This window comes from Buttiauxella cochleicola (assembly GCF_021283185.1).
Taxonomy (GTDB): domain Bacteria; phylum Pseudomonadota; class Gammaproteobacteria; order Enterobacterales; family Enterobacteriaceae; genus Buttiauxella; species Buttiauxella massiliensis.
Genome location: NZ_JAJSOS010000003.1, coordinates 115344 through 230686 on the forward strand (window position 1 = coordinate 115344; position 115343 = coordinate 230686).

The window sequence follows — 115343 nt, forward strand, 5'->3', positions numbered from 1 at the left end:
AGCCGGTCAGGGGAAAGCCGAGGTCGGCAGTTTTATTACGGCGCTTAATCTCGCCATCAAGATGATTGCTAATACTCAATGAATACTCGTGTCCACCAGGGCCATTTAGCCCGTAAACGTTTTGGACAAAACTTCCTTAATGACCAGTTCGTTATCGACAGTATTGTCTCTGCTATTAATCCACTGAAAGGCCAGGCAATGGTTGAAATCGGCCCCGGCCTTGGCGCATTAACCGAGCCCGTGGGTGAACGCCTGGATGAAATGACCGTCATCGAACTGGACCGCGATCTTGCAGCTCGCCTGCAAACGCATCCATTCCTGGCACCGAAGCTGACGATTTATCAGCAAGATGCCATGACAATGGATTTTGGAGAGCTGTCGCAAAAAATCGGTCAGCCGTTGCGCGTTTTTGGCAACCTGCCGTATAACATCTCCACGCCATTGATGTTCCATCTCTTTAGCTATACTGATGCCATTGCTGACATGCACTTTATGCTGCAAAAAGAGGTGGTAAACCGTTTAGTTGCTGGCCCTAACTGTAAAGCGTATGGTCGTTTATCAGTCATGGCGCAGTATTATTGCAATGTGATCCCAGTACTTGAAGTGCCACCAACGGCCTTCACACCGGCACCGAAAGTTGACTCTGCCGTTGTGCGCCTGGTACCACATGCAGTAATACCGAACCCAGTTAAAGAGCTGCGTGTGTTAAGCCGCATCACCACTGAAGCCTTTAACAAGCGTCGCAAAACGATTCGTAACAGCCTTGGCCATCTGTTTAGCCCAGAGGTGATGGCGGAGCTGGGAATCGACGCAACCCTACGCGCTGAGAACATCTCAGTCGCACAGTATTGCCAACTGGCAAACTATTTGGCTGAGCACCCACAGCAGCAGCCAAAGGAGAGTTAACGATGTTGAATTCGCCCCGCGTATGCATTCAGGTACAAAGCGTTTATATCGAAGCGCAGTCCTCTCCGGAGAACGAACGTTTCGTCTTTGCTTACACTGTAACCATCCGCAACCTGGGGCGAACACCGGTTCAATTGCTTGGTCGTTACTGGCTTATCACCAATGGAAACGGCCATGAAACTGAAGTTCAGGGTGAGGGCGTGATTGGCGTCCAGCCGCATATTGAACCGGGCAACGAATATAGCTACACAAGCGGTGCAGTACTTGAAACACCGCTTGGCACCATGCAAGGCCATTACGAAATGGTCGACTCTCAGGGCGATGCTTTCCGTGTCGCTATTCCCGTATTCCGTCTGGCTATCCCAGCCTTTATTCACTGATACGATGTCTACATACCTGATTGGCGATGTTCATGGTTGTTACGATGAACTGGTAGCCCTGCTGCAACAGGTTGAGTTTACGCCTGGCAAAGATATTTTATGGCTTACGGGCGATCTCGTCGCGCGTGGACCCGGCTCGCTTGAAGTGCTGCGTTTTGTGCGCGGGCTTGGTGAAAGTGCTCGCATCGTTCTCGGTAATCACGATCTGCATCTTCTGGCAGTTTATGCAGGCATTAGCCGCAATAAACCCAAAGATCGCGTTTCCCAATTGCTGGAAGCGCCAGATGCCGACGAACTGCTGAACTGGTTACGTCGCCAACCTCTGATACAGGTTGATGAAGAGAAAAAACTGGTGATGGCGCATGCCGGGATTACGCCGCAGTGGGATTTGAATACTGCAATGGCCTGCGCGCGTGATGTTGAAGCCGTGCTTTCAAGCGACAGCTATCCGTTATTCCTTGATGCGATGTATGGCGATATGCCTAACAACTGGTCGCCTGAACTTTCAGGGCTCGCTCGTCTGCGCTTTATTACCAATTCGCTGACCCGCATGCGTTATTGCTTCCCTAATGGGCAACTGGATATGTACTGCAAAGACACACCAGAAAGCGCGCCTGCGCCGCTCAAACCGTGGTTTGCTATTTCAGGGCCGGTTACCGATGAATACTCAGTTATCTTCGGACATTGGGCATCACTGGAAGGTAAAGGCACACCAGAAGGGATTTACGGGCTGGATACAGGATGTTGCTGGGGCGGTGAGCTAACTTGCCTACGCTGGGAAGATAAAACATATTTCACCCAGCCCTCGAATCGCCAGCAGGATGTTGGCGGTGGTGAAACGGCTATTGCTTCGTAATAAAAAACCCGGTTATATCCGTCATAATTCAAGTTGCATGAGCGTTGGCTGCTCTTGTTCACCCCAGTCACTTACGTTAGTAAGCTCCTGGGGATTCACTCCTTTGCCGCCTTCCTGCAACTCGAATTATTTTGGATATACTAGCTAACCGGTTTTTTCATTCTTCAACGCCTTAACGACGCTCCAGAACCTCAAAACAATAACCGTGTGAGTTATTCTCATCGGCATCATGGAATTCACTAAACGTTGACTGCCACTCGTCCGGATCGTAATCCGGGAAGTGCGTGTCGCCTTCCACTTCCGCATCAATGTGCGTCAGATACAGGCGCTGAGCTTTTGGCAGGAATTGTTCGTAAATACGACCGCCGCCAATCACCATAATCTCTTCCGCATCGCCACAGGCTTTAATCGCGTCTTCGATGGATGATACCCACTCAACGCGGTCATCGGTGCCGGGCTTGCTGCTAATAACGATGTTCTTGCGACCTGGCAGCGGACGACCGATGGATTCCCAGGTCAAACGCCCCATCACGACAGGTTTATTCAACGTATTACGTTTAAACCAGGCCAGATCGGCAGGTATTTCCCAGGGCATGGCGTTTTCCATGCCAATTACACGATCTACCGCTAATGCAGCAATCAGACTGATCATTCTATTAACCCAAGGGTGGTGAAAAAATTGCCGCCACTATACGGAAAGCGCATTCTTTCGTCGACTATCCGCAAGCATGTCCGTGAGAATATTTTTGTTCTGCGACTGTAAACCCGTAACGTATTGCTTCCTGTTATAGCAGGAACAACGAGTTAGCGTAAAAGTGTCAGAAGCATTGTAAAAGATGACGTAAAAAATACTTAACCGCTCTCCGTCACCCTCTATAAGTTTATGCAATAGCTGCGGTATAGTTCACGTTTCTTTGACTGCACCGGATTAAACCATGTTAGAAACCACGCTTTTCGTCGCCACCATTGCCACTTTGGGAATGCTATCTCCCGGGCCTGATTTCTTTCTGGTGATTAAGAACGCAGCACGCTATTCACGTACTGCGGCAATGATGACTTCGCTGGGTGTCATCAGCGGCGTGGCAACTCACATGACTTATTGTGTTGCGGGTTTAGCTGTGGTTATTACCACGACACCATGGTTATTCGACCTGTTGAAATATGCCGGGGCCGCTTATCTGATCTGGATTGGTTTACATGCACTATTTGCTCGTGGCAGCAGTAAAATGGATGTCAGCAACGTTGAGCGCCAACAAACAACACTTAAGAAAGCATTCTTACAGGGCTATTTGTGCAACCTGCTGAACCCAAAAGCGACCCTATTCTTCCTTTCTGTTTTCACCCAGGTATTGAGCGTGAATTCAGGGACCATGGAAAAACTTTGGTATGCCGGAGTTATCCTGATGCTATCCGTGGTCTGGTGGCCTCTGTTGGTTGTGTTAATCCAAAGCGAGCCTGTTCGTCGCGGCCTGGCTAAAGCACAGAAAATTGTCGATAAACTGCTGGGCGGCATGTTGATTGCGCTGGGGATTAAAGTGGCTTTGAGCTGACTTTTACTCAAACCAATAGATTTTAAAAAGCTCCCAAATTCGGGAGCTTTTTCGTTATTCCGGTTTCACTGGCGGCTCATCAGCCAGTTTCCCCGAATGAAGCCCTTCTTCCGTCCCCTGCCAGCCGTGGCGCTGAATCACATTCAGATGAGTACGATCTTCGTTAATAACCTCAGTCAGCATGGCACTGGTGCGCTTGAGCACATCGGCTCGCGCTGACCAGTCTGGAGACGGAACCATCTCTTCAACCATCTGCGTATTAAAACGTCGGAAGTGATCGGCTCGCTCACGTGCTTCGTAGCTGCCAACGCCCAGACCTTCCAGTGCCCGACGCCCCACTTTTAGTGCACCTTCAAATGTTTCACGCTCTGGTTGTTCAACACCCAACTGGCGCAGGCGAATGAAGTGGTCAAGATCGCGTGCTCGCGCAATCACTTTCAAATGTGGGAAGTGCTCCTGCACCAACTCTGCTAACTGCATGTTGGCATCAGGATCGTCGATAGCATTGATCAGCACTTCAGCTTTTGCAGCCCCGGCGGACTCCAGTAAATCCACGCGTGTTGCATCACCATAAAAGACTTTGGTGCCGAACTTACGCAACGTTTCAATGTGGTCTGGGTCATGGTCAAGAACCACCATTTTCACCCCACTGGTGAGTAACAAACGGCCAGCAATCTGCCCGAAACGACCGAAGCCTGCGATAATCACTCGCGGCTGTTCTTCATCGATTTCATCCGCTTCTCGGGCCTGTTCTTTACCCGATTTCTCCAGACGGTTGAGTAATACCAGCAGTAGCGGCGTTGCCGCCATTGATAGCGCAACAGCTAGGGTCAGCGATTTCGCCCAACTGTCATCTAACACCTCAGCCATTCTTGCTGTACCAAAAATCACGAAAGCAAATTCACTACCTTGCCCCAGCAAAACAGCAAACCAGCGCCGTTGCTTGCGCGGCACATTCAGCGGTTTTGCCACAATCCAGAGCGTAATGATTTTGATCGCCAGGAATCCGAACAGCAGCGCAATAATCCGCAGTGGATTCTCAAGCAGCGTGCCGAAATCTATCGACATGCCCACACCGATAAAGAACAGCCCGAGCAGCAAACCTTTGAACGGTTCGATATCACTTTCCAGCGCATGGCGATACTCAGAACTTGCCAGTAACACACCGGCAAGAAACGCTCCCATCGCCATCGAAAGCCCTGCTTCTTCAAGCAATAAGCCAAAACCAAACACCATAAACAATGCCATGGCGCTGAAGACTTCACGCAGGCCGGAACGCGCAACGAACCACAGCAACGGGCGCGTCACATAGCGGCCAAGCAATACAACGATGGCCAATGCACCAACCACTTTCAGAGCTGAAATGGAAAACGCAGCCAGGGTAGTAGTCGCACCGCTACTGGCTAATAACGGGATCATTGCTACCAGCGGGATCGCAGCGATATCCTGGAATAACAGCACGGCGAACGCGCTGCGCCCCATTTGCGAAACCGTCAGGTTGCGCTCGTTCATGGCTTGCATAGCGATGGCGGTAGAAGAGAGCGCCAGCGTAAGGCCGATCAAAACGGCTACCTGCCAACGCAGCCCTAAGAACATGCAGAACAAACCAAGCAGCAAACCGCACGCCACCATTTGCAGCGCACCGCCACCAAACACCGAAGCGCGTAGCGTCCACAAGCGACGAGGGTCAAGCTCGAGACCAATCACAAATAACATCAACACCACGCCGATCTCCGCAAAATGCAGAATAGTTTCGGCATCGGTAACCAGACGTAATCCCCACGGGCCGATAATGCACCCGGCAATCAGGTAGCCAAGCACCGAACCTAATCCAAGCCGCACGGCAATGGGCACAATGATCGCGGCGGAGCCGAGATAAATCAGCGCCTGAATCATGCTGTGACTATCCATGGTTCGCCTCCCGCCAGTCGAGCAACCGTTGTTTATATTGCCCGGCCTGTACTTCGAGCGTGTTCTCATCGCAAACGAAAGTGAAATGAACGGTGAAATGCGGTAGCCAGTTCATGCCACAGTAAAGGGCGGTCGCCTGCAATGGTTGTCCAAGCACATCAAAGCCTGGGTGGTCACCCAGATTAAAGTGGTTATCGCCACCACCAGTAGTCACCGCCCACATGACGTTTTTTCCGTGTAGTGCCCTACCGCCACGCCCGTATGCCCAGCCGTGGGCAAGGACTTTGTCGATCCACAGTTTCATCAATGGCGGAGTGCTGTACCACTGCATTGGGTGCTGCCAGATAACCAAATCTGCGCGGCTTAATGCTTCCTGCTCGGCGGCAATATCAATATTGAAATCAGGGTATAACTCATAGAGGGAGCGCACTTCTACATCAGGCAAAAGCGAGGCTTGCTCAAGCATTTTTCGGTTTGCGTGAGAGTGTTGCGGGTAAGGATGTGCATAAATAATTAAAATCATCAATTAGCCTGTTGTTTTACCGCACTCTTTTCTCAAAGAGTGTAGTCAGTAATTCAACAGGCTAATAGTCATAATTCCAGCCGGGCTAAGTGGGAAGACCTGGATTAATTATCCAGTTCGCCCATGGATTTAACCTGGTCACGGTTGATCTGCTCGGTCTTGCCGGTTTCGGCATTTTTGTAAGAGACCAGGCCTGTGTCGTCGTCAACCTGCGGTTTGCCATCGGTGACAATGGTTTTGCCATCGCTGGTTTTTACCGCCTGGTTAGACGAACAGCCTGCCACGGTAACCATGGTTGCAGCCGCGAATATGGACGCCAGCAGAATTTTGTTTTTCATGTTGTTCTCCCTGTTTGTAGTCATTTCTCATCTTCAGACTAAAAACATTAGCAGGATTTTCCGGCTTCGCTGGAAAATACAGAACACTCTGAAGTGTCGACCACCACAAACATCAGACGAAAAAAAACCCGCGCGAAGCGGGTTTCAAAAGTATCGAGAAGCGATTACTTAGTGATTTGCGCGTGCATTTCCTGCACTGAAATCACTTTTTCAGTCGCGTCAGAGTTCAGCGCCATCGCGGTAGCAAAACCACCGTTCAGCGTGGTGTCGTAGTGCACTTTGTATTGCAGTGCGCTACGGCGAATCAGCTTGGAATCCTCAATCGCCTGACGACCAGCTGTGGTGTTGATGATATAGGTATATTCGCCATTCTTGATACGGTCCTGAATGTGCGGACGACCTTCATGCACCTTGTTCACCAGACGCGGGTTAATGCCAGCTTCACCCAACACAACCGCAGTACCGTGAGTCGCATCCAGTTCGAAGCCCTGCTTCAACAATTTAGCCGCCAGGTCTACCACACGTTTTTTGTCGCCTTCGCGAACAGACAGCAGTGCGCGGCCTGGTTTACGCATGGTGGACTGGCTACCCAGCATCGCTTTGGAGAAAGCTTCTGCGAAGGTGCGACCCACGCCCATCACTTCACCGGTAGAGCGCATTTCTGGCCCTAACAGTGGGTCAACGCCCGGGAACTTGTTGAACGGCAGAACTACTTCTTTTACCGAGTAATACGGTGGAATGATTTCTTTGGTCATGCCCTGCTGTACAAGGGTTTGCCCAACCATCACTCGCGCCGCCACTTTAGCCAGTGCCATGCCGGTTGCTTTAGAGACAAACGGTACGGTACGCGCAGCTCGTGGGTTAACTTCAATCAAGTAGACTTCGTTATCTTTCACCGCAAACTGCACGTTCATCAAACCGCGAACTTGCAGTTCGAAAGCCAGTTTCTGCACCTGCTGGCGCATCACGTCCTGGATTTCCTGGCTCAGCGTGTAAGCTGGCAGAGAACATGCAGAGTCACCGGAGTGAACGCCCGCCTGTTCGATGTGCTCCATGATGCCGCCAATCAGCACGGTTTCACCGTCGCAAATCGCATCGACATCCACTTCTACCGCATCGTCAAGGAAGCGGTCGAGCAGCACTGGTGCATCGTTAGAGACACTTACCGCTGTCTGGAAGTAACGGCGAAGGTCGATTTCGTCATAAACGATTTCCATCGCGCGACCGCCCAGAACGTAGGATGGGCGAACCACCAGCGGGTAACCAATGTGTGCTGCTTTTTCTACCGCCATTTCGATAGTGGTAACGGTGGCGTTGGCAGGCTGTTTCAACTTCAGGCGGTCAACTGCGTGCTGGAAACGCTCACGGTCTTCTGCGCGGTCAATCGCGTCAGGGCTGGTGCCGATAATCGGAACACCTGCTGCTTCCAGTTCACGTGCCAGTTTCAGCGGAGTCTGGCCGCCGTACTGCACGATAACGCCTTTAGGTTTCTCAACGCGGACGATTTCCAGCACGTCTTCGAAGGTTACTGGCTCGAAGTACAGGCGGTCTGAAGTGTCGTAGTCGGTAGAAACGGTTTCCGGGTTACAGTTAACCATGATGGTTTCGTAACCATCTTCACGCAGCGCCAGAGAGGCGTGTACGCAGCAGTAGTCAAACTCGATACCCTGGCCGATACGGTTTGGACCACCGCCCAGCACCATGATTTTGTCACGGTCGTTGTTCGGGTTAGCTTCGCACTCATCTTCATAAGTGGAGTACATGTACGCGGTGTCAGTTGAGAACTCCGCCGCACAGGTATCAACACGCTTATAAACCGGGTGCAGTTTATATTGCTCACGCAGTTTGCGGATTTCAGATTCGCGAACGCCAGCCAGTTTCGCCAGGCGCGCATCCGCAAAGCCTTTGCGTTTGAGCATACGCAGGAAGTCGTAGTCCAGGCCGGTGATACCGATCTCTTCAACTTTCTCTTCCAGGCGAACCAGCTCTTCGATTTGCACCAGGAACCAGCGGTCGATGTTGGTCAGGTTGAACACGCCGTCAACGGACAGGCCTGCACGGAAGGCATCAGCCACGTACCAGATACGCTCAGCGCCTGCGTCTTTCAGCTCGCGGCGAATTTTGGTCAGCGCTTCCGGGTCATCCAGATTCACTTTCGGGTCAAAACCAGTTGCGCCCACTTCCAGGCCGCGCAAGGCTTTTTGCAGTGATTCCTGTTGTGTGCGGCCAATCGCCATCACTTCACCAACAGATTTCATCTGCGTGGTCAGGCGGTCGTTCGCGCCGACGAATTTCTCAAAGTTAAAGCGTGGGATTTTGGTGACAACGTAGTCGATAGACGGCTCGAACGATGCCGGCGTTTTGCCACCGGTGATATCGTTCATCAGTTCATCGAGGGTATAACCCACCGCCAGTTTCGCCGCCACTTTGGCAATCGGGAAGCCGGTCGCTTTGGATGCCAGCGCAGAAGAGCGCGACACGCGCGGGTTCATCTCGATAACAATCAAACGGCCAGTTTTCGGGTTAACCGAGAACTGCACGTTGGAACCGCCAGTTTCTACGCCGATTTCACGCAGTACCGCCATCGAGGCGTTACGCATGATTTGGTATTCTTTGTCGGTCAGCGTTTGCGCTGGCGCAACAGTGATGGAGTCACCAGTGTGAATACCCATCGGGTCAAGGTTTTCGATAGAGCAAACGATGATGCAGTTGTCGTTTTTATCACGCACAACTTCCATTTCGTACTCTTTCCAACCGATCAATGATTCGTCAATCAGCAGCTCTTTGGTTGGAGAAAGATCCAGACCACGTTCGCAGATTTCTTCGAACTCTTCACGGTTGTAAGCGATACCGCCGCCCGTACCGCCCATGGTGAATGAAGGGCGGATGATGCACGGATAACCCACGTCAGCCGCAACCGCCAGCGCTTCTTCCATGTTGTGAGCAATACCAGAACGCGCAGTATCAAGGCCGATTTTTTTCATCGCCACGTCGAAACGGCGGCGGTCTTCAGCTTTATCAATCGCATCAGCGGTAGCACCAATCATGGTGACGCCGAATTCTGCCAGCACACCTTCACGTTCCAGTTCCAGTGCGCAATTCAGCGCAGTCTGGCCGCCCATGGTTGGCAGAACCGCATCCGGGCGCTCTTTCTCAATGATTTTGCGAACCACTTCCCAATGAATCGGCTCGATGTAGGTCGCATCAGCCATTTCCGGGTCGGTCATAATTGTTGCCGGGTTGGAGTTCACCAGAATGACACGGTAACCCTCTTCACGCAGCGCTTTACACGCTTGAGCACCGGAGTAGTCGAACTCACACGCCTGGCCGATAACAATTGGGCCTGCGCCGAGGATCAGGATGCTTTTTATATCTGTACGTTTTGGCATTTTCTTAGCTCCTGATACTTACTTGCTATTAAGAGTGGCGGTAGAACGGTAGTGCTTAATCAATTCGACAAAGTGGTCAAACAACGGTGCCGCATCGTGTGGACCCGGGCTTGCTTCAGGGTGGCCCTGGAAACTGAATGCCGCTTTATCGGTACGATGGATGCCTTGCAGCGTGCCATCGAACAATGACTTATGGGTCACGCGCAGGTTCGCCGGAAGTGTTGATTCCTCTACCGCAAAACCGTGGTTCTGGGCAGTAATCATCACGCAATCGCGATCCAAATCTTTAACCGGGTGGTTACCACCGTGGTGACCAAACTTCATCTTCACGGTTTTCGCGCCGCTTGCCAGAGCCAGCAACTGGTGGCCTAAGCAGATACCGAATACCGGCACGTCGGTTTCCAGGAAGGATTTGATTGCGCTAATAGCGTAATCACACGGTGCCGGGTCACCTGGGCCGTTAGAAAGGAAGATGCCGTCTGGGTTCATCTTCAGCACTTCTTCTGCTGGCGTTTGTGCTGGAACCACTGTCAGGCGGCAACCGCGGTCAACCAACATGCGCAGAATATTGCGCTTCACGCCGTAATCGTAAGCCACGACATGGAATGGTAAGTCTTCTTCTTTAGCCGCTTCAGGTAATTCGCCTTCCAGCGTCCAACTGCCTTGCTGCCAGGCATAAGCTTCCTGAGTGGTCACTTCTTTCGCCAGATCCATGCCATTAAGGCCAGGGAAGGCTTTCGCTTTTTCCAGCGCCAGTGCCGCGTCCAGGTTATCACCGGCAATAATGCAGCCGTTCTGTGCACCTTTCTCACGCAGGATTCGGGTCAGCTTACGGGTATCGATATCGGCGATGGCCACAATGTTATGGCGCTTAAGGTAGGAAGAAAGGTCTTCGGTATTGCGGTAGTTGCTGGCAATCAGTGGTAGGTCACGGATAACGAGGCCTTGCGCATGTACCTGGGAGGATTCTTCGTCAGCAGCATTGGTGCCGACATTTCCGATATGAGGATAAGTAAGAGTGACAATCTGGCGGGAGTAGGAAGGATCAGTGAGGATTTCTTGATAACCGGTCAAAGAGGTGTTGAAAACGACTTCCCCAATGGCCGAACCCGATGCCCCAATGGCCCGACCGTGGAATTGGGTTCCGTCTTCCAGAACCAATATTGCTGACTTAATCAAAACGCCCTCCAGGGAATAAACAGTCAATTTATTTGCATATTAATTCAAAATGAATTCAGGAATCAATGCAAAACAGCCTGTCATTTGGATTTTTGACAAACGGCGGCATTCTAGTGAGCGGCCGGGCAAAAGTCTACCATAAGCGCAACTTTTTATGTGTTTTTTAGCGTTCTGATGTAAAAAAGAGGAATTGACCGGTGAAATCAACAGCTAACTTACAGTGCGTAATCGGTTGCGGGCCAGGATGAATGGGAATCTAATTACAAGAAGGTAAAAAGTGGACCAGATGGTCAAAAATGATAAAAAAACAACGATGAAAGGGTTATAAAGATATAATTATAAGAATCTCAAACAAATAATTGAAACAAACAACCAAAATAACATTAAATAAAAAGGGCAATAAAATATTGCCCTATCAATCAAGTAATTATGATTGGAATAACCACATCACGATGGGTAATAACGGCTACAAACTATTAAGATCAAGGACATCACGCATGTCATAAAGACCACTTTTCATTGCACTCAGCCATAATGCAGACTTAACTGCACCATTTGCAAAAGTCATACGACTGGATGCTTTATGGCTGATTTCAATACGCTCGCCGATGTCCGCAAACATCGCCGTATGTTCACCAATAATGTCGCCTGCACGCACTGTGGCAAAACCAATAGTGCCTGGAACGCGCTCGCCGGTGTACCCTTCACGGGAATAAACCGCACACTCTTTTAAGTCTTTATCCATCGCATGAGCAATAGCTTCGCCCATCGCCAGAGCGGTGCCGGATGGAGCATCAACTTTCTGACGATGATGTGCTTCAATGATTTCGATATCGGTATAGTCGCCCATAACTTTGGCGGCTTTTTCCAACAGCTTGAGCATCACGTTCACACCAACGCTAAAGTTGGCGGCAAAGACAATTGGGATCTGTGTTGAAGCGTCAGTAATCGCCTGTTTGCCCGCATCATCAAAACCCGTCGTCCCAATCACCATGCCCTTGCCATGTTGGCGGCAGAAAGCCAGATGGTTCAGCGTACCTTCAGGACGAGTGAAATCGATAAAGACATCGAAGTCGTTGACCACGGCATCCAGACTATCGCTCACGATAACGCCCGTTTTCGCTACACCGGCTAATTCACCTGCATCACTACCAACCAGGGATGACCCTGTACGTTCAAGTGCTGCACCGAGTTTGATGCCATCCAGCTGTAATGCAGCCTGAATCAGTTGTCGCCCCATGCGACCACCCGCACCCGCGATTGCTACACGGACTTGTGATCCATCCATATTCACTCTCTTTTCTGTATTAATCTGCATATATAACGTTCTCAGGTTAACCAGCCCGCTCACAAGCCGCCACTCGAAAACACCGATAATAAGAAATTTATGACAAAACGCTGAAGTTATCAGTAAAACCCATCATTCACCTGATAATCAAAAGGTTTTAAATAACCCATTATGCAAACCCACATGACTCCCGCACCACTAGCGTTGGAGGCAGGATGATACGTTTTGGCGGCTCGTCGTTGCCCTGAATGCGGCTAAACAACAACTCTCCGGCTTTGCGACCAATCTCTTTAGCGGCGACTGAAACTGTCGTCAACGCTGGCTGAACCAAAGATGCTTCGGTAATATCGTCAAAACCTACAAGCGCAAAGTCGATGCCCGGCTGGCGGCCCATTTTACGCAGTGTCTGCATGACGCCGAGTGCCACAATATCCTGATAACAGACAGCGGCTGTGATTTCCGGATACTGCCGGAATAGCTCTTCAGCCACGCGGGCACCATCACTTTGACTCGCGAGCGACGAAACCACCCATTCACTTTTCGGCTGGATACGGTGCTCTAGCAGTTTGCTGCTGTAGCCACCGATACGCTGTGCACGGCTAATAGAATTTTCACTACCGCCGATAAATGCAATGTTGCGATGCCCGAGACGCAACAGATGCTGTGTCGCTAACTGAGTGCCCAAAAAGTTATCGGTACCGACAAAATCGAAGTCCACATCGTCCATTGGGCGCACCACCATAATCGCCGGAATATTGCGGCGCTTCAGGGTTTCGAAAAATAGCGGTGGCGTTTCCCGTGCCGCGCACAGCACCATGCCGCACGCGTTATTGCGCATCAGAGAATCGACAAATTTTTGCTGGCGCTCGCCGGACTCTTCACTGTTTGCCAAAAATAGCAGCAGATCGTGGCGTTCCATTTCCTGGCTTAGCCCGGCAGTCATTTCACCGTAAAAAGGGTTGGTAATGTCGTGCAGCAACAGCCCGACCTGATTACTGGTGCGATTACGTAAATTGGCTGCCGTTTGGTTATACACGTATCCCAGATCATCCAGTGCTTTCAGCACACGGGTTCGAGTGGCGTCAGAAATTCTGCCCCGATTACGCAACACCATTGAAACGGTAGCAGTTGAAACTTCGGCCTGCTTTGCGACTTGGGCAAGGGTTACGGTGCTCATTAGCACTCCTTGGTATTTAGCAATGATTCTCAGATTAATCGAATAACCAAAAAATTGCATATATCCATGTGAAAGCCATCACAGATAACCCCACTTCAGGCAACATCTTGCTAAAATTGGTGGGTTAATCGCGTTTACCACCCTGTTCAAAGTCGGTTAATCGATTAATCTTAATTCATTAAGAACAGGGAGAAGAATATGCATCCGGCATCATACGAAAAGTATCCCGAAGTCAGCGTTTCGGGGTTTGATGATCACGCATGGCAGGGTTGGGCCGCTATCCAACAAGCCGTCAGCAAACAACTTGCTCGCTCGGGAAAAACCGTGTTGGTTATTGACTGCTACCCGGGCGTTCAACTCGAAGAGATTCACGCGCAACTCATTGCACAACTCAACCCAACGCTCACCATTAATGCCGAATCCGCGCGCTTAAGTGAACAACATCTGCATGATTTGCTGGCACGCAACCTGACGGATGACCGGGTGTTTGGCGTACTCTCATGCCATGAATTAAATGAGTTTCTTTGCCCGGAAAAACTAGCCGCCGCGCAGCTTGAGGTCGCGGAAATAACCGAAGGATTGGTCGTGGTCTACGGCCCCGGCGCGGCACTTATTCATTCAGGTGATGTGCTGGTGTATGCGGATCTGGCGCGCTGGGAAATCCAGCAGCGTTTTCGCCGTGGTGAACTAGGGAACTGGGGGGCGAATAATACAAATGAAGATATTCTGCGCCGCTACAAACGCGCCTTTTTCATTGAGTGGCGTGTGTTTGATCGCCATAAAACGCCACTTCTGAAGCGCGCGGATTTCCTGCTCGATACCAATAATGCCGCACAACCGGCGATGGTGAGCGGAGATGCGTTGCGCCATGGCCTGCAACAAACCACGCAACAACCGTTCCGCGTAGTGCCATTCTTCGACCCTGGAGTCTGGGGCGGGCAATGGATGAAAGACAAATTCGATCTCGATCCCTCAAAGCCAAATTACGCATGGTGTTTTGACTGTGTGCCCGAGGAGAACAGCCTGTTACTGCGTTTTGGTGATGTGCGGATCGAGATCCCCTCTCAGGATCTGGTGTTGCTCTACCCTCGCCCGCTGCTTGGCGAGCGTGTTCATGCCCGTTTTGGTGCGGAATTCCCGATCCGCTTCGACTTCCTCGATACCATCGGCGGGCAAAATTTAAGCTTCCAGGTTCACCCGATTACCGAATACATCCAGCAGCATTTCGGCATGCATTACACCCAGGATGAGAGCTATTACATGCTGGAAGCCGAGCCTGGTGCGCAAGTGTATCTGGGGACCAAAACAGGCATCAATCCACAGGAAATGCTCGACGATCTTGCGTGTGCGCAGCGGGGCGAAAAAGCGTTTGATGATGAGAAATTCGTTAACCGTTTCCCGGCACGTAAACACGATCACTTCCTGATCCCGGCAGGCACTGTTCACTGCTCTGGATCCGGTGCAATGGTGCTGGAGATCAGCGCCACCCCGTTCATTTTCACCTTCAAATTGTGGGACTGGGGGCGCCTCGGTCTGGATGGTCTGCCACGTCCGGTGCATCTTGAACACGGTGCACAAGTGATTGACTGGCAACGTGATACGCAATGGGTCACCGAGCATCTGGTGAATCATTTCGAGCCTATCGCGGAAGGTGATGGCTGGCGCGAAGAACGTACGGGTCTACATGAACGTGAGTTTATCGAAACCCGCCGCCATTGGTTTACGCAACCTGTCACGCACCACACTCATGGTGGCGTAAACGTACTGAATCTGGTGGAAGGCAGTGAAGCGCTGGTTGAAAGCCCGAGCGGCGCATTCGAACCCTTTGTGGTGCATTACGCCGAAACCTTCATTGTTCCGGCGGCGGTCGGCGAATATCGCATTTCCCCATACGGCAGCGGTGTAGGTCAACAGCTCGCCACCATGAAAGCCTGGGTAAGAGGATAACAAGATGATCAACGTAATTCTGGCAACACATGGCTCGCTTGCCGAAGCACTACTGGCCGGTAGCAAAATGGTTTATGGAGAATTGCCGCATGTATTCCCGGTGATGCTCACGGAGAACAAGGGCATCAATAGTTTTGGCGATGAGTTTGCTGCGGTGCTGAAACAGGCCGCCAAAGATGCTGATGGTGTGCTGGTGCTGTGCGATTTGCAAAGCGGCACGCCTTGGAATATTGCCTGCCACCATGCGTTCGATCCGCAAACGCAGCCGCCAATGGCAGTGTTGGGAGGTGTTAATTTCCCCATGCTATTGCTGAGCGATGAAATAAAAGATCTGACCGATGTAGCCCAAGCGGCAGCGGTTTTACTGGAAGAATCGCGTGACTCGCTGGTTCAGGCCCAACTGGCTGAAACCACACAATCTGATGATTTCTAAGGGGCAACGATGAGTATTTCTTTTGTACGCATTGACGATCGGGTGATCCACGGCCAGTTGATCACCCGCTGGGCAAAAGAGTTGCCGTGCGATGGGATCATCGCCATTGATGACGCTGTCGCCGCCGATCCGTTGTTGTCTTCGGTGATGAAAGGTGCGGTGCAGGATACCAAAGTCTGGTTATTTGATACCGCCACCGCGATTGAAAAACTGCCGAAGATCATCGCCAGTGAGAAGCATTATTTCGTGATTGGTAAATCTCCGGTGACGCTAAAACGCATTGAAGAAGCGGGAATCAGCCTGCAAAACAGCAATAAGAAAATCAACGTTGGCCCGATGAGCGCACGAGCCACTACCACCACCATTGGCCCGAATCAGTCTGTGAATCCGGAAGAGATAGCGGCGTTCGACTATCTCTCGCTGCGCGGGCACCAGATTGAATTTCGACTGGTACCCGACGCCAGCAGTTACAGCTGGCAAGATGCTCGACAAAAACTCAAATAAAGGAGTGCATTATGGCTTTCGAAGCAGCTCTAATCGGCATTCTCTGTTACCTCGGTGCGCTTAGTAGCCCATGGCTACTGGGGTTGACCGGCGGCTGGTATCTGATTACCCGCCCACTGGTTTCAGGGATGCTGGTAGGTTTTATTCTCGGCGATGTGCAAACCGGGATTATCATCGGCGTGGCGGTTCAAGCCGTGTATATCGCCATGGTAACCCCCGGTGGTTCTATGCCTGCGGATCTCAACTTTGTGGCCTTCCCGGCCATTGCACTGGGCATTCTTTCCAATAAAGGCCCGGAAGTGGCTGTAGCGTTAGCTGCCACTATCGGCATTGCGGGCACCGTGTTATTCAACGCCATGATGGTGCTCAATTCCTGGTGGAACCACCGTGCGGATATCGCGCTGGAAAAGGGCGACGAGCGCGGCGTGTATCTCAACAGCGCAATCTGGCCGCAAGCCACCAACTTCCTGATGCGTTTTATTCCAACGTTTATCGCGGTCTATTTTGGCGCTCAGTACATCAATGCCTTTATGGACAGCCTGCCGCACATCGTTCTTTCCACCATGAACGTGTTGGGCGGGATTCTGCCTGCGGTCGGTATCGCGATTTTGCTTAAGCAAATTATCAAGAATTACAGCATGTTGATTTACTTCCTGGTGGGATTTATCTGCATTGTTTTCCTGAAACTAAACATGGTGGCGCTGGTGATTGTCGGCGCGTTGCTGGCACTGATTCACTACAACTACAAACCTGAGCCACAGGCTGAACGTGCAGCCTCCACGCCCGCTGATGATGAGGATGAATTCTGATGGAAGAACGTAAACTCACTCGCCAGGATCTGCGCCGTTGCTGGCGTAGTTGGATGATGTACAACCTCTCCTCAATGAGCTTTGAGCGCCTGGAGTCATTCGGCTTTTGCTTGAGTATGTTGCCGGTGGCGAAGAAGCTGTATCCCGATCCAGAACAACGCAAAGAGATGCTCAAACGCCACGCGTCGTTCTATAACACCGAGCCGCAGTTGGGTGCGATAGTCAACGGCATGGTGCTGGGTCTTGAGGAGAAACGCGCCAACGGTGAGCCAATCGACGGCGAAACCATCAACACCCTGAAAGTGGGACTGATGGGTCCAGTGGCTGGGATTGGCGATTCAATGATTCCGGGGATGTTAATCCCGATTCTGCTGAGTATCGGTATGGCGCTGGCGGCGGGAGGGAATATCCTCGGGCCACTGTTTTACTGTGTAGCATGGCTGGCAATTATCATTCCTGGCTCGTGGTTCCTGTTCCTGAAAGGCTACCGCATGGGGTCGACGTCCGTTGAGATGCTGGTGAGCAGCAAATCGACTCGCCTGCGTGAAGCGCTATCGTTGCTCGGCGTATTTGTGATGGGCGGCGTGGCGGCAAGTTACGTGAAGCTTGGCACCGGACTGGAGTTTGTCACCAAGGATGGCGTGAATATCCATGTGCAACAAATGCTGGATGGAATTTTCCCGAACCTGTTGCCGCTGTTAGTGGTGATTGGCACCTGGTATTTGATGGCGAAACGCGGTGTGTCACCGGTGAAAGCAATGTTGTTGTTATTGGTGTTGGCGGCGGCGGGTGTGGCTGTGGGGCTGTTCTCGTAAAACATGGTGGATGACGCTGCGCTTATCCCCCCTACGACACCAAACTCGTAGGTCGGGTAAGCGCAGCGTCACCCGACTTTTTTAAGGATGGAACCCCACCCATTTCCCGCTCACCATTCCCGGCTTTGAAATAAACTGAAAACGCGCCGGATCATCAATAAATTGTTGATACAGCGGCGCATCGGTAATCCCAAACTCGGTATATTGGCGCGGCGAGGTCACCTGTAAACGCCCCGGCATATAACGGCGATTATGCTGCCAGGCAATATGCTCATCTTGCAAAAGCGGATACCACGCCAGCCCCTTGTATGCCCGCACCGCATCGTATTCGAAACCATATTCCCGGTCGCACCAGGCACCAAACGTCAGTGGTTCATCAGGTGATGCAGAGATAGTGGCATGCGCCCAACCCGGCGGCACCAGCACTTTTTCGCCAGGCCCGGCCACGATTGCAAAGCAGCGGCCGGGATCGTCGGCAACATATTCCTGCATGTAAATAATCGCTTTGCCCTGCCAGATTTCATATAGCTCTGGCGGCGACCAGCCACTATGCGCACTAATTCGATGAATATGCCCCTGGCTGCGGACAGGTTCATCGCCCAACCGCCCGGAAGCGTAAGTCACCACACCAAACAGTAACATCCGTTTTTTAAGTTCTTCTCTGTCCTGCAATCGAGCAACATCCATAACGATCGCGTAAACATCTTCCGGCCCCTGGCACAAAGGATCACGCAATGAAGCACGGATCTGATCGAGTTTACGGATCTCCGGCACCGGCCCAATTACCTCTTCACCGTAGCTAAAACCCATTGGCTGGTGATGGACCTGCATATCCAACCCATAATTGAGGAGTGGCTCAGCCATTTTGCACCTCCTTCGCCTGAATTTTGCCATCCTGCTCTACAACGCGTAGCGCAAAGCCTTTTGCCAACGAGGCATAATCATGCCCGGCAATGGTTGGCCAGACTGCCAGTGCTGAAAGAATTTCCGTTCCGGTGTTGATTAGACGATGTGCGGTAAAACCTGGAATGATGTGGACAGAGCCTGGGAATACTTGCTCCAGCCTCGCCTCACCTTGCTCAGTTTGTAGGAGCAACAGGCCACTTCCACGCAGGCCAAAGTAAACCTCACCTTGCTCGCGCCGTTGATGAAAATGCCCCCTGGTCATGTAAAATTCGTCGCCAACACGCCCCGGATTCAGATGCGTGGTTCCCACATAAAGCTCGCCGTCACCTTGCGCTGAACTCAGCATTTCAACCTGGTAAATTGGCGTTTTTGAAGGGATCGCCCGCCAGGCGGTTTGATCGTGAAATATGCCAGCCAGATCCCCGCTATGCGTGACCTTAGTAATGATATTTTCAGCCGTGAAATGGCCGTTAGCGAACGCCACGCCAGGTGGCATAAAGAAAGGAATAGTCATGTTGTTTCTCCGGCCCAAGGAGAACTGCTTAATCAGCATAGCAAGGTTAATCGATTAACCCCATTATCAGGCCGAAGAAAGTCGATCTGCGTCGCGTTTAATATTTAAGGGGCTAAGGCCAGGACTTCCGCCACCCATTTCTGGAAACCTGCGACGTCAAGATCCAGCGCCACATGGGCGTTTGGCTCGCGCTGATAGCGGCCTTCGATATCCACAACAGTCGTGCCAGAAGTGAATTCTCCATGGGTTTCAACGGCCACAAAACAGGGCTTCACACTGAACAACTCAGGCTTCACCAACCAGGCAATGGCGCATAAATCATGCATCCGCAAACCTGTCGCCATGCTGCCGCTGCGGTAATGACTAAATAGCGCGTGTAGCATTTTTCCGGTTTGGTTAAGAGATGGGAGCTGCTCTAAATATGCCGGGCTTAACATCGCTTTATTGGTGACATCCAGGCCGCACATCACAATTTCCACCCCACTTTCGAACACCCTTGCGGCAGCTTCTGGATCAATGGCGATATTAAACTCGGCGTTTGGTGTGAAGTTTCCGCGCCCCGCCGATCCACCCATGATCACCAGTCGTTTGATTTTCGCTTTGCATTGCGGGTATTGAGTGAGCAGCAGTGCAATATTAGTCAACGGCCCGATCGCCACCAGCGTGATAGGTTCAGGGCTTGCGTTCAGGCACTCATAAATAGCCTGAAAAGCGGGTTTATCCAGCGGCTGGCGTTGGTGGTCAACAAACGCATAACCTTCCATGCCGGACTCGCCGTGAACATAAGCGGCATCACGCAATTTACGCACCAGCGGCGTGGCTGCCCCTTGAGCAACAGGAATATCTTTGTGCCAGAAGTGCATCAGTTGCAGCGCGTTGCGGGTGGTTTTCTCGACGCTGACGTTCCCGGCGACCGTGGTCAGCAATTTCAAATCAAGCTGCGGGGCAAAAAGTGCTGCTGCAATGGCTACGGCGTCGTCGATACCTGGATCGGTGTCGAGAATAATTGGAGTTCTACTCATACATTGCTCTCTTATCTTTTAAGTACATACGGTGCGAATACGGCTCGATTAGCTTACTATGTAGCTCATTTCCATGTTTAGTCACGACCGAGAAAGTGTAATGAAAGTCCCACAGACAAATATTTCTGAATCTGTCACCCAGCACCTTGCACGCCGTATCATGCATGGCGATCTCGCGCCGGGGCTTTCTTTACCAGGTGAAAACGAACTGGCCGTGGAGTATGAAGTCTCCCGCACTTCAGTACGCAATGCCCTCCAGGTGCTTGCCGCAAAAGGGCTTATCTCCATTCAGGCCAAAAAACGCAGCACGGTGAATAGCCGCGAGCAGTGGAGCCTGCTGGATATTGATGTTCTCGGCTGGCTGTCCGAAGGGGAAGTTGACCTAAAGCTGGTTGAACAACTGATTGTGACACGCCTGATTTTCGAGCCAAATGTAGCAACACTCGCGGCATTAAACGCCAACGGACATGATTTGGCAGCGATGGAAGACGCACTCCAGTTGATGCGTAAAGGCCAGCTTGAAGCGCAAAGAGCCTTATTTGAAGAAGGGGATCTGGCATTTCACCATGCGCTGCTGCGTGCCACTCATAATCCTTTCTTACTGGCACTCGGTAATGCACTTTCCGCAGCCATGGAACTTTCTTTCAAACAGACGATTGAGAAAGATGTTCGCCAAACCAAAGCCGCCGTCGATGATCACTTTCAACTGTTTGATGCTATTCGCCTGAAACAAGTCGAAACTGCCCGCCAGCAAATGCGCACCATCTTGTTGAATGCAGCCAAAAAACGCATCTGGCAAGATCGTCCGGAAATGTTCGACCACATTATTTGATCCTCTCCTGATGTAATTTCGATCTCTCTCACAGATTGCGGGTGTTTTTTGCTCTAGCATTCTTGTATTACAAGATTGCATGGTTTGTATTACTTGAAATGAAAAACAACTGGATCGCCATCGACTGGGGAACGACTAATTTCCGCGCATTTTTGATGCAGGAAAGTGTACAAGTCGCCCACATCAATCAAGCCTGCGGGTTGTTGTCCATTGAACAAGGGCAATTTGCCTGCACGCTGCAAACCTTACTGCAACCGTGGCTTGAGCAGCATGGATCATTGCCCGTCGTGATGGCGGGAATGGTCGGTTCGCAGCAAGGCTGGCGGGAAGTACCCTACGCTCCGCTGCCTTGCGACATCGACATTTTAGTCGCCCGAACACTGGCTTTCACCACGCCATGGGGCAGTCCAGCGTGGATTGTGCCTGGCGTACACGGGATGAGCCAATACCACCAGCCCGATGTCATGCGTGGCGAAGAAGTTCAATTACTTGGGCTCGCCGCATTACATGCTGCCGATGAACACCTGGTCTTGCTACCGGGCACTCACAGCAAACACGCGAAGATCGTGAACGGGAAAATCACCGCCTTCTCAACATTTATGAGTGGTGAACTTTTCTCGCTGTTAAGCCAGCACTCAATCCTTGGGCGCGCACTGCCAGAACAGCAAGAAAATGAAGAAGCTTTCTTGCTTGGCGTGGCAACAGCCCTGCGTGATGCGCCATTCAGTCACCTGATCTTTTCAGCGCGAACACGCCGTCTGGCCTTAGAAATCCAGGAATCCCACGTTCACAGCTATCTCTCAGGCCTGGTGATTGGCTATGAACTTAAAGCACTTCCCGCAGGCCAACACGCCTGGGTTGTGGGCAACCCGGCGCTAATAGCTCGATATCAACTTGCAGCAAACCAGATGGATCTCAATCTGCTATCGGCTGATGGCGACGCCTGCTTCGTGACGGGCCTCAGTCACCTCTTTACTCGACTACAAGGAATGCAAAAATGAGTCCGGAACAATTTATTGCCCGCTGGCAACAAGAGCCTTTACCGTTGATTGCCATTCTGCGCGGTATAACGCCGGAGCAAGCCGTTGAAGCCGCAGAAATTCTGCTTGAGTGCGGTTTCCATTACCTGGAAGTCCCCCTTAATAGCCCTTCTGCACTGAAATCTATTCACCTGATGAGAGATACCGTAGGCAACCGTGGGTATGTCGGTGCGGGCACGGTGTTAAATGTGGAACAAGTGGATAGCGTTGCTGAATGCGGTGGGCAATTGATCATCTCCCCAAACTGTAATCCCGATGTAATTCGCCATTCGGTGAAACGCGGCTTGATAAGTCTCCCTGGCGTTATGACACCAAGCGAGGCTTTTAGCGCCATAGATGCCGGGGCGAGCGCGCTGAAATTATTTCCGGCCGAACATATCACTCCAGTAATAACCAAAGCGTTCCGCGCAGTCGTCCCACGTGAAGTGGCCTGTTTACCCGTAGGTGGCATCCAAGCGGATGCCGCACAAATGCGTAGCTATATTCAGGCAGGAGCCGATGGTTTTGGCCTGGGTGGCGGGTTGTATCAGGCAGGTATGAGCATGGCTGTATTACGTGAACGGGCACAGGCGTATCAGCAAGCCTGGCTTGAGCAATAGAACATTAAATTCCCTACACAATAAAAAAACCTCTTACCCTGAATTTTCTGGAGACAAAAAAATGAACACAGCTCTGGACAACAAACCCACAGCTTCGGCAGCGGAGTCAAAGGTTTATAGCAAGATAACGCGACGCCTGATCCCGTTTTTGATCTTATGTTATTTCTTCGCTTATCTGGACCGCGTTAACGTCGGATTCGCCAAACTACACATGCAAGATGCGCTGAGCTTTAGCGACACAGTATATGGGCTCGGGGCGGGCATCTTCTTTATCGGTTATTTCCTGTTTGAGATGCCAAGTAACTTGCTGATGCAACGTTTCGGGCCGCGTTTCTGGATTGCCCGCATCATGGCAACCTGGGCGGTACTCTCAGCGGGCATGATGTTTGTCACCACGCCGACGCAGTTTTACGTGGTGCGTTTTTTACTCGGCGTGGCAGAGGCCGGTTTCTTCCCTGGCATCGTGTTTTATCTCACGTTGTGGTTCCCGTCGTGGCGCTCCGCTCGCACACTGGGGCTGTTTATTCTGGTGACGCCGCTTTCGACCATTATCGGCAGCCCGCTTTCCGGCCTGATCCTCAAACTGTTTGAGGGCGTCGGCAGCCTGCACAACTGGCAGTGGTTATTCCTGGTTGAAGCGATCCCCTCTTTCCTGCTCGCTTTTGTGGTGCTGCGTTATCTCGATAACGACGTGAAGTCGGCGAAATGGTTAAGCGATGCCGAAAAACAGGTCGTCATTAACGATCTGGCAAAAGATGCCGCCAACCGTGAACGAGCCAATAAAGGCAAAGTGGATAGCAGCGTGAGAGGCATGCTGAAAAACGGCTATGTCTGGCTGCTGGCGGTGGTGTTCTTTAGCTTCAACATCGGCTACTACGGCATCAATTTCTGGCTGCCGTCGATCATCAAATCCTCAGGCGTCAGCGACGATTTCCATATCGGCCTGCTCGCGGCGCTGCCGTATGTCTTCGGTGCCTGCTTTATGGTGTGGAACAGTCGTCACTCTGACCTAAAACAAGAACGCCGTTGGCACATCGCTATTCCCGCCATGATTGGCTGCGTGGGCCTGGCACTGAGCGCTTATTGCAGCGGTTCAACCTTCTGGATGATGGCGTGGATTTGCGTGGCGATGTCCGGCACCCTGGCATTGATTCCAACCTACATCAGCCTGCCAGGCGCTCTGCTTTCCGGCACTGCTGCAGCCGCAGGTATCGCCTTCGTTAACTCCATCGGCAACCTGGCAGGTTTCTTTGGCCCGACAGTATTGGGATGGCTGAAAGACACTACCGGACGCACCGACACGGGCTTATATATTCTCGCCGCCTTCTTACTGCTGTGCGCGCCACTCATTCTCACCCTGCCAGCACGGCTGGCGAATCCGAAGAAAGTTATCGCTGTACCCGAACAGAGCGGTGAGCAGCTTGATGCTGCCCAACATATCAACGCGACTATTAATCGCAACGTTTAGAAGAGATTGAAACTATGAGTGGATGTGGCGGTGGCGGATGTGCCAGTTGTGGCACGCATTTCAACCCGATCCTCGAAGGTGACGACGGCGCACTGAAACGTGCGCTATACAAATCAATGGGTCATACCGATGAACAACTGCGCAAACCTGTGATTGCCGTAGTAAACAGCTACACCAACGCAACTGCGGGCCATGCCAACCTGAATGAACTAACGGCGAAAGTGCTGGAAGGCATTGATGAAGCCGGTGGCGTGGGCATGGTGTTTGGCACTATTGCCCCTTGCGACGGGATAGCTGAAGGACATTTGGGGATGCGCTATATCCTCGCTGCCCGTGAAGTGATTACCGCATCAATTGAAGTGATGATGCGCGCCCACCGTTTTGACGGCATGGTGTTACTCGGTTCGTGCGACAAAATCGTTCCGGCGATGTTAATGGCCGCTGCTCGCCTGGATATTCCGGCGATTATGGTCAACGGCGGGCCAATGTATCCGGCTGAATACAAAGGCAAACACTGGGATGGCAATATCGTTACCGAAGCTATTGGCTGGAAAATGCGCGGTGAAATCAGCGAAGAAGAGTTCGCCCACATTGAAAATATCGCCGAACCAGGCCCTGGCTCCTGCACCATGTATGGCACCGCGAACACCATGTGTTGTATCGGCGAAGTGCTGGGCATGAGTTTACCAGGTAGCAGCACGCTGCCTGCTATCTCAAAAGAGCGCCGTGAATGTGCAGTGGAAACCGGTCGTCAGGCCGTCAAACTGGTATTGGATGGTGTTAATGCACGTCAGATCATTACCGCTGAATCCATCCGCAATGCGATGATTTATTTGCTGGCAACGGGCGGTTCGACCAACGCAATTCTGCACTTGCAGGCAATTTATTATGAAGCAGAACTGGGCCATTTGCCGCTGTCTGCTTTTGATGAGTTAAGCCATCAGGTGCCGTTGGTTGCCTCACTTTATCCGGCCTCAGAACACGACATGATCGACTTCTGGGAAGCCGGCGGTGTACAGGCGGTCGAATATGAAATCAGCAAATTGATGGATCTGAATGCGCTGACAGTGGCCGGAAAAACCAAAGCCGAGTTGCTGACCGAAGCAACCCGGAGTTGCCGCCCGGAAGTCATCCATACCTTAGCCATTCCCGTGCGTAACGAGGCCGGTGTTGCCGTGCTGCACGGCAATCTGTCACCACTCGGATGCGTGGTAAAACCTGCCGCAGTCCCGGAAAACCTGATGGTGTTCCGTGGCCCTGCGGTGGTGTTTAACAGTGAGCAGGAATCTGTGGAAGCGATCATGTCTGGCCAAATCCAGCCGGGTAGCGTGCTGGTTCTACGCTACGAAGGGCCAAAAGGCGGGCCTGGTATGCCAGAAATGTACAAGCCAATGAAATCACTTGAAGGTATGGGGCTTTCTGATACTTGTGCGTTGATTACTGACGGGCGTTTCTCAGGCTCCAACCGTGGTCTGTTCGTCGGCCATATTTCACCGGAAGCGGTGGATGGTGGCGAATTGGGTCTGGTAGAAGATGGCGATGAAATCTCGATTGATATTCCAACCCGTAGTCTAACTTTGCACGTAGCCGAGGCCGAACTGGCTACGCGTCGTGAAAACTGGAAGCCAGTCGATAAACAAGTTCCACGCGGCTTCCTGCGTTTGTATCGCCGTTGGGCGCTGCCTGCCGCACAAGGTGCAGTGTTGGCTGACCGGGAGGACGACTGATGACTAAGCACTATACCGCGCAGGACATTGGCGGTGTGAACCCGATTGTCGCGATGCCTTTTACCACTAACGGCGAAATTGATGAAGTGAGTTTTGTGCGCCTGCTTGAGCATCTCGCGACGACTGGCGTGCAAGGAGCCACGCTATTTGGTATCGCCAGCGAATTCCCGAAATTGCACGATCAGGAACGTGACCGACTGGCGCAAATGTTTGTCAGTACTCTGGCGGGTAGCCCGCTTTATCGGGCGATGTCAGTAACCGATCACAGCACTGAGCTGGCAGTCAAACGCGCGCGTTACTACGAAAGGTTGGGCGTGGATGCGCTAATGCTGCTGCCGCCATTCTTTCTCAGCCCCAATCCACAGGCGATTCAGGAGCATATTTTTGCCGTGCTGGAAGCGGTCGAGATCCCGGTGATGGTGCAGTACGCGCCGGGCGAAACCGGGCTGCCGATAACGCCTGAACAACTGGCTGTGGTCGCAGACCGCTATCCGCATGCGGTATTCAAAATCGAGTGTAATCCGCCGGTCGACTACACCCGCGATTTCCTGAAACTGGCCCCACAGGCCAGCGTGCTCAACGGCTATGCCGGTTTGTACATGCTGCAAATGCTGGCGGCAGGCGGAAAAGGCGTGATGCCGGGTTGTTCTTTTGCTGAGGTATATGTGCGGATTTATCAGCACTGGCAGCGGAGCGAAACAGCACAGTCCGAGGCGCTACATCAGGCGCTGTTACCCTTTATCCAGCGCTGGATGACGCATTGCGAATACATCATTCAGGTTGAGAAAACGATTTTGATGAAACGTGGGATTATCGCAACGGACTATTGCCGCAGGCCTGGCTGGCAACTTTCCAGTGAAGACCATCAGATCATTGATCGCTTCCTGAGTGACTTCCAGCTGTGAGGAGTGAGGCTTGATCAAAAAAGGGGAGCATAAGCTCCCCTTTTGAATTTGGTGTTTGCGATGGATGTCGATTACTCGACTTCTTTCACATCCATACGCAGTTCGCGCGGCACTTCGAAAATGATGTTCTCTTCGCGCCCGACAAGCTCTCGGGTTTCACTGCCGCCTAACTCACGCAAGCGAGCAAGGACGTTTTGCACCAGAATATCTGGTGCGGACGCCCCTGCCGTAACGCCAACACAAACCGCATCTTTAACCCAGGATTCCTGGATATCGGTCGCATCGTCAATCAGATATGCGGCCTTGCCCATGCGTTGTGCAAGCTCTGCAAGACGGTTGGAGTTAGACGAGTTTTTCGAGCCAACCACCAACACCACATCCGCTTCATCAGCCAGTGCTCGCACGGCTTCCTGACGGTTGGTAGTGGCGTAGCAAATGTCGTCTTTACGCGGGCCAATGATTTTCGGGAAGCGTTTACGCAGCGCATCTATCACGTCAGAAGTGTCATCAACAGAGAGCGTGGTCTGCGTCATAAACGACAGTTTGGCTTCGTTTTTCACATCCAGCTTGCTGACATCTTCCGGTGATTCAACCAGATACATGCCACCTTTCGGGTTGCTGTACTGGCCCATGGTGCCTTCCACTTCCGGGTGCCCGGCGTGGCCAATCAGAATGGATTCTTCACCACGACGACTGGCGCGAGCCACTTCCATATGCACTTTAGTCACCAGCGGGCACGTTGCGTCAAACACCGTTAAATCACGGCCTTTGGCTTCATTACGTACTGCCTGGGAAACACCATGTGCGGAGAAAATCAGGATTGCGCCGTCCGGCACTTCGCTGATTTGCTCGATGAAAATCGCCCCGCGTTCGCGCAGGCTATCAACCACATAGCGGTTATGCACCACTTCGTGACGAACGTAAATCGGTGCGCCGTAAATGGCCAGCGCGTTTTCAACAATGCTGATAGCGCGGTCTACCCCGGCACAAAAGCCGCGAGGGTTAGCCAACAGGATCTGCATTCAACGCCTCCAGTACCGGGTCAATTTCCAGTACTTCGATATCAAAATGAATGGTTTGCCCGGCGAGCGGGTGATTGAAGTCAACGGTGATGGAATCGCCATTAACTTCACGCACTACACCTGGCATCTCGCTGCCATCCATTGCGGTGAACAGCATGATCGCCCCTGGCACCGGCTCGCCCGCGTCGATAAATTCGCGGCGCGAGAAATACTGAATCATGTCCGGGCTTGGAATACCAAACGCCGATTCTGGTGCCAGAGAGAACGCTTTTTTGTCCCCTGCTTTTAAGCCGACTAGCTGGTCTTCCATGCCTGGCGACAGTGTTTCGTCACCCAGCGTGAAGAGTGCCGGTTTGCCGTTATTGCGGGTCGACTCGGCAGTGGAGCCATCTTCAAGTTTCAGCGTGAAATGCACCAAAACTCTGCTATTGGCCTGGATAGACTCAGCCATGGATTACCCTTTTTCTTTTGCGGGTTTGTCGGAGGAGACAAAGAACCCCTCCAGAACAATCAGCGCCGCGCCGATACAGATTGCCGTATCAGCCAAGTTAAACGTGGCGAAGTGCCAGTCGCCGACATAGAAATCAATCATGTCGACCACAAAACCGTGCCATAACCGGTCAAACAAGTTACCGAGTGCACCGCCAATGATTAAAGCATAGGCGATGTTATGCAGCTTCTGGCTTGCTTTGGCGCGATACATCAACACCGCCAAAATCACGCAGATACCGATAGCGATACCCGCGAAGAACCAGCGCTGCCAGCCGCCTTTATCAGCAAGGAAACTAAACGCGGCACCGTAATTGCGGGCATAGTGCAGATTCAGCGACGGGAACAGCGATACGGTGTCCCCCAGCATGAAATGCTGGAGGATCAGGTATTTGCTGCCCAGATCGACGATCAGTACCACGACCACCAGCCACAGCCAGCTCAGTCCGGTAGAACAAATCGATTTACTCATCAGGCAAATTTACGCTTTTCGCCGTCACCGGCTACGTTGGTTACACAGCGGCCACAGATTTCTGCGTGTTCCGCTACCTGACCGACGTCGGTGGTGTAATGCCAGCAACGCGGGCATTTTTCACCGTCGGCTTTACGCAGGGCAACTTTCAATCCTTTCAGGATTTCGCTTTGCTGTGCGTCTTCAGTTGCCTGTGAATAATCGGCAACTTCGCTACCTGAGGTCAACAGGACAAATCGCAATTCCTCGCCCAGGCTGTTGAGCTTCGCCGCCAGTTCGCTGTCGGCATACAGGGTCACTGCTGCTTCCAGAGAGCCGCCCACACGCTTGTCAGCACGCGCTTGTTCGATAACTTTGTTCACTTCGCCACGCACGGTTAACAGCGTGTCCCAGTATTCATTGTTCATCGTTTCGCTGTCAGCCAGACCGAACAGACCTTCGTACCACTCGCCGGTAAAGACGTATTTCTCACGATTGCCAGGCAGGAATGCCCAGATTTCGTCAGCGGTGAAGGACATGATTGGTGCCATCCAGCGAACCAGCGCTTCTGCAATGTGGAACAGCGCGGTCTGGCAGCTACGACGCGCTATGCTGTCAGGCTTCGCGGTGTACTGACGGTCTTTGATGATATCGAGGTAGAACGAGCCCATTTCGATGGAGCAGAAACGCATCAGGCGTTGCACCACTTCGTGGAAATCGTAGTTTTCGTAAGCGGCCAGGATATCGTTTTGTGCATCCTGCGCACAGCTGACTGCCCAGCGATCCAGAACAACCATCTCTTCCGGTTTCACCATATCGGTTTCTGGATTGAAGCCGTTAAGGTTCGCCAACAGGAAACGCGCGGTGTTACGGATACGACGATAAGAGTCGGCAGCGCGTTTCAGGATCTCATCGGACACCGCAATTTCACCGGTGTAATCCGTTGATGCCACCCACAGACGCAAAATATCCGCGCCCAGTTTGTTCATCACATCCTGCGGAGAAACGGTGTTACCGATGGATTTGGACATTTTGCGGCCCTGACCATCAACGGTGAAGCCGTGGGTCAGTACCTGGCGGTAAGGCGCTTTGCCTTTCATCGCCGTCGAAATCATCAGTGAAGACATGAACCAACCGCGATGCTGATCCGAACCTTCCAGATACATATCTGCCGCGTGGCCGTTGAATTCAGGGCGCACATCAACAACAGATGAATGCGTTGAACCGGAGTCGAACCACACGTCCAGGGTGTCTGGCACTTTGGTGTAGTTGTCAGCGTCGTCACCCATGATGTCGCGCGGGTCGAGATCCCACCACGCCTGGATGCCGTCTTGTTCAACACGTTTAGCGACTTCTTCCATCAACTCCAACGTGCGCGGGTGCAGTTCTTCCGTGTCTTTGTGTACGAACAGAGACATTGGCACGCCCCAGGTACGCTGACGAGAGATACACCAGTCTGGACGGTTAGCAACCATGGACTCAATACGTGCCTGGCCCCAGTCTGGGATCCACTGCACGCCTTTGATCTCTTTCAGAGACTGCTCGCGCAGGCCTTTTTGATCCATGCTGATGAACCACTGTGGAGTAGCACGGAAGATGATTGGTGTTTTGTGGCGCCAGCAGTGTGGGTAGCTGTGCAGCAGTTTTTCAACGTGCAGCAGAACGCCTTTATCACGCAGGATGTTAACGATCAGGTCGTTCGCTTTAAACACCTGAACGCCATCCAGACCTTCATAAGTACCAGGCAGGTAGCAACCGTCTGGGCCAACCGGGTTGGCGATTTCCAGATTGTATTTCTGGCTGATCACGTAGTCGTCCGGACCGTGGCCACCTGCGGTGTGAACCGCACCGGTACCCGCTTCCAGCGTAACGTGCTCACCCAGAATCGCAGGAACATCGAAATCTAAGAACGGGTGTTTGTAGCGAGTCAGTTCCAGATCGGCGCCTTTAGCGGTGCCCAGAACAGTCCACTCGGTGATAGCCGCGCTCTTCATTACGCTTTCGAGCAAATCTTTAGCAACGATCAGCGCCTGGCCATCAACCTGCACCAGCGCATATTCGAATTCTGCATTCAGAGAAACCGCACGGTTAGCTGGCAGAGTCCACGGAGTGGTGGTCCAGATAACCATGGAAACCGGGCCATCAACCTGAGTTACGCCAAATTTCGCTTTTACCGCGTCAGCATCAACAGCCTGGAAGCTAACAAAGATTGATGGAGAGGTTTTGTCATAGTATTCGACTTCTGCTTCAGCCAGAGCTGAACGGCAGTCGACACACCAGTGCACCGGCTTAGCACCTTTATGTAGGTGGCCATTACCGACAATTTTACCCAGCGCACGAATGATATTCGCTTCGGTGTTGAAATCCATAGTCAGGTACGGACGTGACCAGTCACCCAGCACACCCAGACGGATGAAGTCGGCACGCTGCCCGTCAACCTGCTCTGCCGCATATTTTCGGCATGCAGCACGGAACTCAGCCGCAGAAACTTTCTCACCTGGCTTGCCGATCAATTGCTCTACTTTCAGCTCGATTGGCAGGCCGTGGCAGTCCCAACCAGGAACATACGGGGAGTCAAAACCGGAAAGCCCTTTGGACTTCACGATAATGTCTTTCAGAATCTTGTTAACTGAGTGACCAATGTGAATGCTGCCGTTCGCGTATGGAGGGCCATCATGCAGAATGAAGGATTTTTTGCCTTTCTTTGCATTACGGATGATGCCGTACAGGTCATCATCATTCCAGCGAGCCAGCATGCCCGGTTCGCGTTTGGCGAGGTCGCCACGCATCGGGAACCCTGTTTCCGGTAAATTCAGGGTAGATTTAAAGTCACTCATTAGATTCTCGGTTCCGTAGTTAGCTTGCTCAGGTATTGGGCCCAAAAAATTCGCGGGCGGTTACCACATCTTTGGCGATTTGCGCTTTCAGTTCATCAAGCGAAGCAAACCGTTGTTCATTTCGTATTTTTTTACGTAGCACCACATCAATATGGTGCCCATATAAGTCCATTGCAACGTCCAGCAAATGGACCTCTAGCTGTTGGCGAATCCCCGCTACCGTAGGACGCGTGCCAATGTTGGCAACGCCTGGCAGGGGTTTATCGCCCAGGCCTGCGACTTCTACCGCAAACACCCCTTTTACCGGGGAAACCTGGCGACGCAGCGGTAAGTTCGCCGTTGGGAAACCAATGGTTCTCCCGAGTTCATCACCATGGACAACGCGCCCGGAGATGATAAACGGATGGCCCAGTAAACTTTCGGCAAGTATCAAATCGTCATCAGCCAGTGCCTGGCGAACAGCCGTGCTGCTGATTCGCACTCCACCTTCGCAGAAGGTTTGCGTACTGGTGACGTCAAAACCATATTCGAGACCAGCCTTCTGTAATAACAAGAAATCCCCCTGGCGACCAGCACCAAAGCGGAAATCATCACCTACCGCGAGGAATTTTACCCCGAGGCGGTCAACCAGAAGATCGCTGACAAAGTTTTGCGCGGTGAGTGCAGCAAAACGCCTGTCAAATCGCACACACAGCACGTAATCCACACCACACTCAGCCAGATAACGCAGCTTTTCGCGCAGGCGGGTGAGACGCGCTGGGGCTTTATCGCCTGCAAACAGCTCAAGCGGTTGCGGTTCAAAGATCATGACCATCACCGGCAGATTTCGCGCACGCCCTTGTGCACACAACCCTTTTAACAGGGACTTGTGGCCTCGATGCACGCCATCGAAATTCCCAATGGTGAGGACACACCCGTGGTGGTTCTGGCGTAAATTATGTATGCCGCGTATCAGCTTCATGGCTGGCTCAAAACAGTGGAAATCGGCGGATTATATCAATTACCACGGTGAAGGTTAACCGGCGATTGTCCCCTTTGGCATAAAGCATTAAGGTTTTCATCGAACTGGCGCCTGGTTTCTACGTAGATGCGCATCACTGGACGATTTTTGTTGCTTAAAGCTGTATTCATGACCGTTATGCTGGTAGAATCCGCGCCATCACAACGTAAGAGGCTCCGGAAATTTAACGGCGCTTATTTGCACAAATCCATTGACAAAAGAAGGCTAAGAGGGCATATTCCTCGGCCTTTGAATTGTCTACATAGATCATATTTGGGAGTTGGACCTTGGCTAATATCAAATCAGCTAAGAAACGTGCTGTACAGTCTGAAAAGGCTCGTAAGCACAACGCAAGCCGTCGCTCTATGATGCGTACTTTCATCAAGAAAGTATACGCAGCGATTGAAACTGGCGACAAAGCTGCTGCACAGAAAGCATTTAACGAAATGCAACCAATCGTGGATCGTCAGGCTAGCAAAGGTCTGATCCACAAAAACAAAGCTGCGCGTCATAAGGCTAACCTTGTAGCGCAAATCAACAAACTGGCTTAATCGCCAACTTGTTGTTAGCTTGAAAAAAACCGGCTTATGCCGGTTTTTTTATATCTGAAATTTGGGTCCTGATTTAAATCTCTTTAAACAAAGCTGAGTAATCCCGGTTACACACACGCTGTACCGCTGGATGTTGAATCATGCGTTCTGCAAATATCGCGTGGTACTCTTCCATCACATTCTCAATGCGCCCAATCTCAACAATGTTCTCATCGTTATAGATATCCTGTCCGTATAGCGTTGGAGCCACAAAAATTGCATTGTGCGCTGCACCAAAGGCTTTCATCAAGGCGGCATCATCAAACTCACCGAGAATCTCCACCTTCAATCCTTGAGTGTTAATCCAGTTCAAAATCTTACGCCCTAACATCGAGCGGCGGCCTGGAATCAACAAGCGTCGGGTTTCAAGACAGGCAGGGAAAGGCAAATCTGGCACCGGGTTTTGGCTCCAGAAGCTAATGCCACATTCGCCGATTTTCACCGAGAACAGCCCTTCCTGCTGAGTTGAATCAATCGGGCAGTCAGAGATGATCATATCCAGTTTATGTTGGCTCAATTGCTCAAGCAGCATTTCATGGGTCGATTCAAAACAGCGTAGGTGGATTTGCTCATCCTCTACGACAGCCGCATCAAGCACGCCGCTCACCAGGCGTTTTGATAGTGCGTCCGCAATACCGACATCAAACAACAGGCTGGACTCTTTGCGGTAGTTCACGATATCCAGCATTTCCTGACTTAAGGTAAACATACGGTCTGCATAGCGGAAAACAAGCTGTCCTAATTCAGAAGGTACCAGACCACGCCCCTGGCGGCGGAAGAGTTTACCTTGCAGGCGCTCTTCCAGCGCTTTGATCTGACCGGTGATGGTTTGCGGCGTTAAATAAAGCGCTTCTGCGGCCCCCACAACCGACCCTTCTTTGCAGACTTGCCAGAAGTAGTAGAGATGGTTGTAATTGATGTGTGACATACGTTTTTCACTCCCTGATAAACAGTCCATTAGCTAACGGCTCCCGAGGAGCCGTTAGTAGTAACATTAATTATGCTGTAACTGCGAGCTGAAGCGGCTTCTCAACATGCAGTAACCGACGACGGCTGAGAACAGTGACCCCAAGAGAATACCCAGTTTTGCCCAGGTAATCAGCGCAGGATCTGCACCGTCAAATGCCAGTGATGCAATGAAGATAGACATTGTGAAACCAATCCCGCAAAGCACGCCGACCGCCATGATTTCCTTACAGGTCGTCCCTTCAGGCAACGTTGCCAGCTTCAACTTCAGTGCTGCCCAGCAGAACAGGCTAATACCCAGTGGCTTGCCGATAAACAGACCCGCCATTATCCCCATCGGTAACAACGACGTTAACCCGTCAAAAGTCACACCGCTTAATGAAACGCCCGCATTCGCAAAAGCAAACAACGGCAGAATCAAGAATGCGACCCAAGGATGCAGCACATGCTCCAGCTCTTTCGCCGGAGAGCGCCCATCTTTTTCTTTCAGTGGGATAAGGAAACCAATGATTACCCCTGCAAGTGTTGCGTGAACGCCCGATTTCAATACTGCGGTCCACAACACCACACCAACCAGAATATACAAACCAGTACGGCGCACATTGCAGATATTCAGTAATGCCAGTACAGCAATAGCACCAGCAGCAACGGCCAGCGAAAGGATGGAAAGATCGCTGGTGTAGAACAGAGCGATAATTACGATCGCACCCAGGTCATCAATAATGGCCAAAGCCATCAAGAACACTTTAAGTGCGACAGGAACACGGTTGCCCAGCAATGCCAGAATACCCAGTGCGAAAGCGATATCGGTTGCTGCAGGAATCGCCCAGCCTTCACGAGTAATCGGGTCCTGGAAGTTGAACAGCAAATAGATTGCAGCAGGGACGACCATGCCACCCAATGCCGCAATAACCGGGAACGATGCCTGGCGCATGCTGGCAAGCGAACCACACACCATTTCGCGTTTTACTTCAAGGCCAATCATCAGGAAGAAGATTGCCATCAATGCATCGTTGACCCACAACAGTAGATTTTTACTGATATCCAGCGAACCAATACGCACCTCTACCGGTGTATTTAAAAACGACTGGTACAACTCACTGGTGGAGCTCAGGTTGGCAAGAACCATTGCCAGCACAGCGGCAAGGATTAAAAAGATGCCGCTGGAGGCATCATTATTGAAAAAGTATTTTAGTTTTTTTGTCATCTTTTCATCCCGGTTTTCAGACTGCCTTAAATCATTTAGGGCATTAATATGTATTAAGCATAGCCTGTCTAACACTTCGAGAAAAGTAGATTATATTGCATTAAAGACTCGAGAAAAACGAATCGAGTTACATAAAAAACTAATGAATGCCTGGCGCATAAAAAAAGCCTGAATCAAAAATATTCGATTCAGGCTTTTTCACTACCAATAAGGAAGTTAGGTTTAGCGGGTTAGATCGTCAAAGAATTTCTTCACGCCGTCAAAGAAGCTCTTTGAACGCGGACTATTCTTTTCACCACTTGGCCCACCAAAACTTTCCGCCAGATCGCGCAGCAATTGTTTCTGCTTTTCATTCAGGCTAACCGGGGTTTCTACAACAACGCGGCATAACAGGTCACCCTGAGCCCCGCCACGTACGGATTTCACCCCTTTACCACGCATTCTGAACAATTTGCCAGTTTGCGTTTCACCAGGCACTTTCAGGTTTACACGACCATCCAGTGTTGGGACTTCAATCTCGCCACCCAATGCCGCCATCGCGAAGTTAATTGGCACTTCGCAATACAGGTTGTTGCCTTCACGCTCGAAGATCGGGTGCTGTTTCACCTGAACCTGAACGTACAGATCACCTGACGGTGCGCCATGCTCGCCCGCTTCACCTTCGCCTGCAAGACGAATACGGTCGCCGGTATCAACGCCTGCCGGGATTTTCACCGACAGAGTCTTAGTTTTCTCTACACGGCCATGCCCATGACAGGTGTTGCACGGATCTTTAATAATCGAACCGCGACCCTGGCAGTGTGGACAGCTTTGCTGCACGGTAAAGAAGCCCTGACGCATTTGCACCTGGCCTTGTCCATGACAAGTCGGGCAAGTTTGTGGCTTGGAGCCTGCTTTCGCGCCGCTACCGTGACAAACACCACACTCTTCAAGTGTTGGGATACGGATCTCTTTGGTGACGCCACGAACCGCTTCTTCCAGCGTTAAGTCCATGTTGTAACGCAAATCGGACCCGCGGGAAGCACGCTGACGGCGGCCACCACCGAAGATGTCACCGAATACGTCGCCAAAGATATCGCCAAAGTCAGCACCGCCACCGCCAAACCCGCCGTGACCGCCACCGCCCATCCCGCCCTGTTCAAACGCGGCATGACCATACTGGTCATAGGCTGCACGTTTTTGCTCGTCGGTCAGGATTTCGTAGGCTTCTTTGATTTCTTTAAATTTGCCTTCGGACTCTTTGTCACCCTGATTACGATCCGGGTGGAACTTCATTGCCAGGCGTTTATAGGCTTTCTTGATTTCACGCTCTTCCGCGTTTTTCGGAACGCCTAAAACCTCGTAATAGTCTCTCTTCGCCATCTTTTTTGTCTGCCCCTAACATGCGGGCACGGGCGCAGAGGAAAACCTCAACGCCCGTGCTTCTATTCACATCACACTTTAACTTACAAAAGGGCGATTATTTTTTGTCTTTAACTTCTTCGAACTCAGCATCAACAACATCGTCGTCTTTGCTTGCAGAGTTACCAGCGTCAGTAGCGTTGCCAGCTTGCTGTTCAGCGTGCTGTGCCTGAGCCAGCTCCATCAGTTTCTGAGAAACTTCCGCCAGCGCCTGCATTTTCGCTTCGATGTCAGCTTTGTCTTCGCCTTTCAGAGAAGTTTCCAGCGCGCTCAGTGCAGACTCGATTGCAGTTTTGTCGTCAGCTGGCAGTTTATCGCCTGCTTCTTCAACCTGCTTGCGAGTGCTGTGCATCAGGTGGTCACCCTGGTTGCGAGTCTGAACCAGTTCTTCGAACTTACGGTCAGCCTCTGCGTTAGCTTCCGCATCGCGCACCATTTTCTGGATTTCTTCTTCATTCAGACCAGAAGAAGCCTTGATGGTGATCTTCTGCTCTTTACCGCTGTTTTTGTCTTTAGCGGAAACGTGCAGGATACCATCAGCATCGATATCGAAAGTTACTTCGATTTGTGGCATACCACGTGGTGCTGGGCTGATACCATCCAGGTTGAACTGACCCAGAGATTTGTTATCAGCTGCACGTTTACGTTCACCCTGAATCACATGGATGGTCACCGCAGACTGGTTATCTTCAGCTGTGGAGAACACCTGGCTGTGCTTAGTCGGGATAGTGGTGTTTTTGTTGATCAGTGAAGTCATCACACCGCCCATGGTTTCGATACCCAGAGACAGCGGGGTAACGTCCAGCAGCAGTACGTCAGTCACGTCACCAGCAAGCACACCACCCTGAACAGCTGCACCGATTGCAACAGCTTCGTCCGGGTTAACGTCTTTACGTGGTTCTTTACCAAAGAACTCAGTAACTTTCTTCTGCACCATTGGCATACGAGTCTGACCACCAACCAGGATTACGTCCTGGATATCGGATACAGACAGGCCAGCATCTTGCAGTGCAACTTTCAGCGGCTCGATAGAACGGTTTACCAGGTCTTCGACCAGGGATTCCAGTTTCGCACGAGTCACTTTGATGTTCATGTGTTTTGGACCAGTCGCGTCTGCTGTGATGTACGGCAGGTTCACGTCGGTCTGCTGAGCTGAAGACAGCTCAATTTTCGCTTTTTCAGCAGCTTCTTTCAGACGCTGCATAGCCAGTGGATCGTTACGCAGATCGATACCTTGATCTTTCTTGAACTCTTCCACTAAGTAGTTGATCAGACGGCTATCGAAGTCTTCACCACCCAGGTGGGTATCACCATTGGTTGCCAGAACTTCGAAGGTTTTCTCGCCATCAACTTCATCAATTTCGATGATAGAGATATCGAAAGTACCACCACCCAAGTCGTATACCGCGATAGTACGGTTGCCAACTTCTTTATCCAGACCGTAGGCCAGAGCCGCTGCGGTTGGTTCGTTGATGATACGTTTTACTTCCAGACCTGCGATACGGCCAGCATCTTTAGTTGCCTGACGCTGAGCATCGTTGAAGTATGCAGGAACGGTGATAACAGCTTCAGTTACTGGTTCGCCCAGGTAATCTTCAGCGGTTTTCTTCATTTTCTTCAGCACTTCAGCAGAGATCTGCGGAGGTGCCATTTTTTGGCCTTTAACGTCGATCCATGCATCACCGTTATCAGCGCCAATAATTTTGTACGGCATGATAGCTTCATCACGCTGCACTTCTTCATCCTGGAAGCGACGGCCAATCAGGCGTTTGATCGCGAACAATGTGTTCTGCGGGTTAGTCACTGCCTGACGTTTAGCCGGCTGACCAACCAGAATCTCACCATCTTGCGTATAAGCAATGATAGAAGGAGTGGTGCGGTCGCCCTCGGCGTTTTCCAGAACGCGAGCAGTAGTACCATCCATAATCGCTACACAAGAGTTGGTAGTACCCAAGTCGATGCCAATAATTTTACCCATCTAAACGTCTCCACTTAAAATTTGTTCGTCATATGGTCGTGAACCTGTTATGCGGGCAAACAAGAGTCTTTCAACTGCCCAAACATGATTTTTTACAGGTCCATCAACTGCGGTTGCATACAAGATGGGGTCACTCGGCTCGCCATCAAGGGGCAAGGCAAAAAAAATTTTCATCTTCACACCTGTTTAGATCATGGACTCAGGCTCTCGACCTGATTATGATGCCGCGCCCCGCTGCCCTTTAGCAGCTTGTGGCGACTACATATAATCATTTTCAGACGAATTTTAGAGGAACTATGGGCAACACTAAGTTGGCTAATCCAGCTCCCCTGGGCTTGATGGGCTTCGGCATGACCACCATTCTGCTCAACCTGCATAACACCGGCATCTTCCCTTTTGATGTCAACATCCTTGCAATGGGCATTTTCTACGGTGGTATCGCACAAATTTTTGCCGGCCTGTTGGAATTTAAGAAAGGTAATACTTTCGGCCTGACAGCTTTCACTTCTTATGGCTCTTTCTGGCTGACTCTGGTCGCCATTCTGATCATGCCTAAGATGGGTCTTGCAGATGCTGCGAACGCACACTTCCTCGGTGCATACCTCGGTCTGTGGGGCGTATTCACACTGTTCATGTTCTTCGGCACCCTGGCTTCAGCGCCACGTATGCTGCAGTTCGTGTTTGGTAGCCTGACCGTCCTGTTTGCCCTGCTGGCTATTGGCCACCTGGTAGATAACGAAAGCATCGTTCGCGTTGCGGGTTGGATTGGCCTGGTTTGTGGTGCAAGCGCCATTTATCTGGCAATGGGCGAAGTGCTCAATGAGCAGTTTGGCCGTACCGTGCTGCCTATTGGTGAAAAACACTAATTCCTGCACTCACGTGTAAGAAAACAAAAACGCGGAGGCTAGCCTCCGCGTTTTTTTATGAATGTTGCAGCGGCCTTTCAACCACCTTATCTTCATGCGTTAAATCTTTGCGTAACCAAATCCCCAATCCCAGCCCAACCATTGCCAGCGCCAGCACATACCAGGCAGGTCCCATTGGTGATATGGCAGATAACATCGTGACAAAGATTGGCGTCAGCCCACCAAAAATGGCATACGACATATTGTAAGAGAACGAGATGCCGCTAAAACGCACTTCCGCCGGGAACGCACGCACCATCACAAACGGCACTGCCCCCACAACACCAACGCTCAAACCAGCAAGCCCATAGAATAAGAAAAGATATTCAGGATAAATTGCCGTCAGGTGATAGAACATCCAACTGCACACGGCTAATAACAAGCTGCCGAAAGTAAAGGTTTTGCTGGCACCGATACGGTCAATAATCAGCCCAGCCAGAATACAACCAATACACAACATGACGATGGCGATACTGTTCGCCTGAAGCGTCAGTGCGGGCGCAATACCCAACTGTTTTTGCAGCCAGGTTGGCGCCATCAAAATGACCACTACAATCCCCGCCGACAACAACCATGTCAGCAGCATCGAAATCACAACCGCTTTTTTATGGTTTGCGATGACCGATTTCAACGGCAACTCTTCTGCCAGCGCTTTGCGTTGTTGCATCTCAAGGAAGATGGGAGTTTCTTGCAACCAGCGGCGCAAATACATCGCCACCAGGCCGAAAATCCCACCGAGGAAGAACGGTATACGCCAGCCACCATCGTGAATCGCTTGCTGGGTCATAGAGGTATTAATGATGGTAGCAACCACGGAACCCAACAAAATACCGGCAGTTAAACCAGCTGTTAAGGTGCCACATGCAATACCAATACGTTTATAGGGAACGTGTTCTGCGACAAATACCCATGCTCCGGGCACTTCACCACCGATTGCCGCCCCCTGAAGAACGCGCATCAGCAGCAATAATACAGGTGCCGCGATACCCAACGTTTCATAGGTCGGCAACATCCCTATCGCAAGCGTTGGCAGCGCCATCAGTAAAATGCTCAAAGTGAACATTTTTTTACGACCAACCAGGTCGCCGAAGTGCGCCATGATGATCCCACCCAGCGGACGAGCCAGATAGCCTGCGGCAAAGATACCAAATGTTTGTAGCTGACGAAGCCACTCGGGAATATCGGCCGGGAAGAAAAGCGCCCCAACAACGGTGGCAAAAAAGACGAAAATGATGAAGTCGTAGAATTCGAGCGCACCGCCCAAAGCGGCAAGGGTCAGGGTTTTGTAATCCTGACGATTCAGGGGCCTGGTGCGATGTGTTGAATTGAGTTGTTGTGCCATAAGAGCCTGCTTCCAGAGTAGAGTGTGGTTATTAGCTTCCATTTTGCTGTAAAGCAAATTCACTATAACGAACCACACTCCACATGCCAGAGTGACTACATCTTATACCGCAAACAACTTGGTTTTAGGAGTTTGTATCGCGAATGGCACTCTTAGGGCGAAAAGCTGCTACCACAGAGCTATCTGTTTCAATGTAAGGACCATCTAATAACTGTATACAATACGGTACACTTGCAAAAATCCCCGGCACTACCACCTTATTGTCAGCGCCTTTTACGCCTTCCAGAGTTTCCTGGATGGACTTCGGCTGCCCAGGTAAATTCAGAATGAGTGCCTGCTTGCGAATGACGCCCACCTGGCGCGAAAGAATCGCCGTCGGCACAAACTGTAGACTTATCTGGCGCATCTGCTCGCCAAAGCCAGGCATCACGCGGTCAGCAATCGCAAGCGTTGCATCAGGAGTGACATCGCGGCGTGCCGGGCCTGTACCACCAGTGGTTAACACCAAATGACACGCCATTTCATCCACCAGCTCACACAGCGCCTGTTCAATAAGCGGTTGTTCATCAGGAATTAAGCGCGTTTCAATTTGGAAAGGAGTCGTTATGGTGCGCTCCAGCCAGTCAACAAGCGCCGGAATGCCTTTATCTTGATATACACCGCTCGAAGCGCGGTCGGAGATGGAAACTAAGCCAATGCGTAAGGTATTCATATCATTCCCGGACAGTCAAAACTTAACGGAATGATACACGGTGGAGGGAGTAGCAGACAGAGGTGAAACACTAAAAAGCGTGGCAGGGCGCAGCCTGCCACACGTCATGATTACAGCAGGTCGCCGATCATTTTTTCCAGTTTTTCCTGGTCGATAGCAAACTTACGGATGCCGTCAGCCAGTTTATCAACTGCCATTGGATCCTGGTTGTGGCTCCACAGGAACTGGGATTCAGTCATACGCTCTGGGCGTGCTTTCACGTCACCAGTGTAAGACAGTTTACGCTCAACAGTACCTTCGCTTTCAGCCAGCTCTTTCAGCAGAGCAGGTGCGATGGTCAGACGGTCACAGCCAGCCAGTTCGATGATTTCGCCCAGGTTACGGAAGCTTGCGCCCATAACCACGGTTTCATAGCCGTGTTCTTTGTAGTACTGGTAGATTTCAGAAACAGAAACCACACCTGGATCTTCATGCGGTGCGTACTCTTTCTTATCGGTGTTCGTTTTGTACCAGTCGAGGATACGGCCTACGAATGGAGAGATCAGGAACACACCTGCTTCAGCACAAGCGCGAGCCTGAGCGAAGGAGAACAGCAGAGTCAGGTTACAGTTGATGCCTTCTTTTTCCAGCTGCTCAGCAGCACGGATGCCCTGCCAGGTAGAAGCCAGTTTGATCAGGATACGGTCGTTGCTGATACCCGCATCGTTGTACATTTTGATCAGACGTTTTGCTTTAGTGATGCTGGCATCGGTGTCATAAGACAGACGCGCATCAACTTCAGTAGAAATACGACCTGGGATCAGTTTCAGGATTTCCAGACCAATATTCACCGCCAGCTTGTCAGTCGCATCCACAACCTGTTGTGCATGATCACTGCTCTGCTCACGCGCCCATGCAATCGCATCATCAATCAGTTTGCGATATTCAGGAATTTGCGCAGCGTTCAGGATCAGAGATGGGTTAGTGGTGGCATCTTGCGGTTGATACAGCTTCATTGCCGCAATATCCCCGGTGTCCGCAACTACTGTGGTTAGCTGACGCAGGGAGGTCAATTTATCCGTCATGATAGTGTTTCTCATTAGATGTAACTTGTTAGGGGGATGTAACCGGTCTGGCTTGATGATATCACGACGCAATTCAGGTGCAACCGCAGCAACACATCGGCAGGAACTGAACGCGAAACTGATAAATACCGTGTATTATTTGCCTGCAATCTAAAGGATCATGCGCGACCACCGCGCATTAGCTGTGCTCACAACGCATGCAAACGAGGGATGTTAATGGCAGATTTTTTTCTGTTTATCAATGAGATACTATGGGGTTCCATCCTCATTTATTTGTTAGTCGGCGCAGGCCTTTGGTTCACCTGGCGCTGTGGTTTTGTACAATTCCGCTATTTGACCCAGCTTCGAAGCATAATTCTGGCGAATAAAAATAAAGATCCTTCCGGAATATCCTCATTTCAGGCGCTCTGCACAAGCCTCGCTGCACGTGTAGGTAGCGGTAATCTTTCTGGCGTGGCGCTTGCTCTTACACTCGGTGGACCTGGTGCTATTTTCTGGATGTGGGTCGTAGCCATGCTCGGAATGGCGACTTCTTTTGCCGAATGCACCCTCGCCCAGCTTTATAAAACGCGTGATAGCGAAGGCAATTATCGCGGTGGTCCGGCGTGGTATATGGAACGTGGGCTGGGAATGCGCTGGATGGGGGTGATGTTCTCCATCTTCCTGATGATAGCCTTTGGTTTGATCTTCAATGCGGTGCAAGCGAACTCCATCGCCAATGCCGTGAATAACGCTTTCGGAATTCCCAAAACCTGGGTTGGCATCGGGCTTGTTGTCTTAACAGCCGGTGTAATTTGGGGTGGAATGCGTGGCACCGCGCGCATCGCCCAATGGTTGGTTCCATTTATGGCACTTATCTGGGTGTTGATGAGCCTGGTCGTCATGGCAATGAATATCGAGCGTTTACCTGAAGTGGTTTCGCTGGTGTTCAAAAGCGCGTTCGGCTGGCAAGAAGCGGCATCAGGAGCCCTGGGATTCACAATTAGTCAGGCAATCACCACCGGTTTTCAGCGCGGCATGTTTTCTAACGAAGCTGGCATGGGTTCTTCACCTAACGCTGCAGCGGCTGCTGCGACATGGCCACCACATCCCGCATCACAAGGGTTGGTGCAAATGTTTGGTGTGTTGATTGATACAATAATCATCTGCTCAGCCACCGCCGGGATTATCCTGTTTTCGGGCATTCTGGATACGGCAAGCCCTGACATGAACGGCATAATGCTGGTACAACAAGCACTTAGTAGTGTAGTGGGGTCGTGGGGAACGGGATTCATCGCTCTCATTGTTATGCTATTTGCATTTACATCGATTGTCGCCAACTACGCTTACGCAGAAAACAACCTTCTGTTTTTACAACAAAAGAGCCCTTTTGCTACTGTGTTATTCCGTTGCCTGGCACTGGTAATGGTGATGTTTGGCACCCTTTCCCCATTGCCATTAGTCTGGCAAATGGCAGACGTAGCAATGGCGTTTATGGCTGTCACTAACCTCACGGCAATTCTGCTGCTTTCGCCTATCGCCCGCGATCTGAGTATCGATTACCTGCGGCAGTTAAAGTTAGGTGAAACCCCCGTTTTCGACCCGAATCGCTTTCCGGAAATTAAAAGCCAGCTGGCACCGGGCATCTGGGACAATCCGGAACCACCTGAAACCAGGCGCTAATCGCAACCATCGGCTAATACTTTCAGTAAATTTGCTACAGTAGTGGGCATTAATCGGCAAGGAACAGATATGCTAATTCTAATTTCACCTGCAAAAACACTGGATTATCAAAGCGATCTTCCTACCGATCGCTTTACACAGCCCGAGCTGCTGGACTATTCCCAACAGCTGATTGCCGTGGCGCGTAAACTTAGCGCCCCGCAAATCTCATCCCTGATGCATATCAGCGACAAACTGGCTTCGCTAAACGAAACCCGTTTTCACGAATGGCACCCGGAATTCACCCCACAAAATGCGCGTCAGGCGATTCTGGCGTTTAAAGGTGATGTGTATACAGGGTTGCAGGCTGAAGAGTTTAGCGATGCAGATTTCGATTTCGCCCAGCAGCATTTACGGATGCTTTCCGGGTTGTACGGCGTATTGCGCCCACTTGACCTAATGCAGCCATATCGTCTGGAGATGGGCATTAAGCTTGAGAACCCGCAGGGTAAAGATCTGTATCATTTCTGGGGTGACACCATCACCGAAAAATTGAACCAGGCGCTGGAAGCTCAGGGTGACAATGTTGTGATTAACCTGGCTTCAGATGAATACTACAAATCGGTTAAACCGAAAAAGCTCAACGCAGAAATCTTCAAGCCGGTGTTCCTTGATGAGAAAAATGGCAAATTTAAAGTCATTAGTTTCTATGCCAAGAAAGCCCGTGGCCTGATGAGCCGCTACATCATTCAAAATCGCCTGACTAAACCTGAGCAGCTAACGGGCTTTAACACTGATGGCTACTTCTTTGATGAAGCGGCTTCCGGTAAACATGAATTGGTATTCAAGCGTCACGAACAGTAAAACTAAACGCCAGCACAATGCTGGCGTTTTGCTTAGTGATGTTTGTATTGGCCATAGTGATTGCCGTTATCATGGTGGTCCTTATCATGGTGGTCATGGTCATGGCGCTCGTCATGATGGTCATGCGGATGCCATCTGTTATCACGCCATTCATAGTGGTCGTTCCACCAGCCACGGTCCCGCCAGTGGCCACCGTCCCAGTAATTACCGCCCCGATCCTGGTCGCCAATTTGCAGTTTCACCGCTGGAATTAGCGTAATTTCTGAAGCCTGCGCAGCCAGCGGAGCGACTACCAGAATCGATAATGCGAGAACAATTGATTTCAACATAAGCTACTCCTTACTGCATTCATGCCCATTATAGGTCGTTGAAGAGAGCATATGCCTGACAGCATGGGGTTGTTATTCTCCGCAATCCTAATCTCAGATTGCCCGCATTTAATGGGAATTCCTACATTTTCCCTCCTTGTTTCCCGCACATTTCCTCCATGATTCTGGTCACTAAATTCATATGCCTGTGTGGATTTTCTTTTGTGAACGAATACAACAACGAGACGAACTCGACGTTACCCCTTTGCTTCTGGAGTATATTTGTCGAACTGAAGATCCAGCTTTAACACGCCAAAAATAAAGAGGCTGTAGATGAAAATATCTGCGTTTAAACGCCAAAAACTAACGCTTCGCAATGGTCTGCTCGTCGCACTCGGCACCACATTTTCATTAGGCTCGACGGCATATGCCAACGACACTCCCGCTTCAGGCTACCAGGTTGAAAAAGTGGTTATCCTCAGCCGCCACGGTGTGCGGTCACCAACCAAGATGACACAAACCATGCGTGATGTTACTCCCAATAGCTGGCCAGAATGGCCGGTAAAACTGGGTTATATCACGCCACGCGGAGAGCATCTGATTAGCCTGATGGGCGGTTTTTATCGCGAGAAGTTTCAACAACAGGGGATTTTATCGCAGGAAAATTGCCCTGCTCCGAACTCAGTTTATGTCTGGGCAGACGTTGATCAGCGCACGCTTAAAACGGGCGAAGCTTTCCTGGCAGGGCTTGCCCCGCAATGTGGTTTGACTATTCATCACCAGCAGAATCTTGAAAAGGCCGATCCTTTGTTCCACCCGGTGAAAGCGGGTATCTGTTCAATGGAGAAAAATCAGATTCAACAGGCCGTTGAAAAGCAGGCGCAAACCCCGATTGATAATCTGAACCAACACTATCTTCCATCCCTGGCCTTGATGAACACTACCCTCAACTTTGCAAATTCTGCCTGGTGTCAGAAACATAGTGTGGATAAAAGCTGTGATTTAGGGCAATCCATGCCGAGCAAGCTTTCGATAAAAGATAATGGCAACAAAGTTTCTCTCGATGGGGCCGTTGGCCTGTCATCCACACTTGCTGAAATTTTCCTGCTGGAATATGCGCAAGGGATGCCGCAAGCGGCTTGGGGGAATATTCATTCAGAGCAACAGTGGGCGGAGTTGCTGAAACTGCATAACACCCAATTTGATTTGATGGCACGCACGCCTTATATCGCCAGACATAACGGGACGCCTTTATTGCAGACCATCAGCAACGCGCTGGACCCGAACGCCACCGCAAGCAAGCTGCCTGATATCTCGCCGGACAATAAGATCCTGTTTATTGCCGGGCACGATACCAATATTGCCAATATCGCAGGCATGCTCAACATGCGCTGGACGCTACCAGGACAACCCGATAACACCCCTCCGGGCGGCGCTTTAGTCTTTGAGCGTTTGGCGGATAAAGCCGGGAAACAATATGTTAGCGTGAGTATGGTGTATCAGACACTCGAGCAGTTGCGCGCTCAAACACCGCTTAGCCTTCAGGAACCCGCAGGAAGTGTGCAGCTAAAAATTCCTGGCTGTAGTGACCAGACGGCTGAAGGATATTGCCCGCTGACAACATTCACACGAGTAGTTAGCCAAAGCGAGGAACCAGGCTGCCAGCTACAGTAAATATCCGACGAAAAAAATGCCGCTCGCGATTAAGCGAACGGCATTACTTTATAGCTTCCCGGGTCGGATTAGCGCGGCGACAGCCGAAAAACTTACGCTTTGCTCATCATCAATTTACGCAGCGCGGCAAAATCTGCTGGCAGATTATGGGAGAGCAGCGGTAAGTCAGCACGCTCAGCAAGTTCTGCAGGCAGTGGCAGAGTTTCGCCCAGGATCTCTTCTACGCTTTCTTTGAATTTCGCTGGGTGTGCAGTCCCGAGGAACAGACCATATTCTCCCGGCTGGAGTTGGTCGCGCAGTGCACGGTAAGCGATAGCAGCGTGTGGTTCAGAAACATAGCCCACAGCTTTCAGCTCTTGCATGGTGGCTTTGGTGGTCTCGTCAGTCACGGTCGCATAGCCCAGATCGGTCAAACGCCAGGTTTTACGGCGGAACAACTCCTCCACGCGCGGCCAGTTGTTTGGCTGGCTGACATCCATGGCGTTAGAAAGCGTCGCCACAGTCGTTTTCGGGGTCCATTCGCCGTTAGCTAAGAAACGTGGAACGGTATCGTTCGCGTTGGTCGCCGCAATAAAGCGCTTGATTGGCAGGCCAAGTGATTTTGCCAGCAGGCCAGCCGTCAAATCACCAAAGTTGCCGCTTGGCACGGAAACCACCAACTGGTTGCGTGCTTCCTGAGGCAGTTGAGCAACAGCTTCAAAGTAGTAGCAAATCTGCGCCAGTAAACGGCTGATGTTGATAGAGTTGGCAGAGTTTAACCCCAGCGCCACTTTCAGCTCTTCATCATCAAACGCTTGTTTCACCAGCGCCTGGCAGGCATCAAAATCTCCATCAATCGCGACGGTTTCAATATTGCCGCCCAGCGTACAGAACAGTTTTTCCTGCAATGGGCTGATTTTGCCGCGCGGATACAGAATCACGACGCGCACGTTTTTCAGGCCATAAAATGCATGCGCAACCGCAGCACCAGTATCACCAGACGTTGCAGTCAGAATCGTAACCGGTTTGTCACCGCTGATATGCGTCAGCATCTGCGCCATAAAACGGCCGCCAAAATCTTTAAATGCCAGCGTCGGGCCATGGAACAGCTCAAGACAGCCGATGTCCGGCTCAACGCTTTTAACTGGTGCAGGGAAAGCGAAGGCCGCACGCACGCGCTCTTCGAGGACTTCCTGCGGAATTTCATCACCGAGGAAAGCAGACAAAACTTTGCTGCTGCGGGAGACGAAATCCATTTTCAGCATTTCGTCTATTTCTGTCAGTTCAAATTCCGGCAAATCATGTGGAAAAAACAGCCCCTGCTGTTTACCCAACCCCTGCACAATCGCCTGGGCAAAATTGACCTGCTCGTTATGATCTTTAAGGTTATACAGTTTCATGCGTTATCCCAGAACTCGTGCGCCCGCCGTATCCAGACGGCAAATATGTACAAAACCTTCCAGGTTCTGCAAATAGTGTTGGCTGAGCCAGTCAGCCACGCGTTGTGCGGTATCAGTGTTATCGCACAGCGCAAATAGAGTTGGGCCAGAGCCCGAAATACCACTCGCCAGCGCACCAATATCTGCAGCAGCCTGGCGTGCCTCGTTAAAGCGCGGCAGCAATTTAGCGCGATACGGCTCAGCAATCACATCACGCATCAGTTTTGCCGCAAGCTGTGGCTGGCGGGTGTGGCATGCGTGAATGAAGCCCGCCAGATGGCGACCATGACTAATACAATCCTGGCGGCGATAAAGCGCCGGCAGAATGGCTCGTGCTTCTGCGGTAGAGACTTTAATCCCCGGATACGCAAGCACCCAAAGCCATTCATCAAAACCCGGTACAGACTGGCTGATGATGCCATTTTCTTCAATCATCAGCTGCATGCCACCGAGGAAACACGGAGCTACGTTATCATAATGAACGCTGCCTGAAATGCGCCCTTCCAGCTCGCCCATCAAGCTCAGTAAACGCGTGTCGCTCAATGGTTTGCCACAGTATTCGTTCATCGCCATCAGGCCTGCGACCACTGAACAAGCGCTGGAACCGAGGCCGGAACCAATCGGCATGCTCTTTTCCAGAGTCATCTTCACAGGAATATTTTTGCCGATCTCCTGGCAGAAACGCTCCCAGCATTGATAAACGATGTTTTCGCGCGGCTCGTCTGGCAATTTGCTGGCGAAGCGCCCGATGTTGTTCAAACTAAAAGTGTCTGCCGCTTCGACAGTCACGTAATCCCCAAGCAGCGAGCCATCTATCGGCGATACGGCTGCGCCCAGAACATCAAACCCGACGCTCATATTGGCACTGGAAGCCGGGGCGTATACTTTAACCATCTTAAACTCCTAACTTCCATGACAAAGTGCGCAATAAGTCGGCGAAAACACCGGCAGCAGTCACATCATTCCCTGCTCCGTAACCACGCAGGACTAACGGCAAAGGCTGGTAATAATGGCTGTAGAAGGCCAACGCATTTTCGCCATTTTTAACTTTATACAATGGGTCGTTGCCATCCACCGCATCAATTTTAACTTTACAGCTACCGTCTTCTTCAATCACGCCAACATAACGCAGCACTTTTCCTTCATCACGGGCTTTTGCAACTTGCGCAGAGAACTCATCATCCAACTGCGGTAAGCGCGCCATGAACGACTCGACATCACCTGTAGAATCAAAGGATTCAGGTAATACTGGCTCAATGATGATATCCGAAAGCTCAAAATTACTGCCGGTTTCACGCGCCAGAATTAACAGCTTACGCGCCACATCCATACCAGAAAGATCATCACGCGGATCGGGTTCGGTATAACCCATTTCACGGGCAACTTTTGTTGCTTCTGAAAGGCTCATACCCTCGTCCAGCTTGCCAAAAATAAACGACAGAGAACCCGAAAGAACGCCAGAGAAACGTTGTAACTCGTCACCTGCATTAAGCAAATTTTGCAGGTTTTCGATAACCGGCAGACCGGCCCCTACGTTGGTATCGTAAAGGAATTTACGGCGTGATTTTGCCGCCGCGTTACGCATCTGGTGGTAGTAGTTCATGGTCGAGGTGTTCGCCTTCTTATTCGGCGTCACTACGTGGAAACCTTCACCAAGGAAGTCAGCATACTGGTCGGCAACCGCCTGGCTGGAAGTACAGTCAACAATCACCGGGTTCAGCAAGTGATACTCTTTTACCAGACGAATCAGACGCCCAAGGTTGAACGGCTCTTTCGCCTGGGCCAGCTCTTCCTGCCAGTTATCCAGATTCAGGCCGTGAATATTGGTCAGCAGCGCTTTCGAGTTCGCAATTCCACATACACGCAGATCGATATGCTTTTGCTTCAACCAGGCCTGCTGACGTTTCACCTGCTCAACTAATGCAGCACCCACTCCGCCCACGCCAATCAGGAATACTTCGATAACCTGGTCGGTATTGAATAGCATCTGGTGAGTCACGCGCACGCCGGTAACCGCATCGTCGTTACTGACCACGACCGAGATAGAACGCTCGGATGAGCCCTGCGCGATAGCGACGATATTGATGTTGGCGCGGGCAAGGGCTGCGAAGAACTTAGCGGAAATACCGCGCAGAGTACGCATACCGTCCCCAACGACAGAGATAATGGCCAGATGCTCCATGATCGCCAGTGGTTCAAGCAGACCCTCTTTGAGTTCGAGATAGAACTCATCATCCATCGCACGACGCGCACGTACACAATCCGCCTGCGGCACACAGAAGCTGATGCTGTATTCAGAGGATGACTGAGTAATCAACACCACCGAAATTCCAGCGCGGGACATAGCAGCAAAGACGCGTGCCGCCATACCAACCATCCCTTTCATTCCTGGGCCTGAAACGTTAAACATCGCCATATTATTCAGGTTAGTGATGCCTTTAACCGGCAGATCATCTTCATCACTTTCTGCACCAATTAAAGTGCCAGGCGCTTGCGGGTTACCCGTGTTTTTAATCAGGCAAGGGATTTGGAATTGAGCAATCGGGGAAATAGTACGTGGATGAAGAACTTTGGCGCCGAAGTAAGAAAGCTCCATGGCCTCCTGATACGACATCGATTTTAGAAGCCTTGCATCCGGTACCTGACGTGGGTCGCAAGTATAAACGCCATCAACATCAGTCCAAATTTCACAACAGTCCGCGCGTAAACAGGCAGCCAGCACGGCCGCTGAATAGTCAGATCCATTACGACCCAGAACGACTAACTCGCCTTTTTCGTTCCCGGCAGTAAAGCCCGCCATCAGGATCATATGGTCAGCCGGAATACGGCTGGCAGCAATGCGACGAGTTGACTCAGTAATATCTACAGTGGATTCAAGGTAATGCCCGACAGCGAGAAGTTTCTCTACCGGATTGATAACCGTCACATTGTGACCGCGAGCTTTAAGCAATTCAGCCATGATAGCGATAGAGAGCTTTTCGCCACGGCAGATGATAGCGGCGTTGATGCTGTCCGGGCATTGCCCCAACAGGCTGATACCGTGCAGAACATGCTTTAGCTGCGCAAACTCCTTCTCAACAAATCCCTTGAGTTGCACGACAGGGAAACCCGGCTGTGCATCTGCGAGACCATTCAGAAGTTCGCTGAAAATGCGTTCTGCATCGCTGATATTCGGTAAGGCATCCTGGCCGCCAATTGTTTTTTCAATCATGGCAACGAGGTGATTGGTAATTTTCGCCGGGGCAGACAGCACGGTCGCAACCTGCCCCTGTTTGGCATTGCTTTCCAGGATATCGGCAACACGCAGAAAACGCTCCGCATTTGCCACTGAAGTACCACCGAATTTCAACACTCGCATTTATTATTACCCTTGAGTTTTTAGTCCAAAAAAAAGCCCGCACTGTTTAGGTGCGGGCTTTTTTCGTTTTTCCTGGTATGCGTCAGCCCGCACCGTTACCTGTGGTAATGGTGGTTGTAATAATTGTTGTCATTGGGCTGATGCGAATCATGGATGTTGTGTGCTCGTAATATGATTTACCTATATTGACTAAAGTATCCGGCAATCTAAGTCAATTTATTTTTAATTTTACCACTATTAGTGACACAGCTTCTGAACGCTGAAAAAGCAGCAAAAATCGCGCTTATTACGCTGAAAAAACGGGGGAATCACACCCCATCCTCACTGCTTTTAAAGCGGTTTCCAGCATTATTCTCTGGCAGTTTTTTTTCGATATCATGCAGCAAACGGTGCAACATTGCCGTATCTCGCTGCGCTAACAAGCCAAGACGCTGCTGTAACCAATCAACCATTTTTTGGTCGCTGCTCGCCTCAACACGCTCAAGCAAGGCAGTGATACGAGAACGTAATGCGCTTAGCTGTTTGGCATCCACCACATCATGTTCTGGCGCAGGGAGCTGCATAAGTGCTGAGAGCTGATAACAATAGACCATTACAGCCTGGCCAAGGTTAAGCGACGGATAATCCGCAACCATCGGTACGCCGGTCAGAACATCTGCCAGTTCGAGTTCTTCATTGGTTAGCCCCGAATCTTCACGACCAAACACCAGTGCCGCAGTCCCTACCCAGGTACGCTTTTCTTCAAGTAATGGAACCAATTGTTGCGGTGTGGCGTAGTAATGAAATTTAGCGCGGCTGCGCGCAGTGGTTGCAATCGTAAAATCGACATCATGCAAGGCTTCCGCCAGCGTATTAAAATGCTGTGCATTATCCAGCACATCACCAGAACCATGCGCGACCCAGCGTGCTTCTGGTTGTCGATCGGCTTCGCTATCAACCACACGCAAATCAGCAAATCCCATGGTCTTCATCGCTCTAGCTGCTGCACCCACATTTTCAGCTCTGGCTGGTGCGACCAAAATAATTATAAAACGCATTAAAACTCTCTTTAAAAAAGTGCCCGTTATTGGACATTCACAAATTTCAAATGATAATACGCATCAAAAATTTACATTAAAGTAACATTCGTATATAAAATGCATGTAATGCGAATCATAAGCACCTTGAATACATATTGGTGGTTTGACCAGCAAGCAAAGATGCAGTAAAAAGCATTATCTCATTGTTTTAAATAACAAAAAAACCACATTAACACCATCATCAATCTGATTTATGTTCTTTACTAATCAATTCATGTAACTATATATATTATTAAAATATTGTGATGAAATGTGGCAAAACGCTACGATGATTTCATCAAACTGTTAACGTGCTACAATTGAATTTGATATATGTCAACGAAGCGTAGTTTTATCAGATGTCTAAAGCGGTCCTGCCTGTTATGTTGCTGTTAAAATGGTATAGGATAACAACCGTTTTTGACACCGTCGGGTCCAGAGGGAAAAGTGCCCACGACCAAGCTAATGATGTTGTTGACGTTGATGGAAAGTGCATCAAGAACGCAATTACGTACTTTAGTCATGTTACGCCCAGCATGTTAATTTTTGGCATGTATTAGGCAGGTCAGGGACTTTTGTACTTCCTGTTTTGATTTAGTTGGCAATTTTAGGTAGCAAACATGCAGACCCCGCATATTCTTATCGTCGAAGACGAATTAGTAACACGCAACACGTTAAAGAGCATTTTTGAAGCTGAAGGTTATGATGTTTTTGAAGCGACTGATGGCGCTGAAATGCATCAAATCCTTTCCGATAATGACATCAACCTGGTCATTATGGATATCAATTTGCCAGGCAAAAATGGCCTGCTGCTGGCGCGTGAATTGCGTGAGCAAGCCAATGTGGCATTGATGTTCCTGACGGGTCGCGACAACGAAGTCGATAAAATTCTTGGCCTTGAAATCGGCGCAGATGATTACATCACTAAGCCATTCAATCCACGTGAATTGACTATTCGTGCACGCAACCTGTTGTCTCGTACTATGAACCTGGGTGCAATCAGCGAAGAACGTCGTTCCGTTGAAAGCTACAAGTTCAATGGATGGGAATTGGATATCAACAGCCGTTCATTGGTCAGTCCAAATGGTGAGCAGTACAAGTTGCCGCGTAGCGAATTCCGCGCCATGCTGCACTTCTGTGAAAACCCAGGGAAAATTCAGTCCCGTGCTGAATTGCTGAAGAAGATGACAGGTCGTGAGCTGAAGCCGCACGATCGTACCGTTGACGTCACAATTCGTCGTATTCGTAAGCATTTCGAATCGACCCCAGACACACCTGAAATCATCGCTACGATTCACGGCGAAGGTTATCGCTTCTGCGGCGATTTACAGGAATAAACCTGTAATCAAACATGAATGTGAAAGGGCGGATTTTTAATCCGCCCTTTTCTTTTGTCTCGATTATCTATCTATTTCCACAAGCGGAACCGCTCCGGATCTTTCTGCATCTCGCCATTTTCTGGCACCTGCACTTTTCTTCTCATTCCGTACCAGTCGATATTTCGTGTCAGTAACATAATGGCTGAGAGTGCTGCAAAAAGGACCCCAGTTCCGAGCAGCAGAGCACTGTCTTCAGACTGCAATAGTTGCCAGAGCACCGCATCCAGCATCAATAATCCCAGAGTGAACATTGCACTCGCTTTCCCGCTATTGAGTACAGCCTTAAGGTAAAAACCGTTAATCCCGGTACAAACCACGCTCGCCAGCAGCCATGCTCCGTTAAATCCAATGTGCTCCGATACGGCCAGTAGAACGAGATAGAACATCACGAGCGATAGCCCAACCAGCAAATACTGCATCGGGTGAACACGCAGCCCGGTCAGTGTCTCCAGCAAGAAGAAGCTCATAAATGTTAGACCAATCAGAAGGATGGCATATTTTACTGCGCGGTCAGTCAGTTGATACTGGTCGACCGGGTTCGCTACCGTGACGCTAAAAGCTGGCAGACGGTCGACGTCAACCCGCTGACCATCATAGAAACTGGTATTCAGATTGTTAGCAAACCAGGTGCTTTGCCAGCTGGCGCTAAATCCACTATCAGTGACAGTCCGCTGCTGCGGCAAAAAATCGCCCATAAATCCAGGATGCGGCCAGTTGCTGGTTAAGTTGAACTGACTATTACGCCCAACAGGCACGACGGCAAGCTGTTTAGTTCCCATCAAATCCAGGTTAAAACGCAGCGTGAGTTTCTCATCCTGAAGAAGTTTTACAGGGAGAATAGCATGTAGCCCCTGCCCCACTCCTGGCAGGTTGCTACCGGGTTCAATCGGATAAGACTCACCGTTGATATCAAGCTCACCCACTTTACCAATCCCGCGTGAGTCGCCGACTGCCAGCACCACGTATGGCGTACCAATAAGAGTATCGGGACCTACCTCGTTTGAGAGCAATTGGCGATTAAACGTGGCATCAAACGTGATAGCTGTGCGCCAGATTTGCCCCTCATAAATACCGATATGGCGTGGTTCAACGGTTTGCTTCCCCACAATACTCAAGTTCTCTGGCAGGTAGTAACGAATGAACCGGCGCTCTTTCTTAATCTCTTTATTGTCTTCCATAACGGTCGTCAGCTCCGTTATGGGGATGGCGATCAGTGGACCAGTAATGGTTTGCGGCCCACTGGCACTTTGGCGCAGTGACTGTTCAACATCATCCCGATAACTGCTGCGTTCATTAACTAACGAACTCAACATATTTAAGGGAATCAACAACACCACCATACATCCCAACAAGGTCATGACTTTCCAGAACAACGCAGATTTAAACATAATCCCCTCCATTTTTGATGGGCAGAGGATAGCGAGCGTTTGTGGGGGCTAAATGAAGTTATGTGAAGGGACGGTGAAGTGCGGGAGTTATTTTTCAGGCAGTGCCAATCGAACTTGCACACCACCTTCAGGACGATTCTCAAGAGTTATGGTTCCACGATGCAAACGTGCGACTTCATGAACAAATGCCAGTCCTAAGCCACTGCTTTTTTGCCCGTTGCTGCGCGGCAATGAGTAAAAACGTTCGAATACGCGTTCTTTTGCATAATCAGGTATCCCGCTTCCTGTATCAGAAACCAAAATAGTGATCTGTCCAATATGTTGTTCAATACTTAAAACCACCTCCCCAGCGGGCGGAGTAAAATCGAGCGCATTATCCAGCAAATTCCCAACAGCTTGCTCAAGCAAAGCCGGATCAGCTTCCACGGTAAGCTCTTCGGGAACATTTTTATCGATTCTTAACGAGATTTGTTTACTGCGGGCGAGCACTTCGCGGCTATCGCATAGCGAAGAAAATAACGCTGGCAGATTTATCGACTGAGCCGTAATTTCAACCCGGCTTTCCAGTTTTGCCTGGCGTAATAGATTATCGACCAGCTGTTGCATGCGCAGATTTTGCTGAAGAATGTTCGCAGAGAACTTCTCGACAATTTCTAGCGGCGGGCCTTCACGTAAAATTTCTGCCGCACCACGAATCGCCGCCATCGGGCTTTTCAACTCATGAGTCAGGGCATGAACGTACTGCTCTATATACGTTTTCCCTTCGAGTTTCAGCCGCATACTTTCCAGCGCCAACGCCAACTTACGCAATTCGCTACTGCCAGGTTTAGGTAGCGGTAAAGGGTGCTCGGTGGTGACCGAGTCTGCATAGCAAACCAGTTTCCCGATGGCCCGGTTAATCCACAACACAAACCCGAAACCAATCAGCAAAGCGATGCCCAGTAATGCCACGCCCGCCCACAGAATGCGCCGCTCACTGCGGCGTATAACCGGGTCCATAGCGCTGTTTGGCTTACCAACACTCAACACACCAATGATGTTTTGCCCGTCACGCACGGGTGCGGCCACATACATCACGGTGCTTTCAGGGTTGTTAGCGTTTACTGGAGTGCTGCGTGCACCGTATTTACCCTGTAACGTCAGCCAGACATCGTTCCAGCGCGAGTAATCCTCACCAGTTGCTTTGCCGCTGGAATCAAATAAAACGATACCTTTCGTATCAGTTAGATAAACACGGTATTCATTTTTGGATTTGGTAATGCCACTGATATTGGCCTTGAAGGAGTGTTGATTAAGGCGGGAGAATGCCTGCGCGAGCTGGCCGTTTTGTGCATTTCCCGCCAGCATATCGGCTTTAGCAAATTCGGCCAGTAACGTAGCGGTATCAATTAACGTGCCTTCCGTTGCGCGCCGAACGCCTGGCTTCACCTCCTGTAAAAAGATCGACAGTACAAACCAGGCCGCAATCGCCACAATCAAAAAATAGCCCAGCAGCAGGCGCATCCCGATACGCATTAATTCACACCAAGACTGTAGCCTAAGCCACGATGCGTGTTGATCGGTGAAAGATCGGGGTTGATCGCCCGCAGTTTGGCACGCAGCGTTTTAATATGCGTGTCGACCGTGCGATCAAAACTTTCTTCGGCAGTACTCCACACCAGATCCATCAATTGTTGGCGGGAAAATACTCGACCAGGCCACTGTAAAAAAGTCTTTAATAACAAGTATTCATAGCGAGTCAGCTGCAACGGCTGCTGGCACCAGGAGATCTGCGCCGCCATTTCATTGAACTCGAAAAGGCCAATCCGCTGGGTGCTCCCGGCTAAAGCCTGCCGTTGTTTTTGCAGGCGACGCAGCACCGTTCGAACCCTCGCGCAAACTTCACGTGGGGAAAACGGTTTGGCGATGTAATCATCAGCGCCAATCTCAAGGCCAATCAGCCTGTCAACTTCTTCACTGCGCGCGGTAAGAAACAGCAGCGGAAGATCCGGGTAATCAGCCAGCAGGCGGCGACATAATTCAAAGCCGTTAATATCAGGCAGGCCAACATCCAGAATAGCCAGATCCGGGCGTTCTTCATGTGCAGCTTCCAGCACAGGCAAACCGCGATCGAAGGCACGCACCGAAAACCCCTCTTGCTGTAACGTGTAGATCAACGTATCAGCAATACTGGTTTCATCTTCAACTAACCAGATAGTGGCCTGGTTCATCGCATGCTCCCTGTTACTTCCACGGCATAATTGGCACCGCACTCAGCGCATTTTTTGGTGAGCCTTCAACCACTTTGTCGGAATACGCCAGATAGGCCAGAGTGTTACGTTTAGCGTCATAGAAACGCACGACTTGCAGTTTCTTGAACACCAATGATGTCCGTTTCTGGAACACAACATCACCCTGAGTTTTGCCAGCTTTTATTTTTTCGCTTAGCTCTACTGGCCCAACTTGCTGGCAAGAAATCGCCGCATCTGAAGTATCTTCTGCTAGCCCTAGCCCACCTTTAATGCCACCCGTTTTTGCACGGCTAATATAGCAAGTGACGTTTTTAACATCCGGATCGTCAAATGCCTCAACAACAATTTTATGGTCAGGGCCAAACACCTTGAAAACGGTATCGACTGAGCCGATCACTTCTGCCCGAACACCCAGTGAAATAAACAGCAATGAACTCAGCGCGACTAAAACTTTATATTTCATATTGTTACCATTAGTTAATGATTGCCTTAAGCGACTATTCACACCCTGGACTAAAAAACCGTTAAATATCACGTTATTAATAAAATTGTTCGAATGAGTAACTGATTTTGGCACGTCTTGTTAAAAAAAACTCTGAATGTCATAACAACAAAAAGTGCTATCATCGCCCAAATTGACGGCACTCACCGTGTCAGGATGAGGATATTATATGGATCAGACAGGGATCATTCGCGATCTATTAACTTGGCTGGAAGGCCACCTGGATCAGTCACTGTCTCTGGATAATGTGGCGGCAAAAGCAGGTTATTCCAAGTGGCATCTACAACGGATGTTCAAAGATGTTACGGGTCATGCCATCGGTGCATACATCCGCGCACGTCGTTTATCAAAGTCAGCAGTGGCGTTGCGTCTAACCGCTCGACCTATCCTTGATATTGCTTTGCAGTATCGCTTTGATTCTCAGCAGACATTCACTCGCGCCTTCAAAAAGCAGTTTGCCCAAACACCGGCACTCTATCGTCGCTCACCTGACTGGAGCGCATTCGGTATGCGTCCACCGTTGCGTTTAGATGAGTTTACTCTTCCTCAAGCGCAATTTGTCACTCTGCCAAAAACCCATTTGGTGGGGGTCACGCAAAGTTACAGCTGTACGCTCGAGCAAATCTCTGATTTCCGTAATGAAATGCGTATCCAGTTCTGGACGCAATTCCTCGGGAATTCTCCGACACTGCCGCGCGTATTGTACGGTTTGCATGAGCCGCGCCCAAGCATCGAGAAAGACGACGAGCAAGAAGTCTTCTATACCACTGCGTTAACACCTGAAATGGCGAATGGGTTCTTACCCGACTCTCATCCGGTCAGCCTTGAAGGTGGGGATTACGTACAGTTCGACTACGAAGGGCCGGGCACGGGTTTGCAGGAGTTTATCCTGACCATTTACGGAACCTGCATGCCGTCCCTGAATCTGACTCGTCGCAAAGGCCAGGATATTGAACGCTTCTTCCCGCAAGAAGAAGCGCGTGTTCATGACCGTCCAATGCAGATCAGATGTGAGTATCTGATTCCTGTACGTCGCTAATTAACGCTGAAGTTCATCCAACGCAGGGGCATCTAAATGCGAGATATCCCCTGCTGTTTCAACCACCCAGCCGGAAGCCAACCACGGGCTTTGCTGGTGATCCACACGGGAAATTGAACAGTTTCTTAAACGTAAGCGACGTTCAGCCCAGGCCGGTAATCCCAGAATCGTACTCACCAGGCAGCCTAACGCCATACCGTGGCTCACCAGCAATGGGCGACTGCCAGCAGGCAAATCCAGGCAAGCATTTAAAGCCGCGTGCATACGCTCACTCATCTCGAGCATGCTTTCCCCTTCGGGAATACGCCCATCAGCGGTGCCATTAACTAACTGACGACGCCAGCTCTCTTCTTCTTCGCTTAGCGTGTCCAGATTACGGCGTTCTAGCACACCCATATCCAGCTCACGTAAACGCGCATCCAGCGTGACATCCACACCACATGCATGCGCGATTATCTCAGCGGTGCGGCGCGTACGCCCCAGATCGCTGGCAATCACATGCGTAATGCCTAACGTTTTAACTCGCTCGGCCACCTGCTCGGCCTGGCGTTCTCCTTTTTCAGTCAGCGCACTGTCTGACTGGCCCTGAATGCGGCGCTGCGCATTCCACTGCGTTTCGCCGTGGCGAACAAGGTATACCTGTAACATGCGTTTTTTCCGTTATACTGCGACAACAATTTCTTGAGAGTTTCACTGATTATGTACCATGTCGTCTGCGCAACAACTAATCCAGCCAAAATTCAGGCAATTCACCAGGCATTCGACGATATCTATGGGGAGGGATGCTGCCATATTGAACCCGTCGCCGTCGATAGTGGTGTGCCTGAACAGCCATTTGGAAACCATGAAACGCGAACTGGCGCACGATGCCGAATTATGAACGCCCGTCAGGTGCGCCCGGAAGCTGATTTTTGGGTGGCGGTTGAGGCGGGAATTGATGATGACAGTACATTCAGTTGGGTTGTGATTGAAAACCAAAATAAGCGTGGTGAAGCCCGTTCAGCAACGCTCCCACTTCCTGCCATCATTCTTGAAAAAGTACGTGCAGGCGAAGCATTAGGGCCTGTGATGTCCGCCTATACTGGTATCGATAAAATTGGTAATAAAGAAGGCGCGATTGGCGTGTTTACTGCCGGAAAATTAACTCGCAGTAGCGTTTACCACCAGGCGGTTATTCTGGCCTTGAGCCCATTTCATAACGACGTTTATCGTTAATCTCTAGCACTCAATAATTCCTGCTCCAGCCACGCACGCAGCGCTGGTGGGGCAGATTTCAAGCTATTTGAGCCACGGGTAATAGTCGCAATCCCCGCACCCAGTTCATTTTTAAGCTCACGCTGGCTCATTTCGCCGCGCAGTAACTCTTCGACAATTCTGACACGAGTCCCAAGGGCTGTGCGTTCGTCTGGTGTCAGTAACAACATCAACAACGGCATATGCAGTTGCTTATCAAACGATTGCTGTAGCAACTCCACAAAGCGGAGCCACTCTTGATTGCTTTGTTCGGCGTGTTCTGCCGAGTATTGAGAGTGCTGAGTCATGTTATGCCACCCTACTTCATACTAATTAACTAGTACGATAGCATAACATGGACACCCCAAAATCAATAACGGCGTTGCCACTCAGTGTCCGTCAGCAACTGTGCGGATTTACCCATGAAGTATTGATAATACGCATCATAAGCCAGCACGTTTTTCACATATCCGCGCGTTTCTGAGAAGGGAATACTCTCAACAAACGCAACTGCATCGATGCGCCCTGCACTGTTACCAAGCCAGGTTCTGACTCGGCCCGGCCCCGCGTTATAAGCAGCTGACGAGAAGATCCTATTGTTCTCGAATTGCTGATAGACGGACTGCAAATACGTCGTACCAATATTGATATTGGTTTCAGGGTCGAGTAACTGAGAGGGGCTGCTGTAACCTGGAATGTTGAACACTTTCACAGTATGCGCAGCCGTAGCCGGCATAACTTGCATCAAGCCGCTGGCTCCAACAGGTGATTTCACTTTCGGGTTCCAGGCACTTTCCTGACGCGCAATCGCCATTGCATAGCTTTGCGAGATATCTTTATCGCTCACATAACGAGAGAAAACATCTTTATACGCCAGAGGGAAACGTTCCTCCAGATGATCCCAAAGCTTCCCGGCGATCGTTGCCTGCACGCTAAGATCCCACCAGTTTTGATCAAACGCATAACGCGCCAATCCTTCCTGCTCTGGTTTGCTGCGGCTGGTGATTAAATTCGCCCATTCGCTGCGCGCAGTGTTATCCATCTGCCAGTACATTAACTCGCGAACTCGCGCCATTTCTGGTCCCTGGACCAGCGCTGGATTGACCGGTACCGCTTTGTCTACCCGCAATGGGTATTCTTCCCCTAAACGCTGGGCTGCCACCATTGGGTAAAATCCGCGTTGCTGCATCAAAGAATGTAGGATCTCTTTGGCTTCCACATCACGGCCACGTTCCAACAATAGATCTGCCTGCCAGTAACGCCACTCATCTTTCTCTTTGGCTTCCATCGGTAAACGCGCAAGCCAGGTATTCAGGCCAGTACGATCGCCCGTTCCCAGCGCCATACGTACACGTCTTTCAACTAGCGTCGTTGATTCTGAACGCATAATGGCATCATCGCGCCATGCAGCCTGTTCGGCCGTAACATCATTGCCCATCAAGCGCCAGGCGACGGTATCTCTGAGCTCCTGAGCCTGAGAGTCATTAAGTTGCTGCGCTTGCACCAGTGACGGGATCATCATGCGCGCATTTTCTACGTCATCCCGGGCCACTCGGGTAAAAGCAATTGCCGCAGCCTGACGCGTAAAGTCTGTTGCACCCACGGTTTGGGCAAATGTCAGCACCGAATTGGGGTTATTTTGCAGATTTATTAGCGCGCTGGAGATGGTTTGGTAATCCGCGGGCATTTGGCTTGCGAGGCTATTGACCAACGAGGTATTGCCCTCTTTCATCGCCAGGCGAATACGCTCCAGATAGGCCAACGGATCTTGAGTCCCTGAAGAGCGCCACGCCGAGAATAAACGGTCACAGCTTGACGGCAGATTCTTCCCCGTCAGCCACAAATCTTTGGCTCCCACCCATGCGGCATCCGCCTGGCCGGTGTTCCATTTCGCGTAGTAATAATTACATTTAGATTCGGTCGTGCCCGGCTGCTCAGGGCTGAATGCCAGCAAGCCACGCCAGTCTTCACGACGGGCGAGTTCATTCACAAAGCGTGACTTCAGGGAGCGAGCTGGCGGCAGCGTTGGATTTGCCTCAATAAAGCGACTAACGACAAGCGTTGGCTCATTCATTAAGTCGTCTGTAATCTGGCGATATTCGAGATAAGGATAGAGAGGATAATCCTGCAACGTGGGCATCATTCGCTGCACCACATCCATTTGCTTGCTATCCCACGCTTGTTTGATTTGTGCGTATCGGCTGCGTTGCTCATCGAGCGAGTCCGCACGAACTGCATGAGTTAATGCCGCAAGGCTTACAATTGCCACCAGCAATTGTCCCGCGACTTGTTTGGCTTTCCCCACAAGTTCTCCTCACATATTTACAGGCAGCATCATGCCGCCATTGGTTACTTCATGCTAACTCTGCTATTGCTGTTTCGCCACGCCAGAGCACGTTATTTTGGGTATAACACTGTCCAGAGTGTTTCGGGTAACACATCCTACTTCCCCTGCTGGGATTACCTGCTGAAAACGGCTACACTTCGCCTTTGATACGAACCATCTTAAATCACGAAAAAGAGGCGAAGTCGCACTGTGGCTCAATTCGTTTATACCATGCATCGAGTCGGCAAAGTTGTTCCGCCGAAACGTCATATCCTGAAAAATATCTCTCTCAGTTTCTTCCCTGGCGCCAAGATTGGCGTACTGGGTCTGAACGGTTCCGGTAAATCCACGCTGCTGCGCATTATGGCCGGCATTGATACCGACATCGAAGGCGAAGCGCGCCCACAACCTGGACTAAAAATCGGCTATTTGCCGCAAGAACCGCAACTCAACCTTGAACATACCGTCCGTGAATCGGTTGAAGAAGCCGTAGCTGAAGTCGTTAATGCCCTGAAAGGCCTCGACGAAGTGTATGCCAAATACGCTGAGCCGGACGCCGATTTCGACAAGCTGGCTGCCCAACAAGGTAAGTTTGAAGAAATCATTCAGGCACACGACGGTCACAACCTGAACGTGCAACTGGAACGTGCTGCTGATGCGCTGCGTCTGCCAGATTGGGATGCGAAAATTGCTAACCTGTCCGGTGGTGAACGTCGCCGTGTAGCACTTTGCCGCCTGCTGCTCGAAAAGCCAGACATGCTGCTGCTCGACGAACCAACGAACCACCTGGATGCTGAATCCGTGGCGTGGCTCGAGCGCTTCCTGCACGACTTCGAAGGCACCGTTGTGGCTATTACCCACGACCGTTACTTCCTCGATAACGTTGCAGGCTGGATTCTGGAACTTGACCGCGGTGAAGGTATTCCGTGGGAAGGTAACTACTCCTCCTGGCTTGAGCAGAAAGACGAACGTCTGGCTCAGGAAGCCTCTTCGGAAGCGGCTCGCCGTAAATCCATCGAGAAAGAGCTGGAGTGGGTACGTCAGGGTGCGAAAGGCCGCCAGTCTAAAGGCAAGGCGCGTCTGGCTCGCTTTGAAGAGCTTAACAACACTGAATACCAAAAACGTAACGAAACCAACGAACTGTTTATTCCACCAGGCGCACGTCTGGGCGATAAAGTCGTTGAGGTTACCAATCTGCGTAAATCCTACGGCGACCGCCTGCTGATTGAAGACCTGACATTCTCTGTACCGAAAGGTGCAATTGTCGGGATCATCGGTCCTAACGGCGCGGGTAAATCTACCCTGTTCCGTATGATGTCCGGCCAGGAACAGCCAGATAGTGGCACCATTGAACTGGGTGAAACCGTCAAACTGGCGTCTGTCGATCAGTTCCGTGACGCAATGGACAACAGCAAAACCGTGTGGGAAGAAGTTTCCGGCGGCCAGGACATCATGCGCGTCGGTAACACCGAAATGCCAAGCCGTGCGTACGTTGGTCGCTTTAACTTCAAAGGCGTCGACCAGGGTAAACGTGTCGGTGAGTTGTCCGGTGGTGAGCGTGGTCGTCTGCACCTTGCAAAATTACTGCAAGTTGGCGGCAACGTACTGCTGCTCGATGAACCAACCAACGACCTGGATATCGAAACCCTGCGCGCGTTAGAAAACGCCCTGCTGGAATTCCCAGGCTGTGCCATGGTTATCTCGCACGACCGTTGGTTCCTTGACCGTATCGCCACGCACATTCTGGATTACCAGGATGAAGGCAAAGTGGAGTTCTTTGAAGGCAACTTTACTGAGTACGAAGAGTACAAGAAACGCACCTTGGGTGCGGATGCGCTGGAACCTAAGCGTATTAAGTACAAGCGCGTAACTAAGTAATAAAAACGGGGCGCTTACTGCGCCCCCTTTTTTGACAAGCCCGATTATCCCCGCTCGCCAATCATGTTCTTCACCAAATCAACACAGCGCAAGAAGCGAGAATCGTAGTCAGGTTCTTCTACATGAACGTAGCTGATGTTGTTCTCATCAAGCATCGACACCAAAAGATTCTGGAACGATTTCCTGTCGGTATCACTGCCCAGGCTACGCAAGCCATCGGCTACCCACGGCGTGTTGTTTTCCAGCAAAATCACCAGATCAAAGCGGTACTCATCAATCAGCGCCTGCACAAAAGGGTGCTCACGCCCTTCATATTTTTTGCAGAATGCCTGAGTGGTAACAAAGTCAGTATCGATAAAAGCGACTTTATTGGCGTATTTAACTGCAAAATCAACGTACTGCGCATGGCCGATCGCAATTTTATCGTAGTCAGAATATTGCAATGCCATCTCATCGCCACCCAGATGGGAAAAGACATAGTCACGCCCGTATTCCCAGGCGCTGGTCGTGTTGAAAATATTAGCGAGCTTATTCACCATCCACGACTTACCGCTCGACTCACCGCCCAGAATCGCAACGGTTCGGACAAAGAACGGTTTCACTTCAGTTGGAATGTATTCCCAGTAGCGGAACGGGTTTTCACGGATCTGCCCACCGCTGATATTCATAAATGTGCGCTTCGGGTCTATCAGCACCGTTTCAATACCGAGCTGTTCGTTAAACCGTGGCGCATCATTCTCTTCAGAGGTGTAGATACAGTCAGGATTAATGCCTTTGCTTTCCATGAAAGCTTTGATACCACGGCTCCAGACATCCCAACCGTGTGGATACGGCTCCATCCCTTCTTCGTTAAACGAATGAATGCGGATATTTTTCTGGTACTTAAAGGTCTGAAGCAACCAACGCAGACGGTCGCCGGTTGTCGGCTGTTGCGACATGGCACTGTCTTCAAACAGAAGACGATCGCGGGTTTCGTCATAGCCCATGATGATATGTAACTCATCAACCTGGCTTGCGGCGCGTTGAATCAAGTAGATATGGCCGGTATGCAGTGGATAAAACTTCCCAAATACAACACCGACCTTTTTCTCACGGCGGGGAAACTCCAGGCCGAGGAAACGGTGCAGGGCTTCAAGTTTTTGAGCGCTTGGGCTTTTGATTTTGGCGTTAAGTAGCTGGCTCAGATAGCCCTTGGTCATACCGCAGGATTCCGCAACTTGCTGCAGCGTAACGTTCTGCTGGCGAATTGCGGTTTTTAAATACTCAAATGACGACATGCTGCCTGCCTCCTGCAAAATTGGGCGAATATACAATTATAAGTCTTGTAAGTCGTCAAACACTGACAGCGCATCAGCAAGTTTTTTCACCCCGAAGACCTGCATCCCTTCCGGTAATTTTTTCGGCACATTGGCCTGCGGTACAATCGCACGTTTAAAACCGTGTTTTGCGGCTTCAGAAATACGCTCCTGCCCGCTTGGCACCGGGCGAATTTCACCTGCCAGCCCGACTTCACCAAACACCACTAAATCTTGTGGCAGAGCCCGGTTGCGCAGACTTGAAACCATCGCCAGTAAAAGCGCGAGGTCAGCACTGGTTTCGGTGACTTTCACACCGCCAACCACGTTCACAAATACATCCTGATCGGCCATTTGCAGGCCACCGTGGCGGTGCAAAACGGCCAACAAAATCGCCAGACGGTTTTGCTCAAGACCAACAGCAACCCTGCGTGGGTTGGACATCATAGACTGATCCACCAGCGCCTGAATCTCTACCAGCAGCGGACGCGTCCCTTCCCACACCACCATCACAGAACTACCGGGAGTCACTTCATCACCACGGCTCAGGAAGATAGCTGAAGGGTTACTCACTTCACGTAAACCCTGTTCCGTCATGGCAAACACACCCAGCTCGTTCACCGCGCCAAAGCGGTTTTTATGGCTGCGCAAGGTGCGGAAACGGGAATCGGCATCGCCATCAAGCATCACCGAGCAGTCGATACAGTGTTCGAGAACTTTTGGCCCGGCAAGTGAACCGTCTTTGGTGACGTGGCCGACCATGATAATTGCCACACCGCGCGTTTTGGCAAAGCGCGTCAGGTAAGCGGCAGACTCACGCACCTGCGCCACGCTGCCCGGCGACGATTGTACGTCGGCCATGTGCATCACCTGAATGGAGTCGATTACCATCAGCTTCGGCGCTTCTTCTTCGGCAATCATGCAAATTTGCTCGATGCCGGTTTCCGAAAGCATATTCAGGTTGTTAGTCGGCAAACCTAAGCGGTGTGCGCGCATCGCCACTTGTTGCAGCGACTCTTCACCCGTGACATACAGAGTTTTCATCTGTTCGCTGAGTTTGCACAGTGTTTGCAGCAGCAGCGTGGACTTACCCGCTCCTGGGTTACCGCCAATCAGAATGGCGCTACCCGGCACAACGCCGCCGCCCAGTACGCGGTCGAACTCTTTAAAACCAGTGGAAAAACGCGGCAACTCTTCGAGGCTGATATCAGAGAGTTTTTGTACTTTGCTGACGCCCGCACTGCCGGCATAACCAGACAAACGCTCGTTACGCGCAACTGTCGGCGAGGCGGCAATGCGCACCTCAGTGATAGTGTTCCACGCCTGACAGGCGCTACATTGCCCTTGCCAGCGAGGATAATCTGCACCACATTCGTTGCAGACAAATGCACGTTTCGGCGCTTTCGCCATTAGCGTTCTTCCTGAATAAGACTGCCTGAAAGAATACAGAATACACCCATCAAATCAGCATGACGGATGGTGATTTCTGTTTTCTCATTAACCTTAGGTTTCGCGTGATAAGCGATACCCAGCCCGGCAGACAGAATCATCGGTAAATCATTCGCGCCATCACCAATTGCCACAGTTTGCGCGACAGGGATTTCATATTTATCCGCAAGGCGCTTGAGCGTATCTGCTTTGAATTGGGCATCAACAATTTGACCAATGACTTCACCGGTCAGTTTGCCGTCGCAAATTTCCAGCTCATTTGCCACAACCGCATGTAAATGCAGTTTATCGCGCAGATACTCTGCAAAGAAGGTGAAGCCACCGGAAGCGATAGCCACTTTCCAGCCTAGCGATTCGAGCTTAAGCACCAGAGAAGTCAGCCCTGGCATCAGCGGCAGTTCATCACGCACCTGGCGCAAAATAGATGCATTTGCCCCTTTAAGGGTCGCAACGCGTTGCTTCAGGCTTGCCGCGAAGTCCAGCTCGCCACGCATCGCGCGCTCGGTCACTTCCGCTACCATTTCACCGGTGCCCGCCAGTTTAGCGATTTCATCGATACATTCGATTTGGATGGCGGTGGAATCCATGTCCATCACCAGCAGACCTGGCGTGCGCAAGTGTGGGATTTTACCCAGCGGCGCGACATCCAGCCCAGCATCGTGGGCAAGTTTGGTAGCTCGCGGCGTTAATGAACCCGCCAGGCGAATAACCTGATAGTCTTCAACACACCACGCGGTGACGATAACCATCGCCGCGCCTAGCTTTCGTTGATAGCGATTCAGGCACTCTTTATCCAGATTCCGACCATACAGAAGCCAGCCGCTGCGGCCAGCACGGTAATCGAGTGGCATAACTTCATCACCACTTAGCGATAGTGGCAACCCAGGCCAGAGGGAGACATCGGTCGGCAGGTCGCACCAGGTCAGACTATTTGGCATCACAGCTCCAGAAAAAAGATAAAGGCCAGAGTAAAAGATCGCATGAGGCTACCTTGTGAACGTTGCTTCTGGCAACATTAAAGTACGCAATTTTCCTAAGGTGCATTATGGCTCGGGCAAAAATGAAATTCAGGCTGCATCGTGCAGTGATTGTGCTTATCTGCCTCGCACTTTTAGTCGCGCTGATGCAGGGAGCATCATGGTTTAGCCAGGGGCATCAACAAGCCCGCAATGTGCAGCTTGAAGAGCTGGCCAAAACGCTGGCGCGTCAGGTGAGTTACAACCTGGCGCCACTGATGAAATCCGAAAACCCTGATGAGAAAAAGATTTCAGCCGCCCTCAAGTTACTGACCCAGGATAGTCGTATTCTTGATGCGGGCGTTTATGACGATAGCGGCGGCCAAATCGCGCGAGCAGGTGAAGGAATTGGCGTGCGTGACAGGCTGGCGCTGGATGGCAAAAAAGCAGGCAGTTATTTCAATCAGCAAATTGTTCAGCCGATTGAAGATAAAGACGGGACGGTTGGCTATCTGCGAATCACACTTGATACCCACACGCTCGCTACCGAAGCCAAACAGGTGGATAACACCACCAATATTTTGCGCCTGATGATGTTGCTGGCGCTGGCAATTGGCATTGTGCTGACGCGTACTCTTTTGCAGGGCAAACGCACCCGCTGGCAGCAGTCTCCTTTCCTTCTCACTGCGAATACCGAAGTGAAAGAAGATGAGGAAGAACAGGCTGACAATAAGCTATAAATAAGAAAGGATTTCTACGATGACGACCTTACGACTACTGATTTCTGACTCTTACGATCCCTGGTTCAACCTGGCCGTAGAAGAGTGTATTTTCCGCCAGATGCCTGCAACTCAGCGCGTGCTCTTTTTATGGCGTAACGCAGATACCGTAGTTATTGGCCGGGCGCAAAACCCCTGGAAAGAGTGCAATACCCGTCGAATGGAAGAAGACAACGTGCGGCTGGCGAGACGCAGCAGCGGCGGTGGCGCGGTGTTCCACGATCTGGGCAATACCTGTTTCACCTTCATGGCTGGAAAACCGGAATACGACAAAAGTGTATCTACCGCTATTGTGGTTAATGCACTCGATTCACTGGGAATTAGCGCGACTGCTTCCGGGCGCAACGATCTGGAAGTTGCCACTGCTGAAGGGCCACGCAAAGTTTCAGGTTCCGCGTATAAAGAAACCATGGATCGCGGCTTCCATCATGGCACACTGCTGCTCAACGCAGATTTAAGCCGCCTGGCTAACTACCTCAATCCAGATGAGAAAAAGCTGAAAGCCAAAGGGATAACGTCTGTGCGTGGACGCGTGGCAAACCTCAGCGACCTGCTACCTGGCTTAACCCATGAGCAAATATGCGATGCTGTGTGCGAATCATTCTTTGCCTGGTACGGCGAGCGCGTTGAAGCGGAACATATCTCGCCTGATGCCCTGCCCGACCTACCCGGATTTGCGGAAACCTTTGCCCGCCAAAGCAGTTGGGAATGGAACTTCGGCCAGGCTCCAGCGTTCAGTCATTTGCTGGATCAGCGTTTTATCTGGGGTGGCGTTGAGCTGCATTTCGATGTTGAGAAAGGACATATCACACGCACGCAAATCTTCACCGATAGCCTGAATCCTGCCCCGCTGGAAGCTCTGGCGGCACGCTTGCAGGGTTGTCTGTATCGTAGCGATTTGTTGCAGCAACAGTGTGAAACACTGATTGCTGATTTCCCCGAGCAGGAAATGGAACTACGTGAATTAAGTGCATGGATTGCACAGACGGTGCGTTAGGCAAGGCGTTTAACGTTGGCTTCAACCGCATCCAGCTCTGAAGCCATCACACAACTCAACTCCTGGAAACTTTCGCTAATCCCTTGATTCTGGCTTGCATCAAGCCAGAACTGGCGAGCATAGGGCAGCATTTCCAACCACACCTCGCGCGGCACAACGGGATCAATCTGCGGTTTGACCGGTTCTCTGCGCATATTCCCGACGCTGTTCGGGGCAAAAGCCATGGGTAGCATGTCGTAGACAGGAGCCAGCCGCAGTGGCATATCAGACAGATAGAACGAAAGATTCCCTGCGTGCATATCGCTGTTGGCTATCAACCGACCAAATGCCCAGAGGCGTTGCGTCAGGCGCAAAGTTGCAGGTTCAACCGACTTTTGGACGAGTAATTTTTCCATCGTGACGGGCCAATGCTGTGCCCCGCTGGCAAACTCACTCTGTACGGCTTCAAGTGAGACAATTCCTCTGCGGCCCTGCTCACCAATGCAGTCAAAACGAATGACTTCAAGGAATGTTTGGCTTTGCGTATTGGTCAGAACTTTTGCCGTCGAGGCGGGGATACCGGCCTGAGCCAGAGTGTTAAGCGCTAAAGCTTCCGCATAAAGCAAATCAGACCAGCGCTGGCTATTCTCGTTTTGTAGCAACGGGGTAAATTTAACGATGACATGCGCCGGCCCGGTCGTAGTTTGTGCATAACAGGTAAATTTAGGCTGTTCGCCACCCGCTGACGACCCAACGATATCGCCCGCCAGTGCGCTACTCGCCAGTTCGCTATAAACCGATAATTTATCAGCATCCGCAATCACCGGAGGCAAAGGCGTATCAAACCAGCGCCGATAGCTTTCCTCGCCGACTAACCAGCCACCCAGGTTTTCCGCTACCTGCTGTGATAGCGCCAGTAGAACATCTTCCTCCTGCCATAAGCGGATATCTTCCGGTAGCCCCGCTTGCTGCGCTAATTTGCGCCCCCACGTTCTTCCCAAAAAACCCTGTGGGCGAAGGTCGGTCAAATACCATGGGATCCCGTCAAACCACTGCGCAACACCATTATTCAGAATGACCAGACAACTGCCCTGCGGCCAAATGGGATACAACTCACCAAAGCGCCATGCCTGCCCGAAATCATCAATTTGCCACAACGGGAACTGGTGAATCTGACGAACAGGGCGGCTCAGGGCGGCTCAGGGCGTAGCGAGTCGCTCTGGCGGCACCCGCTTTAATCACATTGCTCTGAGCATTTACAAGACGTGAAAACGTCGCCTGGCTGACACCCAAACGCTGCCGCAAGGAGTTTGCAGTTTGTGGCCCATGGAGTAATAAATCAGTCAAAGTGCTCATGTGAATAGATTCGTGAATAGATACTTGAATAGATTTATAGCGCTATATAGTTGAAAGGTAAAGCAGGTGAGCAGAATGAGGGAGTTTAAGTGAATAGATACTTCGAAGGATAAAGGGTGCCGAAGCACCCTTTAAAATCTTACTCTTTGTCGCCCAGTAACACAGATTCAAGAGCAATCTTGATCATGTCGTTAAAGGTGGTCTGGCGCTCTTCGGCAGTAGTCTGCTCGTGAGTACGGATATGGTCAGATACAGTACAGATAGTCAGTGCTTTAGCACCGAACTCTGCTGCCACGCCGTAGATACCTGCCGCTTCCATTTCCACACCCAGGATGCCGTATTTTTCCATTACGTCAAACATGGTTGGATCTGGCGTGTAGAACAGGTCTGCGGAGAAGATATTGCCTACGCGAGCGTCTACGCCCAGCGCTTTAGCTGCATCAACAGCATTGCGAACCATATCGAAGTCAGCGATAGCTGCGAAGTCGTGGTCTTTGAAACGCAGACGGTTAACTTTAGAGTCGGTGCAAGCACCCATGCCGATAACCACGTCACGCAGTTTCACATCCGCACGAACCGCGCCGCAAGAACCCACACGAATGATTTTCTTCACGCCGAAATCAGTGATCAGCTCTTTGGTGTAGATGGAGCAGGACGGGATGCCCATACCGTGACCCATTACGGAGATTTTGCGACCTTTATATGTACCGGTGAAGCCCAACATGCCACGCACGTTGTTCACTTCACGAACATCTTCAAGGAAAGTTTCTGCAATGTGTTTTGCACGCAGCGGGTCGCCAGGCATCAGTACTACGTCAGCGAAATCACCCATCTCTGCATTAATGTGTGGAGTTGCCATATCTATATCCTTGTTTTAAGAGGTAAACGTCTGGGCGGATAAAACATCTCACCCAAATCTGTAATCCATATACCTTAAATAATTCGAGTCGCAGGTAGGCGGCAAGAAAGCGAATCCCCAGGAGCTTACTTGAGTAAGTGACTGGGGTGAGCTTTTGCAGCCAACACCCCTGCGGCTCGAAGAATGACGGGTATCACAGCATGTTCTTACCGTAGTCCATCGGGGATGTACCGAAATAGCTAGCAACGGTCTGGCCGATGTCCGCGAAGGTTTCACGGTGGCCCAGAGAGCCAGCTTTCACTTTCGGGCCGTAGACCAATACCGGAATGTGTTCACGAGTATGGTCTGTGCCTTGCCAGGTTGGGTCACAACCGTGGTCAGCGGTGAGGATCAGAATGTCATCCTCTTTCAGCAGTTCCATCAATTCAGGCAGACGGCGGTCAAACAGTTCCAGTGCTGCGGCATAACCCGCAACGTCGCGGCGGTGGCCGTAAGATGAGTCAAAATCAACGAAGTTAGTGAACACGATAGTGTCATCACCCGCTTCTTTCATCTCTTTGATGGTGGCATCAAACAGCGCATCCAGGCCCGTCGCTTTCACTTTTTTGGTGATACCGACTTCAGCGTAGATATCCGCAATTTTGCCCACGGAAACCACCTGGCCATTTTTCTCATCAACCAGTTTTTTCAACACGGTTGGTGCTGGTGGCTCAACAGCCAGGTCATGGCGGTTACCAGTACGCTGGAAGTTACCCGCTTTATCGCCAACAAACGGACGCGCGATAACACGGCCAATGTTGTAGCCACCTTCGGTCAACTCTTCACGTGCGATTTCGCACAGCTCATAGAGTTTGTCCAGGCCGTAAGTTTCTTCGTGGCAAGCAATCTGGAACACGGAGTCAGCAGAGGTATAGAAAATCGGCTTGCCGGTTTTCATATGCTCTTCGCCCAGCTCATCCAAAATCACAGTACCGGAAGAGTGGCAATTACCGAGGTAACCTGGCAGGTTTGCACGCTCAACCAGTTTATCCAGTAACTCTTGTGGGAAGCTGTTTTGCGTATCGGAGAAGTAACCCCAGTCGAATAACACAGGAACACCAGCGATTTCCCAGTGACCAGACGGAGTGTCTTTACCTGATGACAGTTCATGCGCCCAGCCATATGCGCCGATAACTTCTGCATTACCGTCCATACCTGCTGGGATTTTGCCGGTAGAGCCTTCGGCGGCTTTTACCAGACCCAGGCGGGTCAGGTTTGGCAAATTCAGTGGTCCTTGACGACCTTTGTCTGCTTCGCCTTTGGCACAAGCCTCTGCAATGTGCCCGAAAGTATCAGAGCCAACATCGCCAAATTTTGCTGCATCTTCTGTTGCGCCGATACCGAAAGAGTCCAGCACCATAATAAATGCACGTTTCATAATTTCTCCTGCGTCGTTGCGCCTGAAACGCCCGGAGGCGTTTCAAAAAGTGATCAGATCAGTATGCCAGCAATTAGCTAATACGGCGATACACATCTGGCGTTTGTGCCGGTGCGGTCTCGTTAACTTTAATTGCCGCTTTAACAGCATGTGCCGCTTCCTGCCATTGAGCTTCACTTGCTGCATGAATCACTGCCAGTGGACGTGAGGTATCTACACTCTCGCCCAGACGAGCCATGTCGGTAAAGCCGACGCTGTAGTCGATGGTGTCAGAAGCCTGGCGACGACCACCGCCCATGGAAACGACCGCCATACCTAATGCACGAGTGTCCATCTGATTTACGAAACCAGCACGGTCTGCGAATACAGGTTTGCTCAGAACCGCGGTTGGCAGGTATTTCGCGTAGTTTTCGACGAAGTCTGCCGGCCCTTTTTGAGCCGCGACCATGCGTCCGAAGACTTCTGCCGCTTTACCGTTATCCAGCACAGCTTGCAGTTTGGCACGCGCTTCAGCGTCGTCTTTCGCAAGGTTGCCGGAAAGTAACATTTCCACGCACAGCGCCATGGTCACTTCATGCAGACGTGGATTGACGTATTCGCCAGTAAGGAACTGCACCGCTTCACGAACTTCAACAGCATTACCCGCGCTGGATGCCAGCACCTGGTTCATGTCGGTGAGTAGCGCAGTGGTTTTAACGCCCGCGCCATTTGCCACGCCAACAATCGCTTCAGCCAGTAATTCAGAAAGCTCATAAGTAGGCATAAATGCGCCACTGCCCACTTTCACATCCATCACTAACGCATCCAGGCCTTCTGCGAGTTTCTTCGCAAGAATTGATGCGGTGATCAGCGGGATAGAGTCTACGGTCGCGGTAATGTCACGCGTCGCGTAGAAACGCTTGTCAGCAGGAGCCAATGAGTTTGTCTGGCCGATAATCGCCACGCCGACATTTTTAATGATGTCGCGGAAACGGTTATCGTCCGGGAAAATATCAAAGCCTGGGATCGCTTCGAGTTTATCGAGCGTACCGCCAGTGTGGCCTAAACCGCGGCCAGAGATCATTGGGATATAACCGCCGCATGCCGCCACCATTGGGCCAAGCATTAAGGACGTCACATCACCCACGCCGCCCGTTGAATGTTTATCAACGATTGGGCCATTTAGGTTAAGGCTCTTCCAGTCCAACACGGTTCCTGAATCTCGCATCGCCATGGTCAGTGATACGCGTTCAGGCATAGTCATGTCGTGGAAGAAGATAGTCATTGCCAGTGCGGCAATCTGCCCTTCGGATATGGTGTTATCTCGAATACCATTAATGAAGAAACGAATCTCCTCATCACTTAGAGCATGACCATCACGTTTTTTACGAATAATTTCTTGAGCGAGAAACAAGGTAACCCCCTGAGTGCATCAGGTGAAATGCGGCGGGGAACCCGCCGCAAAGGAAGAGATTAGTAAGCGCTTGCGCTTTTACCGTCGCCATGACCCAGCGCTTTTAACAAGCTTGCGAGCAGGCTGGAAGCACCAAAGCGGTAGTGACGGGAATCAGCCCAGTCAGAACCAAACAGATCATCAGCGATAGACAGGAACAGCGCTGCATCTTCAGCAGTACGCACGCCACCAGCTGGTTTGAAACCAACAGTTTTTTCAACGCCCATATCACGAATAACTTCCATCATGATGCGTGCGCTTTCAGGTGTTGCGTTGACTGGCACTTTACCAGTAGAGGTTTTGATGAAATCAGCGCCTGCTTTGATGGAGATTTCGGAAGCTTTACGAATCAGCGCTTCTTCTTTCAGCTCACCCGTTTCGATGATGACTTTCAGCAAAACGTTAGCCGCGGCACAGGCTTCTTTACAAGCTTTCACCAGTTCGAAACCAACTTGTTCGTTACCGGCGATCAGCGCACGGTATGGGAACACCACATCCACTTCGTCTGCGCCATAAGCGATAGCAGCACGAGTTTCAGCCAGCGCGATTTCGATGTCGTCGTTGCCGTGTGGGAAGTTGGTCACCGTAGCGATACGAATATCAGGAGTGCCCTGAGCATTCAGAGTTTTACGCGCGATTGGGATGAAACGCGGGTAGATACAAATAGCTGCGGTGTTGCCCACTGAAGTTTTTGCCTGATGACAAAGTGCGATCACTTTTTCATTCGTGTCATCATCATTCAGAGTGGTCAGATCCATCAGTTTCAGGGCGCGCAGGCTGCTTGCAGTTAAATCGGTCATAACATTCTCCAACAAAAGATATAGAATCAGTTGCGATGTTATAATTATAACATTCACAACCCTGATGGTTTTGCGGATAGCTTCACAAAAGCCACGATGAAATTACATAATTTGTACAGTATATGTGATTTAACAACGAGTGATAACGGAAAAGTCATCGCCAGATATAAAAAATGGCCGGCGCAAGCGCCAGCCATTGATTTCACAGAGGTGTTATAATTTTAACATCTCTTTTTTATAATGACAGGAAGACCCCAGCAATTGTGGCACTCATCAGGTTTGACAATGTACCTGCTGCTACAGCCTTAAGACCTAACTGTGCAATATCATGACGACGGTTTGGAGCCATGCTCCCAAGTCCACCAATCAGGATAGCGATAGAAGAAAGGTTAGCAAAACCACACAGAGCAAAGGAGATAATTGCTTTGGTGTGATCTGACAGAACTTGCAGACCTGCTGCCGCTACGGTGGCGTCATCTTTCAGGTATTCCCCGAAGTTCAGGTAAGCAACAAATTCGTTGATGATTAACTTCTGGCCAATGAAGGAACCAGCAACGTTAGCTTCACTCCACGGTACACCGATAACCCATGCCAGCGGTGAGAACACCCAGCCGAGAATCAGTTCCATAGACAGTTGCGGATAGTTGAACCAACCACCAATGCCAGAAAGCATGCCGTTAAGCAGCGCTATCAAAGCAACAAACGCCAGCAGCATTGCACCCACGTTCAAAGCCAGTTGCATACCAGAAGCTGCACCTGATGCCGCCGCATCCAGCACGTTTGCCGGGCGGTCTGGATCGTTTTTCAAAGAGTCCAGTTCAGGTGAATCGTTTGGCGTTTCTGTCTCAGGCAAGATAATTTTGGCGAACAGTAACCCGCCAGGGGCTGCCATGAATGAAGCGGCAATCAGGTACTCTAGTGGCACGCCCATTTGCGCGTAACCTGCCAGTACTGAACCTGCAACAGAAGCCAAACCACCACACATAACAGCGAACAGTTCTGAACGCGTCATAGTGGCGATATAAGGACGAACAACCAGCGGAGCTTCAGTCTGACCAACAAAGATGTTTGCTGTTGCAGAAAGAGATTCTGTACGAGAGGTTTTCAGAATCTTACGCAGACCACCGCCGAGAATACGAATAACAAACTGCATAATGCCAAGGTAGTACAGCACAGCAATCAGTGAGGAGAAGAAGACGATAATTGGCAGAACACGCAGTGCGAAAATAAAGCCACCGCCGCCAAAGACTTCGAACATTTTGTCTGAAACTAAGCCACCGAACAGGAAGGAAATACCGGCGTTACCGTAACCAATTACGTTAGCGACCCCTTCGGACATAGCGAGCAGAACCTGGCGACCGACCGGAACATACAGGATTAGCGCCCCGATACCGACCTGAATAATCCATGCACCTAAAACAGTACGCAGATTAATTGCTTTGCGATTACTGGAAAGTAAAACGGCGATCAGCAGCAGAACGATCATGCCGATCAATCCCATGAGTAGTTGCATACAGAATCCCTGTGTATTGAATGAAAAAGGAAAACGAACTAAAAAACGACAGCGGGCGGGATTATAACGGTAGGGAGGCCAGTAAATGGAATGGCAATCACGTATTTATAGACATCCACGGAAACGTTTGTCTTATTAAGTGAGATGGGTCACATTTTGTTACTTACTATTTCATTTCAAATAATTCATTGCAGTTATTAATAATCGCATTCGCGATAACTTCGGGAGATTCTGAACGCAGCATAGAAAGTGTCTGAAAAACATTAACTATGCGTTCCGGGCGATTCGGTTGCCCCTGCCAGCCGTTAAGCGGCATATCAGGTGCATCCGTTTCCAGCACCAGCGCGCTAAGGGGTAAGCGCGCCATTACATCGCGCGTTTTGCTGGCGCGTGGGTAAGTAATCGTTCCACCCACACCAATTTTGTAACCCATCGCCACAAAACGTTCGGCCTGTTGCAGGCTCCCCGAGAAGCCATGTACCACACCAGTGCGCGGTAAATTATGACGCTTCAAATGCGCGGCAAGTTTGTCGTGCGTACGACGGGAATGGAGAATGACAGGTAAATCATAACATTTTGCCAGTTTTAGCTGGGCATCCAGCACCGCTTCTTGTTTATCAAAAAGCGGATTTTCCATATAAAGATCGAGTCCTATCTCACCAATAGCCACTAATTTTCCCGGCCGCTGTTTCAGGTGATGTTCGAGCAACGCCAAAGACGCATCCTGATGCTTGTGAATCACTATCGGATGCAAACCTAACGCGGCATATAGCGCCGGATAGTTGTCTGCCAGCGCCAACACCGTGCTAAACCGCTCAGCCTCGATTGCCGGAACAATGATTTTTGTTACGCCCGCTTGCACGGCGAGGGCAATGCTGTTGGCTTCATCATCGCTAAATGGCGGAAAGTCGAAGTGACAATGGGTATCGTAAAACGTCATCGTCACGCCGTATCTTCGTTATTGAAAGAGGAGTCGTTAGCTTCTGGTGTTTCAATCACCGCTTTAGACAATGGCTCAGTGACCACGGCCTGTGGAACGACCACCGGCCCCGGAACCACAATACGCGGATGATGACGTTTTATTGGCGGCTTATCCGACAGCCATTTCCCTACGGTTGCGAGAAAGTAACGCCCGCATAAACGTCCAGTTTTATAGTCGGTATTTAGCGCAGGTAATCGACTGCCCAATGCAGAGCTCATCAATGGTTTCGGCGGGTAAATCTCGAAGATACGCAGTTTACCTGGCGGCTTTTCAATGAAGTTTTGAATCTCGCGATAGCTGGCTTCATGGTGATGCACCAGGTTTAATAAGGGCTGTAGGCTACTGTCACCCAACCAACGCTCCATGCGTTTAAACCATTCAGGTGTGTAATACATTTGCGAAGGGACGGTGCGAATCACCACCAGTGTATCAGCCCCCAGGCGTACAGCTTCTCTCACCGGAACCGCATCGCTTATTCCACCGTCCTGGTAACCGATGCCGTCAATCTCCACCCCGCTACGGTAAAAACCTGGAATCGCGCTTGAGGCTTTCAGAAGATTCAGCCATGTGCCGCTGTCCGGGGAAAAATATCCCGGCGTGTAGTCGTCACTACGACAGGCGCACATATAAAATTCCTTACCAGATTCAAATAGCTTTTCGGCCGTCGTCATTGAAAGCGGGATTTTGGTGGAAGTGGATTCCACGAGCCAATCGAGGTCTATGAGATGCCCGCCACGCACAAAGCGCAGAGGATCAAAAAATTCGCGAGTTGTGGTAAATCGAGTAATGACTCTTCGAGCGTATCCCGGCTGGTGACAAACGTAAGCCGAAAGGTTTTGCGCACCGGCAGAAGTGCCTAAGAAGAGGTCAAACGGGTTGAAATTAGCGCGCATAAATTCGTCCAGCACGCCAGCTGTGAATATCCCACGCTGCCCGCCGCCTTCACAAACTATGGCGAGTTTTCCGGGACGAAACTTTGGAAGCGCAAGCGGCGAAATATTGCCGAGCGTTACGGGTATTCTTTGTCCCACCCTGCTTTCCTTGGTTCTTTATCCTTCATCTTTCAAGTCGCAGGGGTGTTGGCTGCGCTCAATCACCCCTGTCACTTACCTCAGTAAGCTCCTGGGGATGCTCTCCCTGGCCGCCTACCTGCAACTCGAAATCTAAAGGATAATTATTATTAGATATTGGTTATTTGATAGTCGCTTAAAAACGCGAGAGCCAGTCTAAATTAGACTGGCTCTCTGGTCTGTCTCAAAATGATTATATACCCAAATAATTCGAGATGCAGGAAGGCGACCAGGCCGTAAGTCCCCAGGAGCATAGATTACTATGTGACTGGGGCGAACGGGTGCAGTCAACGCACCTGCGGCTCGAAGTATGACGGGTATGCTATGGGCGTTTTCGACCCATAAACAGGCTAACCAGGAACAGAATAATACCTACCACGAAGACAATTTTTGCTGCACCTGCTGCAGTACCCGCGAGAGTACCAAAACCCAGTGCTGCTGCAATCAACGCAATGACCAGAAAAATAATGCCCCAACGAAACATAAGCTTCTCCTTAACCATAATGAACCCGAATCGCTTCTGGATGAGTGCCAGATACACACTCATTGGCGATATTGAGTAACGATGTTGCTGACCTACTCCCCCGGCATTACACCGAAGGAGAAAGTTTCTATATGCCCTGTTACTTCACTTTCAGGTCGTTTTTGACGCTTTTCACGCCATCAACTGCTTTAGCGATACTCTCGGCTCGAGCAGACTGCGCATTCGATTCCACGGTACCGGATAGCTGTACAACACCTTCAGTGGTTTCCACTTTCACGTGACGTGAAGGGACGATGTCATCAGCTAAAAGTTTAGCTTTAATTTCGCTAGTGGTCGCAGTATCGCCTGCATAACCGCTGACAGATTTATCAGACCCGTTACGCACATGAAGTTTATCGCTCACGGAAGAAACCCCTTCCACGCCTTTTGCGACAGTGACGGCCTGTTCGGCCTGCGCCTGGCTTTCAACAAAGCCACTTAGCGTTACCACTTTCTTGTCCGTTTTCACTGAGATATCAGTGCTTTTGATGCTGTCGTGATCGACCAGTGCAGCTTTTACTTTCGCAGTAATTGCACTGTCATCCATGAAATTACCGACGTCTTTCACGGAGCTATCGATTTTTTCGCCTGCTGTGTCCGCTGTTGATTCGGTTTTGTTAAGCATCTTGTCTTCTGCTAAAGCGCTACCGCTTGCCAGCACAGAGCCAAGAACAACAGCTAACAGAGTTTTAGAAATCTTAGTCGTAGTCATAGTCATCGATTAATTCCTATAGTTTTGCTCACTATTTGAGCACAAGCCTTTACGTAACGGCTTTCCTTAAAAATTGGGCTAACGCTTACAGCCCAAAAATTTTCCGTTCAGTTTTTAATAGCGCCAGGAAAAATGAGTACAAATGAACTCGCCAGAAATCTTCATTTACGTGGCGTTTTCAACCAACCAATTTGTCACTGGTTTGTTAAATATAGACAACAATCACGGAATTGCATGGCGGAATGGGATGAACATGAGGGAAAAGCAGGAAATTAAGAACAATCCGTAAGGGATTAATAAGACGGGAAAAGTAGCAGGACGCGACGGCTGCCGCGCCCTGAGAGACGATTAGTGCTCGCGGGTTTTACGGAAGGTGACTTCCGGGTAGCGATCTTGCGTCAGGTTCAGGTTGACCATAGTTGGAGCGATATAAGCAAGGTTATCACCACCATCAAGCGCCAGCTGCATTTCGTTTTTCCGTTTGAATTCTTCAAACTTCTTAACGTCCGTGCTTTCTACCCAACGCGCCGTTGAGACGTTGACCGACTCGTAAATCGCCTCAACGTTGTATTCGCTTTTCAGACGCGCCACAACCACGTCGAACTGCAGCACACCGACCGCACCAACAATCAGATCGTTGTTCGCGATTGGACGGAATACCTGTACCGCACCCTCTTCAGAAAGCTGTACCAGACCTTTAAGCAACTGCTTCTGCTTTAATGGATCACGCAGACGAATACGACGGAACAGTTCCGGTGCGAAGTTCGGGATACCGGTGAACTTCATCATTTCGCCTTGAGTAAAGGTATCACCAATCTGAATAGTGCCGTGGTTATGCAGGCCGATAATATCGCCTGGATACGCTTCTTCAACGTGTGAACGGTCACCCGCCATAAAGGTCAACGCATCAGAAATCACCACATCTTTACCGGTACGAACCTGGCGCAGTTTCATGCCTTTTTCATACTTGCCGGAAACCACACGCATAAAGGCAACGCGGTCACGGTGTTTCGGGTCCATGTTGGCCTGAATCTTAAATACGAAGCCGGTGAACTTATCTTCTTCCGCTTTCACTTCGCGGGAATCCGTTTTACGCGGCATTGGCGCTGGCGCCCAATCAACCAGGCCATCGAGCATGTGGTCAACACCAAAGTTGCCCAATGCAGTACCGAAGAAGACTGGTGTCAGCTCACCTTCAAGGAACAGCTCACGATCAAATTCATGGGAAGCACCCTGAACCAGTTCCAGCTCATCACGCAATTGTGCTGCCAGGTCTTCACCGACAGCAACATCAAGCTCTGGGTTATCCAGCCCTTTAACGATGCGCACTTCCTGAATGGTATGGCCTTTACCTGTCTGATAAAGATAAGTTTCGTCTTTATAAAGGTGGTAAACGCCTTTGAACAGCTTGCCACAACCGATAGGCCAGGTGATTGGCGAACAGGCGATTTTCAGCTCACGTTCAACTTCATCCATCACTTCCATCGGATCGCGGATATCGCGGTCGAGTTTGTTCATAAAGGTGAGAATTGGCGTATCGCGTAGACGGGTAACTTCCATCAACTTACGGGTACGATCTTCTACACCTTTCGCGGCGTCGATAACCATCAGACAGCAGTCAACAGCGGTCAGAGTACGATAAGTATCTTCGGAGAAGTCTTCGTGCCCTGGGGTATCGAGCAGGTTAACCAGGCAGTCGTGATACGGGAATTGCATTACAGATGTGGTAATTGAGATACCACGCTGCTTTTCCATCTCCATCCAGTCAGATTTAGCATGCTGGCTGGAACCACGGCCTTTTACAGTACCGGCGGTCTGAATTGCCTGTCCGAACAGCAACACTTTTTCAGTGATGGTCGTTTTACCGGCATCCGGGTGAGAAATGATCGCAAAAGTGCGGCGTTTCCCCACTTCTTGCAAAAAAGGAGACAAAGTCATAATGAAATCTTCTGTGAATTGCGCACAGTCGTAACTGCGCGGCAAATGAACGTTACCTGGCGGCTATTTTACCCATCAGGTCAGGTTTAACAATCAGCGTCGATGCATTCATTAATTACACAACAATCGCTCCAGTTCATTGAGTGAGGCCACTTCCCAGGTTGGCGTGATGCCTTCAGGCAAGCTTCTTGCGTGAGCATTGAGCCAACAGGTCGCGATCCCTGCATTCATGCCGCCTAAAATATCTGATTCCGCAGTGTCACCAACCATCATTACTCGGTCGCGTGGCGGCTGGCCCATTTGCTCAAAGGTGTAATCAAAAATCTTACGATCGGGTTTCGCGACGCCGACCTGTTCAGAAATCACCAGCAAATCGAAATAATCGCGCAGACCGGTACGCTCCAGGCGAATTTGCTGCAACGCAGTAAAACCGTTGGTGATAATACCGATTTTCACTTTATCTTTTAACGCATTAAGCAGCGAAACAGCACCAGGCAGCGGCACGCAAATTTCGGCCATAGCGTTAAGAAATGCTGCATTAAGGTCACCCGCAGGCACTGATAATCTTTCGGACCACCCCTGGAAACGCTGATGCTGTAAATGAAGCGCGCTAATGGTTCCATTCTGGTAATCGGTCCACAAAGGTTTGTTAACCGCCTGGTAATCCTGGAAATCTTCAGCGGTAAAGGTCACGCTATAATCGAGAAACATCCGCTGCAAGCCGCCGAAAGCGTCAAAGGTAAATAGCGTTTCGTCAGCATCAAATAAAATCCAGTCCCAGTTCATCAACACACCTTTTTCAAATTAGCCTAACGGTAACGCCATGATGATGGCGTCTTCGCGACCCTCTTTTGTGGGGTAGTAGTTACGGCGAATCGTCGCCTCGTTAAAGCCCAGGCTTTCATAAAGTGCGATCGCTGCCGTATTCGAGGCGCGCACTTCAAGCCACAGGGTAAACACATCACGCTTTTCCAGTTCGCTGATTAAATGCTCCAGCAACTGGCGGCCCAATCCCTGACGTTGAAAATCAGGATCGACCGCAATATTAAATAATGTCGCTTCATCCAACACGACTTGCGTCACCGCAAACGCCGCCATTTTGCCGTCTACGTCGAGACGAAAATTCAAATAGCGTTCACCTTCGTTACTGGCGAAGGTTTTTTCACTCCATGGGAAAGCATGGCTGCGAAGTTCAATGGCGTATGCCGAGCTTAAGTCACTGGTGGTGAGGGAAGAAATCGTTTTCATGTTCGCAAATTTGCAGCCACAGCGCTTGTCGTGCCGCGCCATTTTCATAAAGCTCGTTTAATTCGGGAGTCGCCAACTGCGCACCGGGAATGGGGAGTTGTTCACTCACACCCAATCGCCAGCTATTACAGCGGCTGTCAGTTGGCAGCATCGCGGCTCGTTCAGGCGTCAGTTGCATCACTTGCTGTGCGCACAGATTCAAACTGCGCAAAACATCGTTAACCAACGGATCGCTTAAATCTGGAAGGTCTTCGGCAACCATCAGCAATTTGACGTTTTCATGCAGCGAGACGGCAATTTCGCCCTGTAACGCAGCCGGGCGTCGCAGCTCCCATTGAGTAATGCCCAGTTGTTGTAACAACCAGTCACGTCGCAAAGGTATTTGAGGCATAGCGAAACCTATTGAGAGTGCCAATTGGGGCGCAAATATAGCAAATTCATCGAATATGCGCCATTAAAGCTCTATAATCCCGGTTCTGATTTCCCAGGAGTAATTTGATGACTGCGTTAACCCCGGCAAGTGAAGTGCTGCTGCGCCATAGCGATGATTTTACCGAGAGCCGCGTGCTGTTTGCCGGTGATTTACAAGACGACCTGCCTGCCCGTTTCGAAACGGCGGTAAGTCGCGTTCACACACAACAATTTCACCACTGGCAGGCTCTGAGCGCTCAAATGGGCGAAGATGCGCAATATAGTCTGGTGGCGGATGCCAGCACCCTTGGCGATTGCAACACCCTGATTTACTACTGGCCGAAGAATAAGCCAGAAGCGCAGTTCCAGCTGATGAACATTTTGTCTTTAATGCCGATTGGCAGTGACATTTTTGTGGTGGGTGAGAACCGTAGCGGCGTTCGTAGTGCCGAGCAAATGCTCGCCGAATTCTGCCCGCTGAATAAAATCGACAGCGCGCGTCGTTGCGGCTTCTATCACGGTCAACTGGAAAAACAGCCACAGTTTGATGAGAATTCCTGGTGGGATGAGTATCAGCACAATGATATGACCATCAAAACGCTGCCGGGCGTGTTCAGCCGTGATGGCCTGGATACCGGCAGTAAATTGCTGCTTTCCACGCTGACTGCGCACACCAAAGGTAAAGTGCTGGATGTAGGTTGTGGCGCTGGCGTGCTGGCGGTAACCCTGGCTAAACATTCTCCAAAAGTCCGTCTGACTTTGTGTGATGTTTCTGCTCCAGCCGTTGCAGCAAGCCGCGCAACGCTTGCAGCCAACGAGATCGCAGGCGAAGTCATCGCCAGTAACGTCTATTCCGAAGTGAATGGTCGTTTTGACATGATTATCTCAAACCCACCGTTCCATGATGGTTTGCAAACCAGCCTTGATGCAGCTCACCAGCTGATTCGCGGCGCAGTCCGCCATCTGAATATGGGCGGTGAATTGCGTATCGTAGCGAACGCCTTCCTGGCCTATCCGGACGTGCTGGACGAAACCTTTGGTAACCACGAAGTGATCGCTCAGACAGGGCGTTTCAAAGTTTACCGCTCAGTTGTGATGCGTGGCGTGAAGAAGCGTTAATACAACACAGTGCCGCTTTTTCCAGCGATTAGAAAAGCGGCACCAAATTAACTGTTGACGACGCGCAGAAAACATCTAGAATGCGCCTCCGTGGTTACAATACTTCGGTGTTGTGGGTATGCGAAGGTGGCGGAATTGGTAGACGCGCTAGCTTCAGGTGTTAGTGTTCTTACGGACGTGAGGGTTCAAGTCCCTCTCTTCGCACCATTAACCACGCAAGATATCGTTCGCACTGCGCGAAGGTGGCGGAATTGGTAGACGCGCTAGCTTCAGGTGTTAGTGTTCTTACGGACGTGAGGGTTCAAGTCCCTCTCTTCGCACCAATGCGAAGGCGATATCAGATAAGTTTTGAATTGCGAAGGTGGCGGAATTGGTAGACGCGCTAGCTTCAGGTGTTAGTGCTCTAACGGGCGTGAGGGTTCAAGTCCCTCTCTTCGCACCAATTCTTATCAACTTCCCAGCAGTACTCTTTTATCCCTCGGTTTTATTTCGCTATTTCATTGTTCCCATGTTCATCATCACCAAAGCAAGCCCACTGGCAAATGCAACGCATGACGGTAGCAGCACAAAATGACGTAACCGTTTATGGTACAGCATGGCTGCGGTCACCAATAATCCTAATACAATCAAGACGCGCCACTGACTAAAAGAAAGATCTAGATACAGTAACGCGGCGACGATGCCTGCCGGCACCAGCACACCCCATGCACTTTCTAACTGACGTTGTAACATCATCGCTATCTCATCAATTGGTAATGATAACCAATATCATATGATATTATTTCTCGTTTGTCAGCGATAGCGTATCGTCAGTTTTACATTAGAAATGTTAAGCTTTCTGTATCATCAGATGACATATATTCAGTAAGGTGATAGATTGGCCCAGAATGTTAAATCTCTGATTAACACCGAATACATATATGAAGTAATCACTTTACGGATATATTTTCCTACTTCATTCCCAGCATAATGTCGGCATGAGTCGAAAGAACTATTTTTGATATGACAGCAACAAATTGGTCCACTTTACTCAAAGGGAAACATCAACTCTCTTTGCGTTTATTTTTATTATTGAATGCGTTTTCTGCGGGATTTAGCATGATATCCCCGGCAACTAATACGCAACATATTACAGTACCCATTGTTCTGGTGCTGGTGGTAAGCCTGTCCTGTCTACTCTGGCAGCTAGTAAATAAAAAGAAATTAATTAACATTAACTTCATTTCGTTAATAATTGGCTTACTCTGGGCGGGGCATATCTATATAAAAGTCTCTGCAATGCCAAATAAAGACGTTTCTTTTTTAATTATTGCCTTGTTGGCAATATTATTTATTGGCGCAATCTCTTTTATTAATAATATACAAGCATTTATTGCCGCCTGCCTACCTGCCACCTTAATCATATTCTGGCTTGATCAAGGGGCCAACTGGCCGCGCCTGTTGTATTCAATTGTTCTGCCTGGCGTGGGGATCACTATTCAACATATCATTCATCAGCGTCATGATAACTTTACGCGTCGTTTGATGAATAAGCTGCTTGAAGAAAAAGAAACCCTTAACGATCTTAGTATGTTAGATCCGCTTACCGGTTTGAATAATCGCCGTGGGTTCCAGAACCGTTTTGACACTCTGCTCTCAGTCAGCAGCGGCCAGCATTATATACTGCTACTGGATATCGACCATTTTAAAGACTACAACGATAACTATGGTCATAACATGGGCGATAAGGCACTGACGCATGTCTCTGCGGCCATTCGTGACGCTGTTCGTTCACGTGATGTCGTCACGCGTTATGGTGGCGAAGAGTTTATGGTTTTACTGGTTGATGTTGATGCTGAACAAGCCCTGCAAACAGCAGAGCGCATTCGCCAACGCGTTTATGATTTAAATATTCAGCACATGTTTAATAAAAGCGTGGCGACCCATCTTACAATAAGCATCGGCCTTGCAGCACTTGAGCAGCACGACATTGAAGAAGCATTGCGCAAAGCTGACGGCGCACTTTATCGTGCCAAACGACAGGGCCGTAACAGCATCTTTGTCAGCGACACTCTCCTTCAAACACCAACAGAACCCGCTCATCTTTAACGGCTAAATACCTTGAACACAAAACAACCTTGCTAAAGGCATTATCTATAGATAGGATTGGCAATCATTATCATTTGTATTAGTGGTTCTGTTTGCCGATGTCGTTTCAGTCTTCACAGTTTATTAATGATTTTGCATGGCAGCCGCCATTTACGAGCTCGCAACCGCCGCTTGCAGATGAGCTACGCGCGCATTTTGCTGTGCATCGACCGTACTTCAACGACATCATCAAACTCAATGAACCTGTGCCTCACACCAGCCAGGCTCTGCATCAGTGGGCACAACCTGCGGCCTTAACTTCATTTCTCGCCTGCTACAGTGACCACATTTACCGGAACCAGCCGCAGCTTGCGCGTGAAGGGAAGCCGCTAAAATCGCTATGGGCACAATGGTATCTTGGTTTGTTGGTTCCACCGCTGGTCATGGCATTGATTACCCAACCTCGTGCACTGGATATCGACCCGCAACACATCCATGTTGAGTTTCATGAAACAGGCAGAGCTGCTACTTTCTGGCTAGACGTCCAGGAAGATAAGATGGCAACAACAATGCCGTTAACCCAACGCCTTGAAAAGCTGATTATTAAAGGGTTAATGCCCGTCGTTGAGGCACTGGAAAAAAGTGGTGAAATCAATGGAAAACTCATCTGGAGTAATACGGGATATCTGCTGAACTGGTTTTTTGGCGAGCTCAGAGAGTTGCTGAATGAATCGACAATTGCCGAGTTGCGTCATGCCTGTTTCTTTGAGAAACAGCTGCAGGATGGTCAGGATAATCCCCTCTACCGTACCGTCATTCTCCGTGAAGGTTTGCTAGTACGTCGCACCTGCTGCCAACGCTATAAACTGCCAGATGTACAACGCTGCGGTGACTGCACGTTAAAGTAAAACGGTGGGTTTCCCCACCGTTTCATTGCACTCATCGCTCTACTGTTAAGCAGCCTGTTGGCTCTCTTCTCCAGATGATCTCTGTGCTTCTTCCGCTTCTTGTTCCAGCAACTGCTTCTCGTACACTTTGAAGAACGGGAAGTAGATGATGGCGGAAACGACAGCCAGCAGAATAACCAGAATCGCCGCGCGGAAATCCCAGCCCAGAGCCCAAGCCGCACCGATTGGTGCAGGAGCAGTCCACGGCACAACTGAAATCACACGGCCAATCAAATCCATCTTCATTGCGCCCCACGCCAGCACGGCGTTAACCATTGGTGCCAGCAGGAACGGAATAAAGAACACTGGGTTCATAACAATTGGCGTACCGAAAATGACCGGTTCGTTAATGTTAAAGAAACTTGGAACCACGCTTAGTCGCCCAATAGAGCGCAGGTGAGCTGATTTACTACGCAGATAGCAAATCACCAGCCCCATGGTTGCACCCGAACCACCAATCACGATAAAGAACGTCCAGAACGCTTCCATAAAGATGTGTGGCAGTGGCGCACCTTGTGCCAACGCGCTCTGGTTCATACCTAGGTTGGTCAACCAGAACATTTGCAGCATGCCAGAAATAATGGCCGCGCCGTGAATTCCTGCAAACCAAAGCAGATGGCCAATCAGCACCGCCAGCAAAATAGCAGGCAGTGAGTCCGCCGCAGAAACCAGCGGTTTGAACAGTGACATAATGGCTTGTGGAATCAACATGCCAAACTCAGACTGAATGAACAGGCTCAGTGGGTAGAGCGTTAGCACCACAACCAGAACGGGGATAAGAAGATCAAAGGAGTTTTTGATCATCGGTGGAACCTGGTCCGGGAGTTTGATTCCGATATTGTGCGCTTTCAGGAAACGCATCATTTCGACACAGTAAATCGCCACCAGGATTGCAGTGAAAATCCCTGTCCCTCCCATACTGTCTACCGGCATCGTGCCTTTAGTTTTTGGTGCCGCCACCAGCAGAAAAGCCATGAGTGAAAGCATTGCGCACATGAATGGATCCAGGCCGTGCGACTTCACATAGTGCTTACCGAGGTTGTAGGCAATAGCCGCACAAATGTAGATAGACATAATGCCCATCGTCATATCAAACGGCGTAAGAATTTGCCCTTCAAACTGTTTCGCCATATCCAGCCATGCGCGAGCAAACCCCCAGGTGGTGGTTGGCGAGAATGGAGGGTATGCAAACACCAGCAAGAACGAACCGACAATCATAAATGGCATCGCAGAGATAAACCCATCACGAATCGCCATAACATGGCGCTGTGAAGAGATTCGTCCCGCAACGGGACTAACGTAGTTTTCTACAAAACGGAAAATCAAATTAAAAGCTGCATGATTCGTAGACATATCGGAACTCCAGTCAGGCTATCAACGCGAATGTAGCCGCGGGAAAAGTATCGCCGCGCAACAGTCCGTAATTCATAGAATTCATCCCCGAAACCGGGACCTTTTTAGATACAGCTTTCAATTCGACATCAGTGGCACAGCATAAAAAAATCGGTTTCATAGGCTGCTCTTATTATTGGGTACAGGTGTGTGACCGTTTAAGTATTCATCGCTAATTCACGTACTGCAACCGGTTACTGAAACCGGTTGCAGTGAATGTGAAGAAGATCCAGAAATCACTGAAACTTTAGCTTCTTTAGGTATTTCACATCACAACGTCGCCCTTTCATTCGACACAATCAGGGTCGGTTTCACTGGTTTACATATAGCACATACTTATGCCAAATTATTTGCTGAACAGAATGGGAGAAAAGCATGAGCCTGCAGTCCGTCCGGCAATTCTTTGCCGAAAACGCCCCCGATATCGACATCATTGAATTGAATCAAAGTACAGCAACTGTTGCTTTAGCTGCGGTAGCCCATAACGTCGAGCCTGGGCAGATTGCTAAAACATTGTCGTTGAAAGTGAAGGATAGAGTGGTGTTGGTTGTCGCGAAAGGTGACGCACGCCTGGATAATAAAAAACTTAAAACTGTTTTTGGGGCCAAGGCCCGCATGCTTAGCAGCGATGAGGTTGTTACCTGGACAGGCCACCCCGTGGGCGGAGTGTGTCCTTTTGGACTCGAAAATCCGTTAGCAGTTTACTGCGATATTTCACTTAAACAGTACGAGGAGGTTTTACCTGCTGCCGGAGCCATCCATAGCGCGGTGCGCATTTCACCTGCTCGTTTGGCTGAACTCACCGCTGCACATTGGGTAGATGTGTGCCAATAATCAGGAGACTGAGGAAGGATTTGAGCTCCTCAGTCGTACCCCATTATTTTCATACTCACTGTTTATAAGGTGGAATATTTAACTCCCGCTTTCCATGTTCACTGAATAGCCAGGTATACATTTCGGCATCTGTTTTAATTTCCAATCGGCGCATAGCGCTTTTTTTTTGTGCGCTAACGGTTTTATAGTTTTTTTCAAGTAGCGTCGCAATTTGCACCAACTTCCAGCCTTTACTGATCAGCCGTAAAACTCGGCATTCTGAAAAAGTTAACCTCGTTTTGACCATATCATTAACAGATACCTGTGCAGCTCTCTCTTGCAAAAGACAGTTGCTGATTCTTTCAACATCACTAGCGTTATTAAATACATGCTCGATAATGCTGTTCATTGGTTCATGTAAAGAAAGCAATGAAGTTTTGGTTGTCAGCAAACGTTCAATAGCGAGATTGAGCAGATGTTGAGGCATAATAAATATCCATCTTACATGCTGAGATTCATTTTTCAGATGGCTCAGAAAGTCACATTGCTCTATGAATTCCTGTTGCGAACTATCCAGCTCAAGCATGACAACATCCGCCTGATCGAGAATTTCTGAATTTAGCTCTAAATAATCTGCCAACAAAATCTGTGAAGATTCTGCCGCTTTTTCTTTCATAACGATCTGCACACCTTCTCTCATCAATGGCCGTTTACTAATAACTACTGCACGACAAAAAGGATTATGCAAAGAGGTCGTTTCCTTGTTTTCCGTCATCAAAATATCCTTATAATAACAATTAATTACCTGTTAGCTCACAGCGAAAAACATGTAGGTCTTTATCACAGTGAAATCCCAGCTTTTCCATTGCATGTCTTTTATGTGAGCTTACTGTTCTGATATCGCGCCCCAAACGCTTTGCTACCTGGGTAACGTTACGTCCTAAAAATAGTTGCTCGATTACCTCCATCTCGCATTCCGTCAATTCACCAGGTATCTGCTCCCGCAGAACAGTTTTAATCATTGGGCTGTGTAGGGTTATGCTACTAGATAGTGATTTTATTAACAGATCCATAAATATTGAGGCTGATTCATACTGAGATATAATCACTCGAACACCCAGAGATGAAATATACTTCAGAATGCTGACCTTATGATTATGAGTGTAAATAACAATATTTTTATTTGGTTTTGCCTTTCGATACCATTTAATAAACTTTATCTCCTCAGCCAATTGCTGTGATGATTTACTAATATTTAAGATGATAGTGGGATGGGGGATTTTTAACACTTCATCATAAGCGCCATGAATATCTTTAATAATATTAATTGAATTTTTAAATTCTGGTCTGGCATTTAGCTGATGAATTATCCCTTCCACCATTAATACACAAGGTATAACAACCATTACCTGACTCGATACATTATTTATAGTGATATTATTTTCCATATCATTCCCTTGATCAATATATCAAAAAACATAAAAACAAAGGATAATAGATATACATGAAAAGCAACATGCAACGCCAATTTAAATAGCATTCACCCCATTATATTTATTAGCAAAAATCCAATGGAGTATTGAAAGAGAAAACAATAATTTAATATAAACAATTCCTGTAAAACAGAAAACCGACTTAAAGATCCCGAATTGGATGATTACGAAAATCTTTTGGCGTAGTTGCCATATGGCGACGGAAAAAACGTGAAAAGTAGGTTGAGTCACTAAAACCAAGATAATCAGAGATTTGACTGACTGTCATGCTGGTGTAGAGCAAACTGCGTCGGGCTTCAAGCAACAGCCTTTGATGCAATACGTTTAGTGCGCTGTAGCCATAAAACTCATGGCACAGATTATTTAAATGCACACTGGATAGCCCTACGGCACTTGCATAATGCGTTACAGAAAGTTGCTCACGATAATGTCGTTCAACGAGTTGGTTAAACTGATGAATCACTGAACGTTTTCGCTCAACACGCGAACTGCCACTCGGGGCTGGAGTACATTGCCGATTAAGCCAAACCAGCAAGGCGCTAATCAGTGAATGCAACATCATATCGCGCGATTCACCCTGGCCTTCATACTCACTTTGCAGAGTGCTAAACAGAGTATTAATTTGCCTGCGAGAGCCTTTCACCGGCAGGCAGGTGGCTTGTGAGAGCACCTGCAAAGGGCGACCAAACTGTTGTTCAAACTGCGTTATTAAAGGCGCTGAAAAAGACAGTGAATAGCCTTGTGCACCGGGTGAAAATTTAAAACCGTGCACGCACAAGGCCGGAACAACTTGAATGCAGGCATGCGTCACATGGTGAGTACAGCCCTCAATGTCTATCTCCACCTGCCCTTTATGCAAATAAAGCAGTTGAACCAGATCCGCATGTTGATGCGTACGAATATGCCATTCATAAAGGCTACTGCGGCTATGGATAGACTCGCAATGCAGCAAATCAGATGCAGGCCAGTTCCGGCTTTCACCATAAAGTTTGAATACCGGAATGCTGGTGTTAAGGCTCATGACATCCTCTTTAATCCTACGCTGAATAAGTATAGTTTATTCAACAAGTTCGAATGGCAATCCAACATAGTTTTCAGCAATCGTTGTCAACCCTGCGCGCGAAGCCAAATAATATTCACGATCGGCCTGCTGCATCTTACGGTCAAACTCATCCATGCCTTCGAAATCATGAAGCAGATTAGTCATAAACCAGCTAAAACGCTCCCCTTTCCATACTCGACGCAATGCCATTGGTGAATAAGTCTCCAGCAAATCAGTTCGCCCTTCGTGATACACCTTGCTCAAAATCCGATACAGGTAATTCACATCAGATGCGGCAAGATTTAATCCTTTTGCTCCGGTCGGCGGCACAATATGAGCCGCATCGCCCACCAGGAAAAGATTGCCATATTGCATCGGCTCCACCACAAAACTACGTAACGGGGCGATACTTTTCTCAAGTGAGTGACCAGTCACTAACTTCTCAGCCAGCTCTTTAGGCAACCGCAGCTTTAGTTCGCCCCAGAAGCGTTCATCTGACCAGGATTCAACATTGTCACTAAGTGGGACCTGTAAATAGTAGCGGCTTCGAGTTAGTGAGCGCTGACTACACAAAACGAATCCCCGCTCATGATGAGCATAAATAAGCTCATGGTTAACTGGTGGCGTATCCGATAACAACCCAAGCCAGCCGAACGGATAAACACGTTCGTACTCACGAGTGACTTCTTCAGGAATAGCCTTACGGGAAACACCGTGAAAGCCATCGCAACCCGCAATATAGTCACAATCGATACGGCAAGTTTCACCCTGCTTCTCAAAAGTGACATAGGGACAATCACTTTTGACATCAAATAATTGCACGTTGCTAACGCCGTATATGGAAATAGCATCAGTTGCTCGCCGCGCTTCCATCAAATCATGAGTCACTTCCGTCTGGCCATACACCATCACCGTCTTCCCGCCAGTCAGTTCTTTTAGCGGAACAGGGATACGTTTTCCATCAACCAAAAACTCAACACCCTCATGGACTAACCCTTCCACATCCATTCTTTGACTGACCCCTGCCTCACGCAACAAATCTACGGTGCCGCTCTCCAGGATGCCCGCACGAATACGTCCTAAAACATGTTCGGGTGATTGTCGTTCAAGCACCACATTGCTGATGCCTGCGTTATGCAGTAATTGCCCCAACAGCAAACCCGATGGACCAGCACCAATAATCACTACCTGAGTTTTCATAGGATACGTTCTCTGATGTGCGTTATTAAAATGTTATTTTTATGTTTAACAATTGCTCGTTAATGCATTTTTAACGTCATCAGAGGGAAAAAGAAGGCCAATATCGGTCTAAAACGTGCACTTTTCGAAAGTCATGCAAAGAGTGTGGACGAGTTCATAGTTCGCCGAAAAAGTGTGCGAAATAGGTTATTTGGTTAAATGTTGATCTGGAGCGCCTGAGTCCTGGTAGTGGCATATGCTAATAATAAAGGATGTTAAAATTTGAGCGGCTATCGTCGCTTCTACCTTTCATAGGACAGGTATGTCGGAAGATGTAAACACGCAACGGGACGTGACTCGCCTTTGCATCCAGTGTGGGCTTTTTTTGCTGCAACATGGTGCCGAAAGCGCACTGGTAGAAGAACTTTCCTGTCGCCTGGGCATTGCCTTAGGTATGGATAGCGTTGAAAGCTCAATTTCAGCAAATGCTATTGTGCTAAGCACCATAAAAGATAATCAATGCCTTACCACCACGCGTAAAAACACTGACCGCGGCATCAACATGCATGTGGTGACAGAAGTGCAACACATTGTGATTATGGCCGAGCATAAGCTTCTGGATCATAAAGATGTTTTGAAACGTTTTACGCACAGAAAACCGCTGCGCTATCCACGTTGGTTAGTGGTGCTGATGGTTGGCCTATCTTGTGGCTGCTTCTGTAAGCTAAATAAAGGCGGTTGGGACGGTGCCTTCATCGCCTTTCTTGCCAGTTCTGTAGCGATGTATGTTCGCCTGGTGTTTACCGCACGCCATCTACACCCGCAAATTAATTTCTGCATTACGGCGTTTGTTGCCACCACAATTTCTGGGTTACTCATTGCCAAAGGCCCATTTGCCACGACATCCAATATTGCCATGGCGGCAAGCGTGCTGCTGCTGGTGCCGGGCTTTCCGCTGATTAACGCCGTGGCCGATATGTTTAAAGGTCACGTCAACACGGGGCTTGCAAGATGGGCAATGGCGAGCCTACTAACGCTTGCTACCTGTATTGGTGTCGTGATGGCCATGTCACTATGGGGGCTGCGCGGATGGGAATAATCGATTTTTTACTGGCGTTGCTACAAGACATGGTGCTTGCGGCGATTCCCGCACTAGGCTTTGCGCTGGTGTTTAATGTCCCGCAGCGTGCTTTGCCTTACTGCGCTCTGCTCGGCGCGATTGGCCACGGTTCCCGAATGGCAATGATGGCGGCGGGTATGAACATCGAATGGAGTACGTTTATCGCCTCCCTTCTGATAGGCACGATTGGAATACAGTGGTCGCGTTGGTACCTGGCGCATCCTAAAGTGTTCACAGTGGCTGCGGTAATTCCCATGTTCCCAGGAATTTCTGCCTATACCGCGATGATTTCAGCGGTGAAACTCAGCCACTTTGGTTACACCGAAGACCTCATGATTCAGCTGCTCACCAACTTCCTGAAGGCCTCGTTTATCCTCGGCGCATTGTCGATTGGCTTATCTATTCCTGGCCTGTGGCTTTACCGTAAACGCCCGCGAGTGTGATGTATTTCAGGGCTTCGCTAACTCATCAGTGCTTTGCCCACGCAAACTTGTTTTAATGTCATCAGGCCAGGTCTGTTACCCGCGGTCTGATGACATTAAGGAGCCTTGCGTGGAAACCCACGAAATTTATCTTCCTGAGCGTTTTGATGACGCCAGTCTGAAAGAAAAGATTTTCTTCAGCGCCATTAGTTTGTTCGCTGAATTTGGCCTTAACGGCGCACGCATGGAACAGATTGCCGAGAAAGCCAACACCACAAAGCGGATGGTCGTCTATCACTTCAAAAGCAAAGAGCTGCTCTATGTTCAGGTGCTTGAGTATGTGTATACCCAAATTCGCAGTTGTGAGCGCAAGCTCAATCTCTCAGACCAGCCGCCGGTAGAAGCAATGGTGGAACTGGTGGAATGGACATTTGATTTCCATGCCACGCACCCAGATTTTATTCGCATCATCTGTATGGAAAACATGCAGCGCGGGCGTTTCGTAAAAGAGTCCGCTTACCTGCGCGAAATTAACCGCAGCGCACTGGAATTACTGGAAGATGTGTTAACCCGTGGGCAAGAAAAACAGTTGTTCAATAAGCAGGTTTGCGCCAAAGACGTTCACCGCCTGATCAGTAGCTTTAGTTTCTACCATGTTGCTAACAGCTATACCTTCTCCAACTTCTTTGAAGACGGAGCCGAACCGACTGACAGCACCAGCCATTACCGTGAAATGGCGGTAAAAGTGGTACTGCGCTACATCGGGCCGTAAATAACCGTATTTTTGGATGCTTTAAGAACTCTCCGAACCTCAACAGGCCCAGAGAAAGCGGTATACTCGGCGGAAATTCTCCTGCAATGCAGGTTATCGAAAAAGAGTATAAAAGATGAAAGCAAGCAATCGTGTTATATGCGCTCTGGCGCTGGCAACGTCCGTGTTTACCGGCCAGGCGATGGCATCAAGCTGGCAAGATCAACTCTCCAGCGCGGCAACAGAGTTGAGCAAAACCACCACCTCCAGCGGTAGCACCGCAACAACCGGCAACTCTATGGCGTCATTGACCAGCCTGCTCGGCGGCGGCACTAAAGCCCTGAGTTCAGACAGTATGACGAATGCGGCAGGTATTTTGCAGTACTGTATGAAGAACAAACTGGTATCAGCAACCAACCCTGAAAACATCAAAAATCAGTTGATGGATAAATTAGGTTTAGATAGCGGCACAAAGCAAACTCCACCAGAAGATTACACTCAGGGTTTGATGGGCTTGCTGAACACCGGTAAAGGCCAGCAATTGGATCTGAAAACCATCGGTAATTCACCGCTGGCAGAAAAAGTGAAAACTCAGGCGTGTGATTTTGTCCTGAAGCAAGGCGTAAATTATCTGTCTTAATCAGATTACCTGCCCCTGATACCGGGGGCAGATTCAGGATTTCACATTAATTTCCAGCACCGCATAGACACCATCACTGGGTAACGTAACGGTGACATTTTTCAAATCGACACCCGCTGCAATAATAATATCTCTTAGCTCAGGCAATGTGCGCGGATAGAGTGTGGGCCAGCCGATACAGCGCAATAAAAAGGCAAGCTGTGGGCTAGTAGTCAGCATATTGGAAATAATCAACACGCCGCCTGGTTTAACTAAGCGCAACGCATGGCGAATAAAACTCACCGCTTCAGATGTCGAAAAATATTCGAAAATCCCCAGTCCATCAACGAGCTCAGCTGATTGTTCACCCAGTTCCTGAACCAGCTTGTCACTGAAAATCATCCGGTCGAATAAATTCCTCATTAACAGCTGAAAATGATGCCCTTCCACCAGGCCATATTGAGTCGCAAGCCCACGGGCAAATTTCAGCGACTGCCTGTCGTGATCAACCAGCAATATGGTGAATTTCTGCGCGCGTAATTTCGCACCACGCAATGCTCTGAGCACGGGTACCGCTGCACCACAGGCAAGACTTATCCAGTTGCCGGTAACATGATTATTGATATACACATCAGCAATCGCCGACATCACTTTCGCTCGTGAACGAACACCTTGAGCATCATTGGCATGTATAAACCATGCCCGGCTGTTGCTATCTATTTCCCTTCCGCTTATCAGGCGCTCAGCAAGCGGATGCTGCACAGACCATAGTGAAAGAGCGGTAGGAACCAACTGGCAACGCCACTCTTCAAGTGCGGGACGATTTATAAAAGCTTGTTCTGACAGCTTGTTTCGGTAGCGTATCCGTCGCATTCCCTGGCCATCCAGAAAAATTTCCGGGGCTTCGAGTGTCGGATCACCTTCTAACTGCTGGTTGATATCATCAATCTGCTCTAAAACCTGATCTTTCATCGGCCAGCTATCGCTTATATCACTGTAAGAGATATGTTTAATGGCCAGATCCGCAGGTACAGAGCCCGGGATCACTGAGAGAAAAGGCTGCCAGGACATGTTAAACCTCAACACACGTTTTCTTTCAGTCTAGAAAACCCAGGGTTATTCACCGTCAGCAGAAAGTTGTAATTTACGGGCACCCTCACCCTGCTTTACACAGGATGAGGGCTGGGAATTTAACGTAAAAATGACTCGGTCAGTTTGACCCAATATGTCGCGCCACCCGAAATGCAGGCATCGTTAAACTGATACAAAGGATGGTGAACCGAGTAATCATTATTGCCGGTTGCCGTACCAAGCCATAAATAGCAGCCCGGAACTTCTTCAAGCATGAATGAAAAGTCTTCACTGCCCATCGCACTTTTCACCTGCGCAGGATCGGCAACTTTATCGGATCCAAAAACGTCGCGTGCTATCTGGAGTGCAAACTCAGTCTGTTGAGGATCATTCACCGTCACCGGGTAGCCGAAGTCCACCGCGATTGACGCCTTCACTCCGAAGCTTTCCGCCTGAGCGTGCACCAACTTATCAATACGCAGCTTTACCGCCTCACGTACTTCAGCTTTAAAAGTACGCATATTCAGTTTTAGCACCGCACTGTGAGGGATGATGTTGTGCGTAGTACCGCTTTGCAGACTCCCCACCGTCACTACAGCAGAATCCTGCGGATCCACATTGCGCGACACAATGGTTTGCAACGCCATCACGATCGAGGCACCTGCAACGGTAGGATCAATACAATGTTCAGGCATCGATCCGTGGCCGCCTTTGCCTTCAAGAGTGATCGTCATGCTGTCTGACGAGGCCATCAAGGCACCGGGTTTGGTGGCGATCTCACCCGCAGGCAGCAATGGGAAGTTGTGCAGACCAAATACCGCATCACAAGGGAATAGCTTAAATAAACCATCATCAATCATGCGCTTAGCCCCACCGATGGACTCTTCCGACGGTTGGAAAATCAGGTGCAGCGTGCCGTTGAACGGGCGGTGTTCTGCCAGATACCGTGCCGCCGACAGCAAAATCGCGCAGTGCCCATCATGCCCGCAAGCGTGCATTTTCCCCTCGTTCACGCTCGCCCACGGCAACCCAGTTTGCTCCTGCATCGGCAGTGCATCCATATCGGCACGGATCCCCAGACGCTTACCGCCATTCCCGACTTTTAACGTCCCTACCACGCCTGTTCCGCCCAGGCCGCGATGCACCTCGTAACCCCATCCCGTCAGCAACTGGGCGATACGATCGCTGGTGCGGAACTCCTCAAAACCTAATTCCGGGTGTTGATGAAAATCACGGCGGATAGCAATCATCTCTTCTTCGTGGTCGAGAATTTCTTTAATCAGCATAGGGTTATTCCTTTTTATTCATCACAGAAAGTTTTGCGTTCATGCCAGGCAATCAATGCACCGAATGTCACTACCGCGCAGAACATCAAATACCAGGCCGGAGCCATCGGTTGCCCGGTGACTTTTAACAGCCAGGTCACGATCAATTGCGCGAATCCCCCAAACAGCGTGACACCAATGGCATAAACCATAGCCATACCAGAAGCACGAACCGCTTTCGGGAAGGCTTCGAGGATCAACAAGAAAAAGGCGGCGGAACTGATATTGGCGAGGATCTGATCCACGGCAATCAGCGCCAGGGTAATACCGAGCGGCGCACCGTGCAGAATGGTGGCAAAGATCGGCCAGATCAGGGCAAATGATCCTAATGCGCAGGCGATCAAAATCGGTTTGCGCTTAGGTAATTTATCCGCCAGCTTGCCACCGAAGAATGGCACCACCAGCGTTAATGCCGCTGCCGTCAAACTCACCCACCACGACGTGCTGGCAGGCATATGCAGCGTGTTAACCATATAAGCGGGCATGTAGTAGATGATGATGTAAAACGTAGTGGTGCCTTTCATCACCAGCAAAATGCCCAGTAACAAAGCACGGCGGTGTTCACGCCATAATGTGAGAGTCGGGCTTTCTGCGCTAACGGTTGGCGTCACTGTGTGAGTTTCAGCAAGCTGGCGGCGGATATACAAGCCAATCGGCATAATCGCCAGGCCAACAATAAACGGGATGCGCCAGCCCCAGTCGTAAAGCTGCTGCTCGCTCAGGACATGGCTTAAGCCCGCGCCCATCGCCGCACCAAAAAGTGCCGCACCGCCCTGGCTTGTCATCTGCCAGCTGACACGCGCGCCGCGACGAGATTTGTCCCCGGCTTCCATCAACCATGAGGTCGCCGCCCCTACTTCCCCGCCTGCAGAGAAACCCTGCAGCATGCGCCCGGCAACCAATACGACAGGAGCTAAGATCCCCGCCTGGTTATAGGTCGGCGCAAAGGCCACCATCATTACCCCCAGGGACATGAGCCCGAGGATCAGCGTCATCGCCGATTTACGTCCATGTTTGTCGGCATAGCTCCCTAACACCATGCTACCTAGTGGGCGCATCACAAATCCAACCCCAAAGGTCCCCACCGCCAGCAGTAACGAGGTGTAGTCATTGGAGCTTGGGAAAAAGAGATGACCAATGATCACCGAGAAAAAGCTGTAAACCGCAAAGTCGTAAATCTCGAGGCCATTGCCGAGAGTAACTGCCACCAACGACTTAGCGTTAGCGCGCTCCGGGACCAACGGCGCATCATACGGAAGCGAGGCTGACATCTCGGCATCCACCTGGGCATAGCTGACACGCTGTTTCATGCTCACGTCCTTCTTTGTTACTCAGATGTAAACAACTGGGAGGGGTTGTTTTAACTATCTGCATAAAAAAAGAACATTACAATCATAAAAATTAGTTATGCCTTTGGTTATCTTATTTGTATTGTAAGAGAGCAAATTTTGCACCACGGTGATGATTCTGGCGGGACGGAAAATTGAAAATCAAACTAAATCAGTTAGATATTTTGTTGGAAGTTGCCGCGCAAGGCAGCATCGGTAAAGCGGCAAAGGCGTTACACCTCACACAACCCGCGATTTCTAAAACAATTCAGGAAATGGAAGCTGAAATCGGCATGCCGATTCTGCAACGCTCATCACGCGGCGTAACATTAAATGAGTATGGGCAGGTTTTGCTGCGTCATGCACGGGACATCGATCGTTCGCTACATCAGGCACGGGATGAAATCGACAATCTGCTTGGCAAAGCCATGCGCCAGTTACGGGTAGGTTTTACTTCTGCCGCATCCTACGGGCCATTTACCAACACGCTGATTCAATTTCAGGCTCGTTATCCCGGCGTGAAACTCATCGTAATGGAAGGCCGCCCGCAGCAAATTCACGACGCGCTTGAGAACCAGCGACTGGATATTGCCGTGATTACCACCGCCAGCAATGCGGTGCAAAACGGTATGTATTACGAAACGCTATACGCTTTGAGCAACACAGTGATTGCCGGAATTAAGCACCCCGTAACGCACACCACCTCTTTGAAGAAATTGATGGATTACCCGTGGCTGGACTGGGACGAACCCGGTGAGCATTCGATTCTAGGGCAAGTTTTTCGTCGTTATAACCTACCGCTACCGCAAAACATTATTCACTGCTCATCGCCGTGGATTATGGCCCGTATGATGGAACAGACGGATGCGGTAAGTATGTGGACGTCAGTGCGTCTGCGCTTTCCCGGCTACAGCCCGAACCTGCGTCCGCTGGTGTTACGCGAAGTGCTTCCCGCCAGCAGCATCTGCATTTTGTGCCCCAATATCGCTCGTCTCTCAACGGCTGGAAATACCTTTATGGAAATGCTGAGGATTAATACACGCGACTGGTTGCAGGATAGCGATGCTCTGGAGATGGTGGTGCGGGTTTAAATGTTTTACTGCGGGCAGGCTACAAAGCCTGCCCGCATGACTCACAAGTTAGCTCAAATCAGAACCGTTACTGGCAATCACTTTCTTGTACCAGTAAAACGATTTTTTGCGCGTGCGGGCGAGCGTGCCGTTACCCTGGTCGTCGCGGTCAACGTAGATAAAGCCGTAACGCTTGCTCATTTCCCCGGTCGAAGCCGATACCAAATCAATGCAGCCCCAGGATGTGTAACCCATAACCGGGATACCGTCGTCGATAGCATCTGCCATCGCTTTGATGTGTTCACGCAAATAACTGATGCGATAGTCGTCGTTGATGTGACCCTGCTCGTTAATTTCGTCTTTTGCACCGAGTCCGTTTTCCACCAGGAATAACGGTTTCTGGTAACGGTCGTACATCATGTTCATGGTGATGCGCAGACCCAGAGGATCAATACCCCACCCCCATTCACTCGCTTGAATATGGGGGTTTTTCAGGGATTTCACGATGTTTGCCGCATTGCTGTTTTGATCGTTCATATCGGCCGAAGCGCAACGCGAAGCGTAGTAACTGAATGAGACAAAATCGACGGTATTTTTAAGGATTTCGTCATCACCAGGCTGCACTTCAAGCTCAAAACCTTTCTCGCGGAACAAGCGTTTGGTATAAGCCGGATAAGCACCACGCGCCTGTACATCAATAAAGAATAGGTTCTCACGGTCTTTTTCCAGCGCCGCCCAGACATCTTCAGGCTTGCAGGAGTACGGGTAGAAATTCCCACCCGCTAACATACAGCCAACCTGATTGTTCGGATTCACTTCGTGGGCAATTTTGGTCGCCAGGGCGCTTGCCAGCAGTTCGTGGTGCGTCGCCTGGTACTTCACTTGTTCTTTATTATCGCCTTCTTCGAATACCAGACCTGCGCCAGAGTATGGGCTGTGCAGCAAGATATTGATTTCGTTGAAAGTGAGCCAGTACTTCACCAGTCCATCGAACGCTTCAAAACAGGTGCGCGCATAGCGGGTGAAAAACTCCACCATTTTGCGGTTACGCCAGGAACCATACTCTTTCACCAGATGCATTGGCACATCGAAATGGCACAGCGTGACCAGCGGTTCGATGCCCTGTTTTTTGCACTCGGCAAACATGTCACGGTAAAAAGCGATGCCTTCCGCATTAGGTGTTAACTCGTCGCCATTCGGATAAATACGGCTCCAGGCAATGGAAGTACGAAATACGGTGAAACCCATTTCGGCCATCAGCGCGATGTCTTCTTTGTAACGATGATAGAAATCGATACCGACATGACTCGGGTAGTATTCGTCATCACGCAAGCTAAAACGCTTTTCGATACCCAGTTTTACCGACATACGGTCTTTACCATGCGGGATGGTATCAACCGTGGTTAGCCCTTTACCGCCTTCAAGATATGCGCCTTCAGCCTGGTTCGCCGCAATCGCACCGCCCCATAAAAAATCCTTCGGAAATATAGATTCGCTCATGAGATTCCTCTTCTAAATTAATTAGCGCTTACGGATGCAACAACGGCGTTTGGCTGTACTTGTTCTTTCTCTTTACTTTGCTCTTGTTCAACCGGGATATCTTCGAAGCCCAGTAACAGTGTCAGGAAGAAAGAGAGCACAACCGCCAGGATCATCACGCCAAACACCCATACGATGCTCATTGGATTCGCCGGGTCAAAGAACTGCACGCTGGTAAATAAGCCTGGTGAGGCCATTGAATGGCTCGCAAGCCCGCCAATTCCGGCGACCGCACCGCATACAAAACCACTGATAAGTGCCGCAATCAGTGGACGTTTCAGACGCACCGCCACACCGTAAAGTGCAGGTTCAGAAATCCCCGCCACAATCGCCGATGCTGCTGCAGCCAGCGCCGTCTGGCGCAATTCCGGGTTTTTCGTTTTCCATGCAACAGCCAGAGATGAACCGCCGAGTGACAAGTTGGCACCGATTTCAGATGGCATAACCATCCCTTCTTTGCCTGTCTCTGCGATGGTTTGAATAATAGATGGTGTAAATACACGGTGCATGCCGGTCATCACCAGCAGCGGCCACAGCGCGCCCATAATCGCAACCGACAGCCAGCCCAAATAGCTATGAATGGTGTAAACCAGTGATGAAATACCGGTACCAATCCAGATACCCAACGGACCAATTAGCATGATGGCAATCGGTGCGGAGATAAGCACAATCAGCATCGGTTTGAGGAAGTTTTTCGTTACTGCAGGTGTAATGCGATCAACCCATCTTTCGATATAAGAGAGAATCCATGTCATGCACAGCGCTGGGATAACGGTATAAGTGTATTTCACCGCAGTGACCGACATCCCCATAAATTCAACGTGTTGGCCTTGTGCTGCCTTCGCCATCAAATCAACAAAGTTTGGGTGAACCAGCACGCCAGCAATGGCGATAGCCAGCGACATATTGGTTTTGAATTTAACCGCCGCAGAAGCCGCGACCATGACTGGCAGGAAGAAGAACGCGCCATCACCAATCACATTCAGAATGACGAGTGTTGAGGAGCCTTTTTCAAAGACGCCCGTCATGTCCAGAATCATGGCGAGCAATTTCACCATCGAGCCGCCAATAATGGCTGGAATCAGCGGTGACATGGTGCCAATCAATGCATCCAGAATCCCGGCACCAATGCGTTTCAGGGTGATTTTGCCTTTCCCTTGTGCAGGCTCGGCTGGCTGCATACCTTCTGGCAGGAGTTTTAGCACTTCAGCGTAGGCCTGAGAAACCGTGTTACCGATAATCACCTGGCACTGATTTTCACTACGAACAACACCCATCACGCCATTGATAGCTTTCAGTTTTGCAGTATCTACGATGCTGTCGTCATTTAGTACGAACCGCAAACGCGTCATGCAATGAGTCACCGCGCCAACGTTACCTGCGCCACCAATTGCGTCGACTATCGACTGAGATACTGCCGCATAATTCTTAGCCATGAGTTATCACTCTTTTTATTTAAATTCATGATGTTATGAATATATTTTCCGGTGACACCGCATCGACTTGTAGGGAGTCCGAGAAATAGGTAACCGGTTCCACATTAGATTGACCAGGCAAAACAAACAGATCAAACACTAATTTTACATATTGTTAATTTTGTGATTACGATCGCCATAACCAGCCTTTTAAGGCCACTAACACCGCTTTCATACCCTAAATAATTCGAGTTGCTTCGAGGCGGCAAGGGAATGAGTCCCTGGGAGCTTACTTAAGTAAGTGACCCGGGCGAGATCACGCAGCCAACAAAGAAGCAGCTTGAAATATGACGGGTATGGGGCAGTATTTTGTCGCCGCGGAATGTGTAAAATGGCCGCATTCATAAAAGCCAGGAAGCTCCAATGTCGACAATGCTAGAAGTGGCAAAAAAAGCCGGTGTCTCAAAAGCCACTGTTTCACGTGTTCTGTCCGGGAAGGGATACGTCAGCGAAGCCACGAAAGAGCAGGTCTACAAAGCCATTGAGGAGGCGGGGTATCGGCCCAATTTACTGGCACGTAATCTGGCGACCAATAAATCGGAATGCATTGGTTTAGTGGTCACCAACACGCTTTATCACGGCAGTTATTTCAGCGAAATACTTTCTCAGGCGGCGAAGAAATTAGAAGACAATGGTCGCCAGCTTATTCTGGTCGATGGTAAACACAGTGCGCAGGAAGAAAGGGAAGCTATTCAGTTTCTGCTCGATTTACGCTGCGATGCGGTCATTATTTACCCGCGTTTTTTAACCATTGATGAAATGGATTTGATTATTGAGCAGCATAAAAAACCCATTATGGTGGTTAACCGAAAATTAAGAAAAAACCAAAGCCACTGCGTTTTTTGTGATCATAAAGGCTCCAGTTTCCAGGCAACAAAATATCTTATTGAGCGCGGGCATCGCGATATTGCCTTTATTACCGGCTCAATGGACTCCCCTACCGCTATTGAGCGTTTATCAGGCTATAAAGAAGCATTAAATCAATATGATATTGGTGTAAATGAAGATCTGATTGCACAAGGAAAATGGACGCCAGCCAGCGGAGTGGCGGCAGTTGAAACGTTGCTTGCGCGCAAAAACAAGATCAGCGCAATCCTCGCCAGTAACGATGAAATGGCGGTTGGTGCAATGAAACAATTAAACGATATGGGTATTTCTGTTCCTCATGAAATATCAATTATCGGTTTCGATAATATACCTACCGCACCTTATCTCTCACCTGCTTTAACCAGTATCAAAGATCCGGTGAGCGATATGATAAGCGAGGTGATCAACCGCTTAATATCGATGCTAGATGGTGGATATTTGTCGAAAGAGAATGTGTTCACATCGGATTTGTTAGCGAGAAATTCAGTGATTGACGGGCCATTTAAAGATAAATAAAAGCGGCGCGAACTGCGCCGCTTTATACATCACTCTGCGACTTTAACAATCACCTTGCCAAAGTTCTTGCCGCTCAACAAACCGCGGAATGCTTCCACGCTGTGTTCCAGGCCATCAACAATATCTTCGCGGAACTGGATTTTTCCTTCCGCCAGCCACTGGCTCATCTGCTTAAAGAATTGCGGGTAACTGTCGCTGTAATCCTGAGAAATAATAAAGCCTTGCACACGCAGGCGTTTTTTAAGGATCGTGCCCATCAGCAGCGGTAATCTGTCCTGTTCAAACGCACTATTAGCCCCGTTGTACTGGCTGATAACACCACATACCGGCACACGTGCTTTGGTGTTCAGCAGTGGCAGAACCGCATCAAACACGGCGCCGCCGACATTTTCAAAATAGACATCAATGCCTTTGTCACAGGCTTTTTTCAGCTGTTCGGCAAAATCCGGGGCTTTGTGGTCAATGCAGGCGTCAAATTTCAGCGTTTCAGTGACGTAACGGCATTTATCCGCGCCCCCTGCAATCCCTACGACTTTTGCGCCCAGCAGTTTTGCCACTTGCCCGACAACCGAACCCACTGCACCGCTGGCTGCCGCGACCACCACGGTTTCTCCGGCTTTTGGCTGGCCAATATCGGTCAGCCCCATATACCCGGTAAAACCAGGCATGCCGAGCAAACCAAGCGCATATGAAGGGTGCTGCATATTCGGATCGAGTTTTTGCACATCGCTGCCATCAGACAACGCGTAATCCTGCCAGCCGGTATAGGCCAGAACCAGGTCGCCATCTTTATAGTCCGCATGTTGAGATTTTTCGACACGGCAGACGGTGCCTGCACCAATGACATCGCCAATAGCCAGCGGTGCGGAATAAGACTCGGCATCATCCATACGCCCGCGCATATACGGATCAAGAGATAAATAGAGCGTACGCAGCAGTAATTGTCCTGCAGCGGGTTGCGGGACAGGCGCTTCTTCCAGCTTGATATCTTGACTGGTCGGCATGCCTTGCGGGCGTTTCGCCAGCACAAAGCGGCGGTTAATCTGGGACGACTGAGTCATAACGCTCTCCATTGATAGGGTCGTGAGTAAAAATTCAATTAGTCCCAGACTAGCTAATAATCCACCGACATGGGGTGAAAAATGTGCCATTTAACATCAATGCAAAACCGTCACGGCATCTTCCAGACGCGTTGCCCGATGTTTCACCATCGCCGACACTTCTGCGCTTTCTTCGACCAGCGCCGCATTTTTCTGCGTGATGGCGTCCAGTTCTGCGACCGCACGCGTTAAATCAGAAAGCCCTTCCGCCTGTTCGGAAGTGGCGTGGCTAATTTGCCCCAGCAACTGCGTGACGTTGCGCACCTGCTCCACAATGTCATTCATGGTGCGCCCCGCGGCGTGAACCTGAACGGTGCCGGACTGTACTTTACTGGCGCTGGCATCAATCAGTTTGCGGATATCGTTTGCCGCCGTGGCACTGCGTTGCGCCAGGTTTCTCACTTCTCCGGCAACTACAGCAAAGCCTTTGCCCTGCTCTCCGGCTCGTGCTGCTTCCACCGCCGCGTTAAGCGCCAGGATATTGGTCTGGAAGGCAATGTCATTGATAAGGCTGGTAATGGAGCCGATACGTTGCGTACTGTCGGCGATGTCATCCATGGTAGTCACAACAGTTTCCATCGCCTTGCCACCGTGGGCTGCGGCCTCGCTCGCGGAACTTGAAAGCTTATCAGCGGCTGCGGCAGTTTCTGAATTGTTCTGCACCGACACCGCCATCTGGCCCATAGTGGTAACGGTTTGCTGCACGTTGACCACCGACTGGCGCGTGCGCTCATTGAGCTCCACATTGCCCTGGGCCAGCGTTTCGCTGCCGCTGCGCACGTTCTCAACCTGATGGCTGACATCATGAATTAGCCAGCGGCACATCAAACCTAGCTGGCCAATGGCACGCAGCGTCATACCAATTTCATCCGTTCGCGCAAGATGCTGCACACGCTGTTGATTTCCGGTGGCGACTTCCAGCGCCTGGCGGGCGACATTTTCCAACGGGCGGGCAATTTGCCATTCGAGCAGCAAGCAAGCCACCACACTCGCCAGCGCGCTAATCAACACCGGAAGCGAACCCAGACCTAACGATAAAGAAGCGGCCATCATCAGCACAAACACGCAACTCATGATCATACGAATACGGCCCCGCAGCCGTAACGCGGGTAATTTCCCCAGCCAGCTTTTACGCAAAACCAGGCCTTTAAACAGGCTACGTTTGCAGCGCCCTTCTTTGAGCGCTTTATAGAGCGGCTCGACCGCGGCGATCTCTTCAGGCTTCGCTTTAGTGCGAATTGACATATAGCCCGTCGTCTTGCCATTGCGAACCACCGGCACAACATTCGCCCTTACCCAGTAATAGTCGCCGTTTTTGCGCTGATTTTTAACGATACCGGTCCAGGGTTCTCCTTTTTGCAGGGTGAACCACATATCGGCAAAGGCGGCTTTGGGCATATCGGGATGCCGCACGAGGTTGTGGGGCTGCCCGGTGAGTTCATGAAGCTGGTAACCACTCACCTGCACAAATGCGTCGTTCGCATGGGTGATTGTGCTTTTTAAATCGGTTGTCGACATCAATGTCGTGTCGTCATCAAGCAGGTATTCATGCTGTGTAGCAGCCGCGCGCGCAGTCATAGCAACTCCCTTGGCAGGTTATCCAATTGTTAATATTTTTAGTTGTATTGTTATTTCGGCGCTGCAAAATTTTACTTTAGCGGTTAAACTTGACGGCGATCACACTTTTTTAACTAAGCCATATTTTTTATAATGATTTTGGATGGGGAGCACATTTCCCATTAATTTCATGAAGTTATTAATGAAAATGTCATAGTGACGCTAAGTGCTGGAGTTTTGACCTTCAATTTGCAATCGGCACACTACACTTAGTACGGGGCCGTTTCGCCCCCGCAAGGAAAAAGAGGATAATAATGTTAAAAAGGAAAAAGAAAGTCAGACCTATTAAGGTCAGTGACGTCACCATCATCGACGATAGTCGCCTTAAAAAGGCAATTACCGCCGCCTCGCTTGGCAATGCGATGGAATGGTTTGATTTCGGCGTATACGGCTTTGTTGCTTACGCCCTCGGTAAGGTTTTCTTCCCGGATGCCAGCCCTAGTGTGCAGATGATTGCCGCACTGGGTACCTTCTCCGTTCCCTTCCTGATTCGCCCGTTGGGTGGCCTGTTCTTCGGCATGCTCGGTGACAAATATGGGCGCCAGAAGATCCTGTCCATTACCATCATCATTATGTCATTGAGTACCTTCTGTATTGGCCTGATTCCGTCGTACGCGACTATTGGTATCTGGGCGCCAATCCTGTTGTTACTTGCGAAAATGGCGCAAGGGTTCTCAGTGGGTGGTGAATACACTGGTGCTTCGATATTTGTCGCCGAATACTCACCAGACCGTAAACGCGGCTTTATGGGCAGTTGGCTGGACTTCGGTTCCATCGCCGGTTTTGTCTGTGGTGCGGGTGTCGTGGTGCTGATTACCGCTATCGTCGGTGAAGCTAACTTCCTTGAATGGGGCTGGCGTCTGCCGTTCTTCCTGGCGTTACCATTAGGGATTATCGGCCTGTATCTGCGCCATGCACTGGAAGAAACTCCAGCGTTCCAGCAGCACATCGAAAAGCTTGAACAAGGCGATAAAGAAGGTCTGACTGATGGCCCAAAAGTCTCGTTCAAGGAGATTGCGACCAAACACTGGCGCAGCCTGCTGACCTGTGTCGGTATCGTGATTTCGACCAACGTGACTTACTACATGTTGCTCACGTACATGCCGAGCTACCTGTCGCACAACCTGCATTATTCCGAAGAACACGGCGTGTTAATCATCATCGCCATTATGATTGGGATGCTGTTTGTGCAGCCGATGATTGGCCTACTGAGTGACCGTTTTGGCCGCCGTCCATTTATCGTCGTCGGTAGCCTGGCATTGCTTGTTCTGGCGATCCCGGCCTTTATTCTGATTAACAGTAATGTGCTGGGGCTGATATTCGCCGGGCTGCTGATTCTGGCAGTCGTGCTGAACTGCTTCACCGGGGTGATGGCTTCGACTCTGCCCGCCATGTTCCCGACGCATATTCGTTACAGTGCCTTAGCCAGTGCCTTTAATATTTCGGTGCTGGTTGCGGGTGTGACCCCAACGGTTGCGGCGTGGTTAGTGGAATCGACCGAAAACCTGATGATGCCAGCGTATTATCTGATGGTGGTGGCGGTTGTCGGTTTGATTACTGGATTGACGATGAAAGAGACGGCGAATAAACCGTTAAAAGGCGCAACACCTGCGGCCTCTGATATCGCCGAAGCGCGTGAAATTGTTCAGGAACACCACGATAACATCGAGCAAAAAATCGAAGATATCGACCGTGAGATTGAAGAATTACAGGCGAAGCGTACCAATCTGGTGGATCAGCACCCGCGCATCAACGAGTAATTTCTGACTGATACAATTTTGACTGCTATAAGGACGCCGGGTATATGCCCGGCGTTTTCATTTCTGCATTACCGCTTACACCTCTGTCTCTTAGTCACATCTCCGTGAGTCGTGAGACAGTTCCGTTCACCCGGTGTTCAGTGTTTCATGTGGCCACTGTACCGGTGAACGTCTTAGGGTGGCCACCGTCGCCACCCTAAGAACCCGGACTCCCGGCAAATCAATCGCCGCAAGCGGTAAACACCGTTTTTCACCCAACATTCGCGGTCGTTCGCGACTCGTTTATTCGGCACATCCCTGTGCCGAACCACTTCGTGGCCAACGCAAGCGTTGTTCAAAAATGTTCCTGACATTTTTGTCCGACGATCGCTCACTCACGTGGCTCCCGGCCACGTGACCCCGACTGAAGGGTGAAAAACGGCGCGATTGAAGCCGGAACCTAAGGTCAACGTCAAAACCCAAAGACAGCACCGAGCCGGTTTTGACCTTGTTCCCGGTATAAATTGCCCCAGTGTTCCCCATAAGTCAGGGTTGAGCTGCCGGGAGCAGCGAAAGAGAGCGATCGTCGGGAACGAGTCGCGAACGACCGTGATGTTGGGGATAAGCTGGGGTTTACCGCGCAGCGGCAATTTAATGACCGGGCGCCTGGATTATCAAGGGATTGGCGTTAATCCCTTGATACGTTCACCGTGTGCAGGAATTAAAGAGATAACTGAACGCACGGGTGAACGGAAAATCAACGAGGCTTACAGATCTCACTCTGACAAAATTGCTCGAGTAAGTTGCGTATAAGAGACAGCTCATTCCTGGTGGGAATGGGTTATACCTTATGTTTATAAGCAAAGTATTATTTGGACTTTGTGAATATCCATTACTCACCTAACGTAACCCAGTCCGCGAATAACAACTCATAAAGAATTCCTCTCTTTTACGCAGGGTGCAATATGCAAAGAAAAATACTGCCGTTAATGCTCTTAGCTGCAATCTCCGCAAGCAGCTTTGCCGCCACACCGCCAAATACTTTAATTGTTGCCCAGGGACTGGACGATATCGTCAGCCTTGATCCTGCTGAAGCGAATGAACTGTCGAGCATTCAAACGGTGCCGAGCCTTTACCAGCGCCTGGTGCAGGCCGACCGTGAAGACCCGGCTAAAGTGGTCGCGGTGCTGGCTGAAAGATGGCAGGGCGATGCGGCTAACAAAAAACTGACCATTAAACTGCGCCCGGATGCCAAATTCTCATCGGGCAATCCGCTGCGCCCTGAAGACGTGATCTTCTCTTATACCCGTGCAGTTACGCTCAATAAGTCCCCGGCGTTTATCCTTAACGTCCTGGGCTGGCAGCCAGACAACATCGCCAGCCAGTTGAAAAAGGTCGATGACCACACGCTGGAATTGCACTGGACGGCTGATGTTAGCCCGGCGGTAGCACTGAATATTCTCTCCACGCCGATTGCCTCTATCGTGGATGAAAAAGCCGTTACCCCGAACGCGAAAGCGGGTGATTTCGGCAACGAATGGCTGAAAATGCACTCTGCGGGCAGTGGCCCATTCAAGATGCGTGTTTACCAGCCGCATCAGGCCATTGTGTTAGACGCGAACCCAACCTCACCGGGTGACGCGCCTAAAGTTAAAAATATCATTATTAAAAACGTGCCAGACCCTGCCGCTCGCCGCTTGCTGATTCAGCAAGGTGACGCGGATATTGCCCGTGACCTGGGTGCGGATCAGACCAGCGCGCTCGAAGGAAAACCGGGCGTCAAAGTGCTGAGCATCCCTTCTGCCGAGCAGAACTATATGGTGTTCAATGCGGGTAACGATGCAAATCCGTTGCTGAAAAACCCTGCCCTCTGGGAAGCCTCTCGTTATCTGGTGGATTACCAGGGCATCACCAAAGATCTGTTGAAAGGCCAGTACTTTATTCACCAAAGTTTCTTGCCGGTTGGTTTCGCCGGGGCTCTGGACAACAATCCATTCAAATTTGACCCGGCAAAAGCGAAAGAGATCCTCGCCAAAGCAGGTATCAAAGACGCGCACTTCACGCTGGATGTAGAAAATAAACCACCGTTTATCACCATCGCGCAGTCTATGCAGGCAAGCTTTGCTCAGGGCGGTGTGAAGATTGATCTTCTGCCAGCCGCGGGCAGCCAGGTGTACGCTCGTGTTCGTGCTAAACAGCATCAGGCGGCAATTCGTCTGTGGATCCCGGATTATTTTGACGCCCACTCCAACGCCAGTGCCTTTGCTTATAACGATGGCAAAGCAAGTACCGTTGCAGGTTTAAACGGCTGGCAAATCCCGGAGTTGAGCAAGCAAACTCTGGCCGCAGTTGCGGAAGCTGACCCGGCGAAACGCCTGGATCTGTATAAAAAAATACAGGAAGAAGTTCAGCACAATTCGCCGTACGTATTTGTTGATCAGGGTAAAACCCAGATCGTGGTGCGTGAGAATGTGAAGGGCTACCAGCAAGGTTTGAATGCGGATATGGTGTATTACGATCGAGTGAGCAAATAACTGCTTTGTCTCCTTTCTCTTATAGGGGGAAGGAGACAATCCGCGAAATATGTTTAAGAAGAGTTCCGCATGTCAGACATCTCCACCCTTTCAGCCTCGAGTCGCTTAAGCCGCTCATTGTTGACGCTGCTCCAGGGGCTGTTTACCCTGGCGCTAACGATTATCGGTTTACTGCTTATCACTTTTGCCCTGTCGGCACTTTCTCCAGTGGATCGTGTACTGCAAATCGTTGGCGATCATGCAAGCCAGGCCACTTACGATCAGGTGCGCCACCAGCTTGGTCTGGACCAGCCCCTTCCCGTTCAGTTCTGGCATTACCTGACCAGTCTTGCTCATGGAGATTTAGGCACCGCCAGCGCCACTGGGCAGCCTGTATTACACGATTTACTCGCCGCCTTCCCGGCAACACTTGAACTTGCGACCCTCGCGCTGATTATTGGCAGCGTTATGGGCGTTATTTTTGGTGTGCTTTGTGCTCGATTTGCCGGCTCACCATGGGATTTAGCAGTGCGCACGTTCACACTGCTTGGCAATTCAGTCCCTATCTTCTGGTTGGGTCTACTGATGCTGGCGTTTTTCTATGCACGGCTTCAATGGAGTGCCGGGCCGGGGCGTCTGGACGATATTTATCAGTACAGCGTGGAGGCCAAAACAGGCTTTGTGTTGGTCGATACCTGGCTATCTGGCGATCGTGATGCCTTCCTGAATGCTATCAATCACCTCACGTTACCCGTGTTACTACTTGCCTATTATTCGCTGGCCAGTATTACCCGCCTCACACGTACCGCTTGTCTGAGCGAAATGAACAAAGAGTACATCACGCTGGCACGCGCCAAAGGCGCCGGGGAGATGGCGATTCTGGTGCGCCATGTGCTGCCCAATATTCGCGGCACATTGTTTACGGTTATTGCGCTGGCGTACACCAGCATGCTTGAAGGTGCGGTACTGACTGAAACGGTCTTTTCCTGGCCGGGTATTGGGCGCTATCTCACCACCGCTCTATTTGCGGGCGACACCACAGCGATTATGGGCGGCACACTGTTGATTGGCGTGTCGTTTGTCATTATCAACAATCTGACTGACGTGCTGGTGCGTGTCACCGATCCGAGGGTGCGCTAATGCCGTCTTATCTCTTTTTACGCCGCACATTGCGCTCACCGGCGGCACTGTGCGGGTTAATCATCATTACCCTGCTAGTGCTGA

107 protein-coding genes, 3 tRNA genes, 2 pseudogenes and 1 other annotated feature (2 of these 113 cut by a window edge) are annotated in these 115343 nt (G+C 50.2%); of the genes and pseudogenes, 44 read left to right on the top strand and 68 right to left on the bottom strand.

Features of this window, described 5'->3' with window-relative positions; genetic code table 11:
- The 4 genes in view from pdxA to apaH are tightly spaced (at most 4 nt apart) and all read left to right on the top strand, a layout consistent with a single transcriptional unit that may run on beyond the window.
- A protein-coding gene (gene pdxA, locus LVQ76_RS05855; protein WP_232864585.1) for a 4-hydroxythreonine-4-phosphate dehydrogenase PdxA crosses the window boundary here: on the top strand, positions 1-82 show its final stretch. 908 nt of this gene lie to the left of the window's left edge; only the last 82 of its 990 coding nucleotides appear in the window; the start codon falls outside the window, past its left edge; the stop codon is at positions 80-82.
- Positions 79-906, top strand: coding sequence for a 16S rRNA (adenine(1518)-N(6)/adenine(1519)-N(6))-dimethyltransferase RsmA (rsmA, locus tag LVQ76_RS05860; protein WP_034498450.1), 828 nt, complete (start codon positions 79-81; stop codon positions 904-906). The genes pdxA and rsmA overlap by 4 nt, the downstream gene beginning before the upstream one ends.
- Before the next feature lie 2 nt (positions 907-908).
- The gene (apaG, locus tag LVQ76_RS05865) at positions 909-1286 is read left to right on the top strand and encodes a Co2+/Mg2+ efflux facilitator ApaG/CorD (protein ID WP_034459334.1); all 378 of its coding nucleotides are present in this window, start codon (positions 909-911) and stop codon (positions 1284-1286) included.
- A 4-nt stretch (positions 1287-1290) separates the two neighbouring features.
- On the top strand, positions 1291-2142 hold the full coding sequence (apaH, locus tag LVQ76_RS05870) for a bis(5'-nucleosyl)-tetraphosphatase (symmetrical) ApaH (RefSeq protein WP_232904543.1): 852 nt from the start codon (positions 1291-1293) through the stop codon (positions 2140-2142).
- A gap of 172 nt (positions 2143-2314) precedes the next feature.
- Here the strand turns inward: apaH and folA are convergent, their stop codons facing one another.
- A complete protein-coding gene (gene folA / locus LVQ76_RS05875; RefSeq protein WP_120064831.1) occupies positions 2315-2794 on the bottom strand; it encodes a type 3 dihydrofolate reductase in 480 nt (159 codons plus the stop codon).
- Positions 2795-3077: 283 nt separating this feature from the next.
- Between folA and LVQ76_RS05880 the strand changes: the two genes are divergently transcribed.
- Complete coding sequence (locus LVQ76_RS05880) at positions 3078-3692, top strand: LysE family transporter (RefSeq protein WP_232864587.1); 615 nt, start codon at positions 3078-3080, stop codon at positions 3690-3692.
- Positions 3693-3746: 54 nt separating this feature from the next.
- Here LVQ76_RS05880 and kefC read toward each other — a convergent pair whose 3' ends face one another.
- The 7 genes from kefC to LVQ76_RS05915 form a co-directional block, all read right to left on the bottom strand.
- Complete coding sequence (gene kefC / locus LVQ76_RS05885) at positions 3747-5603, bottom strand: glutathione-regulated potassium-efflux system protein KefC (RefSeq protein WP_232921208.1); 1857 nt, start codon at positions 5601-5603, stop codon at positions 3747-3749.
- Positions 5596-6126, bottom strand: coding sequence for a glutathione-regulated potassium-efflux system oxidoreductase KefF (gene kefF / locus LVQ76_RS05890; protein WP_232864589.1), 531 nt, complete (start codon positions 6124-6126; stop codon positions 5596-5598). The genes kefC and kefF overlap by 8 nt, the downstream gene beginning before the upstream one ends.
- Positions 6127-6230: 104 nt before the next feature.
- Positions 6231-6464: a YgdI/YgdR family lipoprotein gene (locus LVQ76_RS05895; protein ID WP_232864590.1), complete on the bottom strand. Its 234-nt coding sequence runs from the start codon at positions 6462-6464 to the stop codon at positions 6231-6233.
- Positions 6465-6628: 164 nt separating this feature from the next.
- Positions 6629-9853: a carbamoyl-phosphate synthase large subunit gene (gene carB, locus LVQ76_RS05900; RefSeq protein ID WP_232864591.1), complete on the bottom strand. Its 3225-nt coding sequence runs from the start codon at positions 9851-9853 to the stop codon at positions 6629-6631.
- Between the two features lie 18 nt (positions 9854-9871).
- On the bottom strand, positions 9872-11032 hold the full coding sequence (carA, locus tag LVQ76_RS05905) for a glutamine-hydrolyzing carbamoyl-phosphate synthase small subunit (protein WP_232864592.1): 1161 nt from the start codon (positions 11030-11032) through the stop codon (positions 9872-9874).
- A gap of 466 nt (positions 11033-11498) precedes the next feature.
- Entirely contained in the window at positions 11499-12320 is an 822-nt protein-coding gene (gene dapB, locus LVQ76_RS05910) for a 4-hydroxy-tetrahydrodipicolinate reductase (protein WP_232921209.1), read from the bottom strand.
- 169 nt (positions 12321-12489) lie between these two features.
- On the bottom strand, positions 12490-13497 hold the full coding sequence (locus LVQ76_RS05915) for a LacI family DNA-binding transcriptional regulator (RefSeq protein WP_154150689.1): 1008 nt from the start codon (positions 13495-13497) through the stop codon (positions 12490-12492).
- A gap of 198 nt (positions 13498-13695) precedes the next feature.
- Between LVQ76_RS05915 and LVQ76_RS05920 the strand changes: the two genes are divergently transcribed.
- From LVQ76_RS05920 to LVQ76_RS05940, 5 genes are read left to right on the top strand one after another with little or no spacing between them, the layout of a single operon-like run.
- Complete coding sequence (locus LVQ76_RS05920) at positions 13696-15444, top strand: class I mannose-6-phosphate isomerase (RefSeq protein ID WP_232921210.1); 1749 nt, start codon at positions 13696-13698, stop codon at positions 15442-15444.
- A 4-nt stretch (positions 15445-15448) separates the two neighbouring features.
- On the top strand, positions 15449-15877 hold the full coding sequence (locus LVQ76_RS05925) for a PTS sugar transporter subunit IIA (protein WP_064513769.1): 429 nt from the start codon (positions 15449-15451) through the stop codon (positions 15875-15877).
- A gap of 9 nt (positions 15878-15886) precedes the next feature.
- Entirely contained in the window at positions 15887-16381 is a 495-nt protein-coding gene (locus tag LVQ76_RS05930; protein ID WP_151993114.1) for a PTS sugar transporter subunit IIB, read from the top strand.
- A gap of 11 nt (positions 16382-16392) precedes the next feature.
- On the top strand, positions 16393-17190 hold the full coding sequence (locus LVQ76_RS05935; RefSeq protein WP_151993113.1) for a PTS mannose/fructose/sorbose/N-acetylgalactosamine transporter subunit IIC: 798 nt from the start codon (positions 16393-16395) through the stop codon (positions 17188-17190).
- Positions 17190-18005 carry a PTS system mannose/fructose/sorbose family transporter subunit IID gene (locus tag LVQ76_RS05940; protein WP_232904538.1) on the top strand — a complete coding sequence of 272 codons (816 nt, stop codon included), beginning with the start codon at positions 17190-17192 and terminating at the stop codon, positions 18003-18005. The genes LVQ76_RS05935 and LVQ76_RS05940 overlap by 1 nt, the downstream gene beginning before the upstream one ends.
- An 81-nt stretch (positions 18006-18086) precedes the next feature.
- On the opposite strand, the gene LVQ76_RS05945 is transcribed toward LVQ76_RS05940, so the two are convergent.
- From LVQ76_RS05945 to rihC, 3 genes are all read right to left on the bottom strand, one after another.
- On the bottom strand, positions 18087-18869 hold the full coding sequence (locus tag LVQ76_RS05945; RefSeq protein WP_232904537.1) for a glucose-6-phosphate isomerase family protein: 783 nt from the start codon (positions 18867-18869) through the stop codon (positions 18087-18089).
- The gene (locus tag LVQ76_RS05950) at positions 18862-19425 is read right to left on the bottom strand and encodes a glucose-6-phosphate isomerase family protein (RefSeq protein WP_232864597.1); all 564 of its coding nucleotides are present in this window, start codon (positions 19423-19425) and stop codon (positions 18862-18864) included. The genes LVQ76_RS05945 and LVQ76_RS05950 overlap by 8 nt, the downstream gene beginning before the upstream one ends.
- Positions 19426-19529: 104 nt before the next feature.
- Positions 19530-20447 (bottom strand): ribonucleoside hydrolase RihC, encoded by a 918-nt coding sequence (rihC, locus tag LVQ76_RS05955; RefSeq protein ID WP_232921211.1) that lies wholly within the window; start codon positions 20445-20447, stop codon positions 19530-19532.
- Positions 20448-20547: 100 nt separating this feature from the next.
- On the opposite strand from rihC, the gene LVQ76_RS05960 reads away from it, so the two are divergent.
- The 6 genes from LVQ76_RS05960 (at position 20548) to LVQ76_RS05985 (ending at position 27018) form a co-directional block, all read left to right on the top strand.
- On the top strand, positions 20548-21279 hold the full coding sequence (locus LVQ76_RS05960; protein ID WP_232864599.1) for a FadR/GntR family transcriptional regulator: 732 nt from the start codon (positions 20548-20550) through the stop codon (positions 21277-21279).
- Positions 21280-21377: 98 nt separating this feature from the next.
- Complete coding sequence (locus LVQ76_RS05965; protein WP_232921212.1) at positions 21378-22280, top strand: 2-dehydro-3-deoxygalactonokinase; 903 nt, start codon at positions 21378-21380, stop codon at positions 22278-22280.
- Positions 22277-22918: a 2-dehydro-3-deoxy-6-phosphogalactonate aldolase gene (locus LVQ76_RS05970; protein WP_232864601.1), complete on the top strand. Its 642-nt coding sequence runs from the start codon at positions 22277-22279 to the stop codon at positions 22916-22918. Before LVQ76_RS05965 ends, LVQ76_RS05970 begins: the two co-directional genes overlap by 4 nt.
- Positions 22919-22979: 61 nt before the next feature.
- On the top strand, positions 22980-24386 hold the full coding sequence (locus LVQ76_RS05975; RefSeq protein WP_232921213.1) for an MFS transporter: 1407 nt from the start codon (positions 22980-22982) through the stop codon (positions 24384-24386).
- 14 nt (positions 24387-24400) lie between these two features.
- Positions 24401-26113, top strand: coding sequence for a dihydroxy-acid dehydratase (ilvD, locus tag LVQ76_RS05980; RefSeq protein ID WP_232864603.1), 1713 nt, complete (start codon positions 24401-24403; stop codon positions 26111-26113).
- Positions 26113-27018, top strand: coding sequence for a dihydrodipicolinate synthase family protein (locus LVQ76_RS05985; protein ID WP_232921214.1), 906 nt, complete (start codon positions 26113-26115; stop codon positions 27016-27018). Before ilvD ends, LVQ76_RS05985 begins: the two co-directional genes overlap by 1 nt.
- A 71-nt stretch (positions 27019-27089) precedes the next feature.
- Here LVQ76_RS05985 and ispH read toward each other — a convergent pair whose 3' ends face one another.
- The 5 genes from ispH to ribF are packed head-to-tail and all read right to left on the bottom strand — an operon-like array spanning position 27090 to position 32778.
- Positions 27090-28040, bottom strand: coding sequence for a 4-hydroxy-3-methylbut-2-enyl diphosphate reductase (gene ispH, locus LVQ76_RS05990; RefSeq protein ID WP_034459385.1), 951 nt, complete (start codon positions 28038-28040; stop codon positions 27090-27092).
- Positions 28021-28491 carry an FKBP-type peptidyl-prolyl cis-trans isomerase gene (gene fkpB / locus LVQ76_RS05995; protein ID WP_034459386.1) on the bottom strand — a complete coding sequence of 157 codons (471 nt, stop codon included), beginning with the start codon at positions 28489-28491 and terminating at the stop codon, positions 28021-28023. The genes ispH and fkpB overlap by 20 nt, the downstream gene beginning before the upstream one ends.
- Before the next feature lie 3 nt (positions 28492-28494).
- Positions 28495-29001, bottom strand: a complete 507-nt coding sequence (gene lspA / locus LVQ76_RS06000) for a signal peptidase II (RefSeq protein ID WP_232864605.1) — start codon at positions 28999-29001, stop codon at positions 28495-28497.
- The gene (ileS, locus tag LVQ76_RS06005; RefSeq protein WP_232921215.1) at positions 29001-31817 is read right to left on the bottom strand and encodes an isoleucine--tRNA ligase; all 2817 of its coding nucleotides are present in this window, start codon (positions 31815-31817) and stop codon (positions 29001-29003) included. Before ileS ends, lspA begins: the two co-directional genes overlap by 1 nt.
- 28 nt (positions 31818-31845) lie before the next feature.
- Positions 31846-32778 carry a bifunctional riboflavin kinase/FAD synthetase gene (gene ribF / locus LVQ76_RS06010; protein WP_232864607.1) on the bottom strand — a complete coding sequence of 311 codons (933 nt, stop codon included), beginning with the start codon at positions 32776-32778 and terminating at the stop codon, positions 31846-31848.
- Positions 32779-33104: 326 nt separating this feature from the next.
- On the opposite strand from ribF, the gene rpsT reads away from it, so the two are divergent.
- Entirely contained in the window at positions 33105-33368 is a 264-nt protein-coding gene (gene rpsT, locus LVQ76_RS06015; protein ID WP_034459390.1) for a 30S ribosomal protein S20, read from the top strand.
- 73 nt (positions 33369-33441) lie between these two features.
- Here the strand turns inward: rpsT and nhaR are convergent, their stop codons facing one another.
- The 5 genes from nhaR to LVQ76_RS06040 all read right to left on the bottom strand — a co-directional run bounded on the left by nhaR (position 33442) and on the right by LVQ76_RS06040 (position 39133).
- Positions 33442-34335 (bottom strand): transcriptional activator NhaR, encoded by an 894-nt coding sequence (gene nhaR / locus LVQ76_RS06020; RefSeq protein WP_151993285.1) that lies wholly within the window; start codon positions 34333-34335, stop codon positions 33442-33444.
- A gap of 66 nt (positions 34336-34401) precedes the next feature.
- Positions 34402-35580 carry a Na+/H+ antiporter NhaA gene (gene nhaA, locus LVQ76_RS06025; RefSeq protein ID WP_232864609.1) on the bottom strand — a complete coding sequence of 393 codons (1179 nt, stop codon included), beginning with the start codon at positions 35578-35580 and terminating at the stop codon, positions 34402-34404.
- Positions 35581-35802: 222 nt separating this feature from the next.
- Positions 35803-36942, bottom strand: a complete 1140-nt coding sequence (gene dnaJ, locus LVQ76_RS06030; RefSeq protein ID WP_151993103.1) for a molecular chaperone DnaJ — start codon at positions 36940-36942, stop codon at positions 35803-35805.
- Positions 36943-37039: 97 nt separating this feature from the next.
- Positions 37040-38959 carry a molecular chaperone DnaK gene (dnaK, locus tag LVQ76_RS06035; protein ID WP_151993102.1) on the bottom strand — a complete coding sequence of 640 codons (1920 nt, stop codon included), beginning with the start codon at positions 38957-38959 and terminating at the stop codon, positions 37040-37042.
- A complete protein-coding gene (locus LVQ76_RS06040) occupies positions 38960-39133 on the bottom strand; it encodes a hypothetical protein (protein WP_154150710.1) in 174 nt (57 codons plus the stop codon).
- 122 nt (positions 39134-39255) lie between these two features.
- Between LVQ76_RS06040 and satP the strand changes: the two genes are divergently transcribed.
- The gene (gene satP, locus LVQ76_RS06045) at positions 39256-39825 is read left to right on the top strand and encodes an acetate uptake transporter (RefSeq protein WP_151993101.1); all 570 of its coding nucleotides are present in this window, start codon (positions 39256-39258) and stop codon (positions 39823-39825) included.
- A 55-nt stretch (positions 39826-39880) separates the two neighbouring features.
- Here satP and LVQ76_RS06050 read toward each other — a convergent pair whose 3' ends face one another.
- From LVQ76_RS06050 to tal, 3 genes are all read right to left on the bottom strand, one after another.
- Positions 39881-41206, bottom strand: coding sequence for an MFS transporter (locus tag LVQ76_RS06050; RefSeq protein WP_064513813.1), 1326 nt, complete (start codon positions 41204-41206; stop codon positions 39881-39883).
- A 124-nt stretch (positions 41207-41330) separates the two neighbouring features.
- Entirely contained in the window at positions 41331-41918 is a 588-nt protein-coding gene (mog, locus tag LVQ76_RS06055; protein ID WP_232921216.1) for a molybdopterin adenylyltransferase, read from the bottom strand.
- 110 nt (positions 41919-42028) lie between these two features.
- The gene (gene tal / locus LVQ76_RS06060) at positions 42029-42982 is read right to left on the bottom strand and encodes a transaldolase (protein ID WP_232864612.1); all 954 of its coding nucleotides are present in this window, start codon (positions 42980-42982) and stop codon (positions 42029-42031) included.
- Positions 42983-43198: 216 nt separating this feature from the next.
- Here tal and LVQ76_RS06065 point away from each other — a divergent pair, with 216 nt between their 5' ends.
- Both LVQ76_RS06065 and yaaA read left to right on the top strand, forming a co-directional pair.
- A complete protein-coding gene (locus tag LVQ76_RS06065; RefSeq protein WP_232864613.1) occupies positions 43199-44644 on the top strand; it encodes an alanine/glycine:cation symporter family protein in 1446 nt (481 codons plus the stop codon).
- Between the two features lie 69 nt (positions 44645-44713).
- Positions 44714-45487 carry a peroxide stress protein YaaA gene (yaaA, locus tag LVQ76_RS06070; RefSeq protein ID WP_232864614.1) on the top strand — a complete coding sequence of 258 codons (774 nt, stop codon included), beginning with the start codon at positions 44714-44716 and terminating at the stop codon, positions 45485-45487.
- Positions 45488-45519: 32 nt separating this feature from the next.
- Here the strand turns inward: yaaA and LVQ76_RS06075 are convergent, their stop codons facing one another.
- Positions 45520-45816: a DUF2502 domain-containing protein gene (locus LVQ76_RS06075; protein ID WP_232864615.1), complete on the bottom strand. Its 297-nt coding sequence runs from the start codon at positions 45814-45816 to the stop codon at positions 45520-45522.
- Between the two features lie 312 nt (positions 45817-46128).
- Between LVQ76_RS06075 and LVQ76_RS06080 the strand changes: the two genes are divergently transcribed.
- Positions 46129-47469, top strand: a complete 1341-nt coding sequence (locus LVQ76_RS06080) for an AppA family phytase/histidine-type acid phosphatase (RefSeq protein WP_232921217.1) — start codon at positions 46129-46131, stop codon at positions 47467-47469.
- 92 nt (positions 47470-47561) lie between these two features.
- On the opposite strand, the gene thrC is transcribed toward LVQ76_RS06080, so the two are convergent.
- From thrC to yjjY, 6 genes and pseudogenes are all read right to left on the bottom strand, one after another.
- On the bottom strand, positions 47562-48848 hold the full coding sequence (gene thrC, locus LVQ76_RS06085; RefSeq protein WP_232921218.1) for a threonine synthase: 1287 nt from the start codon (positions 48846-48848) through the stop codon (positions 47562-47564).
- Between the two features lie 3 nt (positions 48849-48851).
- Positions 48852-49781, bottom strand: a complete 930-nt coding sequence (gene thrB, locus LVQ76_RS06090) for a homoserine kinase (RefSeq protein ID WP_232921219.1) — start codon at positions 49779-49781, stop codon at positions 48852-48854.
- 1 nt (position 49782) lies between these two features.
- Positions 49783-52245 carry a bifunctional aspartate kinase/homoserine dehydrogenase I gene (thrA, locus tag LVQ76_RS06095; RefSeq protein ID WP_232921220.1) on the bottom strand — a complete coding sequence of 821 codons (2463 nt, stop codon included), beginning with the start codon at positions 52243-52245 and terminating at the stop codon, positions 49783-49785.
- Positions 52246-52271: 26 nt separating this feature from the next.
- Positions 52272-52389: a sequence feature (Thr leader region), on the bottom strand.
- Entirely contained in the window at positions 52328-52396 is a 69-nt protein-coding gene (gene thrL, locus LVQ76_RS06100) for a thr operon leader peptide (protein ID WP_072009468.1), read from the bottom strand. It overlaps the preceding feature by 62 nt.
- A gap of 157 nt (positions 52397-52553) precedes the next feature.
- Positions 52554-53282 (bottom strand): tRNA/rRNA methyltransferase, encoded by a 729-nt coding sequence (locus tag LVQ76_RS06105; protein WP_232904521.1) that lies wholly within the window; start codon positions 53280-53282, stop codon positions 52554-52556.
- A gap of 402 nt (positions 53283-53684) precedes the next feature.
- Positions 53685-53827: pseudogene (gene yjjY / locus LVQ76_RS06110) on the bottom strand (YjjY family protein).
- 96 nt (positions 53828-53923) lie between these two features.
- Between yjjY and arcA the strand changes: the two are divergent.
- On the top strand, positions 53924-54640 hold the full coding sequence (gene arcA / locus LVQ76_RS06115; RefSeq protein WP_034459438.1) for a two-component system response regulator ArcA: 717 nt from the start codon (positions 53924-53926) through the stop codon (positions 54638-54640).
- A gap of 71 nt (positions 54641-54711) precedes the next feature.
- Here arcA and creD read toward each other — a convergent pair whose 3' ends face one another.
- The 4 genes from creD to creA form a co-directional block, all read right to left on the bottom strand.
- On the bottom strand, positions 54712-56070 hold the full coding sequence (creD, locus tag LVQ76_RS06120; protein WP_232921221.1) for a cell envelope integrity protein CreD: 1359 nt from the start codon (positions 56068-56070) through the stop codon (positions 54712-54714).
- An 87-nt stretch (positions 56071-56157) separates the two neighbouring features.
- Positions 56158-57585 carry a two-component system sensor histidine kinase CreC gene (gene creC, locus LVQ76_RS06125; RefSeq protein WP_232921222.1) on the bottom strand — a complete coding sequence of 476 codons (1428 nt, stop codon included), beginning with the start codon at positions 57583-57585 and terminating at the stop codon, positions 56158-56160.
- Positions 57585-58280: a two-component system response regulator CreB gene (creB, locus tag LVQ76_RS06130; protein WP_232921223.1), complete on the bottom strand. Its 696-nt coding sequence runs from the start codon at positions 58278-58280 to the stop codon at positions 57585-57587. Before creB ends, creC begins: the two co-directional genes overlap by 1 nt.
- Before the next feature lie 13 nt (positions 58281-58293).
- The gene (creA, locus tag LVQ76_RS06135; protein ID WP_232864625.1) at positions 58294-58764 is read right to left on the bottom strand and encodes a protein CreA; all 471 of its coding nucleotides are present in this window, start codon (positions 58762-58764) and stop codon (positions 58294-58296) included.
- Positions 58765-58972: 208 nt separating this feature from the next.
- Here creA and robA point away from each other — a divergent pair, with 208 nt between their 5' ends.
- Positions 58973-59842 carry an MDR efflux pump AcrAB transcriptional activator RobA gene (gene robA / locus LVQ76_RS06140; RefSeq protein ID WP_034459448.1) on the top strand — a complete coding sequence of 290 codons (870 nt, stop codon included), beginning with the start codon at positions 58973-58975 and terminating at the stop codon, positions 59840-59842.
- On the opposite strand, the gene gpmB is transcribed toward robA, so the two are convergent.
- The gene (gpmB, locus tag LVQ76_RS06145; RefSeq protein WP_232921224.1) at positions 59843-60490 is read right to left on the bottom strand and encodes a 2,3-diphosphoglycerate-dependent phosphoglycerate mutase GpmB; all 648 of its coding nucleotides are present in this window, start codon (positions 60488-60490) and stop codon (positions 59843-59845) included. It abuts the gene before it with no gap.
- Positions 60491-60541: 51 nt separating this feature from the next.
- On the opposite strand from gpmB, the gene yjjX reads away from it, so the two are divergent.
- Complete coding sequence (gene yjjX / locus LVQ76_RS06150) at positions 60542-61057, top strand: inosine/xanthosine triphosphatase (protein ID WP_232864627.1); 516 nt, start codon at positions 60542-60544, stop codon at positions 61055-61057.
- On the opposite strand, the gene trpR is transcribed toward yjjX, so the two are convergent.
- Together trpR and sltY are read right to left on the bottom strand one after the other, a co-directional pair.
- The gene (gene trpR, locus LVQ76_RS06155; RefSeq protein ID WP_232921225.1) at positions 61054-61383 is read right to left on the bottom strand and encodes a trp operon repressor; all 330 of its coding nucleotides are present in this window, start codon (positions 61381-61383) and stop codon (positions 61054-61056) included. The genes yjjX and trpR overlap by 4 nt on opposite strands.
- Positions 61384-61445: 62 nt before the next feature.
- A complete protein-coding gene (gene sltY / locus LVQ76_RS06160) occupies positions 61446-63380 on the bottom strand; it encodes a murein transglycosylase (protein WP_232921226.1) in 1935 nt (644 codons plus the stop codon).
- A 231-nt stretch (positions 63381-63611) separates the two neighbouring features.
- On the opposite strand from sltY, the gene ettA reads away from it, so the two are divergent.
- Positions 63612-65279, top strand: coding sequence for an energy-dependent translational throttle protein EttA (gene ettA, locus LVQ76_RS06165; protein WP_064513850.1), 1668 nt, complete (start codon positions 63612-63614; stop codon positions 65277-65279).
- Positions 65280-65323: 44 nt separating this feature from the next.
- Here the strand turns inward: ettA and nadR are convergent, their stop codons facing one another.
- From nadR to serB, 3 genes are read right to left on the bottom strand one after another with little or no spacing between them, the layout of a single operon-like run.
- On the bottom strand, positions 65324-66556 hold the full coding sequence (nadR, locus tag LVQ76_RS06170; RefSeq protein ID WP_232864629.1) for a multifunctional transcriptional regulator/nicotinamide-nucleotide adenylyltransferase/ribosylnicotinamide kinase NadR: 1233 nt from the start codon (positions 66554-66556) through the stop codon (positions 65324-65326).
- A 36-nt stretch (positions 66557-66592) separates the two neighbouring features.
- Positions 66593-67984 (bottom strand): DNA repair protein RadA, encoded by a 1392-nt coding sequence (radA, locus tag LVQ76_RS06175; protein WP_232864630.1) that lies wholly within the window; start codon positions 67982-67984, stop codon positions 66593-66595.
- The gene (gene serB, locus LVQ76_RS06180) at positions 67984-68961 is read right to left on the bottom strand and encodes a phosphoserine phosphatase (protein WP_232864631.1); all 978 of its coding nucleotides are present in this window, start codon (positions 68959-68961) and stop codon (positions 67984-67986) included. The genes radA and serB overlap by 1 nt, the downstream gene beginning before the upstream one ends.
- A 107-nt stretch (positions 68962-69068) precedes the next feature.
- Between serB and LVQ76_RS06185 the strand changes: the two genes are divergently transcribed.
- Complete coding sequence (locus tag LVQ76_RS06185; RefSeq protein WP_232864632.1) at positions 69069-69719, top strand: YtjB family periplasmic protein; 651 nt, start codon at positions 69069-69071, stop codon at positions 69717-69719.
- A 19-nt stretch (positions 69720-69738) separates the two neighbouring features.
- Entirely contained in the window at positions 69739-70755 is a 1017-nt protein-coding gene (lplA, locus tag LVQ76_RS06190) for a lipoate--protein ligase (RefSeq protein WP_232921227.1), read from the top strand.
- Here lplA and yjjJ read toward each other — a convergent pair.
- The 14 genes and pseudogenes from yjjJ to LVQ76_RS06260 all read right to left on the bottom strand — a co-directional run bounded on the left by yjjJ (position 70752) and on the right by LVQ76_RS06260 (position 84975).
- Positions 70752-72090, bottom strand: a pseudogene (yjjJ, locus tag LVQ76_RS06195) (type II toxin-antitoxin system HipA family toxin YjjJ). The gene lplA and the pseudogene yjjJ sit on opposite strands and share 4 nt — an antisense overlap.
- 139 nt (positions 72091-72229) lie before the next feature.
- On the bottom strand, positions 72230-72949 hold the full coding sequence (gene deoD, locus LVQ76_RS06200) for a purine-nucleoside phosphorylase (protein ID WP_034459469.1): 720 nt from the start codon (positions 72947-72949) through the stop codon (positions 72230-72232).
- Positions 72950-73142: 193 nt separating this feature from the next.
- Positions 73143-74366: a phosphopentomutase gene (gene deoB, locus LVQ76_RS06205; protein WP_232864635.1), complete on the bottom strand. Its 1224-nt coding sequence runs from the start codon at positions 74364-74366 to the stop codon at positions 73143-73145.
- A 73-nt stretch (positions 74367-74439) separates the two neighbouring features.
- Positions 74440-75759 carry a thymidine phosphorylase gene (gene deoA / locus LVQ76_RS06210; protein ID WP_232864636.1) on the bottom strand — a complete coding sequence of 440 codons (1320 nt, stop codon included), beginning with the start codon at positions 75757-75759 and terminating at the stop codon, positions 74440-74442.
- Positions 75760-75818: 59 nt separating this feature from the next.
- Positions 75819-76598 carry a deoxyribose-phosphate aldolase gene (gene deoC / locus LVQ76_RS06215; protein ID WP_232921228.1) on the bottom strand — a complete coding sequence of 260 codons (780 nt, stop codon included), beginning with the start codon at positions 76596-76598 and terminating at the stop codon, positions 75819-75821.
- Positions 76599-76833: 235 nt separating this feature from the next.
- Entirely contained in the window at positions 76834-78111 is a 1278-nt protein-coding gene (locus tag LVQ76_RS06220; protein ID WP_064513871.1) for a NupC/NupG family nucleoside CNT transporter, read from the bottom strand.
- Positions 78112-78277: 166 nt separating this feature from the next.
- Entirely contained in the window at positions 78278-79057 is a 780-nt protein-coding gene (locus LVQ76_RS06225; RefSeq protein ID WP_232921229.1) for a TatD family hydrolase, read from the bottom strand.
- Complete coding sequence (locus tag LVQ76_RS06230; protein WP_232904512.1) at positions 79054-80124, bottom strand: patatin-like phospholipase family protein; 1071 nt, start codon at positions 80122-80124, stop codon at positions 79054-79056. Before LVQ76_RS06230 ends, LVQ76_RS06225 begins: the two co-directional genes overlap by 4 nt.
- Positions 80125-80485: 361 nt before the next feature.
- Positions 80486-80647, bottom strand: coding sequence for a DUF1328 domain-containing protein (locus LVQ76_RS06235; protein WP_064513877.1), 162 nt, complete (start codon positions 80645-80647; stop codon positions 80486-80488).
- Positions 80648-80786: 139 nt separating this feature from the next.
- On the bottom strand, positions 80787-81404 hold the full coding sequence (osmY, locus tag LVQ76_RS06240; RefSeq protein WP_151993071.1) for a molecular chaperone OsmY: 618 nt from the start codon (positions 81402-81404) through the stop codon (positions 80787-80789).
- 342 nt (positions 81405-81746) lie between these two features.
- The gene (gene prfC, locus LVQ76_RS06245) at positions 81747-83336 is read right to left on the bottom strand and encodes a peptide chain release factor 3 (RefSeq protein WP_232921230.1); all 1590 of its coding nucleotides are present in this window, start codon (positions 83334-83336) and stop codon (positions 81747-81749) included.
- Positions 83337-83447: 111 nt separating this feature from the next.
- Positions 83448-84122: a pyrimidine 5'-nucleotidase gene (yjjG, locus tag LVQ76_RS06250; protein ID WP_232921231.1), complete on the bottom strand. Its 675-nt coding sequence runs from the start codon at positions 84120-84122 to the stop codon at positions 83448-83450.
- 18 nt (positions 84123-84140) lie between these two features.
- The gene (gene rimI / locus LVQ76_RS06255; RefSeq protein ID WP_120064756.1) at positions 84141-84584 is read right to left on the bottom strand and encodes a ribosomal protein S18-alanine N-acetyltransferase; all 444 of its coding nucleotides are present in this window, start codon (positions 84582-84584) and stop codon (positions 84141-84143) included.
- The gene (locus LVQ76_RS06260; RefSeq protein ID WP_233337906.1) at positions 84553-84975 is read right to left on the bottom strand and encodes a DNA polymerase III subunit psi; all 423 of its coding nucleotides are present in this window, start codon (positions 84973-84975) and stop codon (positions 84553-84555) included. The genes rimI and LVQ76_RS06260 overlap by 32 nt, the downstream gene beginning before the upstream one ends.
- A gap of 107 nt (positions 84976-85082) precedes the next feature.
- Between LVQ76_RS06260 and rsmC the strand changes: the two genes are divergently transcribed.
- The 4 genes from rsmC to LVQ76_RS06280 all read left to right on the top strand — a co-directional run bounded on the left by rsmC (position 85083) and on the right by LVQ76_RS06280 (position 86556).
- Positions 85083-86114, top strand: coding sequence for a 16S rRNA (guanine(1207)-N(2))-methyltransferase RsmC (rsmC, locus tag LVQ76_RS06265; RefSeq protein ID WP_232864642.1), 1032 nt, complete (start codon positions 85083-85085; stop codon positions 86112-86114).
- Between the two features lie 120 nt (positions 86115-86234).
- A tRNA-Leu gene (locus LVQ76_RS06270) sits at positions 86235-86321 on the top strand.
- A gap of 29 nt (positions 86322-86350) precedes the next feature.
- Positions 86351-86437 (top strand) — tRNA-Leu (locus LVQ76_RS06275).
- Between the two features lie 32 nt (positions 86438-86469).
- Positions 86470-86556: transfer RNA gene (locus LVQ76_RS06280), tRNA-Leu, on the top strand.
- Between the two features lie 50 nt (positions 86557-86606).
- Here LVQ76_RS06280 and LVQ76_RS06285 read toward each other — a convergent pair.
- The gene (locus tag LVQ76_RS06285; RefSeq protein ID WP_151993283.1) at positions 86607-86846 is read right to left on the bottom strand and encodes a DUF1435 domain-containing protein; all 240 of its coding nucleotides are present in this window, start codon (positions 86844-86846) and stop codon (positions 86607-86609) included.
- 270 nt (positions 86847-87116) lie between these two features.
- Here LVQ76_RS06285 and LVQ76_RS06290 point away from each other — a divergent pair, with 270 nt between their 5' ends.
- The gene (locus LVQ76_RS06290; protein ID WP_232864643.1) at positions 87117-88202 is read left to right on the top strand and encodes a GGDEF domain-containing protein; all 1086 of its coding nucleotides are present in this window, start codon (positions 87117-87119) and stop codon (positions 88200-88202) included.
- A 98-nt stretch (positions 88203-88300) separates the two neighbouring features.
- Entirely contained in the window at positions 88301-89089 is a 789-nt protein-coding gene (gene fhuF / locus LVQ76_RS06295) for a siderophore-iron reductase FhuF (protein WP_232921232.1), read from the top strand.
- Positions 89090-89134: 45 nt separating this feature from the next.
- Here the strand turns inward: fhuF and LVQ76_RS06300 are convergent, their stop codons facing one another.
- Positions 89135-90481, bottom strand: a complete 1347-nt coding sequence (locus LVQ76_RS06300) for a PTS sugar transporter subunit IIC (protein WP_064513892.1) — start codon at positions 90479-90481, stop codon at positions 89135-89137.
- Between the two features lie 414 nt (positions 90482-90895).
- On the opposite strand from LVQ76_RS06300, the gene LVQ76_RS06305 reads away from it, so the two are divergent.
- A complete protein-coding gene (locus LVQ76_RS06305; RefSeq protein WP_232904508.1) occupies positions 90896-91354 on the top strand; it encodes a YbaK/EbsC family protein in 459 nt (152 codons plus the stop codon).
- 55 nt (positions 91355-91409) lie between these two features.
- On the opposite strand, the gene LVQ76_RS06310 is transcribed toward LVQ76_RS06305, so the two are convergent.
- The 4 genes from LVQ76_RS06310 to pobA all read right to left on the bottom strand — a co-directional run bounded on the left by LVQ76_RS06310 (position 91410) and on the right by pobA (position 95068).
- Positions 91410-92108: a helix-turn-helix transcriptional regulator gene (locus LVQ76_RS06310; protein WP_232921233.1), complete on the bottom strand. Its 699-nt coding sequence runs from the start codon at positions 92106-92108 to the stop codon at positions 91410-91412.
- A gap of 22 nt (positions 92109-92130) precedes the next feature.
- Complete coding sequence (locus tag LVQ76_RS06315) at positions 92131-92781, bottom strand: LuxR C-terminal-related transcriptional regulator (protein ID WP_232921234.1); 651 nt, start codon at positions 92779-92781, stop codon at positions 92131-92133.
- 187 nt (positions 92782-92968) lie between these two features.
- Positions 92969-93847, bottom strand: a complete 879-nt coding sequence (locus tag LVQ76_RS06320) for a helix-turn-helix domain-containing protein (protein WP_232921235.1) — start codon at positions 93845-93847, stop codon at positions 92969-92971.
- A 36-nt stretch (positions 93848-93883) separates the two neighbouring features.
- Complete coding sequence (pobA, locus tag LVQ76_RS06325; protein WP_232904505.1) at positions 93884-95068, bottom strand: 4-hydroxybenzoate 3-monooxygenase; 1185 nt, start codon at positions 95066-95068, stop codon at positions 93884-93886.
- A gap of 301 nt (positions 95069-95369) precedes the next feature.
- Here pobA and LVQ76_RS06330 point away from each other — a divergent pair, with 301 nt between their 5' ends.
- From LVQ76_RS06330 to LVQ76_RS06345, 4 genes are all read left to right on the top strand, one after another.
- On the top strand, positions 95370-96146 hold the full coding sequence (locus LVQ76_RS06330) for a threonine/serine exporter family protein (protein WP_232921236.1): 777 nt from the start codon (positions 95370-95372) through the stop codon (positions 96144-96146).
- Positions 96137-96610, top strand: a complete 474-nt coding sequence (locus tag LVQ76_RS06335; RefSeq protein WP_232864649.1) for a threonine/serine exporter — start codon at positions 96137-96139, stop codon at positions 96608-96610. The genes LVQ76_RS06330 and LVQ76_RS06335 overlap by 10 nt, the downstream gene beginning before the upstream one ends.
- A gap of 109 nt (positions 96611-96719) precedes the next feature.
- On the top strand, positions 96720-97361 hold the full coding sequence (locus LVQ76_RS06340) for a TetR/AcrR family transcriptional regulator (RefSeq protein ID WP_226811976.1): 642 nt from the start codon (positions 96720-96722) through the stop codon (positions 97359-97361).
- A 115-nt stretch (positions 97362-97476) separates the two neighbouring features.
- A complete protein-coding gene (locus LVQ76_RS06345; protein WP_232921237.1) occupies positions 97477-97980 on the top strand; it encodes a YjjA family protein in 504 nt (167 codons plus the stop codon).
- A 33-nt stretch (positions 97981-98013) separates the two neighbouring features.
- Here LVQ76_RS06345 and LVQ76_RS06350 read toward each other — a convergent pair whose 3' ends face one another.
- The 3 genes from LVQ76_RS06350 to LVQ76_RS06360 form a co-directional block, all read right to left on the bottom strand.
- Positions 98014-99030, bottom strand: coding sequence for a class I SAM-dependent methyltransferase (locus LVQ76_RS06350; RefSeq protein ID WP_232864651.1), 1017 nt, complete (start codon positions 99028-99030; stop codon positions 98014-98016).
- Between the two features lie 119 nt (positions 99031-99149).
- Positions 99150-100316 carry a M20 aminoacylase family protein gene (locus LVQ76_RS06355; RefSeq protein ID WP_232864652.1) on the bottom strand — a complete coding sequence of 389 codons (1167 nt, stop codon included), beginning with the start codon at positions 100314-100316 and terminating at the stop codon, positions 99150-99152.
- A gap of 14 nt (positions 100317-100330) precedes the next feature.
- On the bottom strand, positions 100331-101665 hold the full coding sequence (locus LVQ76_RS06360) for an MFS transporter (RefSeq protein WP_232921238.1): 1335 nt from the start codon (positions 101663-101665) through the stop codon (positions 100331-100333).
- A 173-nt stretch (positions 101666-101838) separates the two neighbouring features.
- Between LVQ76_RS06360 and LVQ76_RS06365 the strand changes: the two genes are divergently transcribed.
- Positions 101839-102774, top strand: a complete 936-nt coding sequence (locus tag LVQ76_RS06365; protein ID WP_151993053.1) for a LysR family transcriptional regulator — start codon at positions 101839-101841, stop codon at positions 102772-102774.
- A 48-nt stretch (positions 102775-102822) separates the two neighbouring features.
- Here the strand turns inward: LVQ76_RS06365 and LVQ76_RS06370 are convergent, their stop codons facing one another.
- On the bottom strand, positions 102823-104253 hold the full coding sequence (locus LVQ76_RS06370) for a 6-phospho-beta-glucosidase (protein WP_232921239.1): 1431 nt from the start codon (positions 104251-104253) through the stop codon (positions 102823-102825).
- Between the two features lie 17 nt (positions 104254-104270).
- On the bottom strand, positions 104271-105728 hold the full coding sequence (gene ascF / locus LVQ76_RS06375) for a PTS cellobiose/arbutin/salicin transporter subunit IIBC (RefSeq protein ID WP_232864655.1): 1458 nt from the start codon (positions 105726-105728) through the stop codon (positions 104271-104273).
- A gap of 402 nt (positions 105729-106130) precedes the next feature.
- Between ascF and LVQ76_RS06380 the strand changes: the two genes are divergently transcribed.
- On the top strand, positions 106131-107150 hold the full coding sequence (locus LVQ76_RS06380) for a LacI family DNA-binding transcriptional regulator (RefSeq protein WP_232864656.1): 1020 nt from the start codon (positions 106131-106133) through the stop codon (positions 107148-107150).
- A 29-nt stretch (positions 107151-107179) separates the two neighbouring features.
- Here the strand turns inward: LVQ76_RS06380 and curA are convergent, their stop codons facing one another.
- Positions 107180-108211: an NADPH-dependent curcumin/dihydrocurcumin reductase gene (curA, locus tag LVQ76_RS06385; RefSeq protein ID WP_232904501.1), complete on the bottom strand. Its 1032-nt coding sequence runs from the start codon at positions 108209-108211 to the stop codon at positions 107180-107182.
- A gap of 96 nt (positions 108212-108307) precedes the next feature.
- Positions 108308-109828 carry a methyl-accepting chemotaxis protein gene (locus LVQ76_RS06390; protein ID WP_232921240.1) on the bottom strand — a complete coding sequence of 507 codons (1521 nt, stop codon included), beginning with the start codon at positions 109826-109828 and terminating at the stop codon, positions 108308-108310.
- Between the two features lie 293 nt (positions 109829-110121).
- Between LVQ76_RS06390 and proP the strand changes: the two genes are divergently transcribed.
- The 4 genes from proP to LVQ76_RS06410 form a co-directional block, all read left to right on the top strand.
- Positions 110122-111627, top strand: coding sequence for a glycine betaine/L-proline transporter ProP (proP, locus tag LVQ76_RS06395; protein WP_151993047.1), 1506 nt, complete (start codon positions 110122-110124; stop codon positions 111625-111627).
- Positions 111628-112571: 944 nt separating this feature from the next.
- A complete protein-coding gene (locus LVQ76_RS06400; RefSeq protein WP_232921241.1) occupies positions 112572-114140 on the top strand; it encodes an ABC transporter substrate-binding protein in 1569 nt (522 codons plus the stop codon).
- A gap of 69 nt (positions 114141-114209) precedes the next feature.
- Positions 114210-115259, top strand: a complete 1050-nt coding sequence (locus tag LVQ76_RS06405) for an ABC transporter permease (protein ID WP_232904498.1) — start codon at positions 114210-114212, stop codon at positions 115257-115259.
- A protein-coding gene (locus LVQ76_RS06410) for an ABC transporter permease (protein WP_232921242.1) crosses the window boundary here: on the top strand, positions 115259-115343 show its 5' portion. It continues 749 nt past the right edge of the window; 85 of the gene's 834 nt are visible here — the first part of the coding sequence; it begins with the start codon at positions 115259-115261; the stop codon falls past the right edge of the window. Before LVQ76_RS06405 ends, LVQ76_RS06410 begins: the two co-directional genes overlap by 1 nt.

Excerpts from the sequence above, each read along its gene's own strand:
- trpR (WP_232921225.1), bottom strand. The coding sequence starts at position 61,383 with ATGACTCAGCACTCTCAATACTCGGCAGAACACGCCGAACAAAGCAAT.
- robA (WP_034459448.1), top strand. The coding sequence starts at position 58,973 with ATGGATCAGACAGGGATCATTCGCGATCTATTAACTTGGCTGGAAGGC.
- nadR (WP_232864629.1), bottom strand. The coding sequence starts at position 66,556 with ATGTCGTCATTTGAGTATTTAAAAACCGCAATTCGCCAGCAGAACGTT.
- LVQ76_RS05965 (WP_232921212.1), top strand. The coding sequence starts at position 21,378 with ATGAAAAACAACTGGATCGCCATCGACTGGGGAACGACTAATTTCCGC.
- deoB (WP_232864635.1), bottom strand. The coding sequence starts at position 74,366 with ATGAAACGTGCATTTATTATGGTGCTGGACTCTTTCGGTATCGGCGCA.
- LVQ76_RS05935 (WP_151993113.1), top strand. The coding sequence starts at position 16,393 with ATGGCTTTCGAAGCAGCTCTAATCGGCATTCTCTGTTACCTCGGTGCG.
- tal (WP_232864612.1), bottom strand. The coding sequence starts at position 42,982 with ATGACGGATAAATTGACCTCCCTGCGTCAGCTAACCACAGTAGTTGCG.
- LVQ76_RS05970 (WP_232864601.1), top strand. The coding sequence starts at position 22,277 with ATGAGTCCGGAACAATTTATTGCCCGCTGGCAACAAGAGCCTTTACCG.
- deoC (WP_232921228.1), bottom strand. The coding sequence starts at position 76,598 with ATGACCGATTTAACTGCAAGCAGCCTGCGCGCCCTGAAACTGATGGAT.
- LVQ76_RS06345 (WP_232921237.1), top strand. The coding sequence starts at position 97,477 with ATGAAAGCAAGCAATCGTGTTATATGCGCTCTGGCGCTGGCAACGTCC.
- apaG (WP_034459334.1), top strand. The coding sequence starts at position 909 with ATGTTGAATTCGCCCCGCGTATGCATTCAGGTACAAAGCGTTTATATC.
- LVQ76_RS06380 (WP_232864656.1), top strand. The coding sequence starts at position 106,131 with ATGTCGACAATGCTAGAAGTGGCAAAAAAAGCCGGTGTCTCAAAAGCC.
- nhaR (WP_151993285.1), bottom strand. The coding sequence starts at position 34,335 with ATGTCACACATCAATTACAACCATCTCTACTACTTCTGGCAAGTCTGC.
- radA (WP_232864630.1), bottom strand. The coding sequence starts at position 67,984 with ATGGCGAAAGCGCCGAAACGTGCATTTGTCTGCAACGAATGTGGTGCA.
- carB (WP_232864591.1), bottom strand. The coding sequence starts at position 9,853 with ATGCCAAAACGTACAGATATAAAAAGCATCCTGATCCTCGGCGCAGGC.
- LVQ76_RS06075 (WP_232864615.1), bottom strand. The coding sequence starts at position 45,816 with ATGTTGAAATCAATTGTTCTCGCATTATCGATTCTGGTAGTCGCTCCG.
- LVQ76_RS06305 (WP_232904508.1), top strand. The coding sequence starts at position 90,896 with ATGAGCCTGCAGTCCGTCCGGCAATTCTTTGCCGAAAACGCCCCCGAT.
- folA (WP_120064831.1), bottom strand. The coding sequence starts at position 2,794 with ATGATCAGTCTGATTGCTGCATTAGCGGTAGATCGTGTAATTGGCATG.
- dapB (WP_232921209.1), bottom strand. The coding sequence starts at position 12,320 with ATGGATGGATCACAAGTCCGTGTAGCAATCGCGGGTGCGGGTGGTCGC.
- LVQ76_RS06185 (WP_232864632.1), top strand. The coding sequence starts at position 69,069 with ATGGCTCGGGCAAAAATGAAATTCAGGCTGCATCGTGCAGTGATTGTG.
- LVQ76_RS05945 (WP_232904537.1), bottom strand. The coding sequence starts at position 18,869 with ATGGCTGAGCCACTCCTCAATTATGGGTTGGATATGCAGGTCCATCAC.
- rimI (WP_120064756.1), bottom strand. The coding sequence starts at position 84,584 with ATGAAAACGATTTCTTCCCTCACCACCAGTGACTTAAGCTCGGCATAC.
- ileS (WP_232921215.1), bottom strand. The coding sequence starts at position 31,817 with ATGAGTGACTTTAAATCTACCCTGAATTTACCGGAAACAGGGTTCCCG.
- LVQ76_RS05880 (WP_232864587.1), top strand. The coding sequence starts at position 3,078 with ATGTTAGAAACCACGCTTTTCGTCGCCACCATTGCCACTTTGGGAATG.
- LVQ76_RS05920 (WP_232921210.1), top strand. The coding sequence starts at position 13,696 with ATGCATCCGGCATCATACGAAAAGTATCCCGAAGTCAGCGTTTCGGGG.
- thrC (WP_232921218.1), bottom strand. The coding sequence starts at position 48,848 with ATGAAACTGTATAACCTTAAAGATCATAACGAGCAGGTCAATTTTGCC.
- yjjX (WP_232864627.1), top strand. The coding sequence starts at position 60,542 with ATGTACCATGTCGTCTGCGCAACAACTAATCCAGCCAAAATTCAGGCA.
- creC (WP_232921222.1), bottom strand. The coding sequence starts at position 57,585 with ATGCGTATCGGGATGCGCCTGCTGCTGGGCTATTTTTTGATTGTGGCG.
- osmY (WP_151993071.1), bottom strand. The coding sequence starts at position 81,404 with ATGACTATGACTACGACTAAGATTTCTAAAACTCTGTTAGCTGTTGTT.
- rsmA (WP_034498450.1), top strand. The coding sequence starts at position 79 with ATGAATACTCGTGTCCACCAGGGCCATTTAGCCCGTAAACGTTTTGGA.
- lspA (WP_232864605.1), bottom strand. The coding sequence starts at position 29,001 with ATGAGTAAATCGATTTGTTCTACCGGACTGAGCTGGCTGTGGCTGGTG.
- LVQ76_RS06330 (WP_232921236.1), top strand. The coding sequence starts at position 95,370 with ATGTCGGAAGATGTAAACACGCAACGGGACGTGACTCGCCTTTGCATC.
- proP (WP_151993047.1), top strand. The coding sequence starts at position 110,122 with ATGTTAAAAAGGAAAAAGAAAGTCAGACCTATTAAGGTCAGTGACGTC.
- yaaA (WP_232864614.1), top strand. The coding sequence starts at position 44,714 with ATGCTAATTCTAATTTCACCTGCAAAAACACTGGATTATCAAAGCGAT.
- LVQ76_RS05975 (WP_232921213.1), top strand. The coding sequence starts at position 22,980 with ATGAACACAGCTCTGGACAACAAACCCACAGCTTCGGCAGCGGAGTCA.
- LVQ76_RS06315 (WP_232921234.1), bottom strand. The coding sequence starts at position 92,781 with ATGGAAAATAATATCACTATAAATAATGTATCGAGTCAGGTAATGGTT.
- LVQ76_RS06355 (WP_232864652.1), bottom strand. The coding sequence starts at position 100,316 with ATGCTGATTAAAGAAATTCTCGACCACGAAGAAGAGATGATTGCTATC.
- rihC (WP_232921211.1), bottom strand. The coding sequence starts at position 20,447 with ATGAGTAGAACTCCAATTATTCTCGACACCGATCCAGGTATCGACGAC.
- LVQ76_RS06285 (WP_151993283.1), bottom strand. The coding sequence starts at position 86,846 with ATGTTACAACGTCAGTTAGAAAGTGCATGGGGTGTGCTGGTGCCGGCA.
- LVQ76_RS06350 (WP_232864651.1), bottom strand. The coding sequence starts at position 99,030 with ATGTCCTGGCAGCCTTTTCTCTCAGTGATCCCGGGCTCTGTACCTGCG.
- yjjG (WP_232921231.1), bottom strand. The coding sequence starts at position 84,122 with ATGAACTGGGACTGGATTTTATTTGATGCTGACGAAACGCTATTTACC.
- LVQ76_RS05940 (WP_232904538.1), top strand. The coding sequence starts at position 17,190 with ATGGAAGAACGTAAACTCACTCGCCAGGATCTGCGCCGTTGCTGGCGT.
- LVQ76_RS06310 (WP_232921233.1), bottom strand. The coding sequence starts at position 92,108 with ATGACGGAAAACAAGGAAACGACCTCTTTGCATAATCCTTTTTGTCGT.
- LVQ76_RS06360 (WP_232921238.1), bottom strand. The coding sequence starts at position 101,665 with ATGAAACAGCGTGTCAGCTATGCCCAGGTGGATGCCGAGATGTCAGCC.
- fhuF (WP_232921232.1), top strand. The coding sequence starts at position 88,301 with ATGTCGTTTCAGTCTTCACAGTTTATTAATGATTTTGCATGGCAGCCG.
- rsmC (WP_232864642.1), top strand. The coding sequence starts at position 85,083 with ATGACTGCGTTAACCCCGGCAAGTGAAGTGCTGCTGCGCCATAGCGAT.
- dnaK (WP_151993102.1), bottom strand. The coding sequence starts at position 38,959 with ATGGGTAAAATTATTGGCATCGACTTGGGTACTACCAACTCTTGTGTA.
- arcA (WP_034459438.1), top strand. The coding sequence starts at position 53,924 with ATGCAGACCCCGCATATTCTTATCGTCGAAGACGAATTAGTAACACGC.
- LVQ76_RS05915 (WP_154150689.1), bottom strand. The coding sequence starts at position 13,497 with ATGAGCACCGTAACCCTTGCCCAAGTCGCAAAGCAGGCCGAAGTTTCA.
- LVQ76_RS06260 (WP_233337906.1), bottom strand. The coding sequence starts at position 84,975 with ATGCCTCAAATACCTTTGCGACGTGACTGGTTGTTACAACAACTGGGC.
- pobA (WP_232904505.1), bottom strand. The coding sequence starts at position 95,068 with ATGAAAACTCAGGTAGTGATTATTGGTGCTGGTCCATCGGGTTTGCTG.
- LVQ76_RS06080 (WP_232921217.1), top strand. The coding sequence starts at position 46,129 with ATGAAAATATCTGCGTTTAAACGCCAAAAACTAACGCTTCGCAATGGT.
- LVQ76_RS06370 (WP_232921239.1), bottom strand. The coding sequence starts at position 104,253 with ATGAGCGAATCTATATTTCCGAAGGATTTTTTATGGGGCGGTGCGATT.
- gpmB (WP_232921224.1), bottom strand. The coding sequence starts at position 60,490 with ATGTTACAGGTATACCTTGTTCGCCACGGCGAAACGCAGTGGAATGCG.
- LVQ76_RS06105 (WP_232904521.1), bottom strand. The coding sequence starts at position 53,282 with ATGCGTTTTATAATTATTTTGGTCGCACCAGCCAGAGCTGAAAATGTG.
- LVQ76_RS06040 (WP_154150710.1), bottom strand. The coding sequence starts at position 39,133 with ATGAAAATTTTTTTTGCCTTGCCCCTTGATGGCGAGCCGAGTGACCCC.
- LVQ76_RS06290 (WP_232864643.1), top strand. The coding sequence starts at position 87,117 with ATGACAGCAACAAATTGGTCCACTTTACTCAAAGGGAAACATCAACTC.
- ribF (WP_232864607.1), bottom strand. The coding sequence starts at position 32,778 with ATGAAGCTGATACGCGGCATACATAATTTACGCCAGAACCACCACGGG.
- serB (WP_232864631.1), bottom strand. The coding sequence starts at position 68,961 with ATGCCAAATAGTCTGACCTGGTGCGACCTGCCGACCGATGTCTCCCTC.
- ilvD (WP_232864603.1), top strand. The coding sequence starts at position 24,401 with ATGAGTGGATGTGGCGGTGGCGGATGTGCCAGTTGTGGCACGCATTTC.
- LVQ76_RS05950 (WP_232864597.1), bottom strand. The coding sequence starts at position 19,425 with ATGACTATTCCTTTCTTTATGCCACCTGGCGTGGCGTTCGCTAACGGC.
- LVQ76_RS05985 (WP_232921214.1), top strand. The coding sequence starts at position 26,113 with ATGACTAAGCACTATACCGCGCAGGACATTGGCGGTGTGAACCCGATT.
- apaH (WP_232904543.1), top strand. The coding sequence starts at position 1,291 with ATGTCTACATACCTGATTGGCGATGTTCATGGTTGTTACGATGAACTG.
- LVQ76_RS06300 (WP_064513892.1), bottom strand. The coding sequence starts at position 90,481 with ATGTCTACGAATCATGCAGCTTTTAATTTGATTTTCCGTTTTGTAGAA.
- LVQ76_RS06320 (WP_232921235.1), bottom strand. The coding sequence starts at position 93,847 with ATGAGCCTTAACACCAGCATTCCGGTATTCAAACTTTATGGTGAAAGC.
- creB (WP_232921223.1), bottom strand. The coding sequence starts at position 58,280 with ATGAACCAGGCCACTATCTGGTTAGTTGAAGATGAAACCAGTATTGCT.
- thrB (WP_232921219.1), bottom strand. The coding sequence starts at position 49,781 with ATGGTTAAAGTATACGCCCCGGCTTCCAGTGCCAATATGAGCGTCGGG.
- ispH (WP_034459385.1), bottom strand. The coding sequence starts at position 28,040 with ATGCAGATCCTGTTGGCTAACCCTCGCGGCTTTTGTGCCGGGGTAGAC.
- dnaJ (WP_151993103.1), bottom strand. The coding sequence starts at position 36,942 with ATGGCGAAGAGAGACTATTACGAGGTTTTAGGCGTTCCGAAAAACGCG.
- curA (WP_232904501.1), bottom strand. The coding sequence starts at position 108,211 with ATGACTCAGTCGTCCCAGATTAACCGCCGCTTTGTGCTGGCGAAACGC.
- LVQ76_RS06405 (WP_232904498.1), top strand. The coding sequence starts at position 114,210 with ATGTCAGACATCTCCACCCTTTCAGCCTCGAGTCGCTTAAGCCGCTCA.
- kefF (WP_232864589.1), bottom strand. The coding sequence starts at position 6,126 with ATGATTTTAATTATTTATGCACATCCTTACCCGCAACACTCTCACGCA.
- LVQ76_RS05930 (WP_151993114.1), top strand. The coding sequence starts at position 15,887 with ATGAGTATTTCTTTTGTACGCATTGACGATCGGGTGATCCACGGCCAG.
- fkpB (WP_034459386.1), bottom strand. The coding sequence starts at position 28,491 with ATGGCTGAGTCTATCCAGGCCAATAGCAGAGTTTTGGTGCATTTCACG.
- LVQ76_RS05925 (WP_064513769.1), top strand. The coding sequence starts at position 15,449 with ATGATCAACGTAATTCTGGCAACACATGGCTCGCTTGCCGAAGCACTA.
- LVQ76_RS06335 (WP_232864649.1), top strand. The coding sequence starts at position 96,137 with ATGGGAATAATCGATTTTTTACTGGCGTTGCTACAAGACATGGTGCTT.
- creA (WP_232864625.1), bottom strand. The coding sequence starts at position 58,764 with ATGAAATATAAAGTTTTAGTCGCGCTGAGTTCATTGCTGTTTATTTCA.
- mog (WP_232921216.1), bottom strand. The coding sequence starts at position 41,918 with ATGAATACCTTACGCATTGGCTTAGTTTCCATCTCCGACCGCGCTTCG.
- lplA (WP_232921227.1), top strand. The coding sequence starts at position 69,739 with ATGACGACCTTACGACTACTGATTTCTGACTCTTACGATCCCTGGTTC.
- LVQ76_RS06235 (WP_064513877.1), bottom strand. The coding sequence starts at position 80,647 with ATGTTTCGTTGGGGCATTATTTTTCTGGTCATTGCGTTGATTGCAGCA.
- thrA (WP_232921220.1), bottom strand. The coding sequence starts at position 52,245 with ATGCGAGTGTTGAAATTCGGTGGTACTTCAGTGGCAAATGCGGAGCGT.
- LVQ76_RS05895 (WP_232864590.1), bottom strand. The coding sequence starts at position 6,464 with ATGAAAAACAAAATTCTGCTGGCGTCCATATTCGCGGCTGCAACCATG.
- creD (WP_232921221.1), bottom strand. The coding sequence starts at position 56,070 with ATGTTTAAATCTGCGTTGTTCTGGAAAGTCATGACCTTGTTGGGATGT.
- LVQ76_RS06390 (WP_232921240.1), bottom strand. The coding sequence starts at position 109,828 with ATGACTGCGCGCGCGGCTGCTACACAGCATGAATACCTGCTTGATGAC.
- nhaA (WP_232864609.1), bottom strand. The coding sequence starts at position 35,580 with ATGACAAAAAAACTAAAATACTTTTTCAATAATGATGCCTCCAGCGGC.
- LVQ76_RS06400 (WP_232921241.1), top strand. The coding sequence starts at position 112,572 with ATGCAAAGAAAAATACTGCCGTTAATGCTCTTAGCTGCAATCTCCGCA.
- kefC (WP_232921208.1), bottom strand. The coding sequence starts at position 5,603 with ATGGATAGTCACAGCATGATTCAGGCGCTGATTTATCTCGGCTCCGCC.
- satP (WP_151993101.1), top strand. The coding sequence starts at position 39,256 with ATGGGCAACACTAAGTTGGCTAATCCAGCTCCCCTGGGCTTGATGGGC.
- ascF (WP_232864655.1), bottom strand. The coding sequence starts at position 105,728 with ATGGCTAAGAATTATGCGGCAGTATCTCAGTCGATAGTCGACGCAATT.
- LVQ76_RS05960 (WP_232864599.1), top strand. The coding sequence starts at position 20,548 with ATGAAAGTCCCACAGACAAATATTTCTGAATCTGTCACCCAGCACCTT.
- LVQ76_RS06065 (WP_232864613.1), top strand. The coding sequence starts at position 43,199 with ATGGCAGATTTTTTTCTGTTTATCAATGAGATACTATGGGGTTCCATC.
- deoD (WP_034459469.1), bottom strand. The coding sequence starts at position 72,949 with ATGGCAACTCCACACATTAATGCAGAGATGGGTGATTTCGCTGACGTA.
- prfC (WP_232921230.1), bottom strand. The coding sequence starts at position 83,336 with ATGACTTTGTCTCCTTTTTTGCAAGAAGTGGGGAAACGCCGCACTTTT.
- LVQ76_RS06220 (WP_064513871.1), bottom strand. The coding sequence starts at position 78,111 with ATGCAACTACTCATGGGATTGATCGGCATGATCGTTCTGCTGCTGATC.
- LVQ76_RS06050 (WP_064513813.1), bottom strand. The coding sequence starts at position 41,206 with ATGGCACAACAACTCAATTCAACACATCGCACCAGGCCCCTGAATCGT.